Below are 115,343 nucleotides of genomic sequence, written 5' to 3'. Positions count from 1 at the left end.
GGTCCTGGAGGGCGTCGAGGATCTGGTAGAGGGTGAGGCCGGTGTGTCGGCTTTTGGGGCCAGCCGCTGTTCGGTGAGGAAGGCGTGGGCGGCGGTGACCAGGGTGGCGTGGTGGTGCCAGCCGGGCCAGGAGCGGCCTTCGAAGTGGTCCAGGCCCAGGCCGTGCTTGAGTTCGCGGTAATCGTGCTCGATGCGCCAGCGGATCTTCGCCAGGCGGACCAGGTCGGCGATCGGGGTGTCGTCGGGCAGGTCGGACAGCCAGAACCGGGTCGGTCCGTCCTGGCCGTCGGGCCATTCGGCCAGCAACCGTACCTCGGGCAGGACGCCGTCCCACCAGCCGTGCCCGGCCACCGCGGCGGCCTGGGCCAGCCGACGTGAGCGCTCCCCGGCCGGGCGGACCCGCACCGTCAGGAAGCGGGAGGTCATCGGGCCACGGGAGCCTTCCCGCCAGGTCACCTCGCTGAAGGCTTCCCGTCCGGCGGCCGTGGCCAGTTCCGCCACCGTCACCGCCGGCTGCCGGTAGCGGGGAGCTGGCCGACGGCCGGTGCCGGACCAGGCGGGGGCGGCGGGGACTGCCTCGTGCGGCTGGACAGTGATATCAGCGCGAATGCCGACCACGTACGTGTGTCCCCGCTCGGCCAGGTCGGCGCGGAAGTCGGCGTTCTGGCCATAGCCGGCATCCGCCACCACCACCGGCGGCACAAGCTGCCATGTGGCCAGTTCGTCCAGGGCGTCCAGTGCCAGCCGCCACTTCTCCCGGTGCCCGACGCCCTCGGGGACGCCGGTCCGCCGGCGCCGGACGGCGTCATCCGCCCACTCCCGGGGCAGGAACAGCCGCCAGTTCAGCGGGCACGAGGCCACATCGGAGACCGCGTGCACGCTGACCGCGACCTGGCAGTTGGCCTGCTTGCCCAGAGCACCGCAGTACTGGTGGGCGACACCGACCGACATCCTGCCGTCCTTGGGGAACGACACGTCATCGACCGCCCAGGCGGCGGGGCCGATCCGCGGCACCATCCGCTCGGCGATCCGCCGACGCACCGGCACCGGATCCCAGGTGGACTGGTTCACGAACTGCTGCAGGTTCTGCTCATTGCCGTCCGGCAGCCGCGAGGCCATGGCCTGGATGGACTTGCGCCGCCCGTCCATCATCAGCCCCCGCAGATAACAGTCGCCCTTGGCCCGCTGATCCTTCCGCGGCACCGAGGCGAACACATCCGCCACGAATAACGCCAACGACGCCCGAACACGATTGACTTCATGTGAGTCCACACAACCCTCATGCCCCCGAACACGGGCGACACGCAGACCTAACGGAGTCCTACTAGCACCGGTGTCGGCTCCACGCTCATCAGCCTCCCCCCGTCAGCCCCAAGCCAACACATTTTAGGACCAGTTGGTGCGCTGTGAAATCGGTGCCACCAAATCGGTTTGGACAAGGCGATGGGCGGGCCGCGATCGAAGAGCTGCGGGCGAAGGCAGGGCGGGCGGCGGCCGCGGACAGCAGTCGTAGAGGACTGTAGACCCAGACCCCCGGCTCGCTCCTGCGCCGCATGGCCGCCGACCCCGGACCCGACGCCGCGAGCGTAGTCCGGCGAAACGCGGCGGACGCCGTACGGCGAGCGCTGAACAGCGGACCTCAAGCCGCCTCAGTCCGCGACGTCGTACAGGACTGGTGGCGCGAACAGGCCCCGACCACCGGCATCACAGTCCGCGACGACATGCACCAGCAAATCTTCCGCCCGCTCCCCGCCCACCTCAGCTCACTGGCCGAGACCCTGACATGGTGCGGCGAAGCCGCCGAGACGGCCGACACCCGCATCGACGTCGAGCTGACGGTCCAGAACAGCACACTGCACATCTGGCTCGGCCTGGCTTTGTTCACGAGTTACGACAGCATTGGTAAGCGGGTTCGGGAGGCACCTGGGCGAGCGCGGTGAATCGAACAGTTCACGAGTTTCGACAGCACCCCGCGTGTCGCGAGGGCCTTCCGGAGGGTTCAGCGGGGCATGCCGACAGCGCGGGAGACGGCGGTGTCGAAGGCGCGGTCGGGCAGGATGCGGCGCAGGGCAATGAGGGGGCGGGCGCCGAAGCCGGTGGCGTAGCGGGTCTTGGGGCAGCGGGCGGTGGCCGCTTTGCCGATGGCGTCGGCGATGACGCTGGGCGGGGAGTTGCGGTTGGCGTTGGCCTCGGAGCGCAGGGAGGCTGCCACAGCGGCGGCCTGCGCGGCGTAGGCACCGCTGGCGGAGGACTTCTCCAGCTTGTCGGCGGCGATGGAGCCCCATTCGGTGGCGATGCCACCGGGTTCGATCACGACGACGTCGACGCCGAAGGGCTTGGCCTCCAACCGCAGGCAGTCGCTGAGGGCTTCGAGGGCGAACTTGGTGCCGTGGTACCAGCCGCCGAGCGGGGTGTAGATCTTGCCGCCCATCGAGGTGACATTGACGATGGTGCCGGATCGCTGGGCGCGCATACGGGGCAGAACGAGCTGGGTCAGGCGGATCGCGCCGAAGACGTTGACCTCGAACTGGTAGCGGGCCTCGTCCAGGGAGACGTCTTCGAGAGCGCCGTAGGAGCCGTAGCCGGCATTGTTGACCAGCACATCGATCCGGCCGGTCTCGGCGGTGATCTTCTCGATGCCGGCGCGCATGGAGTCGTCGTCGGTGACGTCCATCGCCAGTGGCCGGATGCCGCGGTCAGCCAGCTTCTGCAGCCGGTCGGTGCGGCGGGCGGCCCCGTAGACGGTGTAGCCGAGCTCGTGGAGCTTGAGGGCAGTGGCCTCGCCGATGCCGGAGGAGGCACCGGTGACGAGGGCGGTCTTGGCGGGCATGGCGGAGTCCTCACGAATAAGATGAACTGTGGTTCACCATCTATACTGAACCCAGGTTCACCTTGATGCAAGTGGAAGGGCAGGCACCCCCGTGACCCCAGCCAGGGCGCCGCGCGCCGACGCGGTCCGCAACCGGAAGAAGATCCTGGCCGCCGCCGGCGAGCAGATCACCGCGCACGGCCCCGAAGTAGGCATGGACGAGATCGCCGCCGCGGCGGGCGTGGCCGTGGGCACCCTGTACCGGCACTTCCCCACCAAGACAGACCTGGTCGCGGCCGTCGTCGCCGCATACGTTGCCCGCGTCGCCGACGGCGCCGAGAGCGCACTCGGCCGAGTCGAGGCCGGCGCCCGTGCTGTCGACGAGCTGACCGCGTTCCTCGGCCGCGTCGTCGAGGCGTCCGTGACCGACCGCGCCGTCAAGGCCGCCGCCCAGACCCTGGGCGCGGAGCAGGGTGACCGCGCAGATGAGGACCGCGCCGGTGCCGCTGTCGCCGCCCTCATCCGCGCCGGCCAGGCCGACGGCGACATCCACCCCGACGTCACCGTCAGCGACATCTACCTGCTGTTCTCCACCGCGCCCACCGACCAGCCACCCACGGCCCGCGCCCGCTGGCTCGACCTTGTCGCACCGGGGCTGACCACCGGGGCCCGGCAAGCAGGGAACTGACCCAGTGAGACTCGGACCTCAGGTCAGAAGGTGCTATCGCTTCTCATGAACATCGAACACGGCCGCGCCAGGGTGCTGTCCAATGTCACGTACATCCGCTGTCACAAGTCACGAACAGAGCCAGCGGCCGTTCGCGGTGAGCCACAGAGCAGCGTGGCGTACACCGCACCGGTGGCGGCGCCCGCGAGGGCATCACCGAGGAGCTGGTAGCGGGCGGTGGTGCGGCCCACGGCGGCGGCGTCCTCCAGGCGGGCGGCGACGGCATGGGACCGGCTCAGCAGCCAGGGACGGAGGGTGTAGGCGCGGACCTCGAGCGCGTTCTCCCTGCTGGACGGCTCGAAGATCACGCTGTGCCTCAGGCGGCGGTCGGCGAGGGCGTGCCGGTCGGCGAGGTACGCGGCGCGGGCCGCGCGTACGGCGGCCCAGCCGCGGGGGATGACGGCGAGCAGCAGCAGGGGCAGCAGCACGGGGTGGAGCTGGGCGAGGACGCCGGCCGCGGCGGCGATCGACAGCAGCGCGGTGGTGACCGTGGTCAGCGCCTCCACCATCAGGTGGGTGTCCTTCGCAGCGCGGGAGGCGGCTTCGGACTGGTCAGCCCAGGCCGGATCGTCGTACGCGGCCAGCGGCGCCTTGGTAGTCGCTTCCAGGTAGCGGGCTTCGGCGATGCCGTCCACGCGCGGGCCGATGCGGGCGGTGGTGGCGACGGTGAGCGCCGCGACGGTGGAGCGGGCGCAGGCGGCGGCGGTGACGACGATCAGCGCGGGCAGCGCTTCGCGTACCCGCTCGCCGGTGGGCCCGGCTCCCAGCAGCGGGGTCAGGACGCTGGTGGTCGCGTACAGACCCAGCGCGGTGACCGCCCCGGAGACGAGCTGGAGCAGGCAGCTCAGCAGCACCGCGCCTGGTGCCGCCTGCCAGGCCAGCCGGATGGCGATACGGGACAGGCGCGGCAGGCGGCGGGCGATGGTCCACCAGGAGACATCGAGGGCGTCGTCGTGCCGTTCACCGCTGACGGTGTACCGGGGAATGACCACGCCCTCCGTCCGGCGCCGGGAGCGGCGCCTGCGAGCCGGAGCGGAAGAGGTGTCGCGGGTAGCAGAGGTCGTCACGCCTCGGGCAACGACTCACCCGAACGGGTGTCACGGTCCCACTCCCTGGCGGAGGGTGGCGAATACGTTTGCTATTCCGGGCGGCCGGTGTGTCGGATGCGCAGCGCGGGCGCGTAGGGCCATACCCGATCGCCCGCGTCCTGGCCGATCACCTGTCCGCGCGTCTCGGCCCAGGCGTGCGCACCGGCGGGGGCGGTCCGGGCACCGATCACCCACACCACACTCCGGCCGCGCAGCGCGGCGGCGAAGTAGCACGCGAGGGACTCCTCCAGGCAGGCCGCACGGCCCGGCCAGGCGCGGGCGGCCCGGCGCACGGCCGCGAACAGGTGGTCGGCGCGCTCGGGGGCGGCCGGAGACAGCCGGAGGCGGGCAACCAGGCCGGCGGTGGTGATGTTGGTCCGGATGGGTGCGCAGCGCAGAAGGAACAGCGCGGCGGCCAGCGCTACCAGGCCGGCGGCGGGGTCGGCCGCGCCCAGCGGAGTGTCGGTGGGGAGGGCGGGGCGGACCTGCGGCTGGGCGGGGTCGGGCGGCGGGGCGGCTGGGGCCGTCAGGAGGCCGAGCTCGCGGAACTAGCCGACCAGGGCGCCCAGGTCGGCGCGGACCAGGTCCGCATCGGCGCCCTCGCTGGTGAAGGTGGCGGTCAGTTCCTCCGCGGCTTGTTCGGGGTCGGCGCCTTCGATGATCCGGTGCCACAGCAGGGCGGCGGTGGCATTGAGGTGCTGCCAGCGGCCCCGGCCGGCGCGCACGTCCATCACCGCGGCGCCACCGCCGGACAGATGGTCGGTGTAGAGCCAGGCAGGCGCGTTTACGGACACAGGGTGCTCCCTTCGGCGGGCTGCCACCACGCGGCATACGCCGCGGTCTCGTTCAGGCGGGCAAGCCAGAGTTCGGTGACGAGCAGGGCGTGCAGGTTACCCAGCGGCGTGGGCGCTCCGGCGATGCCGGACTCCAGATCGGCGGCGGCGCGGCGGGCATCGAGCAGACCGGCGCCGGTGAGGTGCGAGTTGTCGATGACGCGCCGCAGCGCCGGGGCGTTGGCAGCCAACCCGTCGAACACGCTGGTGGTGAACAGGGGTCTTGGTCTGCCGGGCCAGCAGCCAGTGCGGCACCAGGTGGGCCAGCGCGATCCACGCGAGCGGCTTGTAGACCCCGGGCCGGGCCCGTTCGAAGGGCGGGATCGCCAGGCGGGTGGCGGCGACCGCAGTGTCCAGGAACGGCGCGTGGATCGGGACACCCCACCGCTGGCGGGCGATGGCATCGAAGGTCGCGTGCTCGGCGGCCATCCATTCCAGGTCCAGCCGGTCATGCAGCGCGCCCGGGGCGGTGTGCCGCACGGCGTGCGGCACGCGAGCGGCGACCAGCTGGCTGACGGCGCGGCGACCCGCCGGAGTCAGCCAGCGGGCAGCGGGCAGCGGCCGTCGGCGAACACCAGGCCAGCGCGTCAACCGGGGCCAGGCGCCACGAGCGGGGGAACGGCTCGGCGATCCGGCCGGCCAGCCGGTCCAGCGCGCGGGGGTAGGAGACGGCGGCGGTGGCGGCGAGCTGCCGCCAGGCCCGCCACGGCTCGATCCGGCAGACATGGGCGAAGTCGTTCGCGCGACGGAACGCCTGAATGGGCGGCCGGCGAGGAAAGCGTCCACCCGGTGACTGCTCGGCGCGGCCAGGACGTTGTCCCTGCCCCGCCCGGTCAGGTGCGCGCCGGACCCGTGGGCGACGGCCGGAGCCAATCGCGCGGCGAGCATGGACAGCACGCCCAACGACATCGACGGCAGATCGGTGACCGGCAAGCTGTCGGGGTCCTCCAGGCCGTCGAAGTGCTTCCTGAGCCTGGCATGCCAGGACGGGCCGCAGTAGAACGGCTGGGCGAATCGCGTCATGGCCCGTTCGCCACCGTCCTGGCATGCTCCCTTGGCATGTGGGTTGTCGGGGAACGCATGCGGCAGCCGTTGCCTGCATGGGGGCGACGGGCGGTGCAGGCGGAGATAGTTCAATTCCGCCAAGACATACGGGCGCTGCTCGGACCGGAGAGCCACGTGCCGCTACGGGTGCGCCTGGGACTGCGCCGATTCCTTGTCTGTAGGCGCCTCGCTTTCCTCGCTCGCGTTCTGATCCCAGTCGGGCTCTCCAGCATGGCAGGGGTGCTGGTACAGAGCGGGGTGGATGCAATGGCACAACCCCAGGCCGCTACCTCTGACGACCACGTATGGCCTGTGTGGCGCCAGGGAGCATTAGCGGGTCCGCTGATCCTCGCGATCATCGTTATGGTAACCGGATGCTTAGTGGCACTTGCCGGGACTTTTGCGGCACTGATCATCGTGCCGCTGTCCACGTGGCGGGGCACGACAGCGAGCGCCTCCCGTTGTACAAGGTGGGTCACCCGATATCGGCTCGTGCACAGCACGGCGGAGACCATCCACGCATGCGCTCAGGCGCTGGAGGCTGCCGATGATGACCGCCCCCTACGACTGCGGCAGGTGGCACAGAGCCTGGCCAGCACTTCGCGCCTGATCCGGCGGGCCTACCGCGATTTTGGCAGCATTGGGTGGCCCTCCCACCGACGCCTTGTCCTTCGCCGGCACGCGGGACAGGTTCTGGCCGCGGTCCGCGCGGCGGAGGCACATCTCGACACGGACGCCGAAGCTGCTTTGCGGGAGCTGGCCGACCTGCTGATGACGGTGTGCCACCGACATGTGTGCGGTCGCGTGGGCGCACTGCTGGACGAGGAAGTACTGGCCGGGCTGGAGCCGGTCACAGACTGGGAATGGGTGCGCCTGGTAGTGGCGCTCGCAGTGGCGAGCGGCGCCGCCGTAGGCGCAGCCTTTCTGCCGCTGCCGGCTACGGCAGCGCCCTACGCCCTGAGCGGGGCCGCCACGACGGCTTTCATGCTCATCTATACCAGCCAGCCAAGACGTGCGCTGGAGCTGTGGAGCAACGTGCGCAGGTGACAGGAGAAAGTCACCCCATCGAGGATCGAGGACCTGCACATCCGTACGGCTTCAGCAGTCTCCAGCCGTAGGCGCTGAAAAGTGGATGGCACGAACCAAGTGGTCACCAGCCTTCCGTGACAACGCTCAATCTTCGCTGGCACAGGACAAGGGTGTGACTGAGCGGCCGAGTTGGCCCGTGAGCGCTTCAGTCGGCCCGGGTGAGCTTCGTGGTTGGCCCGCAGGGCGGAGGTCGCCTTGCTCACCTGCGTGGTTTACGCAAGCCCGGGGCAGCGGCGCTGGTCGACGTCCGGCCCGCTGTCGGTGGGTGGGGCTACCGTGCGTAGACACGAGCCCAGCGCGAGTAAAGGAGGATCATGACCATATTGGAGAGTCGGCCAAACACCGCGCTCCTTGTCGTCGACGTGCAGAAGGGTGTCGTCGAAGGGGTCCACCAGCGCGACGTGGTCGTCGCGAACGTCGCCAGCCTCGTCGAGCGGGCGCGGCAGGAAGAGGTGCCGGTCGTCTGGGTCCAGCACTCCGACGAGGAGCTCACGAGGGGGAGCGACGATTGGCGGATCGTCCCGGAGCTCACTCCAGAGGACGCCGAGCCGCTCGTCGAGAAGAGCTACGGCGACTCCTTCGAGGACACCACTTTGGAGACCGTGCTGTCGGGACTCGGTGTTGGGCGGCTCGTCGTCGTCGGCGCGGAGACCGACGCGTGCATCCGCTCGACGCTCCACGGCGCGTTCGCCAGAGGGTACGACGCGACCCTGGTCAGCGACGCCCACACGACGGGCGACAAGACAGCATGGGGTGCGCCGCCACCGGACGAGGTCATCGCGCACACGAACCTGTACTGGACCTACCAGACGGCGCCGGGGCGGACGGCTGGGGCGGTCGAGACCAAGGACGTCGTCTTCGCAGGCACATCCTGACGACTTGAGTTGCGCCCTGCGGACCGACCACGACGCTCACCCGGGCCAGCTCAAGCACTCACGGGCCGACTCGGCCGCTCAGTCACAAGACTGAGCGCTTCACCTGGCCCGTGAGCGGTGTAGTTGGCCCTTCTGCGCGGTGCTGTTGGCCCGCAGGTGCGACTTTTCGAGTTAGGTGACACTTGGTCGACCGCGGCCATCCAGTTCGGCAACTGCGCCTGGGAGGGGTCGGCGGGGCGCCGGCGCCACTGCCGGGCGCCGAACAGGACCAGGAGCAGGGCGAGGGCGGGTTTCAAGGCTCCTACCCAGGCGGGCCGACTGCTTGTGGGCGGAGGCGCCGCCTGAGTATCCCGCCTCTGCTCACCAGGCGGTAGACCATGGTCCAGGCTCGCCACGGGGTCGGCTGGGCAGTGGACCGGCGGCAAGCCAGTCACTGTGTCGCTACACGCCCTTGAGGAGTCCGTCCGCGAGAGCGCCGACCGTCTCGGCATCGCGCCGGCGGGAGTACCTGTGGGCATGCCGGGTCGCAGTGGGCGAGTCCCGGCGCAGCCGGTGTGCCCGTCAGCCTTGGCCGACGTCCTTGGATGCCGCCCGGGCGATGGTGTCCGCCACCGTTGTGCATGCGAGTCGGGCCACGGAGCGCAGTTCGGCGTCGGGGGTGCCGGCACGGCTCAGTACGGCCAGCGACTGGTTGATGGCGACGACGAACGTGGCGAGCTCGTCGAGCGTCCGGCTGTCGGCCGAGGAGTCCGCCAGTGCCGTACGTACCCGTTGGCGTTGTACGTCGAGCAGGCCACGCACCTGCATGCCGTTCTCCTCCTTCAGCGTCAGTGACTGCGCGGCGGACTGAGCGATGAGGCACCCCACGGGGACCGACGGGTCGGCGATACGGCTGAGGACGACGTCGAAGAATGCCTCGACGGCCCGCACCGGGTCACCGGGGTGTGCCGCGAGCGCCTGCTCATACTGCGCCCCGTAGATCGACGCGTAGCGGTCCAGGCACTTGCCGAACAGGGTCTCCTTGTTGCCGAAGGTGCCGTAGAGGGAGCCGCGACCGAGACCGGTGGCCGAACCGAGGGCATCGAGTGAGGCGTCCGCGTACCCGCGCTGCCAGAACACCCGCATGGCCTGGTCCAGGGCCGCGCTGATGTCGAACTGCTTCCGGCCGGACACAGCGTCCACCTCCTCCTGTACGTCCCTGCTGTGATCCTACTCGCATCTTGGATCGATCGGTCAACATATCTTTGACCGATCGATCCAAGATGGTTAGCGTGAAGGTCCCGGTTGTCGCACCCGAAAGGCCGCACCATGATCGACGACATTGCGTCAGGGACCCGCGTACAGGCTGTTCCGCCTGTCGGCGGGCCCCGATCGCGCGCCGGGTTCTGGCTCGTAGCCGCTGTGTACACCGTGGTCATGCTGGGCGGGACGCTGCCGATTCCGCTGTATGTGCTCTGGGCGCCACAGATGGGCTTCGGACCCTTCACCACCACGCTGGTCTTCGCCGTCTACGCCGTGGGGACCGTGCTCGCGCTGATGGTGTTCGCGTCGCTGTCCGACCGTGTGGGCCGCCGTCCCCTCCTGGCCGCCGCTGTACTCGCCGCGGCCACGAGCACAGCGCTGTTCCTCCTGGCCCACGATGTCGGAACCCTGCTGGCAGCACGGTTCCTGTGCGGCCTGGGCACCGGTGTCTTCACCGCCACAGGGACCGCGGCACTGGGCGAGCTGGCCGGAGCCGAGCGCACCCGACTGGCGTCGACCGTCTCCACGGCGGCGAACATGGGCGGGCTGGGGCTGGGCACTATTGTCGCGGGCCTGTTCGCGCAATACGGGGCGAACCCCACGCACCTGGTGTTCTTGGCTTACCTCGCCAGCCTGGTCCCAGCGCTTGTGGCCGTCATCGTCACCCCGGAGACCGTCACGTCCCGGCAGCGCCCTGCGATGTCCGTGCGCCGCCCGGCCTTTCCCGACCGGCGGGCAGCCCGGACCGAGTTCCTGAGGGCCGCCACGGCTGTCCTCGCCGCGTTCGCGGTCAGCGGACTGTTCTCGTCGCTGGTGCCCTCCTTTCTCCGTGAACAGTTGCACGTCCACAACGTCGCAGCCGTCGGCGCAGAGGTCGGTCTGCTGTTCATCGTCGCCCTGATCGCGCAGGTGGCCGCCCCGGAGCGGTGGACCTCCGGGCGCCGGCCGACATCGGCGTTCCTCGTGGCGGGCGTCGCGGTGTTCGAGGCCGGGCTGTGGGCACGGTCACTGCCGACGTTCGCCGCCGGAACGCTCCTGGCGGGGACGGGCATCGGCTTGGCCTTCCGCCGCGGCGTCGCGGTCACCCAGCGGCTCGCCGACCCACGGCGCAGGGCGGACCTGTTCTCCACGTACTTCCTGTTCGCCTACACCGGCACGATCGTTCCCACGCTGGCCCTGGGACTCCTCGACCAGACCATCAACCAGGACGTCGCCACCCTGATCCTCGCCGTCGCCGTCATTGCGACAACCCTCGCGAGCGCACTCAGCCGCCCAGCCACCACCATGGCCTGAGCGGCCGCCGCACCGAGCGGCTCTGTCCCGCGCTCTCAATGACGGGCTCCGAATGGATACCCAGGGCGTGCCAATATGGCGCTAAACGCCATAAATATTCGATTTGTTCGGAACTCGTGCACACGGGTGCCGCTCTCGTCGTGTCCACCGCGCTCGCGGGCCCCGCCCCGGCCGACATACCGAACCAGTACACCCGAGATCGATGGAGGAAAACCATGACTGACCCGGCAATCACCGCCCGCGTCCCCGGCAACCCGGTCCGCGACCTGCCCCTGCACGACCTGGCCGGCTTCACCCACCGCTGGGTCGACGCGGGCGGTGTCCGGCTTCATGCGGTCGAGGGCGGTCAGCCGAACGGCCCAGCCGTCGTGCTGCTCGCTGGATTCCCGCAGACCTGGTGGGCATGGCGCAAGGTGATGCCCGGCCTGGCCGACCGGTTCCACGTCATCGCGATCGACCTGCCGGGCCAGGGCCACTCCGAACGCCCGGACGGCAGCTACGACACACACACAGTCGCCGCGCACGTCCACGCCGCGGTGCAAGCGCTCGGAGTGTCGACATACTGGCTGGCCGCCCACGACATCGGCGCCTGGGTCGCCTTCTCCCTCGCCCTCAACTTCGAGAGCCAGCTTCACGGGGTCGCTCTGCTCGACGCCGGCATCCCGGGCATCACCCTCCCCGACACCATCCCGACCGACCCCGAGGTGGCGTGGAAGACTTGGCACTTCGCATTCCATCTCGTGCCCGACCTGCCCGAAACACTGCTCACAGGCCGTGAACGCGAGTACGTCGGCTGGTTCCTGAAGGCCAAGACCCTCGCCGCCGACACCTTCGACGACGCCGAGATCGAGCAGTACGCCGCGGCCATCACCGCTGACGGCGGACTCCGCGCTTCCCTGGCCTACTACCGACACGCCGCTGAATCGGCGCGGAAGAACCACGAGGCCCTTGAACAGCACCACCTGACGGTGCCGGTTCTCGGGATTTCCAGCAGCCACGGTTCCATCCCCGACATGGCAGCTTCCATCCGGCCGTGGGCCGACAACACCACCGGGATCGTCGTGCCGGACGCAGGCCACTTCATCCCGGACGAACAACCCGACGCCGTCGCTGCCGCTCTGGCCGCCTTCATCGCTGAAAGCGATTGACCCCGGCCACACCCACCCCCCTGCCAGGCGACCGGCTTGTGCTGGCTCACAGCGTTGTTCCGGCTCACCGCGAACTCACCGAACGCCGCCCTCGCTCCCGAGGGCGACGACGCATCCGGCGTCGGCAAAGGCTGCGGCTGAAAGCCCCTCGGCGCCGACGGCCCCTGCCTGCGGCCCGTTCGGGACCTGGACCGCACCGAGCTGGTCGCCGTGGTGGCAGGGCGGCAGGCGCCGCGCGGCCTGGCGCCCTGCCACGGCATGCACGGTCTGCGTGCCCGTCTGCCCGATCCTCTACGGGATCATCGGGCGGCGACGTCCTCGGTGGCCTCTGCCTCGTCCGCGGCCACGGGGGCCGGTTTCTTCGGTCCGCGCAGGGCGATGTAGACGAACAGGGCGCCCATGACGGCGGTGCCCACCCACATGGCCTGCTGCCATCCGTCGACGAAGGACTGCTGGGCGGCGTGGACCAGGTCCTGCGCGCGCGGGCCTGCGCTGGGTACGGCCTCCAGGGCGTTGGCGATGCCGTCGCGCGCGGTGTCCGCGGTGCCCTGCGGGATGCCCTGAAGTCTGCCGTCGATGGAGCTGCGGTAGCCGGCCGACAGCAGCGCGCCCAGCAGCGCGACGCCCAGTGCGGTGCCGAACTCGCGGGTGGCGTCGTTGAGGGCGGAGGCGACGCCCTGCTTCTCGCGCGGCAGTGAGCTGGTGATGGCCTCCGTGGACGGTGTCATCGCCAGACCCGAGCCGAAACCCAGGGCGAGCAGGCCGGCCAGGACGGAGAGATAGCCGCCGTCGACGGAGACGAACAGCGCCATCAGGGCCAGGCCGACACCGGTCAACGCGATGCCGATGGCCAGGGTCCGGCGGACGCCGATCTGTGCGGCCAACCTGGGCGCCACACCGGAAGTCACAATCAGTACCACGGCCCTGGGCAGCATCGCCACCGAGGACAGCAGCGCCGACCAGCCCAGCACGGCCTGGAAGAACGGCAGGAGGACCACGGTGATACCCGCCTGGACACCGAAGGTCACCAGCAGGGTGACCGAACCGCCGGCCAGGCCGCGCTCACGGAACAGCCGCACGTCCAGCAGCGAGGCGTCCCGGCGGCGCAGCTCCCAGACCACGAAACAGACGGTGGCAACGAGACCGACGGCGAGGCCGATCACGGTCACCGAGGCGGTCCAGCCGCGCTCTGGCCCCTCCTGCAGGACGAAGATGAGGCCGACCACCGCGACGGCGGCCACCAGCGCGCCGATGGTGTCGAACGAATGGCGGGACCGCTCGAAGGAGTTGGGAACCGACTTCAGCGTCATGGCCAGGGCCACGACGACCAGGACCCCCGGCAGGGCGAACAGCCAGCGCCAGTTGGCGGCGTCGACCAGGAACGCCGACAGGAACAGGCCCACGACGCCGCCGCCTCCGCCCACTCCGGTCCACACCCCGATCGCCTTCCCGCGCTGCTCCTCGGGGAAGGTGGAAGTGATGACGGCAAGGGTGATGGGCACGATCATCGCCGCTCCGACACCGGCGCCCATCCGCGCGGCGATCATCACCTCCGCGTTCGGGGCCAGGGCGCCCGCGACGCTCGCGACGCCGAAGACGGCCAGCCCCGCGACCAGCATGGGCTTGCGGCCCAGACGGTCACCGATGGCGCCGAGCGGCAGCAGCAGGGCGGCCAGGGCGAGGGTGTAGACGTTGATGATCCACAGGACGGTGCTCTGCGAGGCCCCGAAATCGACGGCCAGGTGGGTCTGGGCCACGTTCAGCCCCGACACCGACGCGATGACGGCCATCAGCGCGACCGAGACGGCGATCAGGATCGTCCGCAGCTGACGCGCATCCAGCGCACTCCCGCTCGTGGCAGCGGCTGCCGCCTGGGGAGGCTGGTTCGGGGTCATGGGCACCTCTCAGAAATGGGCACGGGAAGTCAGCGCCGGCGTGTGGCCGGTCGCCGAGTGAGGGGGTGGGGCCCGCCACGGCGCACCCGCGGGGCGCTCGCGCGAGCCGGGATTCGAGCGGTGGCGGTCGCGTTGTGTGCCGCGGCGAATGCCGCGCCGGCGGTGACCGCCAGGGCGTGAGCGGAAGGGAACTTCCTGCTTCTCATCCACCGTAGCGCCGTAAACGGGCGACACCTCCCACTTTCGTTAAAGTGGGAGACATGCCTGCTCAGAGCTCTCGGAAACCAGGCCGACCACTACCGGCTTGCACCGACGGCCCCCCGCCGCCCGCCGCGGCCACCGGGCTGCGCGCCGACGCCCGGCGCAACCGCGACCGCATCCTCGAAGCCGCCCGCGAGGCATTCACGATCCACGGAATCGACGTACCCATAACGACGATCGCCCGCCGCGCAGGGGTCGGCGCAGCCACCCTCTATCGGCACTTCCCCACCCGAGCCTCGCTCGTCACCGAAGCCTTCGCCGCACAGATGGCCAGCTGCGTCGCCGCCCTCGACGACGCGCTGGCCGACCCCGATCCCTGGCGCGGACTCTGCAGTGTGATCGAGAAGGTGTGTGCCATGCAGGCCACCGACCGGGGCTTCACGGCCGCCTTCCTCTCCCAGTTCCCCGACGCCGTCGACCACGAGCGCGACCGCACCCGCGCGGAGAGGGGCCTCGCCCAACCGGTGCAGCGGGCCAAAGACACGGGGCAACTGCGGGCCGACTTCCACCCCGCCGACGTCACTCTCCTGCTCCTGGCCAACAGCGGCGTCGTCGGAGAGTCCCAGCAGGTCTCGCTGGCCGCGTCCCGACGCCTGGCCGCCTATCTTCTCCAGTCCTTCCGATCCGGCCATACCGAGCCCCTGCCCCCGCCGGCACCGCTGGGACTCCAGCACATCCACCAGCCTCCGCCCACCCACTAGTACTGCAACGGTGCTTGCCGTGACTGCTGACCAGGTCGGTCGTTGGTGTGGTTATGGGTGGGGACCTCGCTGATGTCAGGTTGTGGTCGGGTGAACTGGACGCTGTGCACGAGCGATTCGTGCATCGTTTCAGCAGGTCGGAGCCCCGGGAGTCGGCACTTGCTTATATGCGGGGCCTGATCGCTCCGCTGCAACGGAAGAACGGCTGGACGCTGGCGGAGGAAGCCGGCCATACGGGCCCGGACCGTATCCACCGGATGCTGAACCGGATCGAGTGGGACGCCGATGAAGTGCTCGACGACGTGCGTCAGTACGTGGTCGACAACCTCGGCGACCCCGATGCCGTCCTGGTCGTGGACGACACGGGCTTCTTGAAGAAGGGGACGCGGTCGGCCGGGGTGCAGCGGCAGTACTCCGGCACCGCCGGGCGCACGGAAAATTGCCAGGTCGGCGTCTTCCTCGCCTATGCCACCGACCGCGGGCGGACACTGATCGACCGGCGTCTGTATCTGCCCGCCTCCTGGACCGACGACCGCGAAAGGTGCCGCCGGGCCGTCATCGAGGACGACGTCGCCTTCGAAACCAAGGTGGCCACGGCCAAGACGATGGTCCGCCGCGCCATCGCGGACAAGATCCCGTTTCACTGGGTGACCGCGGATGCCGCTTACGGGTTCAGCAAAGGCTGGCGGTCGGAGCTGGAGCGGGCGGACGTCTTCCACGTCATGGCCACCACCCGCCACGACACCGTGGTCACCCGCTGGGCGATCGACCATCCCGTCCACGACCTGTTTCCCGGTCTTGCCCGGCAGAAATGGAAGCGCCGTTCCTGTGGCAGCGGGGCTCACGGCCTGCGGATCTACGACTGGGCCCGTGTCGAGGTGCGGCCCTGGCACCGGCCCGACCGCCGCCACTGGGTGGTCGCCCGCCGCAGCGTCGCCCGCCCGCAAGAGATCTCCTACTACATCGTCTACTGCCCCACCGAGACCACGCTCGATGATCTGATCCGCATTGCGGGCAGCCGGTGGGCCATCGAGGAATGCTTCCAGAGCGCGAAACAGGAATGCGGCCTGGACGACTACCAGGTTCGCCGTTATCCCGGCTGGCACCGCCACATGACCCTGGCCATGGCCGCCCACGCCTGCCTGACCGTCCTGCGAGCCCGAGAGCTGGACACGGACAAAGCAGAAACGGATCCTCCCAGCTCATCCACCTCAGCCTCGCCGAAATACGACGGCTGATCACCCGACTCACCGACCGCCGACCCACACCCGTCGAGCACATCCTGCACTGGTCGACCTGGCGCCGACGACGACAACACCAGGCCCGCACCAGCCACTACAAACGACGCGGACACAACCCCTGACCTGCCCACCAGTCACGACAAGCACCGTTGCAGTATTAGAGGTCATCTCATTTGGTGAGTCTGCGGTAGCAGATGAGGGTACAGGCGATGCTGGTGAATGCCAGGAAGTGGATGGCTTTCCGTTCGTAACGACGGTGAAGTCGTCGGCATCCGGCGAGCCAGGACATCGTGCGTTCGATCGTCCAGCGGTGGCGTCCCAGCCGCTTGGAGGACTCGATGCCTTTGCGGGCGATGCGGTGCCGGATGCCGCGCTGCCGTAGCCATCGGCGCAGGTGGTCGTAGTCGTAACCTTTGTCGCCGTGGAGCTTGGCTGGCCTTCGGCGGCGAGGTCCGCGGCGGGAACGGATGGGCGGGATGCCGCGCACGAGCGGTTCGAGCGCCTGGCTGTCGTGAAGGTTGGCGCCCGAGATCCCGATGGAGATGGGCAATCCGGTCCGCTCGGTGATCAAGTGGATCTTCGAACCCTTCTTACCCCGATCTACGGGATTCGGACCCGTCAGGTCCCCCCTTTGAGAGCCCTCATGTTCACCGAGTCGATCGCGCACCGCGACCAGTCCAGCTCACCGCGCGACCCGAGCTCATCCAGGACCAGGCGGTGCAGCTTCGCCCACACCCGCGCCTGGGACCACTCCATGAACCGGCGGTGAACGGTGGCACCGGACGGGCCGAACACGAGCGGGACCTGCGCCCACGTGCAGCCAGTGGTCGCCACGAAGATGATCGCGGCCAGCACCTCACGATCTCCGTACCGGCGTCGACCACCGCCCTGCGGACGGGTCGACACCTCCGGAACCACCCGCTGGAACAACTCCCACAACCCGTCCGGCACCAGACGTTCGACCATCAACACACAACCAGGCTACCGGCGAACCCAAATGAGATGGCCTCTTACTGGGCTGTCAGTAGAGGCAGGACCGAGCGGGTGGTTGTTAACCTCGATCTTGCATGAGGGTCCGTCAGCTTGCTGACGGACCCTCATGCAAGATCGAGGCTAGGCAGTCATGTCGATGACGATCTTGCCGAATACGTCACGGCTGGCCTGCGCCGTGTAGGCGGCTTTGGCGTCCTTAAGGGCGAAGGTTTTCTGGACCACCGGTGTGATGCCGTGCTGGTCGATAAAGTCAACGAGCTGGACCAATGCTTTGGAGCTACCGACAGCTATACCGCGGATGGAGGCGCCCTTGCTCATAAGCACAGGCAAGGGCAGCGGCGCATCGCCAGCGGAGAACAGGCCCATGACGGCGATCTCTCCGCCTGCGCCGACGGCCATGATGGATTGCGTCATCGCATCTCCCCCGACGGGGTTGACCACCTTGTCCATTCCGCCGGTGCTGGCGTAGATGTTTTCGCCCCAGGTAGGCGTGGTGCGGTAGTTGAGCACGTCTACAGTCCCGAGCTGCCGCAACTGCCCTTCCTTGGTCTGCTGGCTTGTGGTGGCAATGACCTCCGCGCCGAAGGCTCGGGCCAGCTGGAGGGCGAATAGGGAGACGCCCCCGGTGCCCAAGGTGAGGATCATCTGGCCCGCGGTAACGGGGTGTTCCTCGGTGAGGGCCGTCCATGCGGTCAGGCCCGCGCAGACCAGAGTGGAGGCGTGCACGAAGTCCAGGCTCTGCGGCATCCGGGTGACCCGGTTGGCGTCGAGGACCACGTATTCGGCCAAGACGCCGTTCTCGCCGGGCGAGCCGAGTCCGAATCCCAGACGGTCGGTGGGCGGAGGGCCATCGACCCAGTCGCGGAAGTAGACACTGATGACGCGGTCACCGACCGCCCAGCACTCCACGCCGGCTCCCACAGCGTCGATGACTCCGCTGCCATCGGCGACCGGAATGGTTTCCTCCTCAACGCCCTGCCCGTAGTGGCCGTTCAGGATGATCTGGTCACGGTAGTTCAGCGCAGCCGCCTTCACCGCAACTCGCACTTGCCCTGGTCCCGGGTCGGGCACAGGGGCCTCCTTCATGACCAAGGCATCCTGCCCCGATTTGCCCGGTTCTAGCACCCACTTACGCATGGTGTTCCGTTCCCGTGAAGTAAGTAACTGGTTGGTTGCATTGATAGCACGCATCCAGTCCGCGATGCAACCGACTGGTTACTTGTTAGACTCGGGGGATGCGGGCTCCTGGCAGGCCGAAAGATTCGGCGCAGACGAAACGGCGCATCCTTGATGCCGCAATCACGGAATTTTCGGCGCACGGGCTCGCCGGCGCTCGGGTGGAGCGCATCACCGAGGCGGCGATGTGCAACAAGGCGATGCTCTATCGCTATTTTTCCAGCAAGGAGAAGCTCTTCGACGCCGTATTCGACGAAATCGTTGTCCGCACCGTCGACGCCGTCCCCATGGACGTTACCGACCTTCCTGGATATGCCGCGCGCATCTTCGAGCAGCACCTGCGCACACCCAACATCCTGCGCATCGCCACCTGGGACCATCTCGAACGTGGTGGAGCTGGCATGCGGCTGGCCACCGTCGCCGAGGTCAACCGGGCCAAGGTGCAGAAGATTGAAGCAGCTCAAGCGGCGGGGATGGTCACCTCCCGCTACCCGGCCGAAGTCATCCTGCACATCACGCTTGCCCTGTCACGGCCGCTCGTCGGAACTGACGTCACCATCCCCGCCGCTACCCCCTCGCATCACATCGCTGACGCCGTACGCGCTGCCCTCACCGAGTGAGCAACACCCGGCGCAAATGCTGTAGGCGCTAGCCTCGCGCTTTCACGAGACGGGCTGTCCAGCTGGTGATCAAGAAAGCAGAAAGTGCCTCTGAGCAGCGAGAATGAGGATTGCTAAGGTCCTTGTTCCCGCCACCGCCGGAGGCACTTCCCAGGTGAAGAAGCGTATCGGGTCCTACCCGCGTGTCCGCGTCGAGGGCGGCGGTCGCGGAGTCGTCTCGCAGGCCGACGCGGTGCTGCTGGTCGAGACGGTCCGCAAGACCGGCCTGGGTACGGCGATATCGACGGCGCTGGCACCGTGGCGCAGACCGAGGGCAGTGCACGACCCGGGCAAGATCCTGCTGGATGTCGCGCTCGCGGTGGCGCTGGGAGGGGACTGCCTGGCCGATGTGGGCATGTTGCGGGCCGAGCCGGCCGTGTTCGGTCCGGTGGCCTCCGACCCCACGGTCTCCCGGCTGATCGGCGCGCTGGCGTCGGGCGGACATCGGGTCCTGGCCGCGCTGCGCACCGCCCGTGCTGAAGTGCGCGAACAGGTATGGCGGTTGGCCGGTGACACAGCACCGCACGCCGGCGGGCAGGTGGTCGTGGACATCGACGGCGTCCTCGTCCTGGCACACTCCGAGAAGCAGGACGCAGCCGCGACCTGGAAGAAGACGTTCGGGCACCACCCGCTGATGGGCTTCGTCGACCACGGCCGCGGCGGGTCCGGCGAGCCGGTCGTGGGCCTGTTGCGGCCCGGCAACGCGGGCTCCAACACCGCCGCCGACCACATCGAAGCCACCCGGCTGGCCCTGGCCCAACAGCCCAAACGGTTCCGGCGCGGGCGGCAGACACTGATCCGCACCGACTCCGGCGGCGGCACCCACGAGTTCGTCGCCTGGCTCGCGAAGCGCGGGCGGTGGATGTCGTACTCGGTCGGCATGACCATCACCGACGCCATCCACCAGGCCGTCTTGAAAGTCCCGGCCTCGGCCTGGACGCCGGCCGCCGAACCCGACGATGATATCCGCGACGGCGCCTGGGTCGCCGAACTCGCCGGCGACTGCCTGACGGACTGGCCGAAGGGGCTGCGGCTGATCGTGCGCAAGGAACGGCCGCACCCCGGTGCCCAATTGCGCTTCACCGACGCCGACGGCATGCGCCTTACCTGCTTCGCCACCAACACGGCGGGCGAGGCGATCGCCGCCCTCGAACTGCGCCACCGCCGAAAATGGCTCTGTCCGCAGTTCCGTGAATCCCCAGGTCAGTCCCAAGCTGAGAGAGCGAGTTCGATTCTCGTCACCCGCTGCATGATGAAACCCCAGGTCAGTGGCCTGGGGCTTGTTGTTGTCTCTTCTGCCTCTGAGTTGGCCGTGTCGGCGGGCTATGCGGTGCTGCTCGTTGTAGGGGTGGTGTCCCACTGCGAGTGCAGGCCGGAGACGAAGGTGGTGAATTCGTCGACCATGTCGATGTCGTCGGGGTCGAGCAGCCATTGCTGTTGGAGTCCGTCGAGGACGGCGACGGTCAGGTGGACGAGGGCGGTGATGGGTGCGTCAGGGTGGATCTCGCCGCGGTGCTGGCCGTCCCGGATGGCGTCGGTCAGCCAGCTCTGGGTGCTGGTGTAGTGATCGCGTAGCCAGGCATGGGCGGGATGGCCGGGTTCGGTGGCCTCAGCGGAGAGCCGTACGAACAGCCCGACGAGTTCGGGCCGGTTGGAGTTGCGCGCCACGAGACCGGTGAGGGCATCGAAGGCGGCCCAGCCGAGCGGCGGGCGGTCGTCGGTACCGGACAGAAACCGGCCGTCCTCGGCTTCACGATGTTCCAGTACCGCCGCGAGAAGCGCGGCCTTACTTGGGAAGTGATGCAACAGCCCGGACTGGGACAGCCCGGCTTTCTCGGCGACCAGGGCGATGCTGGCTCCGCGGTAGCCGGCGGTGGAGAAGAGCTCAACGGCGGCCCGGACCGCCTTGGCACGGGATTCGGCGCCCGCCGCCTCCACCCTGGATCTCGCACGGGGGGTGCGGTAGCGGGGTGGGAAGGACATGTGTGGTGCTCCTCAATGCTCAGGCGGTCCGTGGCTCCGGTCAGCGGGGTTCGTGCACGGCCAGGGTAATGCGGATGTCCCCCAGGCCCCGGGCGATCACTATTTCGCCGCCTTCCAAGGGCCGCCAGACTCGCGCGCCGGTGTCCCAACTCCGCTGGGTGCGGGTGTCGCAGGGGACCTCGATGGTGGCCGTCTCACCCGGGAGGACCTCAACTCCCGCCCAGCCGATGAGCCGGACCGGTTCGGCCGAGTCGGCAGGTCGCCGGTACACCTGGACGACTTCCCGGGAGGCATGGGTGCCGATGTTGGTGACCTGCGCCCGCACTCTGTGCACGGTGCCGTCCTGGATGGCGAGGTCGGCGTGTTCGTAGCGCCAGGCGCCGTAGCCCAGCCCGTGACCGAACCAGAACAGGGGCTGGGGGCCCTGATGCGCGGCCCATCCGCGGTATCCGAATGCGGGGCCCTCCGTATAGGCGAGCGCGCCCTCGGCCGGGGTGGTGCTCCAGACCGGGCCGTCGCCGTCCCGGGCGGGGAAGGTGGTGACCAGTCGGCCGGCCGGCTCGGTCTCGCCGAGCAGTGCTGCGGCGACCGCGTCACCGGCTTCCTGGCCGGGCAGTCCGGCCCACAGCACTGCGTCGACCCGGTTGAGCCAGGGCATGAGTACCGGCGTCGCCGCGTTGACCACGACCACGGTGCGCTTCGCCGCCGCGGCGACCGCAGCGACCATGGCGTCCTGCTCTCCCGGCAGCGCGAGTGTCGTCTTGTCGAGCCCCTCGGTTTCCTGTTCGTCGGTCAGGCCGACGACCACGATGGCCAGATCGGCGCCGGCGGCGGCGCGGGCCGCCGCGCCGATCGCCGCGGCCGACGGCGGCGAGGCAGGACGGGCGATCAGGCCGGATCGGCTGTGCTCCGTCAGCCGGGGGCGGGTGGCCGTGAGGATCGCACCGGGTTCGAGGTCGAGGTTCGTTGTCCAGGACGGTGGGTTGAGCACACCCGCCGAGAACGCGGCGGCGCCGTCCCGGGAGACGGTGTACCGCTCGGCGCCGACTCGCACGGTCCATTCGCCCAGGCCGGTCACACCGACCTGCATGCGGGCCGGCGCGTCCATGCCGATACGGGCCGCCAGTTCGATGGTGTCGGCGCTGTCGAGCCAACTGCCGCGACCGGTGACGAGTTCGGTCACTTCGACGTGCCGGGAGTCCACCACCGTGCCGTAGGCGTCGCGGGCGGTCACTCGCATGCCGGGCCGTCCGGTCTCCGGATCGCGCAGCAGGTCAGGTACGGGCACCGGGCGGTGCCGGACCTCCACTCCGTCGATCACGGACACCCGCTCCGGGCCGAGCGCGGCGGTCATTCCGTCGGCGACGGACACCACGTGGGGCGGACGCAGCTTTGCCGAGCCGCCACCCTGGGCAATGGTCTCGATGGCATGGCGCCCGATCACGACCACGCTCCCGACGTCGGGTGAGAGCGGCAGTGTGGCCTCGCGGTTGGTCAGCACGGCCATCCCGCCCGCGGCGAGCCGCCGCAACTGGTCCCGGCGAACGGGACTGTCGGGCTCGGGCAGTTCGCGAGTCGAGGCAACGAACGGGCCGGGGAACCGGCCGACCCTGGCCGCGAGGCGCAGCAGTCGCCTGAGGTGCTCGTCGATGGCGCTCCCCTCGACCTCGCCGGCGCGCACGGCGGCCACCAGGTGGTGTTCCCAGGGGCCACCGGGGCCGGGCATCACCAGGTCCAGGCCCCCGGTGGCGCTGGCCGCGGTGGACCGGGTGGCGTACCAGTCGGACATCACCACGCCGTCGAAGCCCCACTCGCCCTTGAGGATGCCGTCGATCAGTTCGGCGTGCTCGGTGGAGGCCGTCCCGTTGACCCGGTTGTAGGCGGCCATGACCGACCATGCGCCGGCGTCGGTCACCACCATCTCGAACGGCAGCAGATAGACCTCGCGCAGCGTCCGCTCGTCGATGACCGCGTCGACCGTGGTGCGGTCGGTTTCGGACTCGTTGGCCAGGAAGTGCTTCGGAGTGGCGGCGACACCGTGCCGCTGGAGTCCGCGGACGACGCCGCTTGCCAGCGCCCCGGTCAGCAGCGGGTCCTCACTGAAGGTCTCGAAGAGCCGCCCGCCCAGGGGAGTGCGATGCAGATTGATCGTCGGGCCGAGCACCACATGGGTGTCATGGGCGGCGGCCTCTTCCGCCAGCAGTTCCCCGACCTGCTCGGCCGTGTGCGCGTCCCAGTGCTGGGCCAGCACGGTTGCGTTGGGCAGCAGGCAGGACATGCGGCCGCCGGTGAACTCCGGGCCCCGCACGCCGGTGGGGCCGTCCGACAGCCGCACCTCAACCAACTCGATCGCGGAGTCGGCGTGCAGGGCGAACATCGCCGCCCCGGTCAGCAGGCGCACCTTCTGCTCGAGGTCGAGCACGTCGATCACCTTCTCGATCCGGCCCGCCAAGTGGTCGACATCGTCAACTTTCATGATGTCCTTTTCAGTTCCACCGGACTCCCGGCTCAACGGACCTTCTTCACCGGGACGATGGCCAGAGCGCCCACCACACACACCACGGTCGCGGTCCCCAGCAACAGCCCGTAGTTGTGACCGCCACCGATTCCGACCAGCACCGCGCCCACGGCCGGTGCGATCGACTGCGGAGCGGCGTTGGCGATGTTGAACACCCCGAGGTCCTTCGCCGCGTCGTCAGGGTTGGGCAGTACGTCGATCACCAGCGCCAGGTCCACCCCCATGTAGATGCCGTACCCCAGTCCGCACACGATTTCGGCCGCATAGAACATCCCGACGGTGTCGGCCTGGCTCAGCACGGCCAGGCCGAGTCCGAAGATCAGCGTCGACGTGAAGACGAACACCTTGCGGCGCTGCAGGCGGTCGGAGAGCAGTCCCGTGGTCTGCGCGGCGACCACCAGGGTGATCGTGTAAACCAGCACGCCGGTGGCCATCACCGACGCCGCCCGGGCGACCGACAACCCGAACTGGTCCTGCAGGTACAGCAGCCGGAACGTGGTGAACAGGTACGAGGCGGTGACGAGAAGGAACCGCGACGCCCACGCCAGGCCGAAGTCCGGGTACCGGCGGGGGTTCACCCAGAACGTCTGCAGCAGCGTTTTCAGCCCGCCCTGGCTCGGCGGGCGCCGCAGCAGCGGACGGTCCGGCAGGACCACCGCGAACAGCAGCATCAGTCCCACCGCCACCAGCGCGGGGACCAGGAACAGCACCACCGGCTGCCCGCTGAAGTACTTGCCGGCGTAGGCGGCACCCAGGATCGCGCAGTTCTGCACCACTCCCAGCAGCCCGGCGACCTTCCCGCGCTGGAAGGTGGGCACCTGGTCCGCGACCGTCGCCACGTGGGCGGCCAGCGCCGCGTTGGCCGACGCCTGTCCGACGAACCACGCCGCCACGAGCACCGCCAGACTCTGCGTCGTCGCGATGACCAGAAGGCACACCGCCAGGCCGAGTGCTCCTGCCACCAGCCACGGCCGACGGCGCCCGAACCGGCCGGTCGTGCGGTCGCTGATCCGTCCGAAGACCGGGTTCGCGACGAATGCCGCCACCGCTCCCACGGTGGACACCAGTCCCAGCGCCGCGACCTCATGCCCCGGCGCCACCTCCTGGACCTTGATGGCCAGGCCGACGAACACCGGAGCCGCCAGCGCGAGGAACAGCCCCAACTGCGCCAACGCCATGGTCGTGACCAGCCACTTGCCGGCCGGGCGTACCGGCGGTCTCGTCATCTCCGAAACGTCGGCCCCGGTCCCTGATCCCACCACAGCCATCTCAGCCTCCTCGTTGCGATCCGGTCGCCGCGAGGCGCCTGGGTCGACATGGTGGCCGAAAATAGACTCCACGTACAGACCGATCACACGGTCTGTAGACCAAATCGTTATATTGGCGGGTCGGCGGGTGCCGATTTCCCACCCATATGCGGAGCAGCCTCCGCGCAGACGACTTCATGGCGACACGGATCTTCCGGACCCCCTTGTGCCGTGCCCTCCGCGCGCCCAGAAGCACGGGAAACTCGTCACCCGCTCCATGCGGAAACCCCCAGGTCAGTCCTTCTGGTCCCTGTCGGGGAACGCCTCGCCGGCGTGACCGTCGAGTTTTCCGGTCAGGGGCGGGAACGAGGGATCGTTTCGGCAGTGTGTTACCTACCGTGGCGAGCAAGACGGTTGAGGATGTGCTGTTTCCCGGGCTCGGCGTGCGAGTGGAGCGTGTCAGCGACTCCTCCGGCGCTCTAGTGGTGGAGGCGGTGGGCACCGGCCGGCCGGGCCGGTGCCCGGACTGCCGGAAGCAGGCCAGACGCGTACACAGCTCATGCCAACGCAGCCTGGATGAACGGCCGTTGGGCTCACGGCGGGTCGTGGTCCGGCTCCGGGTGCGCCGGTACTTCTGCGACCGTAGGAAGTGTTCCCGGAAGACGTTCGTCGAGCAGGTGCCGGGCCTGACCGAGCGGCACCGCCGCTCCAGCACCGTGCTGACGGGCTGGCTGAGGTCGATCGCGATCGAGTTCGGTGGCCGCCCGGCTGCCCGGCTGTGCCGCCGACTGCCGCTGGCCGCGGGCCGGACCCGTCTGCTCGGGCTGCTGACGGCGCCGGCAGTGCCGGACCGTGCCCCGCGGGTGTTGGGAGTGGACGAGTTCGCCTTCCGCAAGGGATGCGCCTACGGCACCGTGCTCGTCGACGTCGAGGCCGGCCGGGTAGTGGACGTGCTTCCCGACCGCACCTCCGAGACGTTCGCGGCCTGGCTGACCGAGCACCCTGGAGCCGAGATCATCTGCCGTGACCGGGCCACCGCCTACACCAAGGCGGTCAAGGAAGCCGCTCCCAACGCCGTCGAGGTCGCCGATCGTTGGCAGTGCGCCATGAGGCGCCTTGTCGTATTCCCGATTCAGTCGGGAAGAATTTGGAGGGAGGTTCTTGGGTCTGATGGCTTACCTAATCCGGAAACGGTGATGGGACCGCAGCATGCCAGAAAATCGACGGCCGGGCTCAGGTATTGGAGACGGGGCGTCGAGGGACCCGCGTGACACGGTGAAAGCTGGATTGCCTGAACCCCAATCTCCAGAAGACTGAAGGTCGAGTCCGTCGGAAAGATACCTGACACCGACGCCGCACCCTGCGACGGCTTGATGCCATGGTCGACGCAACCTCCGGAGTGCGGAGCGATGCCCAGCGAGGGCATTCAAGGAGATGAATGGGGCACCTACATCACGCTACGACGTACGACAAGGACGAACATGGGATCGCCTACGGGAAGAGATCTTCCTAAGGCGACGGAGGCCCCGTAGTAGTCGCCGGAGTCACGACCGGCCAGGGAGGACGGGAAAGCCGTCCACATCGGGCGAAGGGGGCCAGGTGATCGGACACCACAGAGTCGGGAGGTATGCGTAATGCAGAGCGCCGAAACGGTGCTGGGTGTCCTCCGTGAACGCGGCAGGCGTGGCCTGCCGTGCAATGAACTGTATCGACAGCTCTTGAATCCGCAGTTGTATCTGCTGGCCTACGGACGTCTGTACTCCAACAAGGGAGCGATGACGCCCGGGGTCAACGGGGAGACCGTGGACGGCATGTCGCTGGGCAAGATCGAGCACGTCATCGACGCGCTGCGCCACGAACGCTACCGGTGGAGCCCAGCTCGCAGGGTCTACATCCCGAAAGGACGGGCCAGCATGAAGTTGCGCCCGCTCGGCCTGCCGTCCTGGAGCGACAAGCTCGTTGGCGAGTGATCCGCCTGCTGCTTGAGGCGTATTACGAGCCGACGTTCTCCAATTCGTCCCATGGTTTCCGTCCCCGCCGGGGTTGCCACACCGCGTTACGCGATGTGGTCAATACCTGGACAGGCACAGCCTGGTTCATCGAGGGGGACATCGCCCAGTGCTTCGACCGGCTTGACCATTCGGTCATGCTCCGAATCCTGGGTGAGAAGATCCACGGTAATCGGTTCCTGCGGCTGGTGCGTAACATGCTCACGGCCGGATACATGGAGGACTGGGTCTGGAATGCCACGCACAGCGGCAGTCCACAGGGTGGCGTTGTGTCACCGATCCTGTCCAACATCTATCTGCATAAGATGGATGAGTACATCGAGAAGGTTCTTATCCCGGAATACACCCGGGGGCGAGTCAGGAAGTCGAACCGTGCCTTTCACCGGGTGTGGGCGGCAATGGCAAATGCCCGCAAGCGCGGAGATCTCACCAAGGTGCGGGAACTGCGCAAGCAACTCCACAGCATGCCCAGCATGGATACTCAGGATCCTGGCTACCGGCGGCTGAGGTATGTGCGCTATGCCGATGACACCCTCGTCGGGTTCGCCGGAGCAAAGGCAGAAGCCGAAGAAATCAAGGAGCACCTCGCGCAGTTCCTGCGGGACGATCTCAAGCTGGAACTGTCGCCGGAGAAAACACTTATCACGCACGCCCGAACCAGGGCGGCGAGGTTCCTCGGCTACGACATCACCGTGCTTCACAACGACCGCAAGATCTCCGGCAGGCGACGCACTGTCAATGGGACCATCGGTCTGCGTGTCCCTCGTTCGGTGGTATCTGCCAAGCAAGCCCAGTACAAGGAGCGCGGAAAACCCGCGCGCCGACCCGAACTGCTGAACCAGGACGACCACGTCATCATCAGCACCTACGGATCGGAGTACCGCGGCATCGTCCAGTACTACCTGATGGCCGGCGACGTCTTCCGACTCGCCCGGCTGCAATGGGTCATGGAGACCTCGATGCTGATGACACTCGCCAACAAGCACCGCTCGTCGGTGTCGAAGATGGCCCGCAAGTACGCGACCACCATCGACACGCCGCACGGGCCACGCAAGTGCTTCGAGGCGCGCGTAGAACGCATCGACAGGAAACCACTGGTCGGAAGGTTCGGCGGGATCCCGCTGCGACAGAACAAGAAGACGGTCATCACTGACCGTCGGCTGGCCCCGGTCACCATCAAACGCAAGGCACTGGTCACCCGGCTCCTGGCGGGACGATGCGAGGCATGCGGACGCGTCGACGAGGTGGAGGTTCACCACGTCGCCAAACTCGCCGATCTCGGACGATCCGGGAACCGGCCGCCGTGGGCAGATCTCATGGCCGCTCGACACCGCAAAACCCTCGTGGTCTGCGGGAGTTGTCACGCGGACATCCACGGCACAAGACCTGCTCCAGCACTCACGGAGTAGTCACCGGAGAGCGACGTGCGGCGAAAGTCGCACGCGTCGTTCGGGCTGGGGGCCGTGGGAAAAGGGCCTGCTCAGCAGGCACCTCGCCGACGGCCCACCAGTACTTTGCTTCAGAACCTGTCCGCCGCGGTGGAGAAGACCTGCCACCAGCACCGCGGCTGCCTGCGCAAACGCGCCGAGGAGGAGACGGCGGCCGAAGTAGCCGAAGTGCCGGAGGGGATCCCGATGCTGTTACCGCCCGCGGAACTGCCCCGCACCCAGATCATCGAGCGCACCCGTCACCGCTACGAGGACATCCACCGCTTGCTGGAGAAACGCTGGACGATCAGCGCGATCGCCCGCCGGCTGAACCTCGACCGTAAGACCGTCCGCCGCTTCCGGGACACCGACCTCGACCAGCTGCTCGTCTCCGCCCGCGAACGCCGCCCCAATGGCGTCCTGGAGGCGTTCAAGACATACCTGAACACCCGCTTCACCGAGGCGCAAGGCCAGGTCAGCGGCACCCGGCTGTTCCTCGAGATCCAGGCTCGCGGATATCGGGGCAGCCGCCAGGTCGTCCGCAAACACCTCGCCGCCCTGCGAGCGGGCACCGCCGAACCGGTCCGAGCCGACATCCCCAGCCCCCGCAAGATCACCTCCTGGATCATGCGGCCCCGCGAGACGCTCACCGAGAGCCAGGACGAGCGGCTGCTTCAGGTCCGGCTCGCCTGCCCGGACATCACCCGGGCCTGCGACCTCGCCCGAGCCTTCGCCGACCTGGTCCGCCTCCAGCGTGGATACCTGCTGCTGGAGTGGATCCGCCAGGCCGAGCAGGACGCCCCGAAGCCGATGAAGGGCTTCGCCGGCTTCCTCCGCCAGGACCTCGATGCCGTCACCGCCGGACTCACGCTGCCGTGGAGTTCCGGCGCTGTTGAAGGGAACGTGAACCGGGTCAAAACACTCAAGAGAGCAATGTATGGCCGAGCCTCGTTCGAACTCTTGCGAACCCGCATCCTCACCCAGTCATGAACTGCGCCATGAAAACCGCCTCGTCAGTCGCCACGATGCCGGTACGTTCGTCTCGTGTGTTACTACGCCGAGAAGCCCTACAAGCTGCACTACGTGTGCGTGCCCTGCCGCGTCGCGTTCAAGCAGCACCCCGGGCCCGGCGGACACCGATGCACCCGATGCGCCGAACCAATGCTCTGTGCTGGGCATGACTTTGCGGCACCACGGCGTCGAGACACCAAGGCGTGGACCGTCGTGGCTGCGGTGCTGGACGCCGGACTGCGTTACGCGGGCCGCGAATCCTGCGGCTGCGGCAAGGAACCCAAGTTCCGCCCCCGTACCCGAGCCCAGTTGCGGGCACGTCGAATCGCAGCAGCACGAACCGGGACTCCCCTCGCCGAGATGCTCGGACGCGAAGATCCACAGACGCCCGTATGACCTGACACTCCGATACACACGCTGCACGTGACTGCCGCCGCACCCGGAAGATCATTCACGGAACTGCGGACAGAGCCGTTTTCAAGAATCCCCATCACCTGGCCGACCCTCTCGCCCGGCCGACGACTACCGGAGTGCGCTTCGGGCCGTTCCGGATGGTTTCCTTCGACGGCTGCAGCTCGATCAAGATCCCCGACAGTGAGCGGAACGTCGAGTGGTTCGGACCCGGCAGCCGCGGCGGCTACCCGATGCTGGAACTGATGACCCTGGTGGAGGCCGGCCCCCGGGCCCTGATCGGCACCGTGTTCGGCCCCACCAGCGACGGCGAGACCGCCTACGCAAGGCAGCTACTGCACCATCTGGGCCCCGACATGCTGGTCCTGTGGGACAAAGGCTTCGACGCCAACGCCTTCCTCGCGGCCGTGGACGGCACCGGCGCCAAGTTTCCGGGCCGACTGCGTGCCAACCGCCGCACCCCGGTCCTGACCCGTCTCCACGACGGCTCCTACCTGTCCGTCATCGGCACCGTCCCGGTGCGTGTCGTGGAAGCGCAAATCACCGTGAACTGCGGCGATGACTCGTTCACCGGCTCCTACCGGCTCGTCACGACCCTGACCGACGCACACCGCTACCCCGCTCCGACGCTCGTCACCCTCTACCACCAAAGATGGGAGCACGAGTCGGCGTACTACGCTGTGCCATACGCTCATGGACGGCCGGGTACTGCGCTCGGGGGACCCCACAGGAATCGAGCAGGAGATGTGGTCCCTGCTCGCCGTCTACCAAGCATTACGGATGGTGATGCTGGAAGCCGCCGAGGCCAGGCCCGGCGCCGATCCAGACCGCTGCAGCTTCACCATCGCCATGGAGACCGCCCGTGACCTCATCGTCCAGGCCGTCGGCGTCATCACGCTCGCCAGCACCACCACCGACTCAGCGTTTTGTTCCGTTCCCGCGGTGCCAGCAACCCCGTGAGGTACTGACGAAAACCCCGACGCTGGGCGAGAGAGTCGAACAGATCATCGAAGTCGGCGGCGTACTGCTCCAGCGGTCCCGGAGCCAGCGGACACGGACGACGAGCGGTCATCACACACCCCCGCTCGTCCTTCTACTGCGGCCCCGACCCGATGCCAACAAACCACCGTTAGGGGCTTGCGGACGCCGTGGGCACCGGCGTCAGGGCGACCAGTGCCGTCGAGGCACCGGAGTGGTAGGCCGTGGCGGACGAAGTCGATGAGCGCCTACGTGTGGGTCACCTGCCGCAGTGCCGTCCGCAGCCGGTCACCGGCGCCCAGCAGGTGGCTGCTGAGGAGGCTGGTGGCCTCCGCGACGTCGCGGGAGCGGATGGCGCGCAGCAGGTCGGCGTGGGCTTCCGCGGCGGGGTGGAGGTCGCGGTCCTGGGTGTTGGTGACGTCCAGGATGACCCCGAACACCGGGCGGTACTGCTCCCAGACGGCAGCCAGGCGCCGGTGTCCGGCCAAGGAGTAGAACGCGGAGTGAAACGCCAGGTCGGCCTGGGCGAAGGCGGCCGGGTCCCCCCTGTCGGCCGCCTCCCTCATGGCAGTGACCAGCGAGTCCAGTGCGTCGGTGTCAAGTTTCCCGGCGCGCTCGACGGCGCGGGTGAGGGCCAGCGTCTCCATAGACTCGCGCAGCGTGAACAGCTCGTCGACATCGTCCTCGCTGAGCCCGGTGACATAGACACCGCGACGCCGGGATTCCACCAACCCTTCGGCCTCCAGCAGCCGCAGGGCGTCGCGGATCGGGCCACGGCTGACGTCGAACCGGCCCGCCAGGGCCCCCTCCACCAGATGCGTTCCCGGCTCCAGCTGCCCGGTGACGATCAGCACCCGCAGCTGGTGTGCCACGCGCTCCCCCAGCGGCAGCTGCCGCACCTGCCTCACGGTCAGCTGGTCCACGCCGACCCCTCCCCGGTTCTTCGCACATGCCGTCAACGGTTGACGGGTGACTACTATCCCATCGTGCCCGATGGCCCACGGTCCAGGCGCAGCGGCTCGACCTTCGGCAGGAGGAAGGCGTACGTCGCCGCGCCGAGCAGCGCCACACAGCCGGCAGTGACGAGCGGGACGACGAAGGATCCGGAGCTGCCCATCAGCACGCCGAGGAGCAGCGGGGAGACGATCCCGGCGATATTGCCGGCGGTGTTCTGGATGCCGGCGATCGAGCCGACGTGTCCGGGCGTGGGCGCGATATCGCCGGGCAGCGCCCAGACGCTGGCGGCCGCGAAGGTGGAGCAGAAGTACGACGCGGACAGGGCCGTCAGCGCCATGCCGACGCTGGGCGACACGACGGCGAGCGCGATGACGGACGTCCCCAGCAGTCCTCCGACGAGGCAGAGCTTGCGGGCCTTGGTGATCGGGGTGCCACGCCGGACGAGCCAGTCGGAGACCAGGCCGCCGCACCAGCCGCCCACCATGGACGCGAGCCCCGGCACCATGCCCAGGAAGCCGAACTTCATCGTCGACAGGTGGTACGTCTCCACCAGGTACGACGGGAACCACGTAATGAAGAAGTAGGCGACAAAGTTGACGCAGAAGAAGCCGAGCATCATCGCCCACACCAGCCGGAACCGGAACAGGTCGCGCCAGCGGACCGCGGTCTGCTCGGGTGCGTCCGCGCGGTTCTGGCCGGCCTTGATGTACTCCATCTCCGGCTTCTTCAGTTGCCCGTGGTGCTCCGGGTCGCGGTAGTACAGCCACCAGCCGAACGCCCACAACACGCCCAGCCCGCCGGCCGCGGCGAAGGCGCCCCGCCAGCCGACCGCGGCGACGACCAGCGCGACGAGGGGGATGGACAGCGCGCCACCGACGGCGTTGCCGTTGTTGAAGGTCGCCGAAGCGAAGCTGCGCTCGGTCTTCGGGAACCACCGTGCGACGACCTTGGCGCTGGCCGGGAAGGACGGGGCCTCGCCCAGGCCGAGCACCATCCGCAGCACGATCAGCATCCCCGTGCTCCGCGCGAGCCCCATCAGCGCGGTGGCCACGCCCCACCACAGGCTCGCGAAGAACAGGGTGACGCGCGGGCCGAACCGGTCGGCCAGCCAGCCGCCCGGCATCTGCCCGAAGGCATACGTCCAGAAGAACGCCGACATGATCAGGCCGGCGACGGCGGGCGGTATGTGGAAGTCCTGGCTGATGTGTGGCAGTGAGACGCTGATGGCGGCGCGGTCGATGTAGTTGATCGTGATGCCGACGAACAGCAGGCCGAGTACGGCGAAGCGGACGCGGCCGACGCGGGGCGATCGGCCGGTGGCCGGGGTGTCCGGATCGGCGGGCCGGGTTCCGGGCTGCGTACCGGTCATACGGCGACTCCGTTGACGACGTTGCGGGGCGGCTTGCCGGACAGCACCAGGTCGAGGCTGTCGATCACGCTGGCGCGCAGGTTGTGGTACGCCTCGTGCGTCACGCCGGCGGCATGCGGATTCAGCAGTACGTCGGTACGGCCGCGTAGCGGCGAGGAGGCCGGCAGCGGCTCCTCGGTGAAGACGTCGAGCGCGGCGCCGGCCAACTGCCCGGAGTCGAGGGCCCGCACGACCGCCGCCTCGTCCAGCACGCCACCGCGTCCGGCGTTCAGGACCCACGAGCCGCGCGGCATCCGCCGCAGCACATCTTCGCCGATCACTCCGCGAGTGGCGTCGTTGAGCGGCATGTGCAGGGTCAGCACATCGCTGCGCGCGGCGAGTTCGTCCAGGTCGACGTACTCACGGGCGGGCTCGCTGGGCACCGGGTCGTGGACGAGGACGCGCGCGCCGAAGGCGTCGAGGCGGCGGGCGACGGCGCGCCCGATGTTGCCGAATCCGGCGATCCCGACGGTCAGCGACGACACGTCGCGTCCCCTGACCCCTTCCGGTCCCCATTTGCCGCGCTCGACCTTGGCATGGCCGAAGGCGTACGGGCGCAGCAGGTACAGCAGCGCGCCCACGGTCCAGTCCGCCACCGCATCGGTGTTGAAGCCGGGCAGGTTGGCGACGGGGATGCCGCGTTCGGCGGCAGCGCGGTGGTCGACGCCGTCGAAGCCGACGGCGACGGACTGGAGCAGGCGGCAGTGCGGCATGGCGTCCAGCAGCTCCGCGGTGATGCGGCGCTCCTTCTCCAGCGGTGCCAGGACGATCGTGGCGGTCTCCAGGGTGCCGAGGTGGTCGCGCGGGTCCTCGTCCGGGCCGATCTCGGTGATCCGCAGGTCTGGGTGGCTCGGGAGAAGGCGGCGCAGCTCCGCTGGGCCGAGGTCGTTCAGGTGGTAAAGCGTGACCAGATGTTCGGACGGGTCGGGCATGTGTGTACTCCGGTGTTCGGGCGGCGTGGTGGCCACCCCGGCGGCTCGTGACACCGCAGATCATCGGGCGTACGATGAGGTTCGTCAACGGTTAACCGTAGACCGATTCTGAAATGTTTCCGTGCCACCGGAGGGACCGCTCGCCCATGTCTGCGCAGACCACCGTCATCACCCCGTTGACCACCCCATTCACCCCGGACGGCGAGCTCGACCTGGTCGCTGCCCGCGAACTTTTCCGCTTCACCGCCGACACCACAGGCCAGCTGATGATTGCCGGGACGACCGGGGAGTTCCCCGCCCTGGACCGTAAGGAGCGGCGCCAACTGACCGAACTTGCTCTGGAGGTTGGAGGGCCGGACGCCGCAATGGCCCACGTCGGCGCCCCCGATGCGCACACGGCCGTGGCCCTCACCCGCGACGCCGTCTCCGCGGGCGCCACCCGGCTCGCGGCGCTCACCCCCTACTACCTGCCCGCCGAGGCGGACGAGCTGCGGGACTACTTCCGGCGTGTCCGGCAGGCCGCCGGGGACGCCGAGCTGTACGCGTACCTCTTCCCCGAGCGCAGTGGCATCACCGTCACCCCTGAGCTGTTCGCGCAGCTGGCGGGAGAGTGCGACCTGGCCGGCGTCAAGCTGAGCGGTTCTCCGTCCACCGAGGTCGCCGCGTATCGTGCTGTACTTCCGGCGGAGTTCACCGTCTACTCGGGCAACGACGCCCTGCTCACCACGGTGCTCGACGAGGGCGGTGCAGGCGTGATCTCCGGCTGCTCCGGTGCGCTCCCCGAGCCCTTCCTGGAGCTGGCCGCCGCCAAGGTGGCCGGTGCCGGAGCCGACGAACTCGCGACGCTACAGGAGCGTGTGGACCGCGTCGTCGCCTTGCTGGGCCCGAGCGCCGGACGGATCAAGCACGCCCTGCGCGTTCGCGGCCTGCCGGCTGGATCCTCCCGCATGACCGTCGGCGCCCCGGAGGCGACGACGGCGGCTGAGATCGAGAAGCTGGTGGCGGATCTGGTCGGCTGAGTTCCGGCGAGGAGCCACGGCGAGCGGCGGGTGCACGAGCGATCGTGCACCCGCCGCGTCGTGCGTGGCCGGACGATGTCAGCCCTCGCGCTGAAGTCGGGCCAGGGCGTGGGCCGTTGTCCGTGTCGCCGGATACAGGTCCCGGTACAGGCCGTACAGCCGGTCGTAAGCAGCCCCCACGGCCGGGTCCGGCCGGCGCTGCTCGCGCGCGGGATTCCAGACTGCGATGTCCGCCTCCACTGTCCGAACCCGGCGAGCACGTCGGCCACCCCCGTACAACGGGGGAACCTCACTGGGACAGTGGATGTCCAACCAGCGCATGCACGGTCTCGACATGCCGGTCCGGCGCGGTGCCGCGCTGCGTGCGCTGGATCCGTGGTGGAACACGCCATGGCCGACCCTGTGGCAGCGCACCTACCACCAGGCAAGACGCCACGTTCAAGAACACGGGCTGCTGGATGCGCGGGGAAGATTTCCCGGTACCAGCATCAGCCTGGGTGAGTGGCTGTACCTGCAGTGCACCCGGTACCCGGATCTGCATCCCGAGCAACAGCGACTGCTTGCACGGCCGGGCATCGACGCCGCGGCGGGCCCGGGCTGCCCGGCCCCGCCGCCGCAATCTGCGCGCCAGCGAGGTGGTCGGCGCGTCGTGGCCGAGGCCTTTCCTGGTGCGAAAGCCGATCCGCGACCCGTCCGCGCTGATCACCGGCTCAAGGGACTCGCCGGTGGCCTGAGTGCCGTCACTGGCGACGCTCACCAGCCGCGTGGGTCATGTGACGCCTGGGTCCGGACGGCCCCTGGCCGATAGCGAGCGGCCGGTCTCTGATCGCAGGCGAAGGTGCTTCCCTCGATGCGTGCGCGGAGTCACAGTGTGCTCCTGCGGCCTCCTCCACGGCCCGTGCGGCGTGACGGTGTGCTCCGTTCGCGAGCCAGGGTGAGGGTGATCAAGAGCGCCGTCGCTGTAGCGATGGCGCCAGCCGTCATGAACCCGTGGGAGAGCCCCGAGAGCGATGCCTGACCGGTGTGCGTCGTGTTACCTGCGGGGGCGGAACGGTCCATAGAGACCGTCTGTGAGGATGATCTGGTGCCGCTTCGAGCGGCGGCCTGACTCGCGGAAAGGGGCATCAACAGCTTCTGAGCCTATTGCGACGTGCCCCCAGGCTCAAAGGCGGTTTCTGAGGCGGGTGCGTCGTCGGCCGGCCCGGCTGGTGGTCAGCGTCGTGACCCGGTTCGGTCTCCGGCCGCACACGGACGGGCGGCCGGAGACCTTCGCAAATGGCAGGGTCGCCGCGTCGCTCAGACGGCGAGGCGACCACCGTCGGCCACGATCACCTGGCCGGTGACGAAGCTCGCGCGCTCGCTCGCCACGAACGCGATGACCTCGGCGAGTTCCTCGGGCGTGGCGTTGCGCTTGAGCGGGTTGACCTCGGACCAGGTCGTGAACTGGTCGGCGCCGATGAAGTCCACCACGTTGTCGCTGTTCACGTTCCCAGGAGCCACCGTGTTGACGCGTATGCCGTACCGGCCCCACTCCGCGGCCCAACTGCGGGTGAAGGATTCGACGGCCGCCTTCTGCGCCCCATACGTCGCCATGTGCGGCATGGCGATCGCGGCGGCGATACTGCTGATGTTGACGATGCTGCCGCCGCCCCGCTCGATCATCCCCCGGACGAGTCGTGTGCTGAGGACGAAGGTGGCGCGCACGTTGGTGTCCCATGACTCCGCGTTCGCTTCGAGGTCCTGGTCGAGGGTCGGCTTGATGCTGGCCCTGTAGCTTGCTGCGTTGTTGACCAGCACGTCGATTTCACCCGCCTCCTCGGCCAACCGCTCGACGTCGGTGAGATCACTCAGATCAGCGAGGATGAACCGGGCCTTTCCTCCGCCGGCGGTGATGTCGTCTACCACCTCGGCCCCGCGCTCAGTGTTGCGGCCGGTGATCACCACCGACGCTCCATCGCGTGCGAACGCGTGCGCCGTCGCGGCGCCGATACCTCCTCGCGACCCCGCACCCGTAATCAGAACGCTCTTGCCCTCGAAATCCATTGTGTGCCCCTCGAAAAGAAAAGATGTCTGACGGCGCGCGCCGAGATCTGGCGCACGTTGTAACTACTGGCGGATTCACTGCCGAATCATCGGCGATATACAGACCCGGCATGAATCGGGGACAGGCCGGCCGGTTCGATCAGAGTTCGCCGGGAACGGCGAACCGGTACCGCAGCCGGCCGGCTGGACTCGCATGAGCATCCAGACCGCGTTTTCGAAGTCGCGGGCTCGCGAGAGATCCCCGACGCGCACCGGGTCGTCGCCGACGTCGCGGATGAGCCGCTCGGTGACGTCGCGGGCGGCCTCGTCCGCTACGTACCAATTACTCGGCCGTACCCGGAGTTCTCGAACTCACCGATCCTACGAATGAGCGGAGTAACCCCGCGCCAAAACCGTAGGACAAGCTCATGTCCAGTTCTGCTCCGGCCGAAGCGGGCTATAGATGATGGGCGTGTCGATCGGCCCCGGGCTCAGCACGTTGAACCGAAGACCCCGGTCGCCGAACTCTGCCGCCCACGTGCGCGCGCAGGAGCGCACGGCGGCCTTCGCCGCGCTGTAAGCCCCTGCCCCGGGATCCCCCTTGAATGCCATGATCGAGCCCAACAAAACGATCGAGCCGCCCGTTCGTAGAATCGGCAGCGCCTTCTGGACGGTGAACAGTGTGCCGCGGGCATTGAGGTCGAATGTGTGGTCGAAGTGTTCCTCGGTCACGTCCCCGAAGTTCACCCGCTCAATGCTCCAGCGTTCGCGACGATCACATCGAGGTGCCCGTTCTCCTGACGGATGGCCTCGACCAAATTGTCGAGATCGCCCGACACTGTGGCGTCCGCGGTGACCGCCGGTCCCTCAATGGAAGCCTTCGCGGCTTCGAGTGCCTCCTTCCGTCGCCCCGTGATGTAGACGTGGGCGCCTTTACTTCCGAATCTCTGGGCAATCGCCAGACCAAGGCCCGTGCCTCCGCCAGTGACGAGGGCTACCTTATTCGCGAGACGCATGCTTTCTCCTTGAGTCGAGACTGTGAGCACCGGACACATTGCTTTGCCTCAACCTGCTTTTGACAGTCGGCGTCGCAGGACTTGCGTGCCTGCAGAATGCGGCTGCCGTCCCGCAGCTTTCCGGCCCTGGTGGCTGTGCTGGGCGTGCACCACGGTAGGACCGGCCTGACATAGAGGCAAATAGTGGCAACGCATACTCTGCATTGACAGCTCCTATGTCGCCTCGAAGGTTGGATGCGAATGAACCTGCGCCAGTACGAATACGCCCTGGCCGTCGCCGACGAGGGCTCCATGACAGCGGCAGCAGAACGTCTGCGGGTCACTCAGCCCTCTCTGTCGCAGCAGATCGGCGCCTTGGAGAAGTGCCTCGGGGCGCAACTGTTCACCCGCACCCCGAGCGGGGTGACGGTGGCAGGGCGGGCTTTCCTCGCAGAGGCGAAGATCGCGACGACCGCATCCCGGCGTGCCATCACGGCCGCCCGCGCCGCCAACGGGGAACTGGCAGGCGAACTCATCATCGCTGTCCCCATGGGCCTGGGAGCACGCCAGCTGCCCCAGGCATTGGGGCAACTGCGCAATCGCCACCCGAAGCTGCAGGTGACTCTCCACGAGGAGCCCGATCCCGCGGACATGGAACGACTGGTCCGCCAGGGAACCCTCGACATGGTCCTCGTGCACCGCATCCCCGCCGGGTGCACCTTCGACATTCACCCTCTGGGCGAGGAAGCCTGCGTCGCCGTCTTGCCGAAGGGGCACCCGCTTCTCTCGGACGGCGCCGCCACGCGCCTGGAAGACCTGGCATCAGAGGGGTGGATCCGGTTCCGGCGCGCCAGCCTGCTCGACGACTACCTCGCCCGCCTGCTCGCCGACGCGGGCCTCAGCCCGCACACGGTGGCCCGAGCGTCACAGATCTCCACTGCGGTGCGGCTCGTGGCGCAGGGCTTGGGCGTCACTGTGGTCCCGGCCTCGGCCATCCCCGAAGGCTTCGAAGAACTGGCCTGCCCGCTACTGCCCTCCCTGACCGAGCCCGTCCTCGTCGGCGTGCGGCGCAATCCGGGTTCGGCAGAGACGGCCATGCTCGACCATCTCAACCAGCAGAACTGGTGCGGTACAGGCCTCCTCTGTCAGCCCGCAACTGTTTGAGCGTTCACTTTCCACGTTGCACCAATAGGGAACGACCTCGGGCCCCCGAAGCCATTCACGATGCCGCCCTGTCTCCACCGCTCAGCCTTTTGACCTGCCGATACGGGGTTCAGAAACAGGCTCTTACCTTGTCTTTTATGGTCTGAGTAGGTTTCGTTCGGTGATGCTCTCGGGCCGTTTCACGGTTTTGCCCACGTCGTAGCGGGTGGCGGGTCGTCGGTTCTTCGAGCCGGGAAGCCGTCCGGGACCTGGTCGTGAGGGTTTGGGTGCACGGGCCGGACAGGCGAGATGGGGGCGGAGGTTCCGGAACCCCCGGCGGACGCGGGCCGGGGTGAGTCGGCCGGGCTCGGCCGGCCTCTCCCAGGGGCGGCGGAGGTCGGCAGCGGCCTGGCGGAGAAGCTGGAGTTGGGCGTGGGCGGCGATGACGAGCCATGTCCAGCGTTCGCCGCCCTCGGGGGCACGGATCTTCGGACGGTTCCAGCCGAGGGTCTGCTTCATGAGCCGGAATGTGTGCTCCAGGTCGAATCTCCTCAGGAAGGCCTGCCAGCGAAGGTCGACGTCGGTGCCGGTCATGCCGGTTTTGGAGGACCACAGCCAGACCGGCAGTGGATCTCCACCGCCTGGCAGGTGGTGGACCTGGAGGCGGATCAATGTGCCTTCGACAACAGGGAGTTCGCCGTCATGGTCGATCCAGGCCGAGCGAGTGGTGAGCCGCGGGTGGATCCTGTCCCAGGCCATGGCCTGTGCGGTCCCGTAAGGGTCGGTGACCTGCGTCGTCGCCGCGTCCGGCTCGCCCCAGGTCTCCGGCTTGGCGAAGCGGAACTCCTTGCCGTGCTTGGGCGGGCGCCCGCCCTGCGGGGATGAAATCCACGGCACCGGGACTGGCTTGCGCATCACCAGTCCGAGCGCATCCGCCCGAGGACCTCCACCGGCAGCCCGCGCAGGAGGTGGACCATGCGCGGGGCGTCGTAGCCGGCGTCGAAGACGACCAGAATGTCGCGGTCACCGAAGTGCCACCGACCCATCTCGATCAGGTCCGTGACCACCCGGCGGACCTGAGTCGCGGTGACCTCGGCGACGTCGTCGGCCGGCCCCAGACGGACGGCGTGCAGATTCCCACGTCACCCGCAGCCACACGCACCCTGAGATCTTCGGCCTCCTCATCACGGACATGCACCACCTCCCCGAAGCCGAGCGCCATACCGCCCGCCGCGCTCAGCACGACTACATCAGCGAATGGACCCACCTGCTCCTGCTCAAGCAGCCCGACCTCAACCCGGTCGCCGCCCGCATCCGGGTCCACGCCGCCCTGTCCGTGGCTCATGACACCGCCCGCACACCCCACCCGCGCCGCAACCCGGCCGTCGCGGCAGCAGTCCGGACCATCTGCACCCGCCCGCTCACCGCATGCCGGCCCACGGGTGCACCTAGTTACTGAGCGCGTCCCGGTGCGCGGCACGCAATTCGCGCTTCAGCACCTTTCCCGCGCCCGACGTCGGAAGAGCATCGACGAACTCGATGCTGCGCGGAGCCTTGTATCCCGATATTGACTTCTTCACGTGTTCCCGCAACTCCTCCTCGCTGGCCTGAACGCCAGGCACAAGGACGACGACGGCGTGCACGCGCTCACCCCAAGTGCGGTCCGGGACGCCGATCACCGCGCAGTTCGCGACAGCGGGATGACTGGCCAGCGCGTTCTCCACTTCTATGGAGTAGACGTTCTCGCCGCCCGTCTTGATCATGTCCTTCATCCGGTCGGCGATGAACAGGTATCCGTCCGCGTCGATCCGGCCACCATCTCCGGTGTGCAGCCAGCCCTCGCGCAGGGCCTCTGCCGTCTCTTCGGGCCGTTCCCAGTAGCCGAGCATGACGTGCCCGCCGCGAATCACGATCTCGCCGACCGTGCCGGTGGGTACTTCGATGCCGTCCGCGTCAACGATGCGGATCTCACTGTGCGGCGCTGCGCGGCCCGCCGAGCGCCGGTAAGCCGGATCACGGTGACCCTCCGGGCCCAGCAGAGTGGCGATCGGCCCCGATTCGGTCATCCCCTACGCCTGGGTGAATTCACATCCCGGCAGGACAGTGGCCGCGCGGTCGATCACGACCTCGGTGATCGCGCCTCCTCCATACATCACGTGCCGCAAACTGGACAGGTCGGTCTTGGCGGCTGCCGGTTCGTCCACCAGAGCCTGAACCAGTGTCGGAACCAGCAGCATCTCGGTGACCCGATGCCTCTCGATGGCCGCAAGAGCGGTAGCGGGCACGAAAGAGGGAAGAATGACGTGCGTCCCTCCGAGGATGCTGCGCGCGATCCATGCCGCGAGATCCGCGAGGTGGAACATCGGTGCGGCATGCAACAGGCGCCCGCCGGGCTCCATGAACACACCACTGGCGATCGAGCCCAGTGCCGAGGTGACGATGTTGGTGTGGCTGAGCATGACCCCCTTGGCCCGGCCGGTGCTTCCACCGGTGTAGAAGATCCCGGCCCACGCGTCCCCGGCCCGGTGGGCATCGGGAATCGGCGCATTGGCGGCGACGAGTTCTTCGTAGGACAACGTTCCCTGTGGGAGTTGGTCGTCCCCGCAGTGAATGATCGTCACCAGGCCGGGACAGGCGACGCGGAGCTCGGGGACAAGGCCGGCGAACGTGTCGTCAACGAGTACAGTCTGCGTCCCAGAGTCGTCCAGCGCGAAGGCGATCTCTTGCACGCTCCAGCGAACATTGATGGGATTCAGCACGGCATCCGCCCAGGGCACTGCGAACAGGTACTCGAAGAAGCGGTCGGAGTTGAGGGCTAGAACGCCGACGCGGTCGCCGGCCGCGACGCCGAGATCACGAAGAGCTGCCGCGAACCGCGCCACGCGGTCGACGCTCTCGCGCCAGGTCCGGCTGCGTTCGCCGAAGACGGTCGCCGGGAGGTTCGGAGCCTGCTGCACCGCTCGGCGCAGCGCCTGAGTGATGTTCATCATGCTCCTCACCGTGGGGCGGCCCCAGCGGGCTACTCCTTCTCCGCGAAGCCGACTCCGATACGTGACTGAACGCTGTCAAACAGGGGTCTGATGCGGCGAAGCGACCGGCGGACCACGGAACTGCTTCTGCAACGATCGCTACGACCGCACGGCGGGCAGTGCGGCCTCCATACGCACCCGCTCCTCGCGAGAGTGACGTCAAGCCTTCCGTTCCCCGGGCAGTTCGCCTGCCTGCGCGATGACCTCGCCCAGGGTCTCGGCCGCGTGGTCGCTGAAGCTCCGCCCGTCGGGGTCGGCGATCCAGCGCTGATAGGTGGCGTTGAGGGCGAGCAGTCCGACGGCCGCCAAGAATCGAGCGGCTATCTCGCCTCGGCCCTGCTCCCGGGCCGCGTTTTCGATGGCGCTCGCGAGATCTGCGCTCTTGAGCAGTTCACGTTCACGCAACTCGGCGTGCGCGGCGATGACCGTCGCACGGGTCGCCGAGATGGAGCGGTACTCCTGCGGGAAGAAGGCACCGACCGCGTCGAGCAAGGCCGCAAGTATGCCAGCCGGCGGTATCTCGGGCGGGGTCGCTCGGACAGCCTCCGCAAGTCTCGCAGTCATGTCGTCCTGGCCGAGGAAGAGAACCTGGCGCTTGTCGTTGCAGTGCCGGAAGAAAGTGCTCTTCGTCAGTCCCGCCAGCTCGGCGATGTCGTTGACCGTCGTCGCGTCGTAGCCGCGCTCGGTGAATAGCGTGAGCGCGGCCTGCGCCAGCCGGTCGGGTGTGTTGGGTTCCCATCTCGCCATGGTCACATCATAGGTCACGGGATAAAGTCCCGTCACATGTTAGAGTGATGGGACAAAGTCCCGTCAGGAGTCTGTGGGTCGACGGGACCGGGCACGGGACACGGGAGGCACGTGTACATGAGAACGGCAGTGACATCAGGTGCACCGCGCGCCACGGAGGGCATCCTCCGTCTCCAGGATCTGAGCGCCGTGCCAGTCCACGTCCAACAGGCGGGAGCCACCGCTCCCAGCCCGGTCCGGAGCGAGGGCGAGTCATGACGGTCAGCCCTACAGGTCGGCCCACGGATCCAGACCTTGCAGCACCTCCACCGCCCCCATTCGATCCCGAGTTGGCGGCGGCGCTGGCAGAGCTGGTGAACGCGGGACAGGCCGTACCGTCGCTCACCCCGGAAATGATCCCGCCCATGCGCGCCAACGCGGCGCGCATGGTTCGCCTCCCTCCCGAGGAGCTGAGCCGCAACGCAACATTCGACGTGGTCGAGCTCTACGCACCCGGCCGCCGTGACGCGCCCGACGTGCGGCTGTTGATCTGCCGGCCCACAGCCGTGGCCGGCACTGTTCCCGTGATCTATTGGATACACGGCGGTGGCATGATCGCCGGGACCAACCAGGTAGGTATCGACGAGGCGCTCGACTACGCCGAACACCTGCAGGCCGCCGTCGTCCCGGTCGAGTACCGGCTGGCCCCCGAGCACCCACATCCAGCCCCAGTCGAAGACTGCTACACCGGCCTGCTGTGGACCGTCGAACACGCTGAGCAATTTGGCTTCGATCCCACCCGACTTGTCGTGTGCGGAGTCAGTGCGGGCGGTGGACTCGCTGGGGCAGTGACTCTGATGGCCCGCGACCAGGACGGGCCGGTGATCGCCGGGCAGCTACTGATGTGCCCCATGCCCGATGACCGCAACGACTCCGTCTCGAGTCACCAGATGGCCGGCCTCGGAGTATGGGACCGCACGAGCAACCAGACCGGATGGACTGCGCTGCTCGGTGCAGCATGCGGCGGCGACGACGTGCCGGTTTACGCGGCCCCCGCCCGGGCCGTCGACCTGTCCGGTCTCCCGCCCACGTACATCGACGTGGGATCGGCCGAAACCTTCCGTGACGAGAGCGTCAGCTACGCGAGTCGCATCTGGCAAGCCGGCGGAAGCGCAGAACTACACGTGTGGCCCGGCGGGTTCCACGGTTACGCCGCCCTGGCGCCGACAACGACGCTCTCGCTGGAGACCATTGCCACCCGCACCCGATGGCTCGACCGCCTGCTCAGCACGACGTGACCACCATTCGGAGTACCGGCGCAAGCCTTGCGCTGGTACTCCGCTGGTCCCGGACAACGGCGCGCGCCACCCGGTCGAGCAGACTCGCGGCATCTCTACCTCTGCGCCAGCCGCCATGTCCGGGGCAAAACGATCGCCTCCTGAATTCGGTCGGCCTTTCCCCACCGGTCCGCTCGACCGACCTGACTCCCGGAGAGGGCTCATCAACTGCTGTGGCACACCCTCTCTTCCACGAAACCAGCCTGCCGACTGAAAGGTGACTGCAATGTCCATCATCCTGCAGCAAGACGTGCCGTTCCAGCTGCGTGACGGCACGCGGTGCGTTGCCGAGGTGTGGCTCCCGGACGACGGTGTGCCCCACCCGGCCGTGCTCATGCGGACCCCCTATTTCAAGGAGCAGCGCACCCCGCTCGCACACGCGGACCCCCGGAAGGCCGTTGCGCGCGGGTACTCCATGGTCATCGTGGATCACCGCGGTCGCGGTGGCTCGGAAGGGGCGTTCGATCCCTTCGTCGACGATGAGCAGGACGGAGTCGACACCGTGGCATGGGTCGCGGACCAGGAGTGGTGCGATGGCCGTGTGGTCATGGTCGGCACCAGCTACGAAGGCGTCGCGCAGTGGATGACCGCAGCAGGCCACCCTCCTGCCTTGCGCGCCATCGCACCGACCTTGAGCTCGGACGACAACATCGATATCGCCTTCAGCAACCGTGTGCCGGAACTCGCCACGACAGCCATATGGCATGTCGCCGTGCTCTCTGGCGCCATGCTGGACGACACCCTCGCCGCCACCCGCGACGTCGAGGCGGCAATCACGCTGGCTCCACGGCTCGCCCAGTGGCTCGGGCAGCCACCGGACTCGGAGTACTGGAGCTCACGCTCGGTCGTCCGCCGGCGCAGCGACATGACGGCGCCCGCGCTGATCGTCGCCGGCTGGTACGACTTCTTCCAGCAAGCAAGCCTCCGCGCTCTCGAACGCTCCGTCGACAACCGTGATCGGATGATCATCGGTCCCTGGGCCCACGACGGCGGGGGCCTCTCACATCTGGTCGGCGAAACGAATGTCGGAATCAGGGGAGCCGGCACGGCCGTCTTCGATTGGATCCTCGATTTCCACGACGCTGCTCTTCAGGAACGGGACCCCGAACTGCCACGAGTGCGGGCATACGTCCTGGGAGCCAAGAAGTGGCTCGACCTCGAGACCTGGCCGCCGCCCGGCACCCAGGGCATGACACTCGACCTCGCACCGGGCCAATTCACTGTCGACCCGAAGTCCCCGGTGCCCACCCGCGGCGGACGTGGTGTGCAGGTCTTCGTCAACGGAAGCATCGGCGTCGTCGATCAGCAACCACTCGTGGGGCGCCAGGACGTCCACGTCGCGCTCCGGCACCGCCTCGAAGACGAAACACTGCTGGCCGGGCCCATCACCGCTCGGCTCAAGACCCGTACGCAGCCCGAGCCCACACCGCCGGACGCCAAAGCGAGCCCAGCCACTGTGTCGTTGGGAATCGACGCCCGCTTGTGGGTCGCAACGCTATGCATCAGCCGACCCGACGGCCGACTGCACAACATCGCCGAAGGCGTCGCCAGCAGCTCCCCAGACGACGAAGATGTCACCGTCGAGCTGGGCGACACCTTCTACCTGCTGCCGGCCGATACCGAGATCGTCCTGCTCGTCGCCGGCTCGTCCTTCCCCCGATGGCCAGTCCCCGACCTGGGCGCGGACCAAGCCGTGATCACCGGCTCGACAATCAGCCTCACCACGGTGGACACCACGCTCCTGGACACCGAAGCCTGACACCGCACTCCGTCACCTCGGGGCCGACGTGCGACAGACGGGGTCGGACGGACTCGGTCCAGAACCCGCCCGGCCATTGGGGCTCGCCTACGTGCTCCGTTGGAACTCACTCGGTCGGACGCCCGCTCCGAGATCAGTGCACTGAGCCCTTGGAGCCCGTTCACACAGCAAGGGTAGGGAAGGGAGAGGCGGCCAACTCGGTCTTGCACGCCCGCTGCACCACAGCACTGATCCCCGCAGGATGCGCGATGCCGAAGGGACCGATCAGATCCCCGCCGTACACCGCGCTCGCGCACTCGTCGCGCCCCGGTTGTCTGTGCAGCCCCAAACGCAGAGGCCCGGCGTGCCAAACGCCCCGAAACTGAACACTCGCCATCAACAAGGAAAGTTCGTGACCGAAGAGCGCTTCACCGGCAAGGTCGTCGTCATCACCGGAGCGGGGTCAGGCATCGGCGCCGCCACCGCACACCGTTTCGCCCGGGAGCATGCGACCGTCATCGCGATCGGGCGCGCCATCAAGAAATTGCGGCACGTAGTAGGTGCAGCTCCCGCCGGATCGACAGTCATCGCCCACCCAGCCGACGTCTCCGATGAGGCGTCGATTGGTGCCCTCATCAACGCCGTGGCCCAGGACCACGGTCGTATCGATGTACTGGTCAACGGCGCCGCGGTCGCTGCCGCCGGCACCGTCACCGACACCGACTCCGACACTTGGCACAAGGTGCTGAGCGTGGGCCTCGACGGAGTCTTCTACACTTCACGCGCCGCGCTGCCCCACCTGTGCGCGGCCAGCGGGGCCATCGTCAACATCGGATCCGTTGCCGGCCTCGGCGGGGACTGGGGCATGGCCGCCTACAACACAGCCAAAGGCGGGCTGGTCAACCTCACCAACGCCATGGCACTGGATCACGCCAAGGACGGCGTACGAGTCAACGCTGTGCACCCCACCCTGACGGCTACTGAGATGACCACATCCATCCGGGGCAACGACTTGCTCATGACCGCCTTTCGTCAGCGGATCCCCATGCGACGCCCTGCTGAGCCGAGCGAAGTCGCTGACGTGATTGCCTTCCTGGCCAGTCGTGACGCTCGGTTCGTCAACGGTGCCCACATTCCTGTCGACGGTGGGCTCAGCGCGTCTTCCGGTCAACCAGGCATGTTCCAGTGACCTGAGTGAGAGAGCGGCCGCGCCGCGAAGTCGGGAAGGAGAGGCAAGCATGCCTCCAGACGGCCGCCCTGGTCTTGGATCATGTCCACGATGCCAAGGCCACGGCTGCCCGGGCTCGCCTGGCAGTCTCCGACACCGAGGGCGACTTGGCCATCGTGTCAACCGGAGCGGGAGACCCCCACGACCGCAATCGGCGAACCTCGACTGCTGGGTGCAGGCGTTTCGGGCGGTGCCTTCGGGAGCTACCCATTCCCAGCCAGTACCGCCTGGCCCTAGGCATTGAGCTGGCGGTGGATGGTCAACGTCGCTTGGATGTATGCCGACTGGCCGCCGACATCGGCACTGACGCGCCCGGATCCGGAGCCCTGCTATGCCAGTGCAGGTAGGCGTGCAGGGCCCGGGTCTGGGCTGAGTAATTGGGGCGTGGGAGTTGGCGATGGTTGAACTGCCGCAGTGGTCCGAAGTGCGCCTCGATCGGATTCGCCCAGGATGCGTAAGTCGGCGTGAAACACAACTCGCCTTGTGTTTTCGCCCAGCAGCGGATGTTTTCGCCACACAGCATCTACTTGTGTGACCCGGATCCCGTTTCCCTCCCCTTGGCACGGTCGTTGGTCTGATCGGGTGATCGAGGCCAAAGTGGTGTGTCCGGGCAACGGCTGATCGGCCCCGTCACGTCAGACGGCGGTGAAGCCGCCGTCTGCGGGTACCACGGCTCCGGTGATGAAGCTGGAGCGTGGTGAGGCGAGGAAGCAGAGAACCTCGGCGATCTCTTCGGGCTGTGCGACTCGGCCCAGGGGCTGGGCGTCGGCGAACGATGCGAGGTAGGCACGGCTGTCGGGGCGGATCGTGTCGAGGAAGTCGGTCTCGATGACGCCTGCGGCGACAAGGTTGGCGCGGATGCCCCATGGTCCGCCTTCGACGGCGAGCACCTTGGTCAGTTGGGCAAGGGCGCCTTTGGACGCGCTGTAGGCGGCGCCTTCGGGCAGGGCGACCGTGCCGGCGTAGGACCCGGTGCTGACGATGCTCCCGCCGCCCCGGCTCCGCATGGCCCGGAAGGCTTCTCGGGCGCAGAGGAAGGATCCGCGGGCGTTGACGGCCATCACGGTGTCCCAGTCCTCGGCGGTGGTTTCGGTGACGGGTTTGTTCAGGGTGCGTCCGGCGTTGTTCACCAGGATGTCCAGTCCTCCGAAGGCGTCCAGCGCCGAGCGGACCGCGTGGACGGCGGTCTCCTCCCGCGTGATGTCGCCCCGCATCGCGAGTACGCCGGGGAATTCGTCCTGCAGGGTCGTGACGTCGGGACGCAGGTCGACGGCGACGACGCGGGCGCCGCGGGCATGGAGCAGTGCCACGGTCTCCTTGCCCACGCCGCGCGCGGCCCCCGTGACCAGGGCGGTCTTCCCGGCGAACTCGGATGCTTCGGCAGACGCGGCGGTGGGCGTCATGATGAGGTCCTCTCGTAAAGATCAGGGTCGCGCGCGGTTTCCCGCGTCGGCTGTCTGGGCTGCTGTACGGTCACGCACTCACGAGGCAGACGGCACAGGAGATGAGCGCGCTTGCCGTGCGTGCGCACGGGAGGCGTCGTGGACGCCCGGCGGGCGGGTTGTTCAGTGTGCGGTGAGGCCGCCGTCGACGACGAGTTCCGAGCCGGTGACGAAGGAGGAGTCGTCGCCGGCGAGGAAGAGGATCGCGGGGGCGACCCCATCGGCGCGGCCGACTCGGCGCATGGGGTGCGCTGGATGTCCGGTTGCTGGTCGCCCTGCTCGTCCAGGAGGTCCTGGATCATCGGTGTGGCGACCACTCCGGGATGTATCGAGTTGACCCGTACGCCCTGCCGTGCGTACTCGACCGCGGCCGTCTTGCTCAGCAGGCGCACCGCGCGCTTCGACGCCTGGTGGGCCGCGGCCGCGCCGCTGCCCACCAGGCCGAGCACGGACGAGGTGTTGATCACCGACGCGTTGCCGCTCGCTCGCAGCAGCGGCATCGCCGCCCTCATACCGAGCCAGGTGCCTTTCTGGTTCACGTCGATCACGCGGTCCCACGCCTCCTCCCGCGTGTCCTCGATACCCGGCCAGTCCAGGATTCCGGCGAGGTTCACCAGCACGTCCAGCACTCCGAAACGATCGCGTACGAGGGCCGTCACCTCCTCCCATTCCCGGGCGGAGGAGACATCGAGGAGGGCGGTCGCCACCTCCGCGCCACCCGCCTCGAGGCGCCGCGCCGGCTTCTGGAGGGGTTCCCGGGCTACATCGGTGATCACCAGCCGGGCGCCCTCCTGGGCGAAGAGTTCGGCGGTCGCCGCACCGATCCCCCCGGTCGCGCCCGTGATCAGGGCCACCTTGCCCTCAAGACGTCGTCCGGTCATGAATACGGTCCTTCCCTTGCGTTTGATACGTCTGTCAGCGACTGCTGCCTGCCTCGGCAGTCGGTCCGCTCCCACGAGGAGTCGGTCTCCCCGACCGGAGCAGCTGCTGCCCGAACCCCGTTGTCCCGCCACGCTCGCCCCCCCGCTACGACTGGCTCGACTCTCGGTACAGCACGAGGTGTTCGTGGTAGAGCACTCCGTCGCGGATGTCCCCTGTGGCGGTGAACCCGGTGTCGTCGACGTAGTCCAGGTGACTACCGGTGACCGTGTAACGGCCGGTGTACGCACTGGCCCGCTCGCCGCGAGCCTCGTCGTAACGGCCGTCCGGCAGCAGCTCCTGCCGGATGTGCCCGTCCTCGGTCACCCACATACCGACCACGTCCACGTGGCCGTCCTCGATCGCGGCCATGGCGGCCTCCTCTCCTCGAAGGGTGCGGTCCTTCCCGTTCCACCGAGTCTGCGCAGGTCAGCGATGACCGACCAGGACGCTTGCTGCCTGGGTGCACCACACCCAGGCAGCACGGCGGCGCGCCGCCTAGCCTGAGGACATGGACGACAACCGCATGGGGGACTTCCTGCGCGCGTGCCGCGCCGCCCTGCGCCCGCACGACGTCGGGATGCCGAGCCACGGGACCCGCAGAGTCGCCGGGCTGCGCCGCGAGGAGGTCGCCGTCCTGGCCGGAATGAACGCCGACTACTACACCCGCCTGGAACAGGGCCGCGAACGCAACCCTTCGTCCCAGGTGATCGCCGCTCTCAGTCATGCGCTGCACCTCGACGAGGACGCCAGGGTGCACCTGTACCGGCTGGCCGGGGCCGCCCCCGCCGACCGGCTGTCGCCTCGCCGCACCGAGCGCGTCAGCCCCGCCCTGCGACAGCTGATGGACGGCTACCCCAACACCCCGGCGTTCGTCATGAACAGGACCCTCGACCTCCTCGCGGTCAACGCGCTGGCCCAAGCCCTCTACTCGGCGTTCACCCGGGCGGACAACCTCGCCCGCATGACGTTCCTCGACCCGGTCGGCCCCACCTTCCACACGGACTGGAACCGGGCGGCACAAGCCACCGTCGCCAACCTCCGCGAGGCGACCGGCTTCGAACCGGACAACCCGCGGCTGCGCGAACTCGTCGGCACCCTCACCGAGCACAGCGCGGACTTCGCGCGCCTGTGGCAGTCCCACACCGTGCGAGGCAAGACGCAGGACGCCAAACACTTCCTCCACCCGGATGTCGGCCCGCTCACGCTCACCTACCAGGCGTTCGACGTACGCGAGACACCCGGCCAGCAGCTCGTCATCTACCACGCCGAACCGGGCAGCCCCAGCGCCCACTCCCTCCGCCTGCTCGGCTCCCTCCACGCCACCCGGCGCCAAGACCGCTCCCAGCACACAGCTGATCAGCCAACACAACCCGGAGACCCGCACCGATAGTGCGACTTCGCCTCAGCGCGTTTCATAGGTGGTCCTATCTGGAACGGCTGGGCGCCACGAACGGAATCCGGGCCGAAAGGGTGCTGGCACAGAGCTCCTGGCTGGAGTCGCGGCAGGACTCCATCAAGCGGCTCGCCATCGTGAGCGGCCAGTCCCGCGAAACCCTCCTGCACGCGATCCCTCAACTCGGCCAGGAACCAGGGCCGTTCCTCACCGACCACCCGGACTTCTCCGTGAACGCCCCGTGCCGGCTCCGCGTTGCCCGACGGACCGGAAGCTATTCCCACTTCTCAAGGGTCTCCGTCTGGAGCTCTCGTTTCCACGATCAAGTCTGCCTCCGGCACAAGATCTGGACCGGCCGCTCAGCCGAGAACTACATGCAACAGGTCGACGTCACCGACCTCCCCGACGTGCTCCAGGCACAACGGCGGCACTACCGGCTCCTACGCAAACACGGACACGTCGTGCCCAGCGCCTGCTTCGAACACTGCTCCGACCTCTGGGACGCTGTCGTCCGACGCGGATACCGCCCCAGCGACCGCCGCCGCCGTCTCGGCATCCTGGGCATCAGCCATCCCGAAATCTGGGACCCCCGCCGCTACATCGCCGTCTATCCCGAGGTCGTCGCGGCCACCGCGCTCTACGCCTCCCCTCACCGGAGGAAGCTCGCGCGCTCCGAGGACAGCGGATACCTCCACTTCCGGACCGAGTTCATCCGCCAGCTGCCACAGGAACGGATCCTTCGGCGGAGCAGCAAGCCGTGGTTCCTCAAAGAACTGGGAGACACCGCTCTACGCATCGAGGACGCCATAGCGGCATATGCCACATCGCGAGATGCCCGGACTCCACCGAGACAGCCGGAGCCCTGGACATCTCAACCGACTCCGGGCACCCCAGGTCAGCAGACCCTGCTACCGCACTCAAATGAGACAGAACAACATGCCGCGCCTCAAGAGGCGCCTGAAGAGCCACCCAAGAAGGCAAGTACGTCTTGACAATTTCAAACTGTCAAGGCTTACTTGCCTCATGACTCTTCCAGACCTGGACGATCTCATCGCGGAAGTCGACAGGAGATGCGACACCGCACACCGCCCCGGTGGACAGGAACAGCCCGACTGGCTCGCCCTGCTGACCGTCGCCGCCCAACTCGCAGGCCAGATGCAGGCGCTGGCAGACGACCTGGTCGAGGACTACGTCGAGCACTGCCGGATGCACGGCAACTCATGGACAGACATCGGCACCGCCCTGGGCGTGACCCGGCAGGCGGTCCAGCAACGCTTCCACGCCCCTCACAAGCGCTACAGCCCCGAGACGATGACCGACGACCTCCGCCAGGCGATGATCCACGTCAAGCAGGCGGCAGTGCACCACCGCAACAACTACATCGGCACCGAGCACCTGCTCTGGGGGCTGACCGCCGAGGACAACAGCGCCACTCGGCTCCTGCAGGCTGCCGATGTTTCGCCGGAGACGGTCCACAGATCCGTCGGAACCCGGCTGAGCATGGGCGCCTCCCAGGCAGCCGAGCGCATCGCCTGGACGCCCTACTCCCGCAAGGCCATCGCCATCGCAGAGGCGCGATCCGAGCAGAACGGATCCGACCGCATCGACTGCGACGACCTTCTGATCGGACTCGCCCAGGTCGGCCGCGGAGTCGCCGCCGATGTTCTGACCGAGGCCGGCCTCGACCCGGCTGCCCTCGACGCCACAACTGCGGACGCCTGAGCCCATCACGGCCCCGGCGACCACTACCCCCGGACAGGGAGAGAACGGCTCACTGCCCGGACTTGAGTGAGACATGCCGACGAACCCCGTCTCACTCAAGCCTGGGCACCGCAGGTCAGCGCAACACGATGCCCGGACTTATCTGAGACAGGACAGCACAGATGCCTGCAGGAGGTGACATTCGAAGACGGTCCGCAGCAGGACGCAACCCGAAGCCTTCCGGCCAGCCGAAAAATCGCCCTTACGTCCAGCTGGGTGACAGCCCGTCTGGCTCTCCGTGCGGCACTGGCTGGCCGCTGAGAGCGTCCAGGAGAATGCGGTCACCGAGCGGCTTCCGCATCTGCACCCTCACGCTCTGTTCGATCATCTCGGAGCTGCAGGCGCCGCTTCGTGCCCCTGCGACAGATGCGTACAGCACTATGCTCTCGCTCGTCTCCAGCGCCTTGACGACGGGGCCGTCGTCGCAGGCTCCGTGTGTGGCCTTCACGGTGATGGAGCGGCCGTCCATCGCCGTTCCGGCGAGCCGGGTGACATGCCCGAGGCTGCCCGCAGACCCTTGCCGAGCTTGTCCGATCGGCGAGCTTGGAAGTTTTGACGGGGTGACGGCGACACGCTTAAGCGGGGTGTCGTAGCCCTCCAGCGTGAAGAGCCAAGCGGGAACGGAGGCTCAGGTGGTTGCGGTAGAGGGGGTGGGCATCGTGCCGCATCACCACCACCTCGTCGACCACGGCCATCTGCTCGGCCAGGGCCACCGTCTCGGGGACGACGGCGAAGCAGGCGTTGTGCCCGGCGGCGGTGGTGAACCGCGCGGGAATGTCCTGCTGGTTCAGGTGGGCGTAACGGGCGGCGGTGCCCTGGCGGGAATCGGCCTCGCGGACCGCCAGGGCCACCAGTTGCACGCGGTAGCCCGCCTGCCCGTCCACGGCCGCGCGGGCGGCGAACTGGGCAGCACTTTCCGGGGTGATCTCGATGACCATGTCCCCGCGGCACTGTGCGGGGCTTCATCCGCCTCCTGGTCGAGGTCATCGACTTCGGCGCGATTGAGGCTGCCGCGCCCGTGGTCACCGCGCTCAGGCAGCTCCCGCAGCTGATCGGCCGGAAGAAGATCGGCGCTGCCGAGGTGGCCGGGGAGCTGGTGACCGGGTCCTGGCGGCGGCTGGTGTTCGCCAACCCGAGCCTGCCGGACGGCGTGGTGGACAAGGCCGCCTACTCCTTCTGCATCCTCGAGCACCTCCATCGCGGCCTGCGGCGGCGGGACATCTACGCCCGTGCCGGCGACCGGTGGGGTGACCCGCGACGTATGCCGCGTAGTTCTCCGAGTTGACGGCCCGGCCGGCCTCGGCTGTGAGGTGCTCGACCGAGGCGATGGTCGGGACCTGCCGCCCGTCGACAGTGGAGGTGATCAGTTCGATCCGGCGGGCCAGTTCGGCGACGACGCTGGGAGCCGACTCGACCAGCAGCCTCCCGTCCCGCCATGAGAACCGCGACGCCCTGCCAATACCGGTGCTGCGATGCGAGTCGCCAGGAAAGCCACGTGGCTGTACGGCAGCGCCGGGTTCTCGGTCAGCAGCAGGTAGACCCGCTCGGTGTCACCGCCGTAGCCGACCAGGCCCGTGCACGGCTTGATCGGTCCCTCCGTGTCACGGGCCGCCACCTCGTAGACCCTGCACTCCGTGCACCGGAACAAGTCGGTGACCTGCTCGTACTCGAACTCGTGGCCGCCGAAGCCGTTGTCCGGCTCGCTGACGCCGAATGCCGTGCCCGCGCCAGCGGCGCCGCGCCGGGCCTGGGTGTACTTGACGCCGTCGCGCTCCTGTCGAGCGCGGGCGCGGGACTTGGGGCCGCCTGCTCCGCTCTTGGTCATCTCAGCCTCTCTCGCGGCATCCCACGCATCCCGCCGGGCTCATCGACATCCGGGCGGAAACGGTCGCACGTGCTGCGACTTCGAGGGGCGCCGGGACGCTCTCCCGGGGGTCCTTGGCCGTCTGCCGGGCAGCTTGGGTGCCGGTGACCATGGCGTGCGGCGTGCGCGTCCTGCCGCTGCCCACAGCGTAGCGACCGGCACCGACAGCAGCCCGGACGCGGGACCAACGGGCGTCAGAACCAGCGGGGCGGATCCGCCCGCATCGTCGAGCCTGTGACCTGCGAGAACTCAGCATGATGGAGCCTCCAGCCGGGGCGGTCGGCTGAAGGCTCCATCGTCCGCGCTCACGGAGGAGAGCTTCGGGCGGATCCGCCCGAAGCTCCACGGAGAGTGGACCCAGATCACATCGTCTTGCCGGGCACGGTCAGTGTGACGGGGCACAGCATGGCGTACACCCGGCCGCGGTCCTGGGCGGCCGGGATGTCGGCCGGGTGCGCGAGGTCCCCGGCGAGCGCGATGAACACCTTGTGCCGACGGGCCAGACGCCGCCACGCCTTCGAGGCGTTCAGGGTGCCCGCGTAGAAGGTCACTCCGCCGGGGCCGGTCACCGTGAACAGGTCACCGGGCACGTCCAGGACAGCCGACCAGCCATCGGCGGGCTCGGCCCAACCCGCGAAGTCGTCGAACTTCGCCCAGCTGCCAGTGGCCAGACCGAGCAGGTACGGGTCGGGCCCGCTCCCGCAGTCCGGCGTGAACGTCTCGATACGGCTGGTGGTGAACACCACCTGGGCCCGGCTGAGGTGATCGACACTCCATGCCTGCATGTCCATCGGGACCGGCGGCCCGGACAGGTCGACGCCGTACATGCTCTGCGAGGCCCTGCCCATGCCCTCAGCCGACCGGGGCGAGGACAGCGTCGTACTGTTCGACAGCCCAGGGCAGCACCACGCAGGAGAGCAGGAACCAGTCGCTGTAGCGGTACAGGTCCCAGTCGCGCACCGGGAAGTGGAACTCGGAGGCCGCGAACTCCTCCGAGGAGTCCCCAAGGGGCGGTCGGCGTCAACGCGGCCCTCGAAGCGGCCCAGCGTGCGCATCAGGGGTGTGACCCAGATACGCCAGAAACCCGGCACTGGATGATCTTGGCCCCGGAAGGCTCTCGGGGCCGAGGTCCTGGTAAGGCACGTCGGTGGTGAGCATGTGGTAGGCGGAGACGAGCATGCTGTGCGCGATGGCGACGATGGTGCGTTTCTCGCCGCGCCGCGGTCGCAGCCGGTGGTACTGGGCGGCGAGATACGTGCCCTTGGTGCGGCCGATGGCCAGGGCGGCGACGCCGAGTCCGCCCTTGAGCCACACGTTGCCGTGCCGGGTCGGTGCCCGTTTGCGTTTCCCTGCGGACTCGCGGTTGCCGGGGGCGAGCCCGGCTCAGGCGGCCAGGTGCCCGGCGCTCGGGAACCGGCTCATGTCCGCGCCCATCTCCGCGATCATCACGTGGGCCACCGTGGTGCTGATCCCGGGGATCGTGATCAGCAGATCGACCTGGTGGCGAAAGGGGGCGATCTGTCGTTCTCGTCGTCCTGCTGGAACGACTGCTGCTCCCGTGAGCCCGGGAGATCACCGGCTGACCGGACTCCACCCGTAGTTCCACCCGTGGGTCCAGGCGCGTATGGGCCCGTGCCAGCAGGCTTGAGGCATGACAACGACTGACTGGATCACCGACATCGCCCTCCTCCTCGTCGTCTTCCGGCAGCTGCGGGAGGGCCGCCTCGACGCCAAGTCGTACGTGATCCCCCTGGGGATCGTGGCCTTCGTCGCGCACAGCTACCTGACCACCGTGCCCACGGCCGGCAACGACCCGGTGCTGATCGGCGCGCTCGTCGCCGTCGGCGCGGCCCTCGGCGTCGTGGGCGGCGTCTACACCCGTATACGCAAGGTCGGCGCGCATCTGTTCATCAAGGCGGGCGCGGTCTCCGCGACCGTGTGGGTGCTGGGCATGGGGGCGCGGATGGGCTTCCAGCTGTGGGTCGACCACGGCGGCGCCGACGACGTGGCCCGCTTCAGCCTGGCGCACCAGATCACCACGGGGGACGCGTGGGTGGCCGCGTTCGTGCTGATGGCACTCACCGAGGTGGTCACGCGGCTGGGCACCATATTTCTCCGCGGCCGCATGGCCACCCGGGAGCTGCGGCAGCCGGCCGTGGACGGACGGGTCGCGGCGGTCGCCGCGGACCGGACGGTCTGAGTACGGGTTATCGTCGCGCCGTGTCCGCTTCCGACAATCCCCCAGCCCCCGGGCCGGCTTCCGAACGGGAGCCCGGCCCTCGGGTCGTGCTCCGGCACGACGCCTCTCTCCAGTGGGCCGTCACCCTGCTGGTCATCGCCATCGCGGTCATCACCGTCCGGCCGGTGGGCGTCAGCGGCCGCGGCCTGGCCGTGGTCGCCCTGCTGGTGGTCAACTCAGTCGCCCTGCTCGCCAGACACCTGCCGCCCGCCTTCCCACACCGGGCCGCGCTGGTCTGGCTGACCGCCGGTGTCGTGGCGTCCGCCGGCCTGCTGGAGGTGAGCAGCAGCGGCTCCGGCTACCTCTTCGCCTACTTCCTCGTCGGCCACGCCGGCTACCGCCTCGCCCTCAAGCCGGCCCTGGCGGTCGCGGCCCTGTCCAGTCTGCTGTGCGGCGCTGTCTTCTATTTCTACGTCGGCCCCGATCACCAGGTGCTCACCTGGACCTTCGGCCTCAGCACCGGCATCCCGGTGGTGGCCGGAATCCTGGGCCGCGGCAGGCAACAGGCAGTGGAGGCGAGGCTCCAGGCCGCCGAGTCCGCCGAGCGGGCCGCGCGGGCCGAGGCGCGAACGGCCGTGCTCACCGAACGCGGCCGCATCGCCCGCGACGTCCACGATGTGCTGGCGCACTCGCTGGCCGGGATCAACATGCACCTGGAGCTGGCGGACGCCTTGATGGACACCGGCGACCTGGAGAAGGTCCGCGCGGCGCACAACAAGGCGCAGAGCCTTGTCAGGGAGAGCCTGAAACAGGCCCAGTGGACCGTGCACGCGCTGCGCGAGGACTCCCTTCCGCTGCTCGAGAGCCTGACCGCCATGATCGAGTCGTCCGGCCACCGCGAGGTGCTCACCGTCACCGGGGCCGTCCGAGAGCTGTCGGCACAGGTCACCCAGAACGTGCTGCGCATCGCGCAGGAGGCGCTGACCAACGCGGCCCGGCACGCTCCCGGGGCCGAGATCGCGGTGGAGCTGACGTTCGACGCCGCCTCGACCAGCCTTGCCGTCCGCAACGGGCCCGCGACCGGTGAGGCGACCGCGAGTGTCGGCAGTGGCATGGGACTGATAGGAATGCGCGAACGCGTCGCCCTGCTGGGCGGCACCCTCACCGCGGGTCCGCTCACCGAGGGACCGGACCGGGGCGGCTGGCAGGTGGAGGCAGTGATCCGAGGATGACGACGAACGAACCGGCCCAGGAGCCACGGAACCCGCAGGACCCGCTGACCGAGCGCTCGCTGAAGGTGATCGTCGCCGACGACCAGGCCACCGTCCGCGAGCCCTTGGCCGCGGTGCTCGACATGACCGAGGACATCGACGTCGTGGCCGCCGCCGCGGACGGTACCGAGGTGCTCGCCGCCGTGGCCGCCACACCGGTCGACGTCGTCCTGATGGACCTGCGCATGCCTGTCATGGACGGCACCGAGGCCACCCGCCGGCTGAGCGAGGAACACCCGGGAACGGCCGTGGTCGTGCTGACCACCTTCGCCGACGACGACTCGATCCTGGCCGCCCTGAGCGCCGGCGCCCGCGGCTATCTGACGAAGAACGCGGGGCGCCAGGACATCGTCCGTGCGATCCGGGCCGCCGCCGCGGGACAGTCCGTACTCGACCACGAGGTGCAGAACCGCCTCCTGGCCACCGTCCGCACGCGCCCGCCGGCCGACGCGCAGTCGCTCCCCCCGGGCCTCACCCGCCGCGAACGCGAGGTGCTCACCCTTATCGGCCAGGGCCTGCCCAACCGGGCCATCGCCGAGAAACTCTTCATCAGCGAGGCCACGGTCAAGACCCACATCAACAACCTGTTCGCCAAAGCCGGCATCCGGGACCGCGCCGACGCCGTCCGCCGCGCCATCGCGGCCGGCCTGGCATGACCGGGGTGTGACCGAGATACGCGCCAAAGGGGCAACGGGATGATCTTGAAGCCCTGATCTGCTCGGATTTATGTGCGGCGGCGTGCGGCGGGGTCGCGTTCGGCGACGTGTGGCCGAGAAGGTCAAGCTGACCGGCGCGAAGAACGGCGCGGGTACGACTCCCGACGAGATGGCACTGTCGATCATCGGTGGCATGGTCGCGGGTGCGGACAGCATCGACGACCTGGATGTTCTGCGCCACGGCGGCCTGCCGCGCCTGCTCGGCGGCATGCGCGCTCCATCCACGCCGGGCACGTTCCTGCGTGCTTTCACCTGGGGACACGTACGTCAACTGGAGGCCGCCGCACGGGCGTTCACCTGCAACCTGGCCGATACCGGGCCCGGAGGGCGGCTTCCCGAGCGACCACTATTCCGGTCGAGGCCCGCCTTGAGCTCCCCCAGAAGGCCCATGCCGTTGCGTAGGGGCCGTGGCCGTGCGGGTATGGCGGGCTCGGACGAAACCCCGGCGTCGGCGTGACAGGGTCAGGTGCCGGCGCTCAACGCGGGCTGCGCCGGCTCCGGTAGGCCGCGACACTGGCCCGGTGTGCGCAGGTTCGGGTGCAGTACTGCTTCGAGCCGTTGCGCGAGAGGTCCACGAAAGTGGCCCGGCAGGTCGGCCCGGCACATACGCCGAGACGAGCGGGACCGAGCGTGGCGATCACGGATGCCAGTGCGCTGAGCGTAGTCGCGGCAAGGTGCGCCGAGCAGCGGTCGGTGTCGGAGGTCACCTCGGTCCACCAGCGGTCGTCCTCGTGGCGCAGTACCGGGGTGGCGCGGCTGCGACGCAGACCGTCGTTGATCAGAGCCGCAGCTTCGACCGCGTCCGCGTTCGCCCGTTCGAGCACCTCACGCACCGTCTCGCGCAACGCGCGGACTTCCGCCAGGTCGGCGCGGGTGAGATGCCGCGGACCGGTCCCTTGGTTCGCGGCCGAACTCGGAGGCTCAGCCGCGGGATGGTCGTCAAGGAAGTCCCGGAGCTGCTCCACGGTCTCGAGCGTGTCCTCTCCCTTGATCGGCCTCAAGGTGTTGGCCAGGTCGACGGCCGTCTGGACCACCAATGGACTGTGATACGCATCCTGCATTTGACGTGTCTCCTCACTGCCCCGTAATGTTACACCCAAAGGAGCTTTAGCATGTCACAACATACTCGGCAGGGGACGACGCCGCAGACGATCCCGTCTGGAGGGGCCCCGGCACCGCAGCGAACCGACGCCCCGGACGGGCGTCGGCTGGGGCTGACTTTGGGGATGCTGGTGCTGCCGATGTACGTGGCACTGGGAGCGCCGTCGGTGGCCCTGCCGGCCATCGGCCGCGCACTCGCGGTGCCGTTCGGGGCCACCGCATGGATTCTCGCCGCGTGGTCGCTGACCTCCGCGCTCGCGATGCCGGTCGCGGGTCGGCTGCTGGTCCGCTGGAGCCCCTTCCAGGTCCTCGTCGCCGGGGTCGTGGCGCTCGCCGCGGGCTCCGTGCTCGCCGGAGCCGGGCCGACACTGTCTGTCGTGATCGTCGGCCGACTGATCGGCGGCGCCGGGGCGGGCGCGACCGTGATCGCCGTCTTTGCCGCGACCACAGCCCTTCCCGGGCGGCAACGGATCCGCGCCCTGGGAATCATCGCGGCCGCCAGCGCGACGGCGTCGGGGTGCGGGACACTGCTGGGCGGGGCGGTGACCGCATGGCTCGGGTGGCGTGCCGTACTCGCGATCCCGGTCCTCGCGCTGCCCCTCCTGCTGGCCGCATTGCCGAGTACGCGCGCGCTGACGCGGAGCGGTAGCGGCGAGCGAAACGGCTCGACCGGGCCACTCGACATCGTCGGCGCGGCCGTGCTGTCGGTACTTGCCGGCTCCTTGATCACGTTGCTGCAGGCACACTCGGTCGGCCTGCCCGCTCCGGTCACCCTCGTCGTGGCTGCCGCCGGGGCGCTCGCCGCCGTGGGACTGTGGTGGCGCGTGCGAAGCACGCCCGACGGGTTCGTGCCTCGGCGGGTGCTCGCCTCCCGCGGCTTCCTTGCGGCCGGGCTCATCGGCGGGACCGTCTTCGCCGGCTATTACGGGGTGCTGTTCCGCGCCCCGTCCCTGATCGAGCAGGCCACGGGCGGTGGCCCCCTGGAAGCCGGCGTGCTCTTGGTCCCGGCCGCCGCCTGCTCGGTGCTGGCCGGGCGGCTGGTCGGCACCTTGACCGACCGGTTCGCCGGCTGGCAGGTGTCGGCCGGGCTTGCGGCACTCACCGTCGTCGGCGTGCTCGTGGTCGCGATCTTCACCGGACCAATCCCGATTGTCGTCGGCACGGCGTTGACCGTGTGCGGGTTCGCCGGCGCCCAAGCCGTACTGGTGAGCCTCGCGCCGGACCTGGTCGCCGCGGACGACCGCGACACCGCACAGGGCCTGCTCAACTTCATGAACGCCCTGGGTGGCGGGATCGGTCCGGCCGCTGTCGCGGGTCTGTCCGGCATCGTGCCGGGGCCGGTGGCCCTCGCCGTGCTCGCGGCACTCCCCCTGGCCGGACTCGTCCTCAGCCTGACCCGGCGCCCTACCGCCGACCGCCGCCCCGAGCCCGACGCCACGCGTGGGAGCCCGCGATGACGGTCCACCTGCCTCTGATCCGATAACGCCTTGACCAGTAAGGAGCCTTGCCATGTCCGCCGAGCCATTCGAGGTCAGCATCACCGAAGCCGAGATCGCGGATCTGCGGACACGATTGCGACGGACACGGTGGCCCGAGCGCGAGCCGGTGGACGACTGGTCACAGGGTTTGCCGCTGGCGTATGCGCAGGAGCTTTGCCGCAGCTGGGCCGAGGACTACGATTTCGGGTTCGCCGAGCGGCTGAACGTGTTCCCGCAGTACCGCGACACGATCGACGGGCTGGGCATCCACTTCCTGCACGTCCGCTCGCCGGAGCCGGACGCGTTCCCGCTCGTGCTCACGCACGGGTGGCCGGGTTCGGTGCTCGAGTTCCTGGAGGTCCTCGGCCCGCTGACCGACCCGCGCGCGCACGGCGGTGACCCGGCGGACGCGTTCCACGTGGTCGCGCCGTCGTTGCCCGGGTACGGCTGGAGTGACAAGCCGTCGAATACCGGGTGGGGCATCACTCGCACCGCGCGCGCCTGGGACACGTTGATGGTCTCGCTGGGTTATGAACGGTACGGCGCGCAGGGCGGTGACTGGGGTTCGGCGGTGTCCGCGGTGCTGGGCGAGGTGGCGCCCGAGCGGGTCGCCGGCGTGCACCTGAACCTGGGATCCGTGGCGGCGGGCACGTTCGACGACCCGACGCCCGCGGAGCTGGCGAATCTCGAGGCCGAGAAGGAGATGCAGCGCACCGGCCGGGGGTACTCGGCGATCCAGGCGACCCGGCCGCAGACGCTCGGCTACGGCCTCACCGACTCCCCGGCGGGGCAGGCCGCCTGGATCGCCGAGAAGTTCTGGGCGTGGACGGACAACGACGGCCATCCCGAGGACGCGTTGTCGCGGCAGACGATCCTCGACGAGATCTCGGTCTATTGGTTCACCGCGTCGGCCACGTCGTCGGCGCGCCTGTACTGGGAGAGCTTCGCCAACTTCCGGGACAAGGTGACCGCGCCATCCGGGCTGTCGGTCTACCCCCGCGACATAACCCGCCCGTCGAGGCGGGAGGCCGAGCTTCGGTTCACCGACCTGCGCTGGTTCGAGGAGCTGCCGCATGGTGGCCACTTCGCCGCGCTGGAGCAGCCGGAGTCGCTGGTCAAGCAGGTGCGCGGGTTCTTCCGCCTGTTCCGCTGACTGTCCGTGCCACCCCCGGGGAAGCCCACGCCCAGGGGATGGTCCTGTCCGTCCCCCGGGTCACCGGCAAAACGACGGCCGCGCTCGGCGAGCGGACGCTGGTGATCATCGCCCTCGAACCAGGAGCGGTTCTTCTTCCTGGACGACGTCGACCGCGATCTGATTGCGTTGCGGCGCTCCACGCATCACCAATTGGGCTTCGCGCTTCAGATGTGCACCGTGCGCTACATCGGCCGGTTCCTCCCGGACGATCCACTCGACGCCCCGTGGCCGGTGGTCGAGCACTTGGCCGCGCAGCTCGGCATCGAGGACCCGTCGGTGGTGAAGCGGTACACCGAGCGGCCGAAGACGGCCTACGAGCACGCGTGGGAGATCCGGGACGCCTACGAGTACCACGAGTACGAGGACTCGGAGTGGTCTCGGCGATTCCGTACGTTCCTGCACGGGCGGGCGTGGACGCACGCCGAGGGGCCGAAGGCGCTGTTCAACCAGGCGGTGGGCTGGCTGCGCCGCAACCGGGTGCTGCTGCCGGGGGTGAGCGTGCCGGCCCGGCAGGTGTCGGAGGGGCGGACGGTCGCTGAGAAGCGGCTGCACGCCACGGTCGCTGGGCCGCGCGGCGGGCGGACCCGTCGCTGCCCGGCGACCTGGTGGAGACGCTGACGACGCCGGAGGGCTCGCGGTTCTCGGATCTGGAGCGGCTGCGTCGGCCGCCGAGGCGGACGACCGGGACGGCGTTCGCCCGCGCGCTGGAGCGGGTGGACGAGATCAGCGCGTTCCAGCTCGGGCGGTTGAAGCTGTCGCAGATCCCGCCGAACCGGATGGCGGCGCTCGCTCGGTACGCGTTGGGGTCGAAGGCGGCGTTGCTGGAGCGGGCGGCGGAGCCGAAGCGCACGGCGATGCTCACCGCGGTGATGCGGCACCTGGAGGCGAAGGCGATCGACGAGGCCCTGGACCTGTTCCAGGTCCTCATGGCCTCCCGGCTGCTGAACACGGCGAAGCGGAAGACGGAGAAGGAACGGCTGTCCACGATGCCGCAGCTGGAGAAGGCGTCCAGGTTGGTCGCCCGCGCGTGGGAGATGCTGGTCGAGGAGCTGGAGACGGTCGAGGAACACGGCACCGACGTGGACGTGGCCGCGCTGTGGGCGGCGCTGGAGGAAGTCGCCCCGCGCGCCGCCGTGAGGACCGCCGCGGCCACGGTGGTCTCCCTCGTGCCCGAGGGTGAGGACGCGGCCGGGATCGCGATGCGGGCCGCGCTCGTGACCCGGTACAACACGGTGAAGCCGTTCCTCGCCCTGCTGGGCGAGTCGAATGCGCTGTCCGCGGCCAGTGGCGGCAAGCGGGTCCTCGCCGGGGTCCGAGCGCTTCCGGCGCTGGCCCGGCGGAAAGTGAGCGTGAAGCCGCTGCTGCCGCGCGAGGTCGACGACAAGCTGGTGCCGCCGACCTGGCGCAAGGCGGTCTACGCCAACCCCGATCTGCCGCAGGGCGCGGTGGACCGGGACGCGTACGTGGTGTGCGTGCTGGAGCAGTTACACCGGGCCCTGAACAACCGCGATGTGTTCGCCACCCCTTCGCACCGCTGGTCCAACCCGCGGGCCCGCCTGCTGGAGGGCGCAGAGTGGGAGGCCGTGTGCGAGGACGTCCTGGCGGCCCTGAGCCTGGACATGCCCGTCGAGGAGCACCTGGCGGACCTGGTGCGCGGCCTGGACGCGGGATGGAAGCAGCTCCTCGAACGCCTCGAAGAGGCCGGACCGGCAGCGAAGGTCACCATCGAGGTGCAGGACAACGGGCGGGCGAAGCTGAACGTCGACAAGCTCGGCGCACTGGGTGAACCGAAGTCCCTGGCCTCGCTGCGCAAACGGGTCGAGAAGATGCTCCCGAAGATCGACCTGCCGGACCTGCTGTTCGAGGTGCACTTCTGGACCGGCTTCCTCGACGTCTTCGTCCACCTCGGCGACGGCACCACCCGCATGAAGGACCTGGCCACATCCCTCGTCGCCCTGCTCGTGTCGGAGGCGTGCAACATCGGCCTGACCCCGGTGGTGAACCCGGCGCACGAGGCGCTCACCCGGGCCCGACTCGTCCACGTCGACCAGTACTACCTGCGCGCCGACACCATCACCGCGGCAAACGCGAAGCTGATCGAGGCCCAAGCCCAGGTGCCCATCGTGCAGTTCTGGGGCAACGGACTGCTCGCCTCGGTCGACGGACTGCGGTTCGTCGTCCCTGTGCGCACGATCAGCTCGGCGCCGTCACCGAAGTACTTCGGCTTCAAGCGCGGTATCACCTGGCTCAATGCCGTCAACGACCAGGTCGCGGGCATCGGGCAGATGGTCGTGCCCGGCACCCCGCACGACTCCCTGCATATCCTGGACGCGCTGCTGAACCTCGACGGTGGGGTCAAGCCGGAGATGGGACGTGAGGGGCGCCCGACTCCGCTGGGGGCGGCGTTCGCGGAGTACGGGCGGATCGCCAAGACGGAGCACCTGCTGCGGGTGGTCGACCCGGTGGACGACACCTACCGCCGGCAGATGAACCGGCAGCTCACCGTGCAGGAATCCCGCCACCAGCTCGCGCGGGACGTGTGCCACGGCAAGCGCGGCACCATCCACCAGGCGTATCGCGACGGCATGGAGGACCAGCTCGGCGCGCTCGGCCTGGCCCTCAACGCCATCGTGCTCTGGACAACGAAGTACATCGACGCCGCCGTCGAACAGCTCCACCCTGAAGGCCACGAGATCCGCGAGGAGGACATCGCCCGGCTCTCCCCGCTCAAGCACCGCAACCTGAACCTGCTCGGCCGCTACAGCTTCACCGCCAGCACCCCGGCCGCCGGCGCCCTGCGCCCGCTGCGCGACCCGGACGCCCCCGAGCTGGACGAGGACGAGGACGGGCAGAGGTGAGTTCCAGAGTGGATCAGAACGCTCGTCGCTTCATGGCCTGCGGTGTTGGGCTCGCAGTCCGTCGAGGATGAACTCCACCATCCTGCGCCGGGCTTCGGGGGCCGCGTGTGCGACGCCGATGACGGAGAGCAGCAGCGGGTGCAGGTCGTCGGGGCCGAAGTCCGCTCGCAGGGTGCCGTCCCGGTGCGCCTTCTCCATCAGGACGAACCCGCGTTCCAGCCCCTGCCCGCAGACCTCGTGCAGGGGCGGGGTGAGTTCGGAGCGCGCGGTGAGCGCGTCGCGCAGGACCGCGTCGCTGCCGCCCAGAGCGCCCAGACCCTCGACGTACGCGGCGAAACGCTCCCAGGCGGTGGTCTTGCCCTCCGCGGCGTCGATCACCGCGGCGACCTTGCCGGCCGCCACCTGAGGCGCGACGGCCTCGATGAGCCCGGCACGGCCGCCGAAGCGGTGGTAAATGGTGCCCGGACTGACCCCGGCGCGGCGGGCGATTTCCCCGAGCGGGCAGTCCAGTCCTCGTTCGGCGAACATCTCGACGGCCACGGCGGTGATCTTCTCGATGCTGCGCCGGGCGTCTCTGCGCAAGGGCGTCGTCACGTCCCCTCCTCCCTGCCTTCCTCGGGTCCCGTGTCCCGCGTCACCTATGCGTACGTAATTTGACGCTGCCATCAAGATAACTTACGGTCTCGACCGAAACAACTTGACGCAGCCATCAAATTAGCCAGACGAGGCGGTACGGACCATGTCCAAGACGATCGCGATTTTCGGAGCCGGTTCGGGGCTGGGCGCGGCGACCGCGCGACGGTTCGGCCGCGAGGGGTACGCGGTGGCGCTCGTCGCCCGCCGCCCGGAACCTCTCGCCGAGCTGGCGGCGCGGCTCGGCACCGAGGGGATCGACGCCGAATCCTTCACCGCCGACCTCTCCGACCCATCGGTCGTACCCGGTCTCCTCGAACGGATCACCACCCGCTTCGACCGCATCGATGTCGTCGCGTACGCCCCGGTCGGCTCGGTCACCAAGTTCACGCGGCCGGCGTCGCAGATGAATGCCGAGTTCCTGCGCGAGCACATCGACCTGCTCCTCAACACCCCGGTCGAGCTCGCGCGCGCCGTCGTTCCGCCGATGGTCGAGCGGGGGGACGGCGGCTTCCTGGTCGCCCTGGGCGCCTCCGCCCAGGACGCTTCGGCCGCGCCCGGCATGAGCGGCGCCCCGAGCGTCGCCGCCGCCACCCGGCACTGGGTGCACGCCCTGAACCAGGACCTCGCCGCCACGGGCGTCTACGCCGGTCTGCTCCTGGTGGGGGCGGTCGTCGACGGCAGCCAGGGACAGCGCGAGGCGGAGGCGCTCGGTATCGACCTGACAGCGCTCCCCACCGTCGCACCCGCCGACCTCGCCGACGTGTACTTCGACCTGTTCACCAAGCGGGACCACGTGGAGCAGATCGCCCCGCAGAACGCGTCCTGACCGGCCGCACCCCCTGCGCCCCGGCCCAGAGCGAGGTGCACCCCACGCGGGCGCAAGCGCTCGGCACATTCGCACATGCAGACTCCAGGAGCACCCATGGACTCGAAGACCATCGTCATCACCGGCGCGAGCGACGGCGTCGGCGCGGAGGCAGCCCGCCAGCTCCACCACCATGGCCACCGGGTCGTCGTGGTGGGACGATCCCCGCACAAGACCAACGCCATCGGCGATGAACTCGGCGTCGACCGTCACGTCGCCGACTTCTCCCGCCTCGCGGACGTCCGCCGGGTCGCCTCCGACCTGCAGAACGCCCACCCCACCATCGACGTTCTGGCCAACAACGCCGGCGGCATCTTCGGCGACCCCACCAAGACCGAGGACGGATTCGACGTGACCTTCCAGGTCAACCACCTCGCGCCGTTTCTCCTCACGCACCTGCTCCTGGACACCCTCACCGCCAGCACGGCATCGGTGATCCAGACCTCCAGCGCCGGGGCCCGCCTGTTCGGAAAAGTCGTCCTCGACGACCTCGAACACGACCGGGACTTCACCCCGCAGCGCGCCTACGGCACCGCCAAGCTGGACAACATCCTCTTCACCCAAGAACTGCACCGCCGTTTCCACGGTCAAGGCATCTCCGCGGCTGCCTTTCACCCCGGCACAGTGGCCTCCAGCTTCGCCTCCAACTCCGGCAACTTCGTGCAGCGCATGTACGGCAGCCGCATCGCCCGGCGGCTGATGACGACACCGCAGAAGGCCGCCGGGCAACTCGTCTGGCTCGCCGAGGGCCGCCCTGGCACAGACTGGCTCTCCGGTGCCTACTACGAGAAGCGGAAACCCGCCAAGCGCACCCATCCCCAGACGCGCGACGAGAACATCTCCCGACAGCTGTGGGACAGGAGCGAACAGATGCTGTCGCTTCCCCCGAACCTCGGGAAGACCACCAACGCCTGACGATCGCCGGACGGTACCTGTCGTCAAACGATCGTTTGACGACAGGCGGTCGACGTGTCCAATGAACCCGTGCGATCCGGGGGTTCGCGGCGGCGCGAATGCCTGGGCCACCTGCTCACCGCGTTCGTCACCGCGCGGGTCGATCAGCACCGGCTGGCCGAGGTGTCCGAGGCGCTGGCGGGCATCGCCGAAGTCGTGGAGGTCTTCGGCCTCAGCGGCGAGACCGATCTGCTCGTACGGGTGGTCGCCGCCGACGCGGACGACCTGTACCGGATCGCGGGGCAGATCCTCGCCATTCCCGGCATCGAGCGTACGACGACGGCCCTGGCCATGCGCGAACTGGTGCCGCACCGCCTCACCCCGCTGCTCCTTCGCCGAGCCGAGGGCAGGTAAAGCCGCGTCGCCGCCGGGGATCCGTCTACCTGGGCAGGTCATCACCGATCTGCTCGATCAGGTGCGCGAGGAAGGCCCGCACCGCCGCGGGCAGCGCGCGCCGCGCCATCGACTGGATCTGCATGCTCCGGCGGCTCAGCTCCGGATTGCGGATGGGAACGATCGCCAGATGGTCGGCGCCGAGCCGCCGCACCGTCAGCGGACCGACCAGGGTGACCCCACCGCGTAGCTGCACGAAACTCTGCAGCGCACCCGAGTAGTTGCTGACGAGAGCGGGCTCGAAGTTCAGCCCTTCCAGCGCGACGCAGACGTCGAACAGTTGCCGGATCGTGGTCCCCTCGTCCATCAGCGCGAGCGGGTACTCCAGCAGGTCCGCGAGCTCGACATGCTCCCGGTGCGCCAGCGGGTGATCCTCGGGCATCAGCGCGTAGATCGGCTGCTGCTGCGAATACTCGACCTTGATTCCCCCTTCCGGCCCGAGGCTAAAGGTGACGGCCAGGTCCGCCGTGCCGTCTATCACTTGCCGCGTGGCCGCCGCCGGACCGGTGACATTCATCCGGAACCGCACCCCCGGATGCTTTTCCCGAAATGCGGTGATAGCCGCCGGCAGGAAATCGCGCGCGAAACCCTCGCAGCTCGCGAGTTTGACGGTACTGCGGTGCAGGGCCTCGACGCCGTGCACATCGGCGAGCACCTGATCGGCCTCGAGCGCACTGCGCCGGACGTAGGCGGCGAGAATCTCGCCCGCCTCCGACAGCACCATCCCCCGAGGCCGGCGCTCGAACAGCGGGGCCCCGACATCCTGCTCCAGCTTCGCGATCTGCCGGCTGATCGCCGACGTGGCCACGTGCAGGCGCTCCGAGGCCTCGCTGATCGAACCGGTGCGCGCGACCTCGAGGAAGTAGCGCAGCGACGTGGGCAGGAGAGGCATTCTGAGAATGTACTGCAGCGCGGAGCGGGGCCGTCGAGGGCGGTGACGGGGACGACCGACCGTCGCCGTTGCCGTTGCCGTTGCCGTTGCCGTTGCCGTTGCCGTTGCCGCCAGGGCAATACACCTTTCGAAAACGCGCAATTGCTCCCTCTATCGCCGCCCTCTCGCCGCTCCGTAAACTCTGCGCACCGGCCGGATGCATTGTAAATTGCACGTTTCCGATGTTAAGGGTAATGATGACCCGTGCTGCCGTGATCGATGGTGCCACCGAATACTACGATTCCGGAGAATTCCTCGCCGACCTCGGCCGCCGGGTCGCGTTCGCGACCGAAAGCCAGGACCGGGCGCGGGCGCGGGACTTGCGTTCCTACCTCACCGACGAGCTGGCCCCGGCGCTCACCGGCCGGCTGGGCTGCGAGGCGCGCGTCGTCGACAACCCCGCCGGCGACTACCCGCTGCTCGTGGCGGTCCGGCACGAGGACGATGCGCTGCCCACGGTGCTGGTCTACGGCCACGGCGACGTCGTGCTCGGCGAGCCGGAGCGGTGGCGGACCGGCCTCGATCCGTGGCAGGTCGTGGTCGAGGGCGACCGCTGGTACGGCCGCGGCACCGCCGACAACAAGGGCCAGCACACCATCAACTTCGCGGCACTCGAGCAGGTGCTCCGCGTGCGCGGCCGGCTCGGCTTCAACCTCAAGGTGCTGGTCGAGACCGGGGAGGAGTCCGGCTCGCCGGGCCTGCGCGCGGTCTGCGCCCAGTTGCGGGACGAGCTCGCCGCCGACGTGCTGATCGCGTCCGACGGGCCGCGCGTGGCCGCGGAGCGTCCGACGCTGTTCCTCGGTTCACGCGGCTCCACCCCGTTCACACTGCGGGTCGACCTGCGCGAGGCCTCGTACCACTCCGGCAACTGGGGCGGTCTGCTGCGCAATCCGGCGACCGTGCTGGCGGGCGCGCTCGCCACCCTCGTCGACGGGCGGGGCCGCATCCTCGTGCCCGGTCTGCGGCCGCGGGAGATCCCCGGGAACGTCCGGGAAGCCCTGCGCGACATCGCGGTCGGCAGCGGACCGGACGATCCGCCCGTCGACGAGGGCTGGGGCGAACCCGGTCTCACCCCGGCCGAGCGCCTCGTCGGCTGGAACAGCGTCGAGGTGCTGTCGCTCGCCGCCGGCAACCCGGACAACCCGGTCAATGCCATTCCCGGCAGCGCACACGCGCACTGCCAGCTCCGGTCCGTGGTCGGCACCGAAGTCGACAAGCTCGGCGTCATCCTCCGCAAGCATCTGGACGAGCAGGGATTTCCCATGGTCGACGTCGAGGTCGGCCCGACCATGCCGCCGACCCGGACGGATCCGGACGACCCCTGGGTGCGCTGGGCACTCGGCTCGATCAGCCGGACCACCGGCACGGAACCCGCGCTGCTGCCGAACCTCGGCGGCAGCCTTCCCAACGACGCGTTCGCAGGCGAGCTCGGGTTGTGCACACTCTGGATCCCGCACTCCTACCCCGCCTGCGCCCAGCACGCCCCGGACGAGCACCTGCTGGCCCCCGTGGCGCGGGAGAGCCTGCGCATCATGGCCGGCGTGTTCTGGGACCTCGGCGAGGACTCTCCCGTGAGGAGTCACCCATGACCGCACCCACACAGACAGTCGCCCCCGAAGCACCGGTGAAGGTGCACCGCGTCATCATCGCCGCGTCCATCGGGAACGCGCTGGAATGGTTCGACATCCTCGTCTACGGCTTCTTCGCCGCGACGATCTCGAAACAGTTCTTCCCCACCGCCGACGAGACCGTGTCGCTGCTGCTGACGCTCGGCACGTTCGCGGTGGCCTATGTGGTCCGTCCGCTGGGGGCACTCGTGCTCGGCGGGTATGCCGACCGTGCCGGGCGCAAGCGTGCGCTCATGGTGTCGATCCGGCTCATGATGGTCGCGACGCTGCTCATCGCGATCATGCCGCCGTACGCGAAGATCGGGCTCGTCGCGCCGATCGCGATCCTGCTCGCCCGGCTCGTCCAGGGCTTCTCCGCGGGCGGGGAGTTCGGCAGCGCCACCGCGTTCCTCGTCGAGCACATGCCCGAGAAGCGCGGCTTCATGGCCAGCTGGCAGTTCGCGAGCCAGGGCTTCGCGACGCTGCTCGCGTCGGCGTTCGGCACGGTGCTCACGGCCACGCTGTCCGACGCTCAGCTGGAGTCGTGGGGGTGGCGCATCCCCTTCTTCTTCGGTCTGCTGATCGGCCCGATCGGCTACTACATCCGGCGTTACGTCGGCGAGGCCGGTGAGTTCGTCGAGACCGCGGACCAGGAGCGCGCGCCGGTGAAGGAGACGTTCCGTACTCAGAAGGACCGCATGTTCGTGGCCATGGGCGCGCTCGCCGTGTCCACCGCGATCAGCTACTTCATCACCTACATGCCCACCTTCGCGGTGAAGGAGCTGGACCTGCCGGCGTCGACCGGATTCGCGTCCACCCTGGTCACCGGGATCGTGCTGACCGGCCTGACTCCCGTGGTGGGTCACCTGTCGGACCGGTTCGGCCGCACCCGTATCATGCTGATCTTCGCGACGCTGATCCTCGCGCTGGTGTACCCGAGCCTCGCGTTCCTGGTCGCCGCCCCGGGCTTCGGGGTGATACTCGGCGTGATGTTCCTGATCGGCGTGTTGAAGGCCGGTTACTTCGCGCCACTGCCCGCGATGATGGCGGAGCTGTTCCCGGTCACCAACCGGGCCACCGGCCTGGCGGTGAGCTACAACATCGCCGTGATGCTGTTCGGCGGCACGACGCCGCTGATCATCGTCTGGCTCGTCGACGTGACCGGCAGCAAGCTCGCGCCGACCTTCTACCTGATGTTCCTGGCCGTGCTCAGCCTGTCCTGCGTGGCGTTCGCGCGGCGCAGGCTCGACATCCACTGATCGGAGAGATCCCTTGTCCCTCAACGACTTCGACCGCTACCCGCTGCTGTTCGGCCCGTCGCCGGTGCACCGCCTGGAGCGCCTGACCACGCACCTGGGCGGCGCGGAGATCTGGGCCAAGCGCGAGGACTGCAACTCCGGCATCGCCTACGGCGGCAACAAGACCCGCAAGCTGGAATACCTCGTGGCCGATGCCCTGGCGCAGGGCTGCGACACGCTCGTGTCGATCGGCGGCGTGCAGTCCAACCACACCCGCCAGGTCGCGGCGGTCGCGGCCCGGGCGGGGCTCAAGTGCGTGCTGATCCAGGAGAGCTGGGTCGACTGGCCGGACGCGGTATACGACAAGGTCGGCAACATCCTGCTGTCCCGGCTCGCCGGAGCGGACGTGCGGCTGGTGAAGGCCGGGTTCGGCATCGGGTTCAAGGAGAGCTGGGAGCAGGCGATCGCGGAGATCGAGGCGGCGGGCGGCAAGCCGTACGCGATCCCCGCCGGCGCCTCGGACCACCGGCTCGGCGGGCTGGGCTTCGCGAACTGGGCGTTCGAGGTGGCGGAGCAGGAACAGCAGCTCGGGGTCTTCTTCGACACCATCGTGGTGTGCGCGGTCACCGGCAGCACCCAGGCCGGCATGATCGCCGGATTCGCCGCGCTGGGCGGGCGGCCGCGGCGGATCCTCGGCATCGACGCCTCGGCCAAGCCGAAGGAGACCTGGGACCAGGTGGCGCGGATCGCGCGCGGGACCGCGTCGCTCATCGGCCTGGACCGGGAGCTCACGCACGACGAGATCCTGCTCGACGAGCGCTACCACGCGGGCACCTACGGCATCCCGGACGAGTCCACCATGGACGCGATGCGGCTGGCCGCGCGGACCGAGGGCATGGTCACCGACCCGGTGTACGAGGGCAAGTCCATGGCGGCCCTCATCGACCTCGTCGCCCGGGGCGAGATCGCCAAGGACGCCAAGGTGCTCTACGCCCACCTCGGCGGGCAGCCGGCGCTGAACGGCTACAGCGCCCTGTTCGGGTAGAACCGGCGACGCCGGGGCGGGCACCCCGCGCCCGGGCCGCCCGCCCTCGATCACGCGCGCTTCAGTCGGTGATATACCACTTGCCCTTGATGTATTCCAGGGTGCTGGTCCCGAGGTCGCTTTCGGAGAAGGTGGCGGAGGACCTGACCGACTCCGCCGGCATGTCGACCTTGTCGGGCGTTCGCACGACGACGCGCTCCGGGTCGACTGTCGCGGTCTGCAGAGCTTTCTTCTGCGTGGGCGGGATCATCTGGAACGTGATGACAAACGTTGACGTACACGGACCGAACCCCTGGTCCTCCGCCTGCTTCGCCGCGGGCCCGGCGATCTCGCAGACGGTGTCGATGTCCTCCCGCCCCCACGGCGTGGAGGTACTGCTCGTACCGCCGGATCGCCCCCTCCTTCGTCCTGGGCGCGGTCTGGCCCCCGGGCTCCCCGGGCTGTCCCCCGGGCGAATCCGTCGGCGGCTTGTCGGCGGACCCACAACGATCGTCGGTGAAGACGCCGGGCAGTTGACGTTTCGGGTACGGGCCCATCGGCCCGTTGAAGCCGTTCACGTGTTCCTGCGAACCCCACCACCCGGCGTACCCCCACCAGGGCTCGCGGTCGGCGGGGCGGGCACGGTTCCACGTGTGCCACTCGGGGCCGTCCTTCGACGTCCGGTCGAACGTGGCACTCACCCGGTGGTATCCGGCAGTCGGGTAGGAGCCGTGGGAACCACGCGCCGAGTACACCGTCGGATGCCCGTCCTGCGGATTCAGGTCCGACCACTTCACGCTGCATGGATCGCCGCCGTGCTTCGCGAACGTCACCGCCTCCGGCTTGGCGTCGCGCAATTGAACCGCGACGCGCTCCCAGTCACCCTCGTGCCTGTTGCCCGGTGTCAGTTTGTTGTACGCGTAGAAGAACCAGTACACGTAAGCCGCTCGCGCCGGGTCGGTCTTGTGCTTGTGGTATTCCCAGTAGACCGGCGCGTCGGAGCCTTCCCCCTCCGCACCTCCTTCGGCGGGTCGAGGTAGAACCCGGCACCGACATCGGTCGTGGCGTGCTCCTGCCCTCCGTGTCCGGGGCAGGACACCGGCTTTGAGAGTGCGGGATGTGGCGTTCTACCGGTCTTGTCATCGCTCGATGGTGTGACGTTGGGGCATCGCGTACCGCCCCGGCCGGGACGGAGGAGGGGAAACCGGCCGCGCAGCGGGATCCCTCAGGCGGCACGGTCGGTAATGGTGCGGCGGCGGTCTTCTCCGACCACGGCCCCTCCCCCGCGGCCGGTGCTTCGTCTCCGCCGACGTCGGTCCCTCGTGCCCGCGCCGCCTCACCCAGGGCGGCCCGGCGGGCGAAGCGGTGGGGAAAGATCGCGCAGCGGATCGTGCCGCACGACCTTGAACCCGACGCTCTGCGGATGGAGCTCATCGAACTCGGGGACACGTTCCGCGCCCACCAGCAGCGCACCGAGCCCGACCTCGCCCTCCTCGCCGGACTCCACGAGCGCAAGGCCCGCTCCTTCGCCTGGTGGGCCGAGGTCAGTGGCGACGGCGCCCTGCGCCACGAGGCGAAGCGTGCCGAGAAGGCCGCGCAGACCACCCGCGAGATGCACGACAACCGCGGCCAGACGGCCGGTGACACGACAGGCGGCAACCAGCCCGACAGTCGGTGACAAGGCAGGCGGCAACCAGCGGAGGGTCGAACGGCTGCTGACCCGGCCACAGGGCGTGCACGCCCGGGCCGTGCTGGACTACGTCGCCGCCCACTCCCCGCACCCGGAGGCCGAGGTGCGCCTGGCGATGCTCATGCTCACCCTGCGGGCCGCGCGCGCCGGCACCGGGAACGTCACCGGCCAGGACCTCACCGGCTGGCTCCAAGACGATGCCGAGCGGGTGCTTGGGCGGCTGGTCACCGGCGGCTGGCTGCGCCTGCCCGGCACCGTCGCCGAGGTGATGGCCTCCCGCCCCGAGGACCCCGTCGAGGTCACCGTCCCCACACTGCTGCCTGAGCAGCCCCGCCCGTTCACTTTCGGCAAGACCACCCGCGCAAGGATCTCCGGCTGGGCCCAGAAAGTCGTCGGTGACCGGAAGATCCGCAAGAAGAAACTGGGCGTCGCCACCCGGCTCCTGGCCCTGTACACCGCCGCCACGCCGTACGCCTCCACGGCGTCCGGCTCGCACCGGACAAGCCGGCCCCGGCCGCGACGATCTCAACTCGTCGTGCCGCCAGGGCGGTTGCCGGTCGGGAGGGGAATGATCGGCTCTCTGTCGTGCGCGCTGTCTGCGGATCTATCGTTGGCCGTGGGCGATTGGGGGTCGTCGAAGTGCGGGACACGCGGCTGGTGCAGACGGCGGTGATCGGGGATGAGCATTCGGATGTGCCCGTGGTGCTGCCGGCCGAGGCGATTGAGCTGGACGTCTTCCGCGCCACGTGGATGCGGGTACGGTCGCCGATTGTCATCGGTTGGTGTGCGGACGAATGAAGATCGGGCCGTCACACCCCGGAGGTAGGCGGTTTTCCACCGCGGCGCAGGGCGTCCATGAGCAGGTCCAGCAGCCGCCCGACCTGGTCGCGTTGATCTGGACCGCAGGCGAGGAAGGCGCCGACGGTGCTGGCGACGACATCCTGTGCAGGCACGTCGTCGCGGAGTGTGCCGTCGGCGATTCCGGCGTCAAGCAGCACCTGTACGGCGACGGAGACTTCTTCGCGCGCCTGGGAACTGGTGATGGTGCCCGAAGAGGTGATCGCCCGCAGGACGTCGGCCATCTCCCGTTTGGCGGCGATGTAGTCGGCGAACCGGTCCATCCAGTTGCGCAGGGCATGGTCGGCGGGTTGCCCGTCGAGGACGTCGCGGGCGCCGTCGCACAGGCGGGTCAGTTCGGCGCGGTAGACCGCCTCGATCATGGCTTCCCGGGTGGGGAAGTGGCGGTAGAGCGTGCCGATGCCCACGCCGGCGTCGGTCGCGATCGCTTCCAGGGTCGCCTGGTCTCCCTGTTCGGCGAACGCCCGGCGTGCTGCCTCGATCAGGCGTTCCCGGTTCCGCCGTGCGTCCGCGCGCATGGTCTTGGTGTTGATGTCGTCCCTACTAATCGGAGGAACCTCCGGTTGTGATGGCTTCAACGTAGCGGAGGGTCCTCCGCATCGATAAGGCTATGCCATCGACGAACGGGAGCACACTCATGGCCACAGCCGGAAGCGCACCGAAGGCGCCGGGAGGCGATGCCATGCTCGCGGGGCGCCGGGTTGCCCGGATCGGACTGGGGGCGATGCAGCTGGCCGGGGGACACGTCCGGCCGGCCCCCGAGCCCGAGCTGGCCGTCGCGGTGCTGCGCGCCGCCGTCGACGAGGGTGTCAACCACATCGACACCGCGGAGTTCTACAGCGCCGGCCGGTGCAACGAGCTGATCCGGCAGGCCTTGGCGCCGTATCCCGAGGACCTGGTGCTGGTGAGCAAGGTCGGCGCGGAACACGACGACCAGGGCGGCCTGGTCGTGGCCCAGCGACCCGAGCAGTTACGCGCGGGCGTGGAAGCGAACCTCGCCACCCTGGGCGTCGAGCGGCTGGACGTGGTCAACCTGCGCCGCGCCGACGCCCCGCCCGGCATCCTGGCCGAAGGCGACCAGGTCGTCGACCTCGACAGCCAGCTCGCGGAGCTCCTCGCCCTGCGGGACGAGGGCAAGATCGGCGGCATCGGGCTGAGCCACGTCACCGCTGAGCAGCTGCGCCACGCCTTGCCCGCCGGGATCGCCTGCGTGCAGAACGCCTACAGTCTCCTCGACCGCGCGAGCCAGCCTGTGCTGGACGTGTGCCGGGAGCACGACATCGCGTGGGTGCCGTTCTGCCCGCTCGGCTCCGCGTTTCCCCACCTGCCCAAGGTCACCGGACATCCTGCGGTGCTCGAGGCCGCCGCGTCCCTCGGGGCGACACCCGCCCAGGTCGGCCTGGCCTGGCTGCTCGGAACCCACGCGCACACGCTGCTCATTGCGGGCACCGCCAACCCCGCCCACATGAAGGAGAACATCGCGGCGGGTGATGTCCGCCTCGACCGGGAAACTCTTGCCACCCTCGACGGCATCGCCGCATCCGCCGGGTAAGGACCCGCCCGGACGGCTGCCGGTACGGCCACCGGCGATCATCGAATTGGTGTGTGGACAAACGAAGATAGGCGGTGGCCGCAGGGCGCAGCGTAGACCCCACCCGCTGGCTGGGCACGTTGAGCGATGTCATGGATCCGGGCGCCCGGCGCCGCAAGGTCCCACTCGATGAACGCCGCCGGCCGAAGCGAGCCGCTGACCGGCCGGATCGTTCGCCGGATCGGAATCGGGCGGGCCACACTCCTTGGCCTCTTCGCCTTCCCCGTGCCGCTGGTGCTGGTCCCCCTGGCGCAAGGCCCCCGGCCTCGGGGAACATCGGTACAGCGGTTATCGGTGAGAACGATCTTGGTCAGGGTGTGAGTGCGCTGGGCCGGGACTGCGGGGAGGCCCTGGGCGCCGTCGAGCGGCTGGCAGCGGGCGAGGAGTTGGCGGTGTACGGCGGGACGGCACTGACGCGCAGGGTGTAGCCCTGGCCGACCGACACCGCTTCCTGCCCGCTGCAGTGGCGGCTGTTCCTGCCCCGGGAATGGGAAGCGGACAGCGACCGCAGGACTGCCACCCGCGTTCCGCCCGAGGCCGGGCACCGCGAGAAGTGGCGCCTGGCGTTGGACATGCTCGACACGCTCGCCGGCTGGGGAATGAGGCCGCCGACCGTCGTGGCCGACGCCGCCTACGGCACCAACGCACACCTGCGGGCCGCCCTGGCGGACCGCGGCGTCGACTACGTGCCGGCCGTCCGCGCGGGTGTGACCGCCCACCCCTTCGACGCGGAGCCCGAGGCGCCGGACCGCAACGGGCCCATCGGCTGCTGGCCTCAGCCTCGCTATCGGCAGCCCGCGCTGTCGGCGGCGGCCCTGGCCGCCGGCCTTGAGCCGCAGGCGTTCACCACCGTTGCCTGGCGGAAGGGCAAACGCGGGGAGTTACGGTCCCGTTTCGCCGCCGTGCGCGTCCGCCCCGCCGGCAAAGCCGTCGAGCGTCCGATCAAGGCCGCTGCTTCGTCCGAGCAGGGCTGGTGGGACGGGGTCCTGCCCGACTGCTGGCTGCTGGTCGAGTGGCCGGAAGAGGCCGAGGCCCCCACCGATTACTGGCTGTCCAACCTGCCGACCGACACTCCGATCGCCGACCTGGTCCGTCTGGCCAAGGTCCGCTGGCGCATCGAGCACGACTACCGGGAACTCAAACACGGCCTGGGCCTGGACCACTTCGAAGGCCGTTCCTGGCCGGGCTGGCACCACCACATCACCCTCGTGACCGCCGCCCACGCCTTCCTCACCGAACAACGGCTGACCCCAAAAGTCCCCGGGCCCAGCTCACTCTCTACCAGACCCTCGACACCCTCCAGGACACCTTGAGGTGCTGGACCGGCATCTGCACCACCTGCCACCAACCCCTGCCCAGCAGGACACACAACACCAAGATCAAGACAGACCTAACGGACCCCTGGTAGGAGCGGCCCGGGGTTTCGCCTCATGGGTTCGTTCCGGTGAGCAAGACGCCTCGCTTATGCGGCCCGGCCTGGTGCTGGGAACGTCGGCATCCCAGCACATCCGGCGCCAGGAGGACGCAATGCACACGGAGAAGATCGGCAGAAGGGCGATCATCAGGAGAGGTGCCGCGGCCGCCGGCTGCACGGCCCTGGTCCTCGTCGCGGGCTGCACTTCCGGTTCCACGGATTCGGCCGGGGTGTCCTCGGCGGGGAAGCCGACGGTGCGGGTCGCCCTCGGTGTGGACGCCTCGTACGCCCCGTTCTATCTCGCCGTGGAGCGCGGCATGTTCGCCAAGGCGGGGGTGAACGTGGTGCTGGTGAAGACCGAGGGCGGTCCGGCGGCGTCCCAGGCGGTGACGGCGGGCACCGCGCAGATCGCGGCCAACGCCGATTCCACCGCACTGCCGCTGATGGTGAACGATCCCGGTCTGCGGGCGCTCGGCGTCTTCCAGTCATCCGACCGCTACCTCAAGGTCGTGCTGCGCGACGGCATCAGGTCACCGAAGCAGCTCAAGACGATGGCGTCGATCGGCGGCCTGGGCCTGTACGCGACACACGAGTACCTGCGGCACAACGGCATCGATCCGAAGTCCGTGAAGATCCTGCAGAGTTCGCCGCCGGAGATCCCGGGAATGCTGGAGCAGGGCTCGATCGACGGCTACATCCTGTTCGAGCCGTGGGCGGCCCGCGGTGCCGCGGCGGGCGGGCACATCGCCGGGCGCATCGGTGACTTCGGGGTGAAGTATGCGCAGTGGCTGCTCGCCGAGCAGCGCTGGCTGAAGGACAACGAAGAGGTCGCCGGTAAGATCTTGAAGGTGGTGGCCGCCGCGGACAAGCTCGTCACCGACGATCCCGCCGCCGCGGCGAAGGCCTCGAAGCAGCAGGTCAAGCTGCCCGAGGAGCAGACGAAGAAGGTGCTGCCGGAGATCACCTTCGCCACCCGTGGCATCAACGATGCCGACGTCGCCGAGTCGAAGAAGATCGTCGACTTCCTCCTCGGCCAGAAACTGATCAAGAAGTCGCCCGACCTGCGGACGACTCTGCTGAAGGGCTGGTACGAGCAGCACGCCAAGTAAGGCCGACCTGTCCTGTGACGCAGGGAGCGCCGTCGTCCTTGAGCACCGAGACGTCGAGCGTCACCCCCGCTCCCCCGTCACAGGGCTCGGCCGTGTGCACCATCCCCGTCCAGGTGAGTGGCTCACCGGCCACGGCGGTAGCGCGGTTGCGCCAGCTCACCTACGTGAGGCGCGCTCCGGGCCCGGCCCACTCGAGCGCGTACCGACCGAGCATCTCGCCGTGCAGCGTCGACTGCACGACCACGTCCGCGAAGCCCTCCGACGCGGCGAACTCGGCGTCGTAGTGGATGCGGTGCGCGTTCCACGACACGGCGCTGAACCGGAACAACTGCACCCTGCTGTGGGAGTACGCGCGCGGTGGGCAGACCTGCCCGGCGACCGGGGCGGCCGGCGCCTTGGCCGTCATGCAGCGGCCCCGCTCTCGTCGTCCTGAGCGTCGTCGAGCGCTTCGAATACCACGATCGTCTCGTCCTCGGTCATGAGGTGTTCTCCGTCCTCTGCCCTGTGGCGGGTGGTCACGCCGAGCAGCACGAACTCACCCGAGCGGCCGCGGCGGAGGTCGGCGGAGGTGACCGCCCGGGTGGCGGTGACCCGCAGGCCCGCGACCGCGGGCCTGCCCAGCCGCACCGCCTGGCCGCCGTGCACCTGGCGGACCCGCAGGCCCTGGGTGCACGGCGACTCGCGGGCGGCCAGTTCCTCCGGGCGCAGTCCGTCCTCCGCCGGGCCGTCCTCCCAGCTCAGCGTCCCGGAGAGGAACAGGGCGGGGGCTTCGACAGCTTCTCCCGCCGCCTCCTGGGCGTGGGCGGTGCGGATGTAGTCGACATCGTTGACGGCGGCGGCGTAGCGGCAGAAATCCTTCACCGTGAGCACGCCGCACTCCTCGTCCTCCCACTGCCCGATCAGCTTCCGGGCCCGGGAGAGGACCTCCTCGAGTACGGCGCTCACCGCAACGACCGGCTGATCCCCAGAGCCGCCGCGCGCAGTGCGACGGCGTGCCCGGAAGGATCCATACGGTAGGTGGGCGCGGTGATGGAGAGAGCGCCGACGAGGGAGGACTGGCTGCCGAAGACCGGGACGGCCATGCTCGTGTAGCCCAGACGGATCTCCTCGGCCTCGGTGGCGAGGCCCTCGGCCCGGATACGCTCCAGCTGTGCCCGCAGCCGTCCAGGTGAGGTGACCGTGTGCCGGGTGAAGGGTTTCAACCCGTTCCTGACCACGTCGGCGAACAGCGAGGCCGGGGAGAAGGCAAGGATCGCCTTGCCGGTGGCCGTGCAGTACAGCGGCAGCCGGCCCGCCACCCGCGACTCCTCGTTCAGCCCTCGGTGCGGGAAGATCTTCTCCAGGTATACGACGTCCAGGCTGTCGTGAATGGCGAAATGGATGGTCTCCTGGGTCGCCAGCAGGAGGTCCTCCATGTACGGCTGGGCGACCTCGCGCAGGATGCGCTGCCGGTGCACGCGCTGGCCCATCTCGAACAGGCGCAGCCCGAGCCGGTAGTCACAGCCCGACCGTTCCAGCAGGCCCCACACGACCAGTTCCTGGGCGAGCCGGTGCACGGTGGCCTTGGCGACGCCCGTACGGCGCACCAGTTCGGCCAGGGAGAGGGTGGCGTCCTCCGCGGTGAATGCCTCGAGGATGGGCCTGACTTTCCCCAGGACCGAGTTCATCGCATCGGTAACGGCGGTCGCAGCAGGGGGTGTTGCGGTAGTGGCGGGTGCGGTAGTGGCGGTATCGGCGCGGCCGACCATGGTGACGGTCATGGGGAGAACCTCCCGGTCAATCCGGCGCCCTGGGGGAAAACGGAATCATGCAACCCGCGTTCACGGCCATGGTGCCAGCTGTAAATTCGCGGTGACCTGGGCCGTGACCGCGACGAGGTCAGGAAACCCCGGCGAGAAATGCCAGGCTGAGCGGGTTGTACAGGTCGGCCTTCTCGTGCTGCGGCCAGTGCCCGCACTCGTTGAAGATCTCAAGACGGGCGCCGGGGACGGCGGCGGCGATGGCTTCGGCCTCCGGGACGTCACCGAACGGTTCTGGTTGGCCCACACGGCAAGGGTGGGTGCCTTGATCCTGGCCATGCGGTCCGGCCTGAGCAAATTGCGCTCGCGGGTCTCGACCTCCTGCAGGGCCCGCAGATTGTGCAGATTCCGCTGGAAGCCGGGCTCGTGGTAGATCTCGTACCGCACTTCGGTCAGCTCGTTGCCGAAGTCGTCGTCCCACTCGGCCCACAGCAGGCGCAGCCGGTCGCGGGTGAGGGAGGTGTCGTCCTCCAGCGCGGCGGCCCGTGTCGAGGTCTTCAGCCGTTCCATCACCGCCGGGTTGACCTTCGTACCACCCATGCACAGCAGTTGCAGCGAAGCGACGCGGTCCGGGTACTCGCTCGCCGCCCAGGACGACACCCAGCCGCCCAGCGACTCGCCCACCCGATGCGCGTGTTAGGCGCCCACCGCGTCGAGGTACGCCATCAGGTGCTCGACATACGCGGGGATCTCACCGGGTCGGTCCGGCTTGCCGGTGTAGCCGTGGCCGAGCATGTCGATGGCGTGGCAGCGGTAGCGCTCGGCGTGCACCGGGATGTTCTTCACGAACGCCTCCAGGTGGCCGGTCGTGGCGTGCAGGAACACCACGTGCTCACCGTCCTCGGGACCTGCCTGCAGCGCCCGGGTCTTGATGCCGCCGGCGTCGACCTATGCGTGCCGGTAGTCGGTGCCCGACAGATGGGTCCAGATGCTCATGGCTGCCTTTCCTGGGTGGTGCGTGCGGGGTCGAGGACGGCGACGGCCATGCCGGTGAGCCACTCGGGCATGGGCTCGTACACCAGGCGGCGGGCGGGTGCGTGGTCGAGCAGGGCCGCCATCAGCAGCCAGGTGCGCAGCTCCTGCGCTCCGTTGCCCGCCGTCTTCTGAAGCGCTTCGGTGGTGTATTCGGTGATGCGGTGCGTCTGGCCGCGCTCGACGAGGGACAGGAACTCGTCGTCGAACTCGGGGTTGAGCGCGGCCTCGGCAGCCCGGATGATCTCGCGGCGGCGGGCATCGTAGTCCTGCCAGTTGTCCCGGCCGTTGAGCCAGGCGCCGACCATGAACTCCTCGTCCTCGCCGTGCGGATCACGCCAGTCCGGCCAAGGCAGGCGGTTCGAAAGACCACCGGAGCCGATGACGGCGACGCGGCGGCCCTCGGGAAACGCGAGCACGGCTTCCCGGATTGCCCGGCCCAGCTGCTCGCAGCGGTCCAGGGTCGGCAGCGGCGGAGCGAAGACGTTCACGACCAGCGGCACGATCTCCACGTCGAGGCCGTCGAGGAGGTACTGGATCGCGTGCGACTGGCCACGGTCGATCTGGAGGCGAGCCGAGAAGGCGACGTCGAAACGGCCGCCCTCCACAAGTGAGTTGGCGACGTAGCGGGCGAGTGGCACGTCGACTCGCTGGGGTCCCTCGGGGGTGCCGGACTCACCGCTGGCGATGCACTCCCCCACGCCGATCGTGAAGCTGGGGATCAGGTCCAGCCAGAAGCCGCGGAAGTGGTTGGAGCCGACCAGGATCACCGTGTCGGGGCGTGCCGCCGCGAGTTCGTCGCGTGCCGAGCGCAGCGCGTCACGGAACCGTTCGGCGCGCGGTCCTTGTGGAAGGTCTCCTCCCAGTGGGTGTTCATCAGCGTGCTGTGCGACGCGCCCACCGCGAGGACGATCTCGGTCATTGCGGCTCTCCTTCCAGCTCGTGCAGTTCGGCGCGGGACCGGGTGGCGGTGTCGACGGCCGTACGGATCAGATGGCGCGTCAGCTTCTCCATGGCCCGTACGGAGACGGTGTTCATGCCCCGCGCGAAGTCGATCTCGAAGGACGCCTCGGCGGCGCTGACCTTCGGCATGCCGACCCGCACGGTGGGGATGCCGTGACCACGCAGGATGTTGGCGTCGGTGGCGCCGCTGTTGCCGTGGATCACCTCGTGCTCGCGTCCCTCGAAGGCCTCCCAGCCGGCCGCCGCGCTCCGGAAGATCCAGCTGTCCGGACCGGTCCGCGTCCCGGGGATGCCCAGGATCATCTCGGCCGTGACGTCGAGCCCGGGCATCTTGTCCTGGATGGCCTCCAGTGCGGCCGTGAACTCCCGCTTGGCCTGCATCGGGGTCGTGTCGGGGCTGACGCACAGGTCCACCCTGAGGGTGCAGGCGGCCGGGGTGACCGCCGCCATGCGCGGCCAGCCGCCGCGTACGGAGGAGACGATGCCCTGCGGAGCGACGGTGCCGCCGGTGTGGCGGTCGGCGTAGGCGACGAACCACTCCTCCAGGTGCCGGGCGACCTCGCCGGCGCGGGCGATGGCGTTGTCGTACGGCAGCCGGTGACGGGAACCCACGTAGGTGTGCGTGCCGCCGACGGTGACCTCGAACCAGACGAGGCCGACCTCGTCCCAGGAGACGGTCCAGCCGGGCTTGGCGATGAGGGCGTAGTCGGTCCACACCCCCTGCTCGAGGAGGAAGGAACAGCCCACGCCCTGCCCAGTGTTGCTGCGGGTACCGGCCGGACGGGCGTTGGTGGGCATGCCGCCCGCGCCGAACGCCGCGACCAGGTCGCCGGTGAGCGGGGCCCCGGCGAGGGAGATCGCTTCGGCGGCCATCATCACGCAGGCCGCGTGCCCCTTGGGGTTCGACGCCCCGAGGCCGGTCACCAGGTCGTCGTAGACGGTGGCCTGCGGACGCATGACGTCCCGTAGCTCCGGGCCGATCCAGGGGAGATCCTCGCTCTCCTCGCCCACGGTCAGGGTGTCGATCGGCGCGTACAGCATGAGGTCGGGGCCGGTTCCGTCGCCGGAGAGCCTGGCCCAGGCATTGGCCTGCCGGTCGTCGAGCGGCTGGACCGCGGCGCGGCATCCCGAGGCTTTGAGTATGTCCGCGATGTGCGTGGCGAGCGGGCCCTCGTCACCGGTGGGGCTCGGAATGTCGACGAGCCCGATGATCAGGTCGCGCAGACGGTCGCCGGTGACGTGCCGTCAGGCCTCCTCCGCCCAGGCGCGGCGGGGGGCGTCGAGTCCCGCCAGTCCGTCGCCACTCATTGGTTGATCCTATGGACCTGGGTCATGGTGGTGCGCTCGAAGCGCTTCCTGGCCCAGGGCAGCCCCATGGCGAGGGCGGCTCCGGCCAGCACGGCGAGCAGTGTGCGGCGCGTGTCCTCACGTCTCCTTCTCGGTCTTCTCGGCCGGGGCCCCGGCGCCGACGGCGGCGAGCTTCTTGCCGTATTCCTCCTCGCTGAGGTTCCGCCAGGCGGTCAGCGAGATGTCGGGGCGGTAGAGCCTCTCCGGGGGCGCGTCGGTGACGTCGACCATCCAGGCGTCCTGGCCGGAGAACTGTCCGTGGAACAGCCAGCGGATGGCGCCCAGGTACTTGGCGTAGAAGCCGAGGGTCTTCCAGCCCTCGGTGAAGTTGACCATCACGCCCACGTAGCGGTGATGGTCCGCGTCGACGGGGACGTAGAACTCGTAGTGGATGAACTTGGGGTAGGCGATGCGCAGCACGCCCGGCATGGACAGGGAGGCGAAGCCGGGGAACTCCTGGGCCTCGATCGTCGGGTTGATCTTGTCGGCGGCGCCGGTGTTGCCGATGTTGAAGGTCTCCTTCGGCGGCTGCAGCTTCCACCAGCGCTTGTTTGTCCAGCGGCCGACGCCGGGGAAGTCGGCCTCCCAGTGGACCTCGTCCTGCACGCGGAAGATCCAGCGGCCCCTGGGCACGATCCGGGTGATGTTCCAGGTCGGCATCGGCTTGAACAGCCGCCACAGGGCCGTCCGGTGCAGATACTTGGCGTGCCCCTCGTCGAAGCCGTTCTCGCAGGCGAAGCGCCAGTTGCCGCTGCGGGGCTCGATACGGCCGCCCATGACGAAGGCGTTGGAGACGAGTTCCTCGGGGAGCTGCTCGTCGATGGGGTGCGGCTCCTCGTCGGCGAGGGGAATGTAGACCCACACCATGCCGAGGCGCTCCTCGACCGCGTATGTCTGCACCTGGACCTTGCCGGTCAGCCGGCAGTCGGGCCCGTCGGTGATGACCGCGGCCAGATTGCCGGTGGGCAGGTCGAACGTCCAGCCGTGGTAGGGGCAGCTGACAGTGCCCGGGAACTGCTGGTTGCCCTCGGACAGCGGCACCCCGCGGTGCGGGCAGCGGTTGTGCAGAGCGTAGGCCTTTCCGCCGTCGCGGATCAGCGTGATGTTCTCGCCGCAGATCGTGAACGGGAGCGGCTTGCCCGTGATCTGGCTGGACCAGGTGACCGGATACCAGTAACCGCGGAATCCCGCGGCCGCCGCGTCGTAGTGGGGCCACGACGTCCATTCCTGCCGACCGGGCTGCCCTCCGCGCCCGCGCCCGGACCGGCTTCTGCCCTTGGGGGCGAGCGAACCTTCACCCTTCGTCATCGTGCGTGACCTCCTGCTGCAGTCGATGCATGGCCTTGAGAGCCTGTGTATGAGCATCGAGTGAGGCGGCGCGACCGCCTACGGAACCGTTCCGCCCAGCAGACCGCCCGGCGGCGGGCACTTGCCGCGCAGCGGCCGGCGGTCGCCGGGCAGGTCGTGTCCCGCTGAGCGGACCACCGTCCATGCGCGCCCGCCCCGCCGCGTTCTACGGTGCGCGCATTCCCGCCACCACCCATCGAGGTGCTCATGGAGCCACAGGCCAGCAGAGGACGCTCCGCCACGTGCGTCGTCGCCCTCCTCACCGCCGTCACGTCGGTCTCGCTCAGCGCGTGCGGCGCGGCCACCACCGACTCCGCCGCGGGGGCGGCGGTACCGAAGGCCCGACGGTCCGCGTCGCCGTCGGCATCGACCCGTCCTTCGCGCCCTTCTTCCTCCCCGATGCGCAGGGACTGTGGGCCAAGCACGGGGTCAAGGTCCAGCTGGTCCAGTTCGGCAGGGGCGGCGAGGGCGTCGACGCGCTCGCCGGCGGCCAGGTGCAGCTGGCCGGGAACTCGGACACCACCACGATCGGCCAGTTGCAGCAGCACCCCGGCCTGCGTTCGCTCCTCGTCTACGAGCAGTCCGGCCGCTACCTCAAGGTCGTCCTCGGCCCGAAGACCGGCTCACCGGTGAAGATCCGGAAGGTGGCCGTCGTGCCGGGCCTGTCCGAGCTCGCGGCGACCCGGTTCCTGGAGGCGAAGGGCATCGACAAGAAGTCGGTCACGTTCATCACCGCCGATCCGCCCGAGATCCCGGCTCTGCTGCAGAAGGGCGACGTGGACGCGTACGTCCTGTGGGACCCCTGGCCCGAGAAGGGTGTCGAGCTCGGCGGACGGATCGTGGGGACGACCGGCGACTACGGGGTGTCGTACGCCCAGTGGCTCATCGCCGACAACTCCTGGCTCAGCAGCCACAAGAGCATCGCCGCGAAAGTGGCCAGAACCCTGCAGGACGCGGCCCGGCGCACCGAGTCGGACCCGGACGCGGCGGCGGCCACGCAGAAGGCCGCGAGAATCCCCACCGCCCAGACCGTCGAGGCGATCAAGGAGATCGACTTCGGGGTGCGCGACATCACCTCGGCCGACCTCAAGACGTACACCGCCACCGCTCAGTTCTATGTCGAGCACCGGCAAGGCCAAGTCCCGGCCGGATGTGGCCAGGACCGCGCTGCGCGGCTGGTTCACCCAGCAGACGAAGGGATCGTGATGACGAAGGCCATCGAGGCCGACCTGTCCCCCGCGACGTCCGAGGGCGGGCACGGCGCGGCCGTGCACGTCGACGGCGTCGACATCCGGTTCGGATCTTTCCATGCCGTACGCGACATTTCGCTCGACATCGCCGCCGGTGAGTTCCTCTGTCTGCTCGGGCCGAGCGGCTGCGGCAAGTCCACGCTACTGTCCGCACTGGCCGGGTTCGTGCGACCGCACCAGGGCAGCCTGACCGTCGACGGCACGCCCGTCACCGGGCCCGATCCCGAGCTCGGCATGGTCTTCCAGAGCAGCGAGGCCCTCTTCGACTGGCTGACCGTCCGTCAGAACGTCGCGTTCGGCCCTCGTATGCGCGGCAAGTCCCGGGCCGAGCAGACGGCGCTGGCCGACGAGTATCTGGGCCTTGTCGGCCTGCGGCACTGCGCCGACCGCTACCCCGCCCAGCTGTCCGGCGGCATGCGCCAGCGCGTGCAGATCGCGCGCGTGCTGGCCAATCGGCCGCAAGTCGTGCTGATGGACGAGCCGTTCGGGGCGCTCGACGCGCAGACCCGGCAGGTGATGCAGGAGGAGATGGCCCGCCTGTGGCAGGCCTCGGGCTGCACCGTCGTGTTCGTCACCCACGACATCGACGAGGCGATCCTCCTGGCGGACCGCATAGCCGTCATGACCGCCGGCCCCGCGGGCTCCGTCAAGTCCGTCTACACCGTGGACCTGCCCAGGCCGCGCGACGAGTCGGACCCGGCGGCCCGGGAGCTGCGCCGCAGTCTGCGGCAGGACATCGGCGAAGAGGTACGCAAGGCACTGCGCGACCAGGGACTCGACACAGAACGCGGCCCGGAGGACGAACGATGACGACCATGACCGTCGACGCCACCCCGAAGCCGCGCACCGAGCGGCGCGCCCTGCAGGCCGCCCGGCTCAGACTGCGCACCCTCGCCGTGTACGCGGTGTCCGTCCTCGTCGGCATCGGCGTCTGGCAGCTGCTCTCGATGAGTTACGGCCCCTCACTCGTCGCCTCCCCGAGCGCGACCCTGTCCGCGGCGGGCGAGCTGGCGGGCGACGGAACGCTCACCAACTCGATCATCGCCTCCAGCCGCCGGATTCTGATCGGCTGGGGGCTCGGCCTCCTGGTGGGCGTACCAGTCGGCCTGTTCATCGGGCAGATCCGGCTCGTGCGCCAACTCCTCGAGCCCTACATCGAGTTCTTCCGTTTCATCCCGCCGATCGCCTTCGTGACCCTGGCCGTGGTGTGGCTGGGCATCGGCGAGTCCTCGAAGGTCGTCCTGATCTTCTACACGGCCGTTTTCATCGTCATCCTGAACACCAGCGCCGGCGTCATGTCGGTGAGCGAGTCGAAGCTGCGCGCCGCTGCCAGCCTGGGCGCGAGCCGGCGGCAGATCCTGCAGGGGGTCGTGCTGCCGTCGACGGTGCCGTACATCGTCACCGGGGCGCGCCTGGCGATGGGCAACAGCTTCCTGACCATCGTCTCCGCCGAAATCGTCGCCGCCCAGGTGGGACTCGGCGCGCTGATCTGGACCTCCCGCAACTACGGCCGTATCGACTGGGTCTTCGTCGGGATCATCACCCTGGGCATGCTCGGGTTCGTCTTCGACCGTGTGCTGCGGATCATCGCGTCCCGGGTCCTGCGTCGGTACGGAGTGAAGCTGTGAGCGGCGAGATGTCACGTGCGCTGGTGCTGGAGCAGTTCGGCCGGCTGCCCCGGCTGGTGGAGCGGCCCGTGCCCGAGGCGAGCCCCGGGCAGACCCTCGTACGGATGCTGGCGTCACAGGTGGCCCATCTCGATCTCAACGTCGTCGACGGAAAGTTCGGGATACTCCCGGATCTCCCGGCGGTGCCCGGCACCAACGGGTGCGGGGTCGTGTGAGGTGACTCCCGTGGTGTGGGCACTCTGACAATGGATCTTCTAGGTCCGAGGAAGGGTGTCCTGGTGGGACGTAAGTCTCCGTATCCGGCGGAGTTCAGGAACGACGCGGTGGCGCTGTACCGGGCGGCGGGCGGGAAGCGCACGTACGCGGCGGTCGCGGCCGACGTCGGGGTGACCGGCGAGACGCTGCGCAGTTGGGTGCGCCAGGCCGACGAACTGGCCGGCCGCGGCACGCGCGGGGAACGGGCCGTGGAGAGCCGGGACGAGGAACTGGCCCGGCTGCGGGCGGAGAACGACCGCCTGCGCAAGGCCGAGAGGGAATGGGAACTCGAGCGCGAGATCCTGCGCCGGGCGGCCCAGTATTTCGCTGCGGAGATGAGGGCATGAACGGTCGCTGGGACTTCATCTCCGCCCACCGCGCCGACTTCGGCGTGAAGCGGCTGTGCCGGGTGCTGCAGGTGTCGCGGTCCGGCTTCTACCGACACCTGACCTCGGCTGAGTCCAGGGTGGCCAGGCGGCGGGATGAGGAGGAAGTCGTCGGCGAGATACGCGAGATACACGCCAGCCACCAGAGTACCTACGGGGTCCGGCGCGTCCATGCCGAGCTGCGCGGCTTCGGGCACTCCGTCAACCGCAAACGCGTCGAGCGGCTCATGCGCATCAACGGGATCGAGGGCCGTCTTCTGCGGCGCCGCAAGCGCACCACCATCCCGGACCGGCTCGCACCACCGGCACCGGACCTCGTCCAACGCCGCCCGGCAGTTGAACGAGAAGTGGTGCGGCGACATCACATACGTGCAGGTCGGCGGCGCGTGGCTGTATCTCGCCTGCGTCATCGACATCTGCTCGCGCCGGGTGCTGGGCTGGTCGATGGCCTCGCACATGCGCGCCGAACTCGTTATCGACGCGCTGAAGATGGCGGTTGCGGCCCGCGGCGGCAACGTGGGCGGGGTCATTTTCCATGCGGACCGCGGCGCGCAGTACACGGCGGCCGTGTTCGCGCAGGTCTGCGACGGATTCGGGATCCGCAGGAGCATGGGCCGGGTCGGCTCGAGTTACGACAACGCCCTCGCCGAGAGTTTCTGGCAAGGACTCAAGAGAGAGACATGCACCACAGGCTTTTCTCGACGATGCGCCAGGCGAGGCTGGAGATCTTCCAGTGGCTCACGTACTACAACGCACGCAGGCGCCACAGTGCTCTCAACTACCTCTCGCCCGTGGAGTTCGAACAGCAGCACCTACGAGCAGCTAAACTCTCAATCGCGGCATGAGCCCCTGTGTCCACACTCCGGGGGACGCCTCAGTCACTGACACTGATCGAGCCTGGGTCGCCGCCCACCATCCGGGACACGCCCTGCTCCACCGAGTCGATGCCCGCCTCGGTCTCACCGATGGCGACTATGCGGCTCTCGACTTGTGGCTGCGACAGCTACCCGGGGCGGAGGAGGTCGGGCAGCAACGCATGGTGCCGGCCGGGGCGCGCGACGCTATGAGATGCGGTCAACACGAACGAGAACAAGTGAGAATCCGACAGCTGCAATGCGAAAGGACACCCGGCAGCGATCCACCCTCCCGCAAGGGCGTGACATAGCGGATCGCGGTGACTTCGGTCAGCATTTCGCCAGGCTATCCAATGGCTGTTATCGCAATCCACGGTTGACTTCCCTCCCCCGCCCGGCGAGCCAGTCGGCGATGTGGGTGGCGGTGGCGGAGGCGTGCTGATTGATGAGGGTGAAGTGGTCGCCCGAGGTGGTGAGGGTGGTGGCGACGTGCGGAAGGACGGTCTGCCAGTCGGGCGGCACCGGGTCCGTCCCGTCCGGCGCCGGAAAGGGGTCCGAGGCACGCAGGAGCAGGGTCGGGAAGGGGGTCGGCGCGGGGGTCCAGGTGTGCAGGAGCCGTTCCATCCAGGCGTAGGCGGACAGATCGGTGGCGGTGTAGCCGTCGGTGAGGTGCTCGCGTTCGTACAGCCCGTGCCACAGGTGGGGTTGGAGCGCTCGGGCGGCGGGGGATTCCAGGATGTAGGTGTCCACGAGGACGACCGCCCGTACGGGGGTGCCGCGCTCCGCGAGATGGCGGGCGGTCTCGTGGGCGAGGATGCCGCCGGACGAGGTGCCCAGGAGGATCACCGGCTCGGCGGTGTCGCCGCCGGTGCTCGCGACCACGGCTCGGGCCAGCCCTTCGACGAGTGTTTCCCGGGTGGCGGGCAGTTCCTCGTCGGTGCGGAAGCCGGTAGGTGTCAGGCAGGAGACGGACCAGTCGCCGGGGAGCGCCTGGGCGAGCGTGTAGTAGGTGTGGGGTCCGGTCAGGGGCACGATGGGGGCCACGCAGACCACATGGGTGCCCGAGCTGCCGGTGGTGAGCCGGTCCACGGCGGGCGGAAGGGGCCCGCTGCCCTTGGGCCGGAGGGCGGCGAGGTCGAGGAGCAGGGTTTGGGCCTCGTTCAGCCGGCCCGTCCGCACGGCGTCGCGGTGGAGCCGGGTGACCAGGTCGGCCGCTGGGTCGACGTCGGTGGCGCCGGCCTCCGTCGGCGGCGCGGCGAGTTGGTCGAGGAGATGGTCGGCCAGGTCGGCCGGGGTGGGGTGGGTGAGGACGACGGTGCTGGGCAGTGGCCTGCCCAGCACCGCGACAAGCCGGTTGCGCAGGTCGATCGCCGCGAGCGAGTCCATGCCGTGGTCACGGAACGCCGAGTGCTCGCCGATCGCCTCGCCGGACGAGTGGCCGAGTGCCACGGCGGTCTCGCTCCGCACCAGGTCGAGGAGGTCCTTCCGCCGTTCCCCGGCCGACAGGCTCCGCAGCCGCTCCGCGAACCCGCCGTCACCGCTCGGGGCCGTGGGCCCGGCGAGGGACCGTGCCTCCGGCAGCTCGTCGAAGAACGGGCGGGAGCCGGCCGCGGTGACGACGGAGAGATAGCGCTCCCAGTCGATGTCGGCGACCGTCAGCGCGGTCCGCTGCTCGTGCAGCGCCTGGGCGAGCCCGGCCAGCGCCACGTCGCCGTCGAGGAAGGCCATCCCGCTGCGGATGAGATGCTCGCCGTCCTGCCGGGTCATCAGGGGGCGCGCCTCCTCCCAGGGGCTGAAGGCGATCGCCGTCGCACGGGCGCCGCGGGCACCGCGCTGTGCCGCCAGCGCCTCCACATACGCGTCGGCGGCCGCGAGTGCCCCGTGGTCGGCGATGCCCCAGACACCGGCCAGCGACGAGAAGAGTACGAAGGCGTCCAGGGGGGTGTCGCCGAGTAGTTCGTCGAGGTGCGCGGCGCCCGCCACCTTCGCGCGCACCGCGTCGGCGACATGGGCGAGGTCCGATGTGGCGAGTGGCCCGAGGGCGCGGGTACCCGCCGTGTGCACCACCGCGCGCACCGGAGTGCCGTCCGCCGAGAGCCGGTCGAGCACCGCGGCCACGGCGGTCCGGTCGGTCACATCGCACCGCACCACCTCGACGTTCGTCCCCTGGGCGGTCAGCTCCGCCGCCAGCTCGGCCGTGCCCGGTGCCGCGGGGCCGCTCCGGCTCATCAGCACCAGGTGCCCGGCTCCCTGCCGGGCCAGCCAGCGGGCGACCCGGCCGCCCAGCGTCCCGGTGCCGCCCGTCACCAGGGTGGTGCCGCCGGGCGTCCAGGTGCCGGGCGTGTCGGCCGGTGCCGCCGCCCGCTCCAGCCGCCGGACGAGGACGCCCGAGGATCGCACCGCCGCCCGTTCGTCTTCCGGGCCCATCGAGAGCAGCGCGGCGAATCGCCCGGCCGCCTCGGGGTCGAGCCGCTCGGGGAGGTCGGCCAGCCCGCCGCGGAGCGATGGCGCCTCCACGGCCGCGGTGTGTCCGAGCCCGAGGACCATCGCCTGCCGCGGGTTGCGCACCGGGTCGGCCGGGCCGGTCGCGACCGCGCCACGGGTCACCGCCCACAGCGGCAGCTCGACGCCGGCCGCCATCAGCGCCTGGATCAGCGACACGGTCAGCGCCAGTCCGGCGGGCAGTACGGGCTCGCCGTGGTCCGCCTCCTCGGCCGCCGCGAGCAGCGACAGTGCTCCGGCGGTGCCGTCGAGGTCACCGAGCCGGGCCGCGAGCACCTCGGGATCGGTGCAGGCCCCGTCGAGGACGAGTCGGCGCACCTGGGCGCCGTGTGCGGTCAGCGCGGCCACCACATCGGCGTCGTCGATGCCATCGGTGGTGAGTACCAGCCAGGTTCCGGTCAGCGCGGGGGCGGCAGGGACCCGCAGGGGTGTCCACACCGTCCGGTAGCGCCGCGCGCTGGTCAGGGTGTGCTCGTCCTGCCGCCTGCGCCATGCCGACAGCGCCGGGAGCACCGCGTCGAGCGCCTCCTTGTACTCGGGGGGCTCGGCTTCGAGGCCGAGCAGTGTGGCGACCGCGGCGGCGTCCCCCTGGCCCACGGCGTCCCACAGCGGCTCGTCGGCGGAGTCGGCCAGTGCTGGCGTGACGGCGGGCGGGGCGGTCCAGTACGTCTCGTGCTGGAAGGCGTAGGTGGGCAGGTCCACCGTGCGGCCGCCGGACAGCGCCGCGGTCCAGTCGACGGGCACACCGTGGGCATGGGCCTCCCCGAGCGCGCGAAGGACACGGTCCCATCCGCCGTCGTCGCGGCGCAGGGTGCCCAGGGTGACCGCCGGGCTGCCCGCGTGCTCGATGATCTCGCTGGTGCCGACCGCGAGCACCGGATGCGGGCCGACCTCGATCATGGCCCCATAGCCCTCGCGTACGAGAGCCGCCATCGTCTCGGCGAAGGACACGGTCTGCCGCAGGTTCCGGCACCAGTACCGGGCATCCAGCTCCTCGGTGTCCAGCCGGTCGCCGGTCACCGTGGAGTAGAACGGCACTTCCGACGGGCGGGGCCGCACCGGCGCCAGCAGCTCGAGCAGTTCTGTCTCGATCTCGTCGATGTGCGCCGAGTGGGCGGCGAAGTCCACCCCGGCCAGCCGCCAGCGCATGATCCTGGCGGCGGACAGGCGGCGTTCGACCTCGTCGAGCGCTGCCGGGTCGCCGGAGAGCGTCACCGTCTTCGGTCCGTTGACCGCCGCGATCGACACCGTGCCGGACGCCCCGTCCAGCAACTCCCGTACCCGCTCCGGCGATGCCATCACCGACATCATCGCGCCGCGCCCGGACAGGCGCTCGTGGATGAGCCGGCTGCGCAGCGCCACCACGCGGGCACCGTCGTCCAGCGACAGACCGCCGCTGACGCAGGCGGCGGCGACCTCGCCCTGGGAGTGGCCGATCACGGCGGCCGGTTCGACGCCGAACGAGCGCCAGAGGGCGGCGAGCGAGACCATGACCGTCCACAGCACGGGCTGGAGCACATCGGGCCGCCCGTCCATCGGGGGAGCACCGGACTCGCCGCGCAGCACACCGGTGGGCGACCAGTCGAGGTACGGGGCCAGGGCCGCCTCGCACGCGGCGACGCGGTCGGCGAAGACCGGGGAGACATCGAGCAGTTCGGCCGCCATCCCCGCCCATGCCGCGTCCTGCCCGGGGAACACGAAGACCACCGCACGGCGCTCGGACGCCGTGCCCCGCACCACGGCGGGCGACGAGGTGCCCTCGGCCAGGGCCGCCAGGCCACCGCGCAGCGCCGCCCGGTCGTCGCCCACCAGCACCGCCCGGTGCTCGAACGCGGCACGGGTCGTGGCCAGTGAGTACCCGATGTCCACGAGGTGCGGTGCGGGGTGGTCGTCCAGGTGTGCGAGCAGCTTCGCGGCCTGGGCGCGCAGCGCCGCGGCCGACTTGCCGGACAGCGGCCATGCCACCGGCCCGTCCGACACGGGATCCGCGAGCGGGGGTCGCCCGGCGGGCCGCGGCGGCTGCTCCAGGATGGCGTGGGCATTGGTCCCGCTCATTCCGAACGCCGACACCGCGCACCGCCGCGGTCGGCCGAGGTCGGGCCAGGGCGCGGCCTCGGTCAGCAGCCTGAGCTCGCCCGAGTTCCAGTCGACGCGGGAGGACGGTTCGGTGACGTGCAGCGTCTTCGGCAGCTCCCCGTGCTGCATCGCCATCACCATCTTGATGACACCCGCGACACCGGCCGCCACCTGGGTGTGTCCGATGTTGGACTTGACCGAGCCGACCAGCAGCGGCGGATTGCCGCCCCGGTCCCGGCCGTAGGTGGCCAGCAGGGCATGGGCTTCGATCGGATCGCCCAGCGCGGTGCCGGTTCCGTGTGCCTCGACCGCGTCGACTTCGGATGCCGACAGCCCGCTGTTGGCCAGGGCCTGCCGGATGACTCGCTGCTGGGCCGGACCGCTCGGCGCGGTCAACCCGTTGGAGGCGCCGTCGGAGTTCACCGCCGATCCGCGGACGACGGCCAGCACCCGGTGGCCGTGCCGGACCGCGTCCGACAGCCGCTCCAGTACCAGCAGACCGGCGCCTTCGGCGATGCCCATGCCGTCCGCCGACTCGGCGAACGCCTTGCACCGCCCGTCGGGCGCCATGACCCGGTGCCTGCTCAGCGAGACGAGGGTGTCGGGGCCGGTCAGCACGGTGGCGCCGCCGGCGAGGGCGAGGGTGCTCTCCCCCGAGCGCAGCGACTGGCACGCCATGTGCAGCGCGACCAGGGACGCCGAGCAGGCCGTGTCCACCGTCACGGCCGGTCCGCCCAGGTCGAACAGGTAGGCGAGTCGGCCCGACAGCACGCTGGGGATGGTGCCGGTGAGCTGATATCCGTCGGAGTCCGCGGACACGCCAGCGCCGTAACTCTGGGCGGTCGCCGAGACGAAGGTGCCCGTCATGCTGGACCGCAGGGACGCGGGGTCGATCCCGGCGCGTTCGAACGCCTCCCAGGCGAGCTCCAGCAGTATCCGCTGCTGCGGGTCCATCGCGGCGGCCTCGCGCGGGGAGATGCCGAAGAACGCCGCGTCGAACTCGGCCGCGCCGTCGAGGAAGCCGCCCGCCGCCGAGTAGGTCGTGCCCGTGTGGTCCGGGTCGGGGTGGTACACACCCGGATCCCAGCCGCGGTCGGCGGGCAGCGGGGACGTGGCGTCCACGCCCTCGGCCAGCAGCTGCCACAGCTGCTCGGGCGAGCGCACCCGGCCGGGAAACCGGCAGCTCATTCCGATGATCGCGATCGGCTCCGGAGCGGGCGCCCCGGCCGTCGGGCCCGCCGCCGCGGCCGATGGCTGCCCGGCGCTCTCCCACCGCTCGCCGGTGCCGCCGTACAGCTCGGTCCACAGGTGACCGGCCAGGGCGTCCGGGCTCGGGTAGTCGTAGACCAGGGTCGACGACAGGCTCAGGCCGGTCCGTTTCCGCAGGCCGTTCCGCAATTGGCCGGCGGTCAGGGAGTCGAAGCCCAGGTCCTTGAACGTCCGCCCGTTGGTGACCGCCGCGGGCGCCACGTGCCCGAGTACGGAAGCCACCTGTTCACGCACCAGCTGGAGCAGGGTGGCACGGGCCTGGTCGGCCGTCAGCCCGGCCGGCAGGAGGGAGCCGCTCTCGGTGGCGGCGGCTCGGCGGGCGGTTCCGGCGGGGGCCGGGCCGCGGAAGAGTTCGGGCACGGTGTCCCGCGCACGCAGGGCGGCCCGGTCGACGCGTGCGGCGACGACGACGGCCTCGTCCACCGCGCACGCGGCGTCGAACCAGGCCAACCCCTGATCGACGGAGAGCGTCGGCAGCCCGGCCTCGGTGATCCGCCGCAGCTGGGCGTCGCTCAGCGCGGCGGACATCCCGCTGTCCTGCGGCCACGGCCCCCAGCCGATGGACAGGCCCGCGAGCCCTTCGGCGGTCCGCCGCCGCGCCAGCGCGTCCAGGAAGGCGTTCGCCGCGGTGTAACCGGCCTGCCCCGCGTTGCCGAGGACGCCGAACGCCGAAGAGAACACCACGAACGCGCTCAGGCCCAGGTCACGGGTCAGCTCGTGCAGATGCCACGCGCCGTCCAGCTTCGGGCGGAACACCGTGTCCAGCCGGTCCGGAGTCAGCGCCGCGACCAGTCCGTCGTCGAGCACGCCGGCGGCGTGCACCACACCGGTCAGCGGGTGCTCGTCCGGGACCGCCGTCAGCAGGGCGGCCACGGCCGCTCGGTCGGAGACATCGCAGGCGACGGCGGTCACCTGTGCGCCCCGCCCGCTCAGTTCGGCCAGCAGTTCCCCGGCGCCCTCGGTGTCGGCCCCCCGGCGGCCGGCCAGCACCAGGTGGCGCACCCCGTGCGCGGTGACCAGGTGCCGGGCGATCAGCGCGCCGAGATGGCCGAGGCCGCCGGTGATCAGCACGGTGCCGTCGCCGCTCCACATCGTGTCCGGCGCCGCCAGGTCCCGCGCCGCCGGGTCCGGTGCGTCGGCGGAGACCAGCCGGGGGATCAGCAACTCGCCGTCGCGCAGCGCCAGTTCGGGCTCATCGCGGTCCGGCGCCGCGCGGAGCGCGGCCGCGGCGGCAGGCACCGGATCGTCGCCGCCCGCGGGGTCCAGGTCGAGCAGGACGAATCGGCCGGGGATCTCCTGACGGGCCGATCGCACCAGCCCCCACACCGCGGCCGCCACCACGTCGGGGGCCGCGCCGGGTGCCGTGGCCACCGCTCCGCGGGTCACGAACACCACCCGGGAGGGCCCGCCGTCACCGGCCTGGCCCGCGTCGTCGCCGTCGTCCCTGCGGTCGCCGCTGTCCCTTCCGTCCTCGTCGTCATCGTCGTCGCTGTTGTCGCCGTTGTCGCCGTCATCGAGGTATCGCCGCAGCGTGTCCAGCACGGACGCGGTGACGGTACGGACCGCCTCCGGCACCGGCACGCCGGCCGGCGTGGTGACCGGGATCACCACCGCCTCCCCGGCCGCCACCGGATCGTGCCCTCCGGTGTCCGGCGCCGGGGCGGGCAGCCAATCCAGGCGCAGCAGCGACCGCGCCGCCGTGGTCACCGCGGAGTGAACGTCCGGCGCACGCAGCGTCAGCGTGCGCACGGTCGCCACCGGATCGCCCGCGGTGTCGGCCGCGGTCAGCGTGACCGTGTCGTCGCCCGTCCTGCGCATCCGTACCCGCAGCACCGACGCGCCGACGGCGTGCAGGGACACCCCGGACCAGGCAGCCGGCAGCCGCCGGCCGTCCGGGCCGTCGAGCACGGTCGGCGGGGCGAGGTGCAGCGCCGCGTCCAGCAGTGCGGGATGGAGGCGGAAGGCGTCGGCCTCGTCGGCGAGTGACTCGGGAAGCGCGACCTCGGCCAGCACCTCGTCGCCGGACCTCCAGGCCGCCCGGACGGCCCGGAACGCCGACGCGTGGGCGAGCCCGGCAGCACGCCGCCGCTCGTAGAAATCGTCGAGATCGACGGATACGGCGCCCGCGGGCGGCCACACCCGCCCGTCATCGGCGGCGGCCGCGGGGGCGCCCGGCGCAAGTGTGCCGGTGGCGTGCCGCGTCCACGGCGCGTCCGGAGCGTGGACGGGCCGCGAGTGGATGCTCAGGGTGCGTCGGCCGTCGTCGCCGGGGCCACCGAGCGCGACCTGGATCCGTGCCCCGCCGTCGTCCCGCCCGGACAGCACCAGCGGTGCGTCCAGGATGAGCTCCTCGACGAGGGCGCAGCCGGCCTCGTCGCCCGCCCGTATCGCCAGCTCGACGAATCCGGCGCCGGGGAAGGTCACCTGCCCGGCCACCACAGGGTCGGCCGGCCACGGCAGCACCGCCGCCGACAGCAGGCCGGTGCACAGCAGGCCGCCGTTCTCGGGCAGTTCCACGACCGCGCCGAGCAGCGGATGTTCCATACCGCGGAGCCCCGCCGGGGCGGCACCGGCCGCCGATGCGCCGACGGTGGGCGCGCTCCAGTACCGCTCCCGCTGGAACGCGTAGGTCGGCAGCGCCACCCGGCACGCGCCGGTGCCGGCGAACAGCTCGGGCCACCGGATCGGAACGCCCCGCACATACAGCCGGGCGGCGGCCGTCACCACCGTGGACTCCTCGCCGCGGTCCTTGCCCAGCGGGGACACGGCTTCCACGTCCGCCACATCGGGCAGGGCGTCCTGCGTCAGCACCGACAGCGTGGCGTCCGGGCCCAGTTCGAGGAAGGTGCGCGCACCGGCCCGTGCCGCGGCGCCGACCGCGTCGGCGAACCGCACCGTCAGCCTGACGTGCTGAACCCAGTAGTCGGCGGTACGGATCCGCTCCGCATCGATCCGCTCACCCGTGACCGTCGAGACGATCGGGGTCCGCGGCTCGCCGAAGACCAGGCCCTCGACGACCGCGCGGAAGTCCTCGAGCATCGGCGCCATCAGCGGGGAGTGGAACGCGTGGCTGACCCGCAGCCGGGTCACCTTGCGGCCGTCGGCGGCGAACCGGTCCGCGATCGCCTCCACCGCGTCGGCCGCCCCGGACACCACCACCGCCTCCGGGCCGTTGACGGCGGCGAGTCCCACCCGGTCCGCGGAGCCGGTGAGCAGCGGCGCCACCTCGTCCTCGGTGGCCCGCAGCGCGACCATGGCCCCGCCTTCCGGCAGCGCCTGCATCAGCCGGCCGCGGGCGGCGACGAGAGTGCACGCGTCGGGCAGGGACAGCACCCCGGCCACATGGGCCGCCGCGATCTCCCCGACCGAATGCCCGATCAGCAGATCCGGCGCCACCCCCCACGACTGAAGCAGCCGGAACAGGGCCACCTCGAGGGCGAACAGCGCGGGCTGGGCGTATGCCGTGCGGTTCAGCGGTTCCGCGTCGTCGCCGAACACCACCTCGCTCAGCGGCCGTTCCAGCTCGCCGTCCAGCAGCGCGCAGACCTCCCTCCACGCCGCGGCGAACACCGGGTACCGGCCGTGCAATTCGCGCCCCATGCCCAGCCGCTGGGCGCCCTGACCGGCGAACAGCAGCGCCATCGGGCCCGGGTCGCCCGCCATGCCCTCGGCCACCTTCAGGGGCGGTGTGCCACCGTCCCCCGCGGTGTCCGTCGTGGCCAGGAGGACGGCGCGATGCTCCAGCTCGGAGCGTGTCGTGGCCAGGGAGAGGCCGATGTCCGGTGCCGCCGCGCCGGTGTCGGCCACAAAAGCGGCCAGCCGGTCCAGCTGCGCGTCCAGCGCGGCCTCGGTACGCGCCGACACCGGCCATGGCACCACACCGGGCCGGACCTTCGCCGGCGGCCCGGCCGGTGGGCGCGCGGCGGGCCGATCAGGCCGATCCCCCGGTGGCTGTTCGACGATCACATGCGCGTTGGTGCCACTGATCCCGAACGACGACACGCCCGCGCGGCGGGGCCGCCCGGCCGCCGGCCACGGGGTGGCCCCGGTGAGCAGTTCCACCGCCCCGGCCGACCAGTCCACCTGCGACGACGGCGCGTCCACATGCAGCGTCCGGGGCAATACGCCGTGCCGCATCGCCAGGACCATCTTGATGACGCCCGCGACACCGGCGGCGGCCTGGGTGTGCCCGATGTTGGACTTGAGCGACCCCAGTAGCAGCGGACGGTCCGGGTCCCGGTCCTGTCCATAGGTCGCGAGCAGCGCCTGGGCCTCGATCGGGTCACCCAGCCGGGTACCGGTGCCGTGCCCCTCCACCGCGTCCACGTCCGACGGGGCCAGACCGGCACCGGACAGGGCCTGGCCGATCACCTGCCGCTGCGCGATGCCACTGGGAGCGGTCAGGCCGTTCGACGCCCCGTCGGAGTTGACCGCGGAACCGCGCAGCACCGCCAGCACCTGGTGGCCGCCCCGGATCGCGTCCGACAGCCTCTCCAGCACCAGGACGCCCACTCCCTCGGACCAGCCGGTGCCGTCCGCGGCCTCCGCGTACGCCTTGCAGCGGCCGTCGGGTGACAGGCCGCCCTGCCGGGCGAACTCCATGAAGATCCCGGGCTCCGACATCACGGTGACACCACCGGCCAGTGCCAGGGAACACTCGCCGCCGCGCAGCGCCTGCGCCGCCAGGTGCAGCGCCACCAGCGACGACGAGCACGCCGTGTCCACGGTCAGCGCGGGCCCCCGCAGCCCCAGTGCGTAGGCGACGCGGCCGGACAGGACGCTCGGCGACGTGCCGGTCAGCAGATATCCCTCCGCGGCACCGGAGCCGTCCTGGAGCCGCGGACCGTAGTCCTGGGCCATCGCCCCGAGGAACACCCCGGTCCCGCTGCCGTGCAGTGACGACGGAGCGATCCCGGCCCGTTCCACCGCCTCCCAGCTCATCTCCAGGGCCAGCCGCTGCTGTGGGTCCATGGCTTCCGCCTCGCGCGGGGATATCCCGAACAGCGCCGCGTCGAAGCGGTCCGCGTCGTACAGGAACCCGCCCGCCCGGCCGGCCGCCATCTCCGGCGCCCATCCCCGGTTGACGGGCAGGTCGGAAATGGCATCCGCCTCGCCCGACACCAGTTCCCACAGCTCGTCCGGCGAGGTCACCCCGCCCGGGTAGCGGCAGGCCATGCCCACGATCACCACCGGGTCGTCCTCCGGAACGGCGCGGGGCGCCGGCGAGGTGTCACCGGTCACCGGGCCGGTGAGCCGTGTGGCCAGATGGGCCGCGCACGCGTCCGGCGTCGGATGGTCGAACAGCACAGTGTTGGGCACCCGCAGTCCGGTCGCGGCCCGCAGCCGGGTCGCCAGCTCCACCGTCATCGCCGAGTCGAAGCCCAGCTCCTTGAAGGACCGCGCCGGGTTCACCCGCTCCGCGGCGGCGAAGCCCAGGACCACCGCCGTCTCCGCACGCACCAGCCGTGCCAAGTCGGCGCGCGTCCACGGGGTGCCGGATTCCGTACCCTCCGGCTCCGCGCGCTCCGGTTCGGCATCGGTGGCGTGGCCGGTCACCGCCGCCGGGGCGGCCGGAACGGCGTCCCGCACCGCGACATCGCCGGCCGGTCCCTGGAGCCAGTACCGCTCCCGCTGGAACGCGTACGTCGGCAGGGCCACCCGCCTGGCACCGGTCCCGGTGAACAGCCGCGGCCAGTCCACCGGCACCCCGCGGACGTACACCTCCGCCAGACAGGTCAGGAACCGGTCGGCCCCGCCCAGTTCCCGGCGCAGCGTGCCGACGGCGACCGCCGTGACGTCGGTCGTGTCGACGATCTCCTGCACCGCGGCGGTCAGCACCGGGTGGGAGCTGACCTCGACGAAGGCCCGATGGCCCTGGCCGAGCAGCATCCTGACGGCCGGTTCGAAACCGACGGTACGCCGCAGATTGCGGTACCAGTACCCGGCGTCCATACCGGTGGTGTCCAGCCAGTCGCCGGTCACCGTGGAGAAGAACGGCACCTCGGCCCGGCGGGGGCGGATGCCCCCCAGCGCGGCCGTCAGCTCGTCGCGCACCCGCTCCACCTGGGCCGAGTGCGAGGCGTAGTCCACCGCGATCCGCCGCACCCGCACATCCGCGCCCGACAGCTCCTCGAACAGTTCGTCCAGCGCCTCCAGCTCACCGGAGACCACCACCGAACCCGGCCCGTTGACCGCCGCGATCGACACCCGGCCGTCCCAGCGGCGCAGCCGCGCCTCTGCCTCGGCCCGCGGCAGTGCCACCGACAGCATGCCGCCCCGCCCCGCCAGGCGGCGTGCGATGGCCTGACTGCGCAGCGCCACCACCCGGGCCGCGTCCTCCAGGGAGAGCGCACCGGACACGCACGCCGCCGCGATCTCTCCCTGGGAATGGCCCACCACCGCGTCCGGGACCACCCCGTGCGCCCGCCATACCGCCGCGAGGGAGACCATCACCGCCCAGGAGGCGGGCTGGACGACGTCCACCCGTTCCAGTGACGGCGCCCCCTCGGACTGCCGCAGCACCTCCGGCAACGACCAGTCCACATGAGGCGCGAGCGCGGCGGCACACTCGGTCAGCCGCCGCGCGAACACCGGGGACTCCGCCATCAGCCGGACGCCCATGCCCGCCCACTGCGACCCCTGCCCGGGGAAGATGAACACCGTGCCACCCTCGACATCGGCGGCTCCGCGCACCACGCCCGGCGCGGACTCGCCGCCGGCAAGCGCCGTCAGCGCGCCCGGGGCCGCCGACCGGTCCGGCGCCAGGACGACGGCACGGTGGTCGAACGTGGTCCGGGTGGTCGCCAGGGAGAAGCCCACGTCCACCGGGTCGAGCCGGCCGTTCTCCGCCAGATGGGACGCGAGGCGGACGGCCTGCGCGCGCAGCGCCTCGGGGGTCCGGCCCGACAACGGCCACGGCACCGTGCCACCCGCCATCAGGGCGCCGTCCGCCGTGCCGGGGTCGGGGTCCGTCGCCGCGGAGGTGTTCCCGGGCGTCGGCTCGGTGGCGGACACCACCAGGTGGCAGTTGGTGCCGCCCACGCCGAACGACGACACCCCGGCCAGGGCACGGCCGTCGCGGTAGGGCCAGGGACGAGTCGAGGTCACCACGTCCAGGTTCCACTCGCCGAACCGGATCCGCGGATTGGGGTGTTCGAAGTTCAGGCTCGCCGGCAGTTCACCGTTCCGCAGCGACAGCACGACCTTCAACAGGCCGACGATGCCCGCGGCGCCCTCCAGGTGTCCCACGTTCGTCTTCGCCGAACCGACCAGCAGGGGGCGGTCCGTGGCACGGCCCGCCCCGTACACCGCGCCGAGCGCCGCGGCCTCCACCGGATCGCCCACCGGGGTCCCGGTCCCGTGCAGCTCGACGTACTGGACCTCGGCCGGGTCGACGCCCGCACGCCCGCAGGCCGCCTGGAGCACCGCCCGCTGCCCTTCGGGGTCGGGGGTGGTCAGGCCGTCGCCGGGGCCGTCGTTGCCAACCGCGCTCCCCTCGATGACGCAGTAGATCTCATCCCCGTCCGCCAACGCGCTTGCCAGGGGCTTGAGCAGGACCATCCCCGCACCCTCGCCACGCACATACCCATTGGCACGCTCATCGAAGGTGAAGCAGCGGCCGTCCGGGGACAGGGCGCCGAGCCGGGCCGCGGCCTCCGCGCTGTCCGGGATCAGATTGAGCTGCACACCACCGGCGAGCGCCGTGGCCGACTCCCCGCGCCGCAGGCTCTCGCACGCCAGGTGCACCGCCACCAGCGACGACGACTGCCCGGTGTCCACCACCAGGCTCGGCCCCCGAAGTCCCAGGACGTAGGACAGCCGATTCGCGGCCATGCTGCGGTTCAGGCCGGTCAGGGTGTGATGACCGATCGACGCCGGTCCCCTGAGCCGGTCCAGTGCGCCGTAGTCATCCGCGGTCATCCCGATGAACACCCCGGTGTCGCTGCCGCGTAGCGCGGCGGGCGGCAGTCCCGCGTCCTCCAGGACCTCCCAGCCCAACTCCAGCGCGAGACGCTGCTGCGGGTCCATGGCCCGTGCCTCACGCGGAGAGACCCCGAAGAACTCCGCGTCGAAGCCGTCGACTTCGTCCAGGAAGGCGCCCCAGCCGGTCTCGCCGGAGGTCGTGGCGTCGCTGTTCCAGCGGCCCGTCGGCACCTGCGACACCGCGCTCGACCCGCCGGTCAGCAGCCGCCAGAACCGTGCGGGATCCGCCGCGGACGGCAGCCGGCAGGACAGCCCCACCACCGCGACGGCAGTGTCCCGCTCCTGGAGTCGCTCAGCGGACGCGGATATGGACTCGTTCCGGCTCACGGCACCGATCCCCCAACTCATCGTCTTCGCGGGTAATTCTCTGCCTCCATGGGCCACAGCGTCATTCTCTCTGTGTTTTGGGATTTTTTACTCTCTGATTTTCCCTACAGATCCCTCCTGTCGCGAACGACGCACGCCATTCCGTTACCGCCACTCAGCACAACGGGGAATATTAGGGATTCCCCTAGACCTCCGGCGTTTGAAAGCCCTTACGATCAATTACTGTTGGACCTCGGCCGGTGGAATAGAGCCACAACGCCGAGCCACCCGTCCATGAGACGCCGATGCGACAACATAATTCACGAAGGTGAGAAAATGCGGCCCAGGATCGATCCGCAGGACGCGGACGACTTCGCCGTCACACCCGCCGGCCAGGTCTACGCCCGGGAGATCGGACAGTCACTGAACGGGCTCCTCGCGGACCGGCCGCCGCCGAACGTCCACCGGACCATCGCCAACCACCCGACGCTGCTGCCCGCGCTGCAACCACTGCTGACGCATGTGGCGGGCGACATCCTGCCGGCCCGCGAACGCGAGCTCGTCATCCTGCGCATCGCATGGCGTTCACAGACCCCGTACGTCTGGGCGCACCACCACGCCGCGGGACTGTTCGTCGGGATGAACGAGACGGAGATCGCCCGGGTGGCCTCGGAGGACACCGCCGGCTGGACTCCGTTCGAAGCCACCATTCTCCAGGCGGTCGATGAGCTCCACACCAAGTCGGCGCTGTCGGACGGCACATGGAAGCAGCTGGCCGAGCGCTACAGCGAGGAGCAGATCCTCGAACTGCTGGCCCTCGCCGGAACGTACAAGACCCTGGCGTTCATCCTGAACTCCTGTCTCGTCCCGATCGACCCCTGGATGGAACGTCCCGCGCTGCTGCCGGCGGACCCGGGACAGCTGACGTCCGGCAGACACGCACGCCCGCGGGAGACGCCTCCGGGGGCGGGCTCCGAGACCTGGAACCAGCGCATCGTGTTGCAGAACGACACCGGGCTCACCCAGCTCACCCCGACGTCGGCCAGCCCCGAACCGCCGCTTCATGAGATCCTCGGCCGCTATCCGGACCTGCTGTCCACGGCGAACGCGTCCGGCTCCAACTCCTCGCTCCTGCTGATCCGCAGGAACCCCACGGATGTCATGCCGGACACGGACGGCTACTCCTTCAGCGCCACCCATCTCTTCGCCGATTCCTCGGGTGTCCCGATACTCGTGGAAGTGGTGGAACCACACGACACCTGGAACGTGCAAAGCGCACTCGCCAAAATTCTCGACTACGCGGGCAGCGGGGCGCGGCACTGGCCGATCCACATACTCCAGCGGTCGCTCGAGTACACCGCACAATTGCAGGGCAGTACTGGAGAGCAGTTGCTGGCGGAGATGGGGTATCCCATCGACGAGGGTTCGTTCCTGCGCGCGATCGAGGCGAATCTGGCCCTGGGCAGGCTCCGTATGGCCATTGTGGCCAGCCGATTTCCGCCCGAATTCAACCGGGTGATCGCATTTCTCGGTCAGCAGCTGCACCCCGCCGAGGTGTACGGCGTCGAACTGCGCCGCTTCTCCGACGGATCCCATGCGGCGTTCATCCCGAGGGTGGTCACCTGAGCGACCCCGCGGACGGCGGAGGCGGGGAACCCGCCCGGGAAACCGGACCGGGTTCCCCTTCGGCCGCTCTCTACGCGGTCGGCTGCTTCTTGCGGATCAGTGTGATCCCGTCCGCCATGGGCACCAGGGACATCTCCACCCGCGGATCGTCACGGACCAGTTTGTTGAAGGCGCGGATCCCGGTGGTGTCGGGATCCTGCGCGTCGGGGTCCACGACCTTGCCGAAGAACAGGGTGTTGTCGACCACGATCAGGCCGCGGTCGTCAAGGAGCGTCAGCGCCATCTCGTAGTAGTCCGGGTAGCCCTGCTTGTCGGCGTCGATGAACACGAAGTCGAAGGTGCCGGGGCCCTCCTCCGTGAGGATGGCCTTGAGGGTGTCGGCCGCGGCACCGACACGAAGGTCGATCCGCGCCTCGACGCCCGCCTTGGCCCAGTAATCTGCGCCGATCCGCGGCCAGCGGTCGGTGATGTCACAGGTGATCAGCCGTCCGCCGGGGGCGAGCGCACGGGCCAGGCACAGGGTGCTGTATCCGGTGAACGTACCGATCTCCAGGATCCTCCGGGCCGGGGTGAGACCGGCCAGGAGCGTCAGCAGCTGCCCCTCCTCGGGCATGACCTGCATCGCGCTGCCCGCGGGCAGCTCCGCCGTGGTCTCCCGCAGCTGCCGCAGGATCTCGTCCTCGCGCAGGGAGGACACCCGGATGTACTCCGAGAGCGCGGCCGGGAGTCCTACCTGGTTCGCCATGTGTCGTCCACCTTCTCCGGATCTTCTCTCGTCCGTTCTCGTCCGATGCTCGGCTTTTCGCCCGCTTCCGGTCCGGGCCGTCGGGAGGCGGTGCGCCCCGACGGCCCCTGGAGACTCAGGCGCACTGGAGGCTGACGGCGTTGAGCTTCACCGTCGGCGACGGGGCCTGTGGTTCCGGAATCAGATGCAGCCGCTGGATGTCCTCGTGTGCGGGTGCGGGCAGCCCGGCCCGGCAGTCGCACGCCTCGTCGGTGAAACCGGCGAAGCGGTAGGCGATGTCCATCATCCGGTTGCGTTCGGTGCGCCGGAAGTCCGCCACCAGGTGGACACCCGCGCGGGAGGCTTCGTCGACGAGCCAGTTGAGGATCACCGAGCCGGCGCCGAAGGACACCACACGGCAGGAGGTGGCCAGCAGCTTCAGATTCCACACCCGCGGATGCTTCTCCAGCAGTTGCAGACCGACCGCGCCATGCGGTCCGAACCGGTCGGTGAGCACGGTCACCAGCACCTCATGGCGCGGATCGGCCAGCAGCGTCCGCAGATCCGCGAGGGAGTAATGTACGCCGGTGGCGTTCATCTGGCTGGTGCGCAAGGTCAGCTCCTCGACACGGGAGAGCTGTTCCTCGGTGGCGCGGCCGATGTCCATCACCAGTGCGAGGGAGCGCAGGAAGTCCTCGCTCGGCCCGGTGAACTCCGCCTCGGCCGCCTTCCGCTGGAATCCGGCCTGATACATCTGGCGACGGCGCCGCGCGTCCACCGTCACCGTCGGGGGGCTGAATTCCGGCAAAGCGGCGAGGCCGGAGAGTTCCTCAGCCGGGTAGCAGCGGACCTCGGGCAGATGGAACTGGACTTCCGCGCGCTCGGCCGGTTGGTCGTCGACGAAGGCGATCGTGGCGAGCGCGAAGTTGAGTTCGGCGGCGATCTCGCGCACCGCATCGGACTTCGGGCCCCATCCGATGCGCGGCAGGACGAAGTACTCGGCCACGCCGAGCGCTTGGAGCTGTTTCCATGCCTGGTCGTGGTCGTTCTTGCTGGCGACCGACTGGAGGATGCCACGCCTGTCCAGGTCGGCGATCAGCTCCCTGACCGGACCGGGAAGCGTCACCCGGCCGTCTTCCAGCAGCGTGCCCTGCCACAGGGTGTTGTCCAGATCCCACACCAGGCACTTCACGATCGGGGGCTGTTGGGCCACAGTGCTTCCTCGGGTCATGACGCGGACGTCGACATCGACACGGCGTGGTCGGCGAGAATCAACTGGCAGATCTCCGTACTGCCCTCGATGAGCTCCATGAGCTTCGCATCGCGGTACGCGCGCTCGACCACATGGCCCTCGCGCGCGGCGGCCGAGCCCAGGACCTGCACCGCCGTGGCGGCGCCCCGCGCGGCCTGGACCGCGCTCACCTGCTTGGCCAGGACGGTCGCGACGACCATGTCCGGGGAGCCGCTGTCCCAACACCGGCTGGCATGCTCACACACCCGGGTGGCGATCTGCTCGGAGGTCAGCAGATCCGCCAGGTGACGGCCGACCAGCTGGTGTTGGGCGAGCGGCTTGCCGAACTGCCGCCGGATACGGGCGTGGCCACCGGCGGCGTCCAGACAGGCCCGCAGGATCCCCACACAGCCCCAGGCGACCGAGATCCGCCCGTACGCCAGCGCCGTCGTCACCAGCAGCATCAACGGCTGCCCACCGCCGAGCACCGCACTGGTGGGCAGCCGCACATCGTCGAGGTGCACATCCGCGTGTCCGGCCGCCCGGCAGCCGGACGGCCGCGGCACCCGGCGCACCGTGACGCCCGGAGCCGACGCGGGTACCACCACAGCGGCCGCCCCGGAGCCGTAGCGGCCGACGACGACGATCAGATCGGCGTAGTGCGCAGCGGTCGTCCAGACCTTCTGCCCGCGGACGACGACGGTCTCACCCTCCGGTTCGATGGTCGTGGTCATCGCCGACAGATCACTGCCCGCCTCCGGCTCACTGAACGCGATGGCGGCGAGCCGGCCACCGGCCAGCTTCGGCAGATACTCCGCGTGCTGCCGCGGGCCGCCCAGGCGCTGGATCGCCCACGCGGCCATGCCCTGCGACGTCATCACACTCCGCAGCGAACTGCACCGGCTGCCGACATACGCCGTGAACTCGCCGTTCGCGGCGCTGCTCGCCCCAAGTCCGCCGAAGGTCTCCGGCACCCCCGCGCACAACAGGCCGCGGGCGGCCAGCGTCCGCAGCACGTCGTCGGGGATCAGACCAGCCCGGTCCCACTCCGCGGCCCGGTCGCCGACGAGGTCGTCCACGAGCTCACGCGCACCGGCGAGCGGCTCAGGCATCGGCGGATTGCCCGGCGCCGAGCAGACGCCCCACCAGAGCGGTCATGGCCCCGATGGAACGGAAGTTGTCCCGCTTGAGGTCATCCCCCAGGATCTGCACCGAGAACTCCTGCTCCAGATGGACCACGAGCTCCATCGCGAACATCGACGACACCAGCCCCGAATCGAAGAGATCCTGACCGACGGGAACCTCCGCCTTCACTCGCTCCGAGACAAAGGCCGTAATCGCCCGTTCGATCCCCTCAGCGGCGATCGGCTGGTCCATATTCACGAAAGTACCTTTCCGTAGTCATAGAAACCCCGCCCCGTCTTGCGCCCCAGATCTCCGCGCCGCACCTTCTCCATGAGCAGTTCACAGGGCTCGAAGGTGGAATTTCCGGTCCGCTCGGCAAGCAGTCGAAGAGCGTCCACGAGATTGTCCAGCCCGATCAGATCGGCGGTGCGCAGCGGCCCGGTGGGGTGACCGAGACATCCATGCATCAGCCGGTCCACGGACTCGACGCTCGCGGTGCCCTCGGCCACGACCCTCGCCGCTTCATTGATCATGGGATGCAGCAGCCTGCTGGTGACGAACCCCGGTGCGTCGCGCACGACGACCGTCTTCTTCCCCAGCCGCTCCAGGGAGGACTGGATCGCGGCCATGGCGTCGTCGCCGGTCTGCGGACCGCGGATGACCTCGACCATCTCGATGAGATAGGCCGGATTCATAAAGTGCACCCCGGCCAGATCCTCGGGGCGCCGGACCGACTTCGCCAGTTCGGCGATGGGGATGCCCGAGGTGTTGGTGATCACCGGGACCCCGGCGGGGAGCATGCTGGAGATCTCCGCCATGATCCGCGCCTTGAGCGTGGCGTCCTCGGTGATCGCCTCGATCACGAGACCGGCGTCCGCCGCGTCCGTGCCGGACAGCGTCGTGGTCAGTGTCCCAGCCGCCTGTCCATCGGGAAAGGCGGCCATGAACTGCCCGTGCCGCAACTGCTGGGCGATTTCCGCCCGGGCCTGCTGGAGTACGCCTTCCGATACGTCGACCAGGACGACATGCACCCCACGCCCCAGTGCGAGTGCGGTGATGCTGCGCCCCATAACCCCCGCACCGAATACGGCAATCGTGTCCGATCGGGAATTCACCATCACCCACTCCAAATCATCGTTCAATCGAGCACGCCTCGCATGGGGCGCATAACGGGCAAACGATTTGCACCATGAAAAGAGCTCGGCAATATCTACTTCAGCAGAAAAATTACGCCGATCGTCCGGAGGACGTCAAAGGCTGAGGCGGCATCCTAGGGGGATCCACAGTGTTCTTCGCGAGGTCGGTGCCCGAGGTGAACCTCCGCACGTGGGAATACGTCCGTACTGGGTTCGGCCTGGCCTGAGCCCCGGAAGAAGCTGCCGCCCCGGGCGACCGATCTGGACCCGTACAAGCCGGTTATCGACAGCACCTCCGTGCTGATCTGTGCCTGGCTGCTGGCGATACCCAGCCCCGCTGTCCCGACCCCATACTGACCTCGAATGGCCGAGGGCTCCACGCTCCGTTACCGCCTCTCCGGCGATCAAGACCCGGTCGATGTCACCCAACCCGCTGTGCCCCGCCCATCGTGGCCAGGTGCAGGGCCTCTCGGTGGTGACCGAGACTTTGCCCAGCCCCCTCAGGCCGACTGTCCCCAGTATCGGCTGGTTGGTACGCGCGATGTCGAGGTGCCAGGCCGGCCTCATCCGTGTGAAAGCGTCCGGGGAGTTGTCTTTTCGCATTGCAGCTGTCGGATTCTCACTTGTTCTCGTTCGTGTTGACCGAATCTCCTCGCGTCGCGCGCTGAGCGGGAAGCCCGAGCGACCGTGGGGATCTTCTCGGCCTATCGACACGACTCCGGTTTCCGCGGACACCAGGTCGGTTGAGAACAACGAAGGCCAGCGTTCTCAACCGACCTGGCAGCCGAGGAGATCAGTAGCCCACTGTCTGCCAAGTGCACTGCGACAGGACAGTCCCCACCCCCAACGGCGCCAACAACCCACGCCGCCCGCCGCGCAACCACTCCCCCGCCTCGAGCGCCGTCACCCCATCGGCCACCACCGGCCCATGATCACCCTGATCAGACCCACCCCAGCGGCTCAGCCACGCCATGTTGTGCAACAACACCAACGCCCGGTCCCCACCCACATTCATCCGGGCGAACTCCTCCCCCCGCGGCACCATCGCATCCGCCGTCGCCATCGTCGGCAACGCCACAAACACACCTCCCGCACCCGACACCCCCCCCAACACCGACGCCGCATGCAACGCCGCCTCCGTCTTCCCATCCCCCGTCGGCGCCGTCACCAGCACCAACCCCGAACCCCGCTCCCCCACCAACCCCGGCAAACCCCGCTCCACGCTCTCCTGCAACGCATTCGCCGAAAACGGAAACTGCCCCGCGAACGACCGAGCCGGAAAAACCGCCGACCCCAGCCCGGCCTCCCCCACCACCCGCTCAGCCGCTTCCACCGCTTCCCGCCAGTGCGCCGCCAACTCCTTCCCGTCCCCCGCCCAGCCCTCCGTCGGCAACCGCTCCGCGATCACCGACTCCTGACTGGCAAGCCAATCCGCGACCACGACCACACCCGCCACCACCACCGCCGCCTCACCCGACAACCGGCCCGACGGCGCCCCACCCGCCCCCGTCAACGCTCGCACCACACCAGCATGAACAGCCCGCTGCCCCGCCCAGCCAGGCCCGCCCAACCCCGGCTCCCACACCTCAGGCGCACGCAGCTTCGACGCCTCCAACGCACACCCGAATACCCCGTGATGCCCACCGAGCAGCTGCGCCACCTGATGAGCCACCGACTGCGACAGCCGGCCGTGCGGATAGCCCCACTCCGCGAACAGGCCCGTCAGCGCCCAGTGCGTCGCCCGCTCATGCCGCAGCCCCCGCTTCCCCTCCGCACCCGGCACCGGTGCATACGCCTCGTCTGCGGCGAGGACGGCGTACCTGCTCGCCGACATACTCTGAAACGGCGGAGTGATCTTCCCCAGATCATGCAACCCCGCCCAACAACACACCAACCGCCGCGACGCATCCTCACCCAACCCCAGCCGCTCAGCGATCAACCCGCGTGAGCGGGCCCCCAGCATCACGTCCCACAACCGACCCGCGACGGCCGCCGTATCCAGCAGGTGACAGATCAACGGGTAGGGTCTCAGCAGCCCCTTTTCCTTCCCCCACAACCGCGCATCGAGGCCAGTCCCGGCAGGTACTAACGGCATCTCGGCCATGCCGTACGCCTACCAGCAGCCACTGACAATCGCCCACCACGCGATAGATTGGCGCGCATGCACAACAGCTGCTCCTTGAGTCAAGAACACGCAAAGCCCCTCTAACATCGCAGGTCGCGAAGGGCGCTCTCCGCGCGAGCGGAGGTGAGCCGCCGCACGCCACCGCCAGGGACCACTCGCCCTGGCGCTCTCCGCGCGAGCGGAGGTGAGCCGCCGCACGCCACCGCCAGGGACCACTCGCCCTGGCGCTCTCCGCGCGAGCGGAGGTGAGCCGGTCAAGAACGTCGGCTCCAAGTTCTGCGAGAAGCGCTCTCTGCACGAGCGGAGGTGAACCGGTCACCTCGGCCAAGTCCTCCTGCGAGGTGGGATGCTCTCCGCGCGGGCGCAGGTGAGCCGACGCCGTGTCGGCGACATCGATCGGTGCGGACCGGATTAGCGACAGGTGCTTCGGCGATGGGATTTACGAGTCCACGAGGTAAGCCTTCTCACCCATCATCAGCGGGGCATCGGCCGGCCCCTTGATGTAGGGGCCACGCCAGATAACCCGGTGCTCCTGGCGGCTGGGAGACCACTGCCTCACCTTGTGCATCCGTACCGGCCACCGATGGTGGTACGCCCGCCTCTTCTCTCCCGCCGTCTCCGAGGCGCGCGGCGAGGGCGCGGTCAGCCGGACGACGCGCACCTCGGGATCGTACGGCAGTCCCTTCGGGTCGTGGTGAACTCGGTCGTCTTCCGCTCCTCCGGTCAGGACCTCACTACCACCGGTACCTACACCGAGATGGCCTCCCGCCCGACCGAACCCGTGCTGCTCGGCCTTGCCGCCCTCGCCATCCGAGGGCGCGTCAAGCGATAGACGTACCTTGATGCCCCCGTACGGCCTCGGATACTTCTGTGGATCCCACGCGAGCATTCCGTCGCCCGGGGCTGCGGACTTCATCGGTGAGCCTCGCTAGCCCCGGGGCCTCAGGACCCCGGGACGTCGCCGTCGCGGGGGCTTTCGCCCGTGGGCCGGCGTTGCGGAGGTTGTATTCGACGAGGCCGACCTCGTCGACGGTGGAGGTGTAGCACAGGGCTGCGCGGTTGGGCAGGAACAGCCTGCCGTCGCGCAACTCCGTGGTCAGCAAGGTTCGCAATTCCCCCGAGGTGAGTGCGTGGAAGACGACCAGCCTTGACAGGGCCGCCCTCGGCTCCGCCTGGTCCTGGAGGACCTGGCAGAGGTCGGTGACCTCGACTGGCAGGGGGATGGTGGCGGTCGGCATGCCGCAGAAGATCCGGGTGGTGGGGTCGGGCTCGGCCGACGTGCAGCGCACGGCCGACGCGGTGGTGCGGGCGCTGCGGACCTGGCCGGAGACCCGGGTCGGGGACGTCTCCAGATCCCGGTGCCCAACCGGCGCGGCAGCGGGTGCCGCATCTACATCGAGGTGCTGGCCGACGTCGCGACGGACGGGGTCGAGGTGACGGTCGAGCGGGACGACCAGCCGCCGCGGCGGCGTCCACGCGGTGAACTGCCCGCCGGGCGTGGCCGTCGGCTGCCCCGGTGGCGCCTCATCTTCGGTCGGATTTATGGACCCCAAGCAGGTCACGCTGCCGGGGGCGGGGCGCCGAGCACGCCCCGCTCGCGCAGCTGCTCCAGCTCCGGCAGCCCGCCCCGGTACAGGGGCGCGGCATCGACGTCGGCCTGGCTACGGTGGAGCGGGCCCGTACCGTGCGAGGGCCCGGCGGTGGCCTCGGACTGCGGGCCGTGGCCCAGCGGCCGGCGTGCGGTGGTCATTGGTAGTTGGAGGCGCGGTGCCCTGTCGGGCCCGGTTCCTCCGTCCCCTTTCAATCCGTGCGTGCGGTTCTCCCGCACACGGCTTACCGATGATCTTCTTGGCATGGTTACGCCGCCTTCGGATAGCGGATCGTGCCACGCAGGCGGTACAGGCCGTGCCCGTTGAACCACTCTTCCGTCCACATCGCTCTCTGCCCCGCTCGCAAGTTGCGGCCTCGCTTCTTGACCATCAGTCTGCGGAGCCGCCACGTCACGTAGCGGTCGATGTCGATGAACTTCCGGGCGGCATTCCCGGTTCGGAAGTAGGCGCCCCAGCCGCGCAGGATCGGATTCAGATCCGCGATCACGTCACGGACATCCCCTCCCGACCGGCGGCGATCCGTCCGCTCGCAGACCTTGGACCGGAGTCGCTTCATAGCCGCCTGCGAGGGCCAGCGATGCAGGTAGAAGCGCCGCTTGCGGTACTTCTCCCACATCCTGCCCGAGAAGCGACTCTGAAGTGGCAGCCGAGTAAGTCGAGTCCTTCCCGGCCCTGTCTGAGGTCAATCACCTTCGTCTTGCCCGGGTGCAGCTCCAGCCCCAGCGAGCCGAGGATCTCCCCGACCACCGCCAAGGCCGCCTGGGCGTTGGAAGCTGACCGGCACAGGACAACACCGTCGTCCGCGTACCGCACCAGTTCGCCAACACCACGCCGAGCAAGCTCGGTGTCCAGGACGTGTAGGTAGATGTTGGCCAGCAACGGTGAGAGACCCCGCCCTGCGGGGTCCCGGCGACCGTCCGCTGAACCTCCCCATCCATCATCACACCCGCCTGAAGCCACAACCGCAGCAGCTTGAACACCCGGCGGTCCGACACCCTGCGCTGCACCGCGGCAAGGAGACGACCGTGGTCGATCTCGCCGAAGAAGTTGCGGATGTCGAATTCCACGACCACGCAGCGACCCTCGATGAAGCCTGTCCGAAGACGCTCCATCGCCTGCAACGCCGACCGCTTCGGCCGGTACCCGTA

The 115,343-nt window shown here is 69.5% G+C and carries 91 protein-coding genes and 16 pseudogenes (2 of these 107 running past the window's edge); 49 read left to right on the top strand and 58 right to left on the bottom strand.

Going from position 1 to position 115,343, the window contains the following annotated elements; all coding sequences use genetic code 11:
- Positions 1-1,272: the 5' portion of an IS701 family transposase gene (locus KHP12_RS04840; RefSeq protein WP_211831525.1), read on the bottom strand. Its footprint begins 6 nt before the window's first position; only the first 1,272 of its 1,278 coding nucleotides appear in the window; the start codon lies at positions 1,270-1,272; the stop codon falls past the left edge of the window.
- Positions 1,273-1,553: 281 nt separating this feature from the next.
- Here KHP12_RS04840 and KHP12_RS04835 point away from each other — a divergent pair, with 281 nt between their 5' ends.
- On the top strand, positions 1,554-1,940 hold the full coding sequence (locus KHP12_RS04835; protein ID WP_086886361.1) for a hypothetical protein: 387 nt from the start codon (positions 1,554-1,556) through the stop codon (positions 1,938-1,940).
- A 59-nt stretch (positions 1,941-1,999) separates the two neighbouring features.
- Here the strand turns inward: KHP12_RS04835 and KHP12_RS04830 are convergent, their stop codons facing one another.
- Positions 2,000-2,830, bottom strand: a complete 831-nt coding sequence (locus KHP12_RS04830) for an oxidoreductase (RefSeq protein WP_211831524.1) — start codon at positions 2,828-2,830, stop codon at positions 2,000-2,002.
- 91 nt (positions 2,831-2,921) lie between these two features.
- On the opposite strand from KHP12_RS04830, the gene KHP12_RS04825 reads away from it, so the two are divergent.
- Positions 2,922-3,497 (top strand): TetR/AcrR family transcriptional regulator, encoded by a 576-nt coding sequence (locus tag KHP12_RS04825; protein ID WP_211831523.1) that lies wholly within the window; start codon positions 2,922-2,924, stop codon positions 3,495-3,497.
- A gap of 101 nt (positions 3,498-3,598) precedes the next feature.
- On the opposite strand, the gene KHP12_RS04820 is transcribed toward KHP12_RS04825, so the two are convergent.
- The 5 genes and pseudogenes from KHP12_RS04820 to KHP12_RS53230 form a co-directional block, all read right to left on the bottom strand.
- The gene (locus KHP12_RS04820) at positions 3,599-4,528 is read right to left on the bottom strand and encodes a hypothetical protein (RefSeq protein WP_086886358.1); all 930 of its coding nucleotides are present in this window, start codon (positions 4,526-4,528) and stop codon (positions 3,599-3,601) included.
- Between the two features lie 146 nt (positions 4,529-4,674).
- Entirely contained in the window at positions 4,675-5,052 is a 378-nt protein-coding gene (locus KHP12_RS04815) for a lasso peptide biosynthesis B2 protein (protein ID WP_281427782.1), read from the bottom strand.
- 120 nt (positions 5,053-5,172) lie between these two features.
- Complete coding sequence (locus KHP12_RS04810; protein ID WP_211831521.1) at positions 5,173-5,418, bottom strand: PqqD family protein; 246 nt, start codon at positions 5,416-5,418, stop codon at positions 5,173-5,175.
- Complete coding sequence (locus KHP12_RS50580) at positions 5,409-5,660, bottom strand: hypothetical protein (protein ID WP_246643038.1); 252 nt, start codon at positions 5,658-5,660, stop codon at positions 5,409-5,411. The genes KHP12_RS04810 and KHP12_RS50580 overlap by 10 nt, the downstream gene beginning before the upstream one ends.
- 16 nt (positions 5,661-5,676) lie before the next feature.
- Positions 5,677-6,345 (bottom strand): annotated as a pseudogene (locus tag KHP12_RS53230) (asparagine synthase-related protein); the annotation flags it as partial.
- Between the two features lie 732 nt (positions 6,346-7,077).
- Between KHP12_RS53230 and KHP12_RS04800 the strand changes: the two are divergent.
- Positions 7,078-7,548, top strand: coding sequence for a hypothetical protein (locus KHP12_RS04800; protein ID WP_143677994.1), 471 nt, complete (start codon positions 7,078-7,080; stop codon positions 7,546-7,548).
- Between the two features lie 356 nt (positions 7,549-7,904).
- Positions 7,905-8,465 (top strand): isochorismatase family protein, encoded by a 561-nt coding sequence (locus KHP12_RS04795; RefSeq protein WP_086881806.1) that lies wholly within the window; start codon positions 7,905-7,907, stop codon positions 8,463-8,465.
- 561 nt (positions 8,466-9,026) lie between these two features.
- Here KHP12_RS04795 and KHP12_RS04790 read toward each other — a convergent pair.
- The gene (locus KHP12_RS04790) at positions 9,027-9,647 is read right to left on the bottom strand and encodes a TetR/AcrR family transcriptional regulator (RefSeq protein ID WP_372455159.1); all 621 of its coding nucleotides are present in this window, start codon (positions 9,645-9,647) and stop codon (positions 9,027-9,029) included.
- Between the two features lie 126 nt (positions 9,648-9,773).
- Here KHP12_RS04790 and KHP12_RS04785 point away from each other — a divergent pair, with 126 nt between their 5' ends.
- Positions 9,774-11,000: an MFS transporter gene (locus KHP12_RS04785; protein ID WP_086881809.1), complete on the top strand. Its 1,227-nt coding sequence runs from the start codon at positions 9,774-9,776 to the stop codon at positions 10,998-11,000.
- 215 nt (positions 11,001-11,215) lie between these two features.
- The gene (locus tag KHP12_RS04780; RefSeq protein ID WP_086881810.1) at positions 11,216-12,148 is read left to right on the top strand and encodes an alpha/beta fold hydrolase; all 933 of its coding nucleotides are present in this window, start codon (positions 11,216-11,218) and stop codon (positions 12,146-12,148) included.
- Between the two features lie 299 nt (positions 12,149-12,447).
- Here KHP12_RS04780 and KHP12_RS04775 read toward each other — a convergent pair whose 3' ends face one another.
- The gene (locus KHP12_RS04775; protein ID WP_086881811.1) at positions 12,448-14,043 is read right to left on the bottom strand and encodes an MFS transporter; all 1,596 of its coding nucleotides are present in this window, start codon (positions 14,041-14,043) and stop codon (positions 12,448-12,450) included.
- A gap of 260 nt (positions 14,044-14,303) precedes the next feature.
- Between KHP12_RS04775 and KHP12_RS04770 the strand changes: the two genes are divergently transcribed.
- A complete protein-coding gene (locus KHP12_RS04770) occupies positions 14,304-15,005 on the top strand; it encodes a TetR/AcrR family transcriptional regulator (protein ID WP_244202783.1) in 702 nt (233 codons plus the stop codon).
- A gap of 53 nt (positions 15,006-15,058) precedes the next feature.
- Positions 15,059-16,243 carry an IS701 family transposase gene (locus KHP12_RS04765; RefSeq protein ID WP_211831517.1) on the top strand — a complete coding sequence of 395 codons (1,185 nt, stop codon included), beginning with the start codon at positions 15,059-15,061 and terminating at the stop codon, positions 16,241-16,243.
- A 172-nt stretch (positions 16,244-16,415) separates the two neighbouring features.
- On the opposite strand, the gene KHP12_RS04760 is transcribed toward KHP12_RS04765, so the two are convergent.
- A protein-coding gene (locus KHP12_RS04760; protein ID WP_246643351.1) for an IS5 family transposase occupies positions 16,416-17,212 on the bottom strand; the annotation gives its coding sequence in 2 pieces (ribosomal slippage) (positions 16,416-16,874 and positions 16,877-17,212; 795 coding nt in all).
- A 147-nt stretch (positions 17,213-17,359) separates the two neighbouring features.
- Entirely contained in the window at positions 17,360-18,310 is a 951-nt protein-coding gene (locus tag KHP12_RS04755; RefSeq protein WP_211831515.1) for a zinc-dependent alcohol dehydrogenase family protein, read from the bottom strand.
- A 164-nt stretch (positions 18,311-18,474) separates the two neighbouring features.
- On the opposite strand from KHP12_RS04755, the gene KHP12_RS04750 reads away from it, so the two are divergent.
- A complete protein-coding gene (locus tag KHP12_RS04750) occupies positions 18,475-19,035 on the top strand; it encodes a TetR/AcrR family transcriptional regulator (RefSeq protein ID WP_086881290.1) in 561 nt (186 codons plus the stop codon).
- Between the two features lie 154 nt (positions 19,036-19,189).
- Positions 19,190-20,239 (top strand): annotated as a pseudogene (locus KHP12_RS04745) (IS1380 family transposase); the annotation flags it as partial.
- Between the two features lie 158 nt (positions 20,240-20,397).
- Here KHP12_RS04745 and KHP12_RS04740 read toward each other — a convergent pair.
- Genes KHP12_RS04740 through KHP12_RS04730 form a run of 3 tightly spaced genes read right to left on the bottom strand, consistent with a single transcriptional unit; the run spans position 20,398 to position 24,801 of the window.
- A complete protein-coding gene (locus KHP12_RS04740) occupies positions 20,398-21,057 on the bottom strand; it encodes a TetR/AcrR family transcriptional regulator (RefSeq protein ID WP_211831514.1) in 660 nt (219 codons plus the stop codon).
- 40 nt (positions 21,058-21,097) lie between these two features.
- Positions 21,098-23,533, bottom strand: a complete 2,436-nt coding sequence (locus KHP12_RS04735) for a beta-glucosidase (RefSeq protein WP_211831513.1) — start codon at positions 23,531-23,533, stop codon at positions 21,098-21,100.
- Positions 23,534-23,565: 32 nt separating this feature from the next.
- The gene (locus tag KHP12_RS04730) at positions 23,566-24,801 is read right to left on the bottom strand and encodes an MFS transporter (RefSeq protein WP_208652960.1); all 1,236 of its coding nucleotides are present in this window, start codon (positions 24,799-24,801) and stop codon (positions 23,566-23,568) included.
- A 188-nt stretch (positions 24,802-24,989) separates the two neighbouring features.
- Here KHP12_RS04730 and KHP12_RS04725 point away from each other — a divergent pair, with 188 nt between their 5' ends.
- The 4 genes and pseudogenes from KHP12_RS04725 (at position 24,990) to KHP12_RS04710 (ending at position 30,546) form a co-directional block, all read left to right on the top strand.
- Positions 24,990-26,093: an ISL3 family transposase gene (locus KHP12_RS04725; RefSeq protein ID WP_086881286.1), complete on the top strand. Its 1,104-nt coding sequence runs from the start codon at positions 24,990-24,992 to the stop codon at positions 26,091-26,093.
- A 363-nt stretch (positions 26,094-26,456) separates the two neighbouring features.
- Positions 26,457-28,240, top strand: a pseudogene (locus KHP12_RS04720) (reverse transcriptase/maturase family protein).
- 105 nt (positions 28,241-28,345) lie between these two features.
- Complete coding sequence (locus KHP12_RS04715; RefSeq protein ID WP_086884012.1) at positions 28,346-29,248, top strand: transposase; 903 nt, start codon at positions 28,346-28,348, stop codon at positions 29,246-29,248.
- Between the two features lie 551 nt (positions 29,249-29,799).
- A complete protein-coding gene (locus tag KHP12_RS04710; protein ID WP_211831512.1) occupies positions 29,800-30,546 on the top strand; it encodes a transposase in 747 nt (248 codons plus the stop codon).
- A 50-nt stretch (positions 30,547-30,596) separates the two neighbouring features.
- Here the strand turns inward: KHP12_RS04710 and KHP12_RS53770 are convergent.
- The 4 genes and pseudogenes from KHP12_RS53770 to KHP12_RS04695 all read right to left on the bottom strand — a co-directional run.
- Positions 30,597-30,752 (bottom strand): annotated as a pseudogene (locus KHP12_RS53770) (IS701 family transposase); the annotation flags it as partial.
- A 154-nt stretch (positions 30,753-30,906) separates the two neighbouring features.
- Positions 30,907-31,581: a GntR family transcriptional regulator gene (locus KHP12_RS04705; RefSeq protein WP_241788146.1), complete on the bottom strand. Its 675-nt coding sequence runs from the start codon at positions 31,579-31,581 to the stop codon at positions 30,907-30,909.
- A 53-nt stretch (positions 31,582-31,634) separates the two neighbouring features.
- Positions 31,635-32,984 (bottom strand): MFS transporter, encoded by a 1,350-nt coding sequence (locus KHP12_RS04700; protein WP_051574062.1) that lies wholly within the window; start codon positions 32,982-32,984, stop codon positions 31,635-31,637.
- Entirely contained in the window at positions 32,981-33,955 is a 975-nt protein-coding gene (locus KHP12_RS04695) for a 2-hydroxyacid dehydrogenase (RefSeq protein ID WP_037965611.1), read from the bottom strand. Before KHP12_RS04695 ends, KHP12_RS04700 begins: the two co-directional genes overlap by 4 nt.
- A 146-nt stretch (positions 33,956-34,101) precedes the next feature.
- Between KHP12_RS04695 and KHP12_RS04690 the strand changes: the two genes are divergently transcribed.
- A complete protein-coding gene (locus tag KHP12_RS04690) occupies positions 34,102-34,974 on the top strand; it encodes a dihydrodipicolinate synthase family protein (protein ID WP_037965608.1) in 873 nt (290 codons plus the stop codon).
- Between the two features lie 289 nt (positions 34,975-35,263).
- On the opposite strand, the gene KHP12_RS04685 is transcribed toward KHP12_RS04690, so the two are convergent.
- The 4 genes from KHP12_RS04685 to KHP12_RS52265 form a co-directional block, all read right to left on the bottom strand.
- Positions 35,264-35,731, bottom strand: coding sequence for a hypothetical protein (locus KHP12_RS04685; protein ID WP_143678248.1), 468 nt, complete (start codon positions 35,729-35,731; stop codon positions 35,264-35,266).
- Positions 35,732-36,270: 539 nt separating this feature from the next.
- Positions 36,271-37,017: an SDR family NAD(P)-dependent oxidoreductase gene (locus KHP12_RS04680; protein ID WP_211831510.1), complete on the bottom strand. Its 747-nt coding sequence runs from the start codon at positions 37,015-37,017 to the stop codon at positions 36,271-36,273.
- 405 nt (positions 37,018-37,422) lie between these two features.
- Positions 37,423-37,743, bottom strand: coding sequence for an SDR family oxidoreductase (locus tag KHP12_RS52270; RefSeq protein WP_276328662.1), 321 nt, complete (start codon positions 37,741-37,743; stop codon positions 37,423-37,425).
- A complete protein-coding gene (locus tag KHP12_RS52265) occupies positions 37,740-38,012 on the bottom strand; it encodes an SDR family NAD(P)-dependent oxidoreductase (RefSeq protein WP_276328663.1) in 273 nt (90 codons plus the stop codon). The genes KHP12_RS52270 and KHP12_RS52265 overlap by 4 nt, the downstream gene beginning before the upstream one ends.
- Positions 38,013-38,252: 240 nt before the next feature.
- Here KHP12_RS52265 and KHP12_RS04670 point away from each other — a divergent pair, with 240 nt between their 5' ends.
- The gene (locus tag KHP12_RS04670) at positions 38,253-39,155 is read left to right on the top strand and encodes a LysR family transcriptional regulator (RefSeq protein ID WP_211831509.1); all 903 of its coding nucleotides are present in this window, start codon (positions 38,253-38,255) and stop codon (positions 39,153-39,155) included.
- 135 nt (positions 39,156-39,290) lie between these two features.
- Here the strand turns inward: KHP12_RS04670 and KHP12_RS04665 are convergent.
- Positions 39,291-40,267 (bottom strand): annotated as a pseudogene (locus tag KHP12_RS04665) (transposase); the annotation flags it as partial.
- Between the two features lie 59 nt (positions 40,268-40,326).
- Between KHP12_RS04665 and KHP12_RS04660 the strand changes: the two are divergent.
- On the top strand, positions 40,327-40,593 hold the full coding sequence (locus tag KHP12_RS04660; protein WP_086884018.1) for a hypothetical protein: 267 nt from the start codon (positions 40,327-40,329) through the stop codon (positions 40,591-40,593).
- Here the strand turns inward: KHP12_RS04660 and KHP12_RS50565 are convergent.
- The 3 genes and pseudogenes from KHP12_RS50565 to KHP12_RS04650 all read right to left on the bottom strand — a co-directional run bounded on the left by KHP12_RS50565 (position 40,583) and on the right by KHP12_RS04650 (position 42,928).
- A complete protein-coding gene (locus KHP12_RS50565; RefSeq protein ID WP_244203127.1) occupies positions 40,583-40,897 on the bottom strand; it encodes a class I adenylate-forming enzyme family protein in 315 nt (104 codons plus the stop codon). The genes KHP12_RS04660 and KHP12_RS50565 overlap by 11 nt on opposite strands.
- Before the next feature lie 123 nt (positions 40,898-41,020).
- Positions 41,021-42,121: pseudogene (locus KHP12_RS04655) on the bottom strand (AMP-binding protein); the annotation flags it as partial.
- Between the two features lie 201 nt (positions 42,122-42,322).
- Positions 42,323-42,928, bottom strand: coding sequence for a TetR/AcrR family transcriptional regulator (locus KHP12_RS04650; RefSeq protein WP_208653145.1), 606 nt, complete (start codon positions 42,926-42,928; stop codon positions 42,323-42,325).
- A gap of 236 nt (positions 42,929-43,164) precedes the next feature.
- On the opposite strand from KHP12_RS04650, the gene KHP12_RS04645 reads away from it, so the two are divergent.
- The 3 genes from KHP12_RS04645 (at position 43,165) to budC (ending at position 47,153) form a co-directional block, all read left to right on the top strand.
- The gene (locus tag KHP12_RS04645) at positions 43,165-44,187 is read left to right on the top strand and encodes an alpha/beta hydrolase (protein WP_086884019.1); all 1,023 of its coding nucleotides are present in this window, start codon (positions 43,165-43,167) and stop codon (positions 44,185-44,187) included.
- A 265-nt stretch (positions 44,188-44,452) separates the two neighbouring features.
- Positions 44,453-45,985 (top strand): CocE/NonD family hydrolase, encoded by a 1,533-nt coding sequence (locus tag KHP12_RS04640; RefSeq protein ID WP_086884020.1) that lies wholly within the window; start codon positions 44,453-44,455, stop codon positions 45,983-45,985.
- A 391-nt stretch (positions 45,986-46,376) separates the two neighbouring features.
- Complete coding sequence (budC, locus tag KHP12_RS04635; protein ID WP_244203123.1) at positions 46,377-47,153, top strand: meso-2,3-butanediol dehydrogenase; 777 nt, start codon at positions 46,377-46,379, stop codon at positions 47,151-47,153.
- A gap of 355 nt (positions 47,154-47,508) precedes the next feature.
- On the opposite strand, the pseudogene KHP12_RS50560 reads toward budC, so the two are convergent.
- The 4 genes and pseudogenes from KHP12_RS50560 to KHP12_RS04620 form a co-directional block, all read right to left on the bottom strand.
- A pseudogene (locus KHP12_RS50560) lies at positions 47,509-47,697 on the bottom strand (IS630 family transposase); the annotation flags it as partial.
- A 130-nt stretch (positions 47,698-47,827) separates the two neighbouring features.
- The gene (locus KHP12_RS04630) at positions 47,828-48,595 is read right to left on the bottom strand and encodes an SDR family NAD(P)-dependent oxidoreductase (RefSeq protein WP_086884022.1); all 768 of its coding nucleotides are present in this window, start codon (positions 48,593-48,595) and stop codon (positions 47,828-47,830) included.
- A 162-nt stretch (positions 48,596-48,757) separates the two neighbouring features.
- Positions 48,758-49,515, bottom strand: a pseudogene (locus tag KHP12_RS04625) (SDR family NAD(P)-dependent oxidoreductase).
- A gap of 145 nt (positions 49,516-49,660) precedes the next feature.
- On the bottom strand, positions 49,661-49,924 hold the full coding sequence (locus KHP12_RS04620; RefSeq protein WP_211831508.1) for an Atu4866 domain-containing protein: 264 nt from the start codon (positions 49,922-49,924) through the stop codon (positions 49,661-49,663).
- Between the two features lie 139 nt (positions 49,925-50,063).
- Between KHP12_RS04620 and KHP12_RS04615 the strand changes: the two genes are divergently transcribed.
- From KHP12_RS04615 to KHP12_RS04605, 3 genes are all read left to right on the top strand, one after another.
- Complete coding sequence (locus KHP12_RS04615; RefSeq protein WP_211831506.1) at positions 50,064-50,945, top strand: helix-turn-helix transcriptional regulator; 882 nt, start codon at positions 50,064-50,066, stop codon at positions 50,943-50,945.
- A gap of 80 nt (positions 50,946-51,025) precedes the next feature.
- The gene (locus tag KHP12_RS04610; RefSeq protein ID WP_211831505.1) at positions 51,026-51,940 is read left to right on the top strand and encodes a hypothetical protein; all 915 of its coding nucleotides are present in this window, start codon (positions 51,026-51,028) and stop codon (positions 51,938-51,940) included.
- A 31-nt stretch (positions 51,941-51,971) separates the two neighbouring features.
- On the top strand, positions 51,972-52,670 hold the full coding sequence (locus KHP12_RS04605; protein ID WP_244203125.1) for a Clp protease N-terminal domain-containing protein: 699 nt from the start codon (positions 51,972-51,974) through the stop codon (positions 52,668-52,670).
- 614 nt (positions 52,671-53,284) lie between these two features.
- Here the strand turns inward: KHP12_RS04605 and KHP12_RS04600 are convergent.
- Positions 53,285-53,647, bottom strand: coding sequence for a zeta toxin family protein (locus tag KHP12_RS04600; RefSeq protein ID WP_086884025.1), 363 nt, complete (start codon positions 53,645-53,647; stop codon positions 53,285-53,287).
- Between the two features lie 14 nt (positions 53,648-53,661).
- On the opposite strand from KHP12_RS04600, the gene KHP12_RS04595 reads away from it, so the two are divergent.
- The gene (locus tag KHP12_RS04595) at positions 53,662-53,994 is read left to right on the top strand and encodes a hypothetical protein (protein WP_211831504.1); all 333 of its coding nucleotides are present in this window, start codon (positions 53,662-53,664) and stop codon (positions 53,992-53,994) included.
- A gap of 78 nt (positions 53,995-54,072) precedes the next feature.
- On the opposite strand, the gene KHP12_RS04590 is transcribed toward KHP12_RS04595, so the two are convergent.
- From KHP12_RS04590 to KHP12_RS53220, 4 genes are all read right to left on the bottom strand, one after another.
- Positions 54,073-54,534: a hypothetical protein gene (locus KHP12_RS04590; protein WP_211831503.1), complete on the bottom strand. Its 462-nt coding sequence runs from the start codon at positions 54,532-54,534 to the stop codon at positions 54,073-54,075.
- Positions 54,535-54,935: 401 nt separating this feature from the next.
- Positions 54,936-55,421, bottom strand: coding sequence for a hypothetical protein (locus KHP12_RS04585; protein WP_211831502.1), 486 nt, complete (start codon positions 55,419-55,421; stop codon positions 54,936-54,938).
- A gap of 172 nt (positions 55,422-55,593) precedes the next feature.
- Positions 55,594-55,887, bottom strand: coding sequence for a hypothetical protein (locus KHP12_RS53225; RefSeq protein ID WP_211831501.1), 294 nt, complete (start codon positions 55,885-55,887; stop codon positions 55,594-55,596).
- A 69-nt stretch (positions 55,888-55,956) separates the two neighbouring features.
- Positions 55,957-56,058: a transposase gene (locus KHP12_RS53220; RefSeq protein ID WP_372455166.1), complete on the bottom strand. Its 102-nt coding sequence runs from the start codon at positions 56,056-56,058 to the stop codon at positions 55,957-55,959.
- A gap of 166 nt (positions 56,059-56,224) precedes the next feature.
- Between KHP12_RS53220 and KHP12_RS04570 the strand changes: the two genes are divergently transcribed.
- From KHP12_RS04570 to KHP12_RS50550, 4 genes and pseudogenes are all read left to right on the top strand, one after another.
- Positions 56,225-56,773, top strand: coding sequence for a hypothetical protein (locus tag KHP12_RS04570; protein ID WP_086884030.1), 549 nt, complete (start codon positions 56,225-56,227; stop codon positions 56,771-56,773).
- Between the two features lie 86 nt (positions 56,774-56,859).
- A complete protein-coding gene (locus KHP12_RS04565) occupies positions 56,860-57,984 on the top strand; it encodes a sensor histidine kinase (RefSeq protein WP_244203126.1) in 1,125 nt (374 codons plus the stop codon).
- Positions 57,981-58,679 carry a response regulator transcription factor gene (locus KHP12_RS04560; protein ID WP_086884032.1) on the top strand — a complete coding sequence of 233 codons (699 nt, stop codon included), beginning with the start codon at positions 57,981-57,983 and terminating at the stop codon, positions 58,677-58,679. The genes KHP12_RS04565 and KHP12_RS04560 overlap by 4 nt, the downstream gene beginning before the upstream one ends.
- 178 nt (positions 58,680-58,857) lie before the next feature.
- Positions 58,858-59,061: pseudogene (locus KHP12_RS50550) on the top strand (IS1380 family transposase); the annotation flags it as partial.
- A 154-nt stretch (positions 59,062-59,215) separates the two neighbouring features.
- On the opposite strand, the gene KHP12_RS04550 reads toward KHP12_RS50550, so the two are convergent.
- The gene (locus KHP12_RS04550) at positions 59,216-59,800 is read right to left on the bottom strand and encodes a CGNR zinc finger domain-containing protein (RefSeq protein WP_086884034.1); all 585 of its coding nucleotides are present in this window, start codon (positions 59,798-59,800) and stop codon (positions 59,216-59,218) included.
- Between the two features lie 51 nt (positions 59,801-59,851).
- On the opposite strand from KHP12_RS04550, the gene KHP12_RS04545 reads away from it, so the two are divergent.
- The 3 genes and pseudogenes from KHP12_RS04545 to KHP12_RS04535 all read left to right on the top strand — a co-directional run.
- Complete coding sequence (locus tag KHP12_RS04545) at positions 59,852-61,297, top strand: MFS transporter (RefSeq protein ID WP_086884035.1); 1,446 nt, start codon at positions 59,852-59,854, stop codon at positions 61,295-61,297.
- A gap of 52 nt (positions 61,298-61,349) precedes the next feature.
- Positions 61,350-62,471, top strand: coding sequence for an epoxide hydrolase family protein (locus KHP12_RS04540; protein ID WP_086884036.1), 1,122 nt, complete (start codon positions 61,350-61,352; stop codon positions 62,469-62,471).
- A gap of 123 nt (positions 62,472-62,594) precedes the next feature.
- A pseudogene (locus KHP12_RS04535) lies at positions 62,595-65,371 on the top strand (Tn3 family transposase); the annotation flags it as partial.
- A 30-nt stretch (positions 65,372-65,401) separates the two neighbouring features.
- Here the strand turns inward: KHP12_RS04535 and KHP12_RS04530 are convergent.
- Positions 65,402-65,965 (bottom strand): TetR/AcrR family transcriptional regulator, encoded by a 564-nt coding sequence (locus tag KHP12_RS04530; RefSeq protein WP_167442559.1) that lies wholly within the window; start codon positions 65,963-65,965, stop codon positions 65,402-65,404.
- A gap of 145 nt (positions 65,966-66,110) precedes the next feature.
- Here KHP12_RS04530 and KHP12_RS04525 point away from each other — a divergent pair, with 145 nt between their 5' ends.
- The 3 genes from KHP12_RS04525 to KHP12_RS50545 all read left to right on the top strand — a co-directional run bounded on the left by KHP12_RS04525 (position 66,111) and on the right by KHP12_RS50545 (position 68,180).
- On the top strand, positions 66,111-66,833 hold the full coding sequence (locus KHP12_RS04525) for an SDR family NAD(P)-dependent oxidoreductase (protein ID WP_086882612.1): 723 nt from the start codon (positions 66,111-66,113) through the stop codon (positions 66,831-66,833).
- Positions 66,834-66,929: 96 nt separating this feature from the next.
- Entirely contained in the window at positions 66,930-67,787 is an 858-nt protein-coding gene (locus tag KHP12_RS04520) for an SDR family NAD(P)-dependent oxidoreductase (RefSeq protein WP_086882611.1), read from the top strand.
- 54 nt (positions 67,788-67,841) lie between these two features.
- Positions 67,842-68,180, top strand: a complete 339-nt coding sequence (locus KHP12_RS50545) for an Lrp/AsnC family transcriptional regulator (protein ID WP_086882610.1) — start codon at positions 67,842-67,844, stop codon at positions 68,178-68,180.
- A 25-nt stretch (positions 68,181-68,205) separates the two neighbouring features.
- On the opposite strand, the gene KHP12_RS04510 is transcribed toward KHP12_RS50545, so the two are convergent.
- Positions 68,206-69,111 carry a LysR family transcriptional regulator gene (locus KHP12_RS04510; RefSeq protein WP_086882609.1) on the bottom strand — a complete coding sequence of 302 codons (906 nt, stop codon included), beginning with the start codon at positions 69,109-69,111 and terminating at the stop codon, positions 68,206-68,208.
- A 233-nt stretch (positions 69,112-69,344) separates the two neighbouring features.
- On the opposite strand from KHP12_RS04510, the gene KHP12_RS04505 reads away from it, so the two are divergent.
- Genes KHP12_RS04505 through KHP12_RS04495 form a run of 3 tightly spaced genes read left to right on the top strand, consistent with a single transcriptional unit; the run spans position 69,345 to position 73,040 of the window.
- On the top strand, positions 69,345-70,739 hold the full coding sequence (locus tag KHP12_RS04505; protein ID WP_211831499.1) for a M20 family metallopeptidase: 1,395 nt from the start codon (positions 69,345-69,347) through the stop codon (positions 70,737-70,739).
- The gene (locus tag KHP12_RS04500) at positions 70,736-72,016 is read left to right on the top strand and encodes an MFS transporter (RefSeq protein ID WP_086882608.1); all 1,281 of its coding nucleotides are present in this window, start codon (positions 70,736-70,738) and stop codon (positions 72,014-72,016) included. Before KHP12_RS04505 ends, KHP12_RS04500 begins: the two co-directional genes overlap by 4 nt.
- A 13-nt stretch (positions 72,017-72,029) precedes the next feature.
- The gene (locus KHP12_RS04495; protein WP_086882607.1) at positions 72,030-73,040 is read left to right on the top strand and encodes a 1-aminocyclopropane-1-carboxylate deaminase; all 1,011 of its coding nucleotides are present in this window, start codon (positions 72,030-72,032) and stop codon (positions 73,038-73,040) included.
- Positions 73,041-73,101: 61 nt separating this feature from the next.
- Here KHP12_RS04495 and KHP12_RS50540 read toward each other — a convergent pair whose 3' ends face one another.
- Positions 73,102-73,290, bottom strand: coding sequence for a hypothetical protein (locus KHP12_RS50540; RefSeq protein WP_244202911.1), 189 nt, complete (start codon positions 73,288-73,290; stop codon positions 73,102-73,104).
- Between the two features lie 1,152 nt (positions 73,291-74,442).
- Here KHP12_RS50540 and KHP12_RS04485 point away from each other — a divergent pair.
- Genes KHP12_RS04485 through KHP12_RS04475 form a run of 3 tightly spaced genes read left to right on the top strand, consistent with a single transcriptional unit; the run spans position 74,443 to position 75,507 of the window.
- Positions 74,443-74,697: a hypothetical protein gene (locus tag KHP12_RS04485; protein ID WP_208653053.1), complete on the top strand. Its 255-nt coding sequence runs from the start codon at positions 74,443-74,445 to the stop codon at positions 74,695-74,697.
- A complete protein-coding gene (locus KHP12_RS04480) occupies positions 74,660-75,382 on the top strand; it encodes a hypothetical protein (RefSeq protein WP_211831498.1) in 723 nt (240 codons plus the stop codon). Before KHP12_RS04485 ends, KHP12_RS04480 begins: the two co-directional genes overlap by 38 nt.
- Positions 75,367-75,507 carry a hypothetical protein gene (locus KHP12_RS04475; protein WP_167442558.1) on the top strand — a complete coding sequence of 47 codons (141 nt, stop codon included), beginning with the start codon at positions 75,367-75,369 and terminating at the stop codon, positions 75,505-75,507. Before KHP12_RS04480 ends, KHP12_RS04475 begins: the two co-directional genes overlap by 16 nt.
- Positions 75,508-75,518: 11 nt before the next feature.
- Here the strand turns inward: KHP12_RS04475 and KHP12_RS04470 are convergent, their stop codons facing one another.
- Positions 75,519-76,085 (bottom strand): TetR/AcrR family transcriptional regulator, encoded by a 567-nt coding sequence (locus KHP12_RS04470; protein WP_086882606.1) that lies wholly within the window; start codon positions 76,083-76,085, stop codon positions 75,519-75,521.
- A gap of 119 nt (positions 76,086-76,204) precedes the next feature.
- Here KHP12_RS04470 and KHP12_RS04465 point away from each other — a divergent pair, with 119 nt between their 5' ends.
- The 3 genes and pseudogenes from KHP12_RS04465 to KHP12_RS04455 all read left to right on the top strand — a co-directional run bounded on the left by KHP12_RS04465 (position 76,205) and on the right by KHP12_RS04455 (position 79,681).
- The gene (locus tag KHP12_RS04465; protein WP_086882605.1) at positions 76,205-77,119 is read left to right on the top strand and encodes an aldo/keto reductase; all 915 of its coding nucleotides are present in this window, start codon (positions 76,205-76,207) and stop codon (positions 77,117-77,119) included.
- 476 nt (positions 77,120-77,595) lie between these two features.
- Positions 77,596-78,471: pseudogene (locus KHP12_RS04460) on the top strand (IS701 family transposase); the annotation flags it as partial.
- Between the two features lie 214 nt (positions 78,472-78,685).
- The gene (locus tag KHP12_RS04455) at positions 78,686-79,681 is read left to right on the top strand and encodes an ABC transporter substrate-binding protein (RefSeq protein ID WP_086882604.1); all 996 of its coding nucleotides are present in this window, start codon (positions 78,686-78,688) and stop codon (positions 79,679-79,681) included.
- 160 nt (positions 79,682-79,841) lie between these two features.
- On the opposite strand, the gene KHP12_RS50535 is transcribed toward KHP12_RS04455, so the two are convergent.
- The 7 genes and pseudogenes from KHP12_RS50535 to KHP12_RS04420 form a co-directional block, all read right to left on the bottom strand.
- Positions 79,842-80,087, bottom strand: a complete 246-nt coding sequence (locus KHP12_RS50535) for a hotdog family protein (RefSeq protein ID WP_244202910.1) — start codon at positions 80,085-80,087, stop codon at positions 79,842-79,844.
- Positions 80,084-80,626: an FAS1-like dehydratase domain-containing protein gene (locus KHP12_RS04445; RefSeq protein ID WP_211831496.1), complete on the bottom strand. Its 543-nt coding sequence runs from the start codon at positions 80,624-80,626 to the stop codon at positions 80,084-80,086. The genes KHP12_RS50535 and KHP12_RS04445 overlap by 4 nt, the downstream gene beginning before the upstream one ends.
- The gene (locus tag KHP12_RS04440) at positions 80,623-81,441 is read right to left on the bottom strand and encodes an IclR family transcriptional regulator (protein WP_244202909.1); all 819 of its coding nucleotides are present in this window, start codon (positions 81,439-81,441) and stop codon (positions 80,623-80,625) included. The genes KHP12_RS04445 and KHP12_RS04440 overlap by 4 nt, the downstream gene beginning before the upstream one ends.
- 118 nt (positions 81,442-81,559) lie before the next feature.
- A pseudogene (locus KHP12_RS04435) lies at positions 81,560-82,416 on the bottom strand (alpha/beta fold hydrolase).
- A pseudogene (locus KHP12_RS04430) lies at positions 82,413-83,374 on the bottom strand (DODA-type extradiol aromatic ring-opening family dioxygenase). The pseudogenes KHP12_RS04435 and KHP12_RS04430 overlap by 4 nt, the downstream one beginning before the upstream one ends.
- Positions 83,371-84,456: a zinc-binding metallopeptidase family protein gene (locus KHP12_RS04425; protein WP_246643041.1), complete on the bottom strand. Its 1,086-nt coding sequence runs from the start codon at positions 84,454-84,456 to the stop codon at positions 83,371-83,373. Before KHP12_RS04425 ends, KHP12_RS04430 begins: the two are co-directional and overlap by 4 nt.
- Before the next feature lie 384 nt (positions 84,457-84,840).
- Positions 84,841-86,070 (bottom strand): aromatic ring-hydroxylating oxygenase subunit alpha, encoded by a 1,230-nt coding sequence (locus KHP12_RS04420; protein ID WP_086882601.1) that lies wholly within the window; start codon positions 86,068-86,070, stop codon positions 84,841-84,843.
- A gap of 329 nt (positions 86,071-86,399) precedes the next feature.
- Between KHP12_RS04420 and KHP12_RS50530 the strand changes: the two genes are divergently transcribed.
- The 4 genes and pseudogenes from KHP12_RS50530 (at position 86,400) to KHP12_RS04395 (ending at position 90,473) form a co-directional block, all read left to right on the top strand.
- The gene (locus tag KHP12_RS50530; RefSeq protein ID WP_244202908.1) at positions 86,400-88,169 is read left to right on the top strand and encodes an ATP-binding cassette domain-containing protein; all 1,770 of its coding nucleotides are present in this window, start codon (positions 86,400-86,402) and stop codon (positions 88,167-88,169) included.
- Positions 88,166-88,987 carry an ABC transporter permease gene (locus KHP12_RS04405; protein ID WP_086882599.1) on the top strand — a complete coding sequence of 274 codons (822 nt, stop codon included), beginning with the start codon at positions 88,166-88,168 and terminating at the stop codon, positions 88,985-88,987. Before KHP12_RS50530 ends, KHP12_RS04405 begins: the two co-directional genes overlap by 4 nt.
- Complete coding sequence (locus KHP12_RS04400) at positions 88,984-89,202, top strand: hypothetical protein (protein WP_244202907.1); 219 nt, start codon at positions 88,984-88,986, stop codon at positions 89,200-89,202. Before KHP12_RS04405 ends, KHP12_RS04400 begins: the two co-directional genes overlap by 4 nt.
- Positions 89,203-89,232: 30 nt before the next feature.
- Positions 89,233-90,473, top strand: a pseudogene (locus tag KHP12_RS04395) (IS3 family transposase).
- Between the two features lie 369 nt (positions 90,474-90,842).
- On the opposite strand, the gene KHP12_RS50525 reads toward KHP12_RS04395, so the two are convergent.
- Positions 90,843-104,639: a type I polyketide synthase gene (locus KHP12_RS50525; protein ID WP_308036070.1), complete on the bottom strand. Its 13,797-nt coding sequence runs from the start codon at positions 104,637-104,639 to the stop codon at positions 90,843-90,845.
- Between the two features lie 315 nt (positions 104,640-104,954).
- Between KHP12_RS50525 and KHP12_RS04330 the strand changes: the two genes are divergently transcribed.
- Positions 104,955-106,244, top strand: coding sequence for a carboxymuconolactone decarboxylase family protein (locus KHP12_RS04330; protein ID WP_167442653.1), 1,290 nt, complete (start codon positions 104,955-104,957; stop codon positions 106,242-106,244).
- Positions 106,245-106,314: 70 nt separating this feature from the next.
- Here the strand turns inward: KHP12_RS04330 and KHP12_RS04325 are convergent, their stop codons facing one another.
- From KHP12_RS04325 to KHP12_RS04300, 6 genes are all read right to left on the bottom strand, one after another.
- Positions 106,315-106,989 carry an O-methyltransferase gene (locus KHP12_RS04325; RefSeq protein ID WP_086884061.1) on the bottom strand — a complete coding sequence of 225 codons (675 nt, stop codon included), beginning with the start codon at positions 106,987-106,989 and terminating at the stop codon, positions 106,315-106,317.
- A gap of 115 nt (positions 106,990-107,104) precedes the next feature.
- Positions 107,105-108,199, bottom strand: a complete 1,095-nt coding sequence (locus KHP12_RS04320) for an HAD-IIIC family phosphatase (RefSeq protein WP_208653148.1) — start codon at positions 108,197-108,199, stop codon at positions 107,105-107,107.
- A complete protein-coding gene (locus KHP12_RS04315; RefSeq protein WP_086884060.1) occupies positions 108,196-109,311 on the bottom strand; it encodes an acyl-CoA dehydrogenase family protein in 1,116 nt (371 codons plus the stop codon). Before KHP12_RS04315 ends, KHP12_RS04320 begins: the two co-directional genes overlap by 4 nt.
- Entirely contained in the window at positions 109,304-109,576 is a 273-nt protein-coding gene (locus KHP12_RS04310) for a phosphopantetheine-binding protein (RefSeq protein ID WP_165556371.1), read from the bottom strand. Before KHP12_RS04310 ends, KHP12_RS04315 begins: the two co-directional genes overlap by 8 nt.
- A 2-nt stretch (positions 109,577-109,578) precedes the next feature.
- Positions 109,579-110,394 carry a 3-hydroxyacyl-CoA dehydrogenase family protein gene (locus KHP12_RS04305; protein ID WP_372455158.1) on the bottom strand — a complete coding sequence of 272 codons (816 nt, stop codon included), beginning with the start codon at positions 110,392-110,394 and terminating at the stop codon, positions 109,579-109,581.
- Positions 110,395-111,253: 859 nt separating this feature from the next.
- A complete protein-coding gene (locus tag KHP12_RS04300) occupies positions 111,254-112,564 on the bottom strand; it encodes a CRISPR-associated endonuclease Cas3'' (protein WP_246648401.1) in 1,311 nt (436 codons plus the stop codon).
- A gap of 700 nt (positions 112,565-113,264) precedes the next feature.
- On the opposite strand from KHP12_RS04300, the pseudogene KHP12_RS04295 reads away from it, so the two are divergent.
- Positions 113,265-113,417, top strand: a pseudogene (locus tag KHP12_RS04295) (pentapeptide repeat-containing protein); the annotation flags it as partial.
- Here the strand turns inward: KHP12_RS04295 and KHP12_RS04290 are convergent.
- The 4 genes and pseudogenes from KHP12_RS04290 to KHP12_RS04275 form a co-directional block, all read right to left on the bottom strand.
- The gene (locus KHP12_RS04290; protein ID WP_211831494.1) at positions 113,407-114,138 is read right to left on the bottom strand and encodes a hypothetical protein; all 732 of its coding nucleotides are present in this window, start codon (positions 114,136-114,138) and stop codon (positions 113,407-113,409) included. The pseudogene KHP12_RS04295 and the gene KHP12_RS04290 sit on opposite strands and share 11 nt — an antisense overlap.
- Before the next feature lie 5 nt (positions 114,139-114,143).
- A complete protein-coding gene (locus tag KHP12_RS04285; RefSeq protein WP_211831492.1) occupies positions 114,144-114,335 on the bottom strand; it encodes a hypothetical protein in 192 nt (63 codons plus the stop codon).
- A gap of 107 nt (positions 114,336-114,442) precedes the next feature.
- Complete coding sequence (locus KHP12_RS04280) at positions 114,443-114,751, bottom strand: group II intron maturase-specific domain-containing protein (RefSeq protein ID WP_211835144.1); 309 nt, start codon at positions 114,749-114,751, stop codon at positions 114,443-114,445.
- Positions 114,748-115,343: pseudogene (locus tag KHP12_RS04275) on the bottom strand (reverse transcriptase domain-containing protein); it runs 192 nt beyond the window's last position. The gene KHP12_RS04280 and the pseudogene KHP12_RS04275 overlap by 4 nt, the downstream one beginning before the upstream one ends.

This window comes from Streptomyces asiaticus, from assembly GCF_018138715.1.
Lineage (GTDB): Bacteria > Actinomycetota > Actinomycetes > Streptomycetales > Streptomycetaceae > Streptomyces > Streptomyces asiaticus.
This window is presented reverse-complemented; position numbering and strand designations above follow the sequence as displayed.

Bases quoted from the DNA above. Each gene is read 5' to 3' on its own strand.
- KHP12_RS04670 (WP_211831509.1), top strand. From the start codon at position 38,253: ATGAACCTGCGCCAGTACGAATACGCCCTGGCCGTCGCCGACGAGGGC.
- KHP12_RS04500 (WP_086882608.1), top strand. From the start codon at position 70,736: ATGACCGCACCCACACAGACAGTCGCCCCCGAAGCACCGGTGAAGGTG.
- KHP12_RS04765 (WP_211831517.1), top strand. From the start codon at position 15,059: ATGGGTGGGGACCTCGCTGATGTCAGGTTGTGGTCGGGTGAACTGGAC.
- KHP12_RS04305 (WP_372455158.1), bottom strand. From the start codon at position 110,394: ATGGGGCGCAGCATCACCGCACTCGCACTGGGGCGTGGGGTGCATGTC.
- KHP12_RS04520 (WP_086882611.1), top strand. From the start codon at position 66,930: ATGGACTCGAAGACCATCGTCATCACCGGCGCGAGCGACGGCGTCGGC.
- KHP12_RS04320 (WP_208653148.1), bottom strand. From the start codon at position 108,199: ATGACCCGAGGAAGCACTGTGGCCCAACAGCCCCCGATCGTGAAGTGC.
- KHP12_RS04740 (WP_211831514.1), bottom strand. From the start codon at position 21,057: ATGTCCTTCCCACCCCGCTACCGCACCCCCCGTGCGAGATCCAGGGTG.
- KHP12_RS04600 (WP_086884025.1), bottom strand. From the start codon at position 53,647: ATGGTCATCGAGATCACCCCGGAAAGTGCTGCCCAGTTCGCCGCCCGC.
- KHP12_RS04505 (WP_211831499.1), top strand. From the start codon at position 69,345: ATGATGACCCGTGCTGCCGTGATCGATGGTGCCACCGAATACTACGAT.
- KHP12_RS50535 (WP_244202910.1), bottom strand. From the start codon at position 80,087: ATGACGGCCAAGGCGCCGGCCGCCCCGGTCGCCGGGCAGGTCTGCCCA.
- KHP12_RS04690 (WP_037965608.1), top strand. From the start codon at position 34,102: ATGTCTGCGCAGACCACCGTCATCACCCCGTTGACCACCCCATTCACC.
- KHP12_RS04645 (WP_086884019.1), top strand. From the start codon at position 43,165: ATGACGGTCAGCCCTACAGGTCGGCCCACGGATCCAGACCTTGCAGCA.
- KHP12_RS04540 (WP_086884036.1), top strand. From the start codon at position 61,350: ATGTCCGCCGAGCCATTCGAGGTCAGCATCACCGAAGCCGAGATCGCG.
- KHP12_RS04680 (WP_211831510.1), bottom strand. From the start codon at position 37,017: ATGGATTTCGAGGGCAAGAGCGTTCTGATTACGGGTGCGGGGTCGCGA.
- KHP12_RS04735 (WP_211831513.1), bottom strand. From the start codon at position 23,533: ATGAAAGTTGACGATGTCGACCACTTGGCGGGCCGGATCGAGAAGGTG.
- KHP12_RS52265 (WP_276328663.1), bottom strand. From the start codon at position 38,012: ATGCGTCTCGCGAATAAGGTAGCCCTCGTCACTGGCGGAGGCACGGGC.
- KHP12_RS04775 (WP_086881811.1), bottom strand. From the start codon at position 14,043: ATGACCCCGAACCAGCCTCCCCAGGCGGCAGCCGCTGCCACGAGCGGG.
- KHP12_RS04425 (WP_246643041.1), bottom strand. From the start codon at position 84,456: ATGCTGTACGCGCCGATCGACACCCTGACCGTGGGCGAGGAGAGCGAG.
- KHP12_RS04525 (WP_086882612.1), top strand. From the start codon at position 66,111: ATGTCCAAGACGATCGCGATTTTCGGAGCCGGTTCGGGGCTGGGCGCG.
- KHP12_RS04750 (WP_086881290.1), top strand. From the start codon at position 18,475: ATGCGGGCTCCTGGCAGGCCGAAAGATTCGGCGCAGACGAAACGGCGC.
- KHP12_RS04730 (WP_208652960.1), bottom strand. From the start codon at position 24,801: ATGACGAGACCGCCGGTACGCCCGGCCGGCAAGTGGCTGGTCACGACC.
- KHP12_RS04310 (WP_165556371.1), bottom strand. From the start codon at position 109,576: ATGGACCAGCCGATCGCCGCTGAGGGGATCGAACGGGCGATTACGGCC.
- KHP12_RS04615 (WP_211831506.1), top strand. From the start codon at position 50,064: ATGGACGACAACCGCATGGGGGACTTCCTGCGCGCGTGCCGCGCCGCC.
- KHP12_RS04330 (WP_167442653.1), top strand. From the start codon at position 104,955: ATGCGGCCCAGGATCGATCCGCAGGACGCGGACGACTTCGCCGTCACA.
- KHP12_RS04605 (WP_244203125.1), top strand. From the start codon at position 51,972: ATGACTCTTCCAGACCTGGACGATCTCATCGCGGAAGTCGACAGGAGA.
- KHP12_RS04700 (WP_051574062.1), bottom strand. From the start codon at position 32,984: ATGACCGGTACGCAGCCCGGAACCCGGCCCGCCGATCCGGACACCCCG.
- KHP12_RS04470 (WP_086882606.1), bottom strand. From the start codon at position 76,085: ATGCGCGCGGACGCACGGCGGAACCGGGAACGCCTGATCGAGGCAGCA.
- KHP12_RS04785 (WP_086881809.1), top strand. From the start codon at position 9,774: ATGATCGACGACATTGCGTCAGGGACCCGCGTACAGGCTGTTCCGCCT.
- KHP12_RS04280 (WP_211835144.1), bottom strand. From the start codon at position 114,751: ATGAAGCGACTCCGGTCCAAGGTCTGCGAGCGGACGGATCGCCGCCGG.
- KHP12_RS04780 (WP_086881810.1), top strand. From the start codon at position 11,216: ATGACTGACCCGGCAATCACCGCCCGCGTCCCCGGCAACCCGGTCCGC.
- KHP12_RS50565 (WP_244203127.1), bottom strand. From the start codon at position 40,897: ATGATCAAGACGGGCGGCGAGAACGTCTACTCCATAGAAGTGGAGAAC.
- KHP12_RS04660 (WP_086884018.1), top strand. From the start codon at position 40,327: ATGCACCACCTCCCCGAAGCCGAGCGCCATACCGCCCGCCGCGCTCAG.
- KHP12_RS04510 (WP_086882609.1), bottom strand. From the start codon at position 69,111: ATGCCTCTCCTGCCCACGTCGCTGCGCTACTTCCTCGAGGTCGCGCGC.
- KHP12_RS04405 (WP_086882599.1), top strand. From the start codon at position 88,166: ATGACGACCATGACCGTCGACGCCACCCCGAAGCCGCGCACCGAGCGG.
- KHP12_RS04315 (WP_086884060.1), bottom strand. From the start codon at position 109,311: ATGCCTGAGCCGCTCGCCGGTGCGCGTGAGCTCGTGGACGACCTCGTC.
- KHP12_RS04835 (WP_086886361.1), top strand. From the start codon at position 1,554: ATGGCCGCCGACCCCGGACCCGACGCCGCGAGCGTAGTCCGGCGAAAC.
- KHP12_RS04725 (WP_086881286.1), top strand. From the start codon at position 24,990: ATGCGGAGCAGCCTCCGCGCAGACGACTTCATGGCGACACGGATCTTC.
- KHP12_RS04560 (WP_086884032.1), top strand. From the start codon at position 57,981: ATGACGACGAACGAACCGGCCCAGGAGCCACGGAACCCGCAGGACCCG.
- KHP12_RS04300 (WP_246648401.1), bottom strand. From the start codon at position 112,564: ATGGCCGAGATGCCGTTAGTACCTGCCGGGACTGGCCTCGATGCGCGG.
- KHP12_RS04570 (WP_086884030.1), top strand. From the start codon at position 56,225: ATGACAACGACTGACTGGATCACCGACATCGCCCTCCTCCTCGTCGTC.
- KHP12_RS04795 (WP_086881806.1), top strand. From the start codon at position 7,905: ATGACCATATTGGAGAGTCGGCCAAACACCGCGCTCCTTGTCGTCGAC.
- KHP12_RS04590 (WP_211831503.1), bottom strand. From the start codon at position 54,534: ATGACCAAGAGCGGAGCAGGCGGCCCCAAGTCCCGCGCCCGCGCTCGA.
- KHP12_RS04485 (WP_208653053.1), top strand. From the start codon at position 74,443: ATGGAGCTCATCGAACTCGGGGACACGTTCCGCGCCCACCAGCAGCGC.
- KHP12_RS04550 (WP_086884034.1), bottom strand. From the start codon at position 59,800: ATGCAGGATGCGTATCACAGTCCATTGGTGGTCCAGACGGCCGTCGAC.
- KHP12_RS04325 (WP_086884061.1), bottom strand. From the start codon at position 106,989: ATGGCGAACCAGGTAGGACTCCCGGCCGCGCTCTCGGAGTACATCCGG.
- KHP12_RS04455 (WP_086882604.1), top strand. From the start codon at position 78,686: ATGCACACGGAGAAGATCGGCAGAAGGGCGATCATCAGGAGAGGTGCC.
- KHP12_RS04630 (WP_086884022.1), bottom strand. From the start codon at position 48,595: ATGACGCCCACCGCCGCGTCTGCCGAAGCATCCGAGTTCGCCGGGAAG.
- KHP12_RS04465 (WP_086882605.1), top strand. From the start codon at position 76,205: ATGGCCACAGCCGGAAGCGCACCGAAGGCGCCGGGAGGCGATGCCATG.
- KHP12_RS50540 (WP_244202911.1), bottom strand. From the start codon at position 73,290: ATGATCCCGCCCACGCAGAAGAAAGCTCTGCAGACCGCGACAGTCGAC.
- KHP12_RS04695 (WP_037965611.1), bottom strand. From the start codon at position 33,955: ATGCCCGACCCGTCCGAACATCTGGTCACGCTTTACCACCTGAACGAC.
- KHP12_RS04830 (WP_211831524.1), bottom strand. From the start codon at position 2,830: ATGCCCGCCAAGACCGCCCTCGTCACCGGTGCCTCCTCCGGCATCGGC.
- KHP12_RS04420 (WP_086882601.1), bottom strand. From the start codon at position 86,070: ATGACGAAGGGTGAAGGTTCGCTCGCCCCCAAGGGCAGAAGCCGGTCC.
- KHP12_RS04440 (WP_244202909.1), bottom strand. From the start codon at position 81,441: ATGACCGTCACCATGGTCGGCCGCGCCGATACCGCCACTACCGCACCC.
- KHP12_RS04640 (WP_086884020.1), top strand. From the start codon at position 44,453: ATGTCCATCATCCTGCAGCAAGACGTGCCGTTCCAGCTGCGTGACGGC.
- KHP12_RS04620 (WP_211831508.1), bottom strand. From the start codon at position 49,924: ATGGCCGCGATCGAGGACGGCCACGTGGACGTGGTCGGTATGTGGGTG.
- KHP12_RS04585 (WP_211831502.1), bottom strand. From the start codon at position 55,421: ATGGGCAGGGCCTCGCAGAGCATGTACGGCGTCGACCTGTCCGGGCCG.
- KHP12_RS04285 (WP_211831492.1), bottom strand. From the start codon at position 114,335: ATGACCACCGCACGCCGGCCGCTGGGCCACGGCCCGCAGTCCGAGGCC.
- KHP12_RS04770 (WP_244202783.1), top strand. From the start codon at position 14,304: ATGCCTGCTCAGAGCTCTCGGAAACCAGGCCGACCACTACCGGCTTGC.
- KHP12_RS04545 (WP_086884035.1), top strand. From the start codon at position 59,852: ATGTCACAACATACTCGGCAGGGGACGACGCCGCAGACGATCCCGTCT.